The organism is Kitasatospora sp. NPDC058218 (genome assembly GCF_042882445.1).
Taxonomy (GTDB): domain Bacteria; phylum Actinomycetota; class Actinomycetes; order Streptomycetales; family Streptomycetaceae; genus Kitasatospora.
Map to the genome: position 1 here is coordinate 1 of NZ_JBHVWC010000003.1, position 86,986 is coordinate 86,986.

Annotated in this window: 61 protein-coding genes, 1 tRNA gene and 2 pseudogenes; 18 read left to right on the forward strand and 46 right to left on the reverse strand. The window is 72.8% G+C overall.

Annotation, left to right across the window (positions count from 1 at the left end):
- Window positions 1-499 precede the first annotated feature (499 nt).
- Together ACFVYI_RS02180 and ACFVYI_RS02185 are read right to left on the reverse strand one after the other, a co-directional pair.
- The gene (locus ACFVYI_RS02180) at window positions 500-1,555 is read right to left on the reverse strand and encodes a hypothetical protein (RefSeq protein WP_387880544.1); all 1,056 of its coding nucleotides are present in this window, start codon (window positions 1,553-1,555) and stop codon (window positions 500-502) included.
- The gene (locus ACFVYI_RS02185; protein WP_387880546.1) at window positions 1,552-2,457 is read right to left on the reverse strand and encodes an RNA polymerase sigma factor; all 906 of its coding nucleotides are present in this window, start codon (window positions 2,455-2,457) and stop codon (window positions 1,552-1,554) included. Before ACFVYI_RS02185 ends, ACFVYI_RS02180 begins: the two co-directional genes overlap by 4 nt.
- A gap of 550 nt (window positions 2,458-3,007) precedes the next feature.
- On the opposite strand from ACFVYI_RS02185, the gene ACFVYI_RS02190 reads away from it, so the two are divergent.
- The 3 genes from ACFVYI_RS02190 (at window position 3,008) to ACFVYI_RS02200 (ending at window position 5,552) form a co-directional block, all read left to right on the forward strand.
- Entirely contained in the window at window positions 3,008-3,739 is a 732-nt protein-coding gene (locus tag ACFVYI_RS02190; RefSeq protein ID WP_387880549.1) for a hypothetical protein, read from the forward strand.
- A 162-nt stretch (window positions 3,740-3,901) separates the two neighbouring features.
- Window positions 3,902-4,621: a VC0807 family protein gene (locus tag ACFVYI_RS02195; RefSeq protein WP_387880550.1), complete on the forward strand. Its 720-nt coding sequence runs from the start codon at window positions 3,902-3,904 to the stop codon at window positions 4,619-4,621.
- Window positions 4,622-4,784: 163 nt separating this feature from the next.
- On the forward strand, window positions 4,785-5,552 hold the full coding sequence (locus ACFVYI_RS02200) for a tyrosine-protein phosphatase (protein WP_387880552.1): 768 nt from the start codon (window positions 4,785-4,787) through the stop codon (window positions 5,550-5,552).
- A gap of 52 nt (window positions 5,553-5,604) precedes the next feature.
- Here ACFVYI_RS02200 and ACFVYI_RS02205 read toward each other — a convergent pair whose 3' ends face one another.
- A complete protein-coding gene (locus ACFVYI_RS02205) occupies window positions 5,605-6,177 on the reverse strand; it encodes a GNAT family N-acetyltransferase (protein WP_387880554.1) in 573 nt (190 codons plus the stop codon).
- A 44-nt stretch (window positions 6,178-6,221) separates the two neighbouring features.
- Between ACFVYI_RS02205 and ACFVYI_RS02210 the strand changes: the two genes are divergently transcribed.
- The 3 genes from ACFVYI_RS02210 (at window position 6,222) to ACFVYI_RS02220 (ending at window position 8,309) form a co-directional block, all read left to right on the forward strand.
- Window positions 6,222-6,668 carry a GNAT family N-acetyltransferase gene (locus ACFVYI_RS02210; RefSeq protein ID WP_387880556.1) on the forward strand — a complete coding sequence of 149 codons (447 nt, stop codon included), beginning with the start codon at window positions 6,222-6,224 and terminating at the stop codon, window positions 6,666-6,668.
- 93 nt (window positions 6,669-6,761) lie between these two features.
- Complete coding sequence (locus tag ACFVYI_RS02215; protein WP_387880558.1) at window positions 6,762-7,469, forward strand: class I SAM-dependent DNA methyltransferase; 708 nt, start codon at window positions 6,762-6,764, stop codon at window positions 7,467-7,469.
- 90 nt (window positions 7,470-7,559) lie between these two features.
- Entirely contained in the window at window positions 7,560-8,309 is a 750-nt protein-coding gene (locus ACFVYI_RS02220) for a Clp protease N-terminal domain-containing protein (protein WP_387880560.1), read from the forward strand.
- Between the two features lie 41 nt (window positions 8,310-8,350).
- On the opposite strand, the gene ACFVYI_RS02225 is transcribed toward ACFVYI_RS02220, so the two are convergent.
- Window positions 8,351-8,842: an NUDIX domain-containing protein gene (locus ACFVYI_RS02225; RefSeq protein WP_387880562.1), complete on the reverse strand. Its 492-nt coding sequence runs from the start codon at window positions 8,840-8,842 to the stop codon at window positions 8,351-8,353.
- Window positions 8,843-8,973: 131 nt separating this feature from the next.
- Window positions 8,974-9,411, reverse strand: a complete 438-nt coding sequence (locus ACFVYI_RS02230; RefSeq protein ID WP_387880564.1) for an SRPBCC domain-containing protein — start codon at window positions 9,409-9,411, stop codon at window positions 8,974-8,976.
- A gap of 233 nt (window positions 9,412-9,644) precedes the next feature.
- Between ACFVYI_RS02230 and ACFVYI_RS02235 the strand changes: the two genes are divergently transcribed.
- Window positions 9,645-9,998, forward strand: a complete 354-nt coding sequence (locus ACFVYI_RS02235) for an STAS domain-containing protein (RefSeq protein ID WP_387880567.1) — start codon at window positions 9,645-9,647, stop codon at window positions 9,996-9,998.
- Here ACFVYI_RS02235 and ACFVYI_RS02240 read toward each other — a convergent pair.
- The 5 genes from ACFVYI_RS02240 to ACFVYI_RS02260 form a co-directional block, all read right to left on the reverse strand.
- Window positions 9,909-10,871 carry a sigma-70 family RNA polymerase sigma factor gene (locus tag ACFVYI_RS02240; RefSeq protein WP_387880568.1) on the reverse strand — a complete coding sequence of 321 codons (963 nt, stop codon included), beginning with the start codon at window positions 10,869-10,871 and terminating at the stop codon, window positions 9,909-9,911. The genes ACFVYI_RS02235 and ACFVYI_RS02240 overlap by 90 nt on opposite strands.
- A 108-nt stretch (window positions 10,872-10,979) precedes the next feature.
- Window positions 10,980-12,221, reverse strand: a complete 1,242-nt coding sequence (locus ACFVYI_RS02245; RefSeq protein WP_387880570.1) for a serine hydrolase domain-containing protein — start codon at window positions 12,219-12,221, stop codon at window positions 10,980-10,982.
- Window positions 12,222-12,455: 234 nt separating this feature from the next.
- Window positions 12,456-12,725, reverse strand: a complete 270-nt coding sequence (locus ACFVYI_RS02250) for a hypothetical protein (protein ID WP_387880573.1) — start codon at window positions 12,723-12,725, stop codon at window positions 12,456-12,458.
- 200 nt (window positions 12,726-12,925) lie between these two features.
- The gene (locus ACFVYI_RS02255) at window positions 12,926-13,192 is read right to left on the reverse strand and encodes a UBP-type zinc finger domain-containing protein (RefSeq protein ID WP_387880576.1); all 267 of its coding nucleotides are present in this window, start codon (window positions 13,190-13,192) and stop codon (window positions 12,926-12,928) included.
- 100 nt (window positions 13,193-13,292) lie between these two features.
- Window positions 13,293-14,135, reverse strand: a complete 843-nt coding sequence (locus tag ACFVYI_RS02260) for a helix-turn-helix transcriptional regulator (protein ID WP_387880578.1) — start codon at window positions 14,133-14,135, stop codon at window positions 13,293-13,295.
- Between the two features lie 174 nt (window positions 14,136-14,309).
- Here ACFVYI_RS02260 and ACFVYI_RS02265 point away from each other — a divergent pair, with 174 nt between their 5' ends.
- Both ACFVYI_RS02265 and ACFVYI_RS02270 read left to right on the forward strand, forming a co-directional pair.
- Window positions 14,310-15,071 (forward strand): SDR family oxidoreductase, encoded by a 762-nt coding sequence (locus tag ACFVYI_RS02265; protein WP_387880581.1) that lies wholly within the window; start codon window positions 14,310-14,312, stop codon window positions 15,069-15,071.
- 72 nt (window positions 15,072-15,143) lie between these two features.
- Complete coding sequence (locus ACFVYI_RS02270; RefSeq protein ID WP_387880584.1) at window positions 15,144-17,795, forward strand: lysylphosphatidylglycerol synthase domain-containing protein; 2,652 nt, start codon at window positions 15,144-15,146, stop codon at window positions 17,793-17,795.
- A gap of 71 nt (window positions 17,796-17,866) precedes the next feature.
- On the opposite strand, the gene ACFVYI_RS02275 is transcribed toward ACFVYI_RS02270, so the two are convergent.
- On the reverse strand, window positions 17,867-18,061 hold the full coding sequence (locus ACFVYI_RS02275) for a hypothetical protein (RefSeq protein WP_387880587.1): 195 nt from the start codon (window positions 18,059-18,061) through the stop codon (window positions 17,867-17,869).
- Window positions 18,062-18,330: 269 nt separating this feature from the next.
- On the opposite strand from ACFVYI_RS02275, the gene ACFVYI_RS02280 reads away from it, so the two are divergent.
- On the forward strand, window positions 18,331-18,972 hold the full coding sequence (locus ACFVYI_RS02280; protein ID WP_387880589.1) for a class I SAM-dependent methyltransferase: 642 nt from the start codon (window positions 18,331-18,333) through the stop codon (window positions 18,970-18,972).
- Window positions 18,969-19,550, forward strand: coding sequence for a TrmH family RNA methyltransferase (locus ACFVYI_RS02285; RefSeq protein ID WP_387880591.1), 582 nt, complete (start codon window positions 18,969-18,971; stop codon window positions 19,548-19,550). Before ACFVYI_RS02280 ends, ACFVYI_RS02285 begins: the two co-directional genes overlap by 4 nt.
- Window positions 19,551-19,624: 74 nt before the next feature.
- Here the strand turns inward: ACFVYI_RS02285 and ACFVYI_RS02290 are convergent, their stop codons facing one another.
- The 10 genes from ACFVYI_RS02290 to ACFVYI_RS02335 form a co-directional block, all read right to left on the reverse strand.
- The gene (locus tag ACFVYI_RS02290; RefSeq protein WP_387880594.1) at window positions 19,625-20,683 is read right to left on the reverse strand and encodes an MDR family NADP-dependent oxidoreductase; all 1,059 of its coding nucleotides are present in this window, start codon (window positions 20,681-20,683) and stop codon (window positions 19,625-19,627) included.
- Entirely contained in the window at window positions 20,680-22,389 is a 1,710-nt protein-coding gene (locus tag ACFVYI_RS02295) for a phytoene desaturase family protein (protein ID WP_387880596.1), read from the reverse strand. Before ACFVYI_RS02295 ends, ACFVYI_RS02290 begins: the two co-directional genes overlap by 4 nt.
- 203 nt (window positions 22,390-22,592) lie before the next feature.
- Window positions 22,593-23,783 (reverse strand): cytochrome P450, encoded by a 1,191-nt coding sequence (locus tag ACFVYI_RS02300; RefSeq protein WP_387880599.1) that lies wholly within the window; start codon window positions 23,781-23,783, stop codon window positions 22,593-22,595.
- Between the two features lie 190 nt (window positions 23,784-23,973).
- Window positions 23,974-33,453, reverse strand: coding sequence for an amino acid adenylation domain-containing protein (locus ACFVYI_RS02305; protein WP_387880602.1), 9,480 nt, complete (start codon window positions 33,451-33,453; stop codon window positions 23,974-23,976).
- Between the two features lie 347 nt (window positions 33,454-33,800).
- The gene (locus ACFVYI_RS02310; protein WP_387880604.1) at window positions 33,801-34,670 is read right to left on the reverse strand and encodes a sterol desaturase family protein; all 870 of its coding nucleotides are present in this window, start codon (window positions 34,668-34,670) and stop codon (window positions 33,801-33,803) included.
- A 299-nt stretch (window positions 34,671-34,969) separates the two neighbouring features.
- Window positions 34,970-35,761 (reverse strand): thioesterase II family protein, encoded by a 792-nt coding sequence (locus ACFVYI_RS02315; RefSeq protein WP_387880607.1) that lies wholly within the window; start codon window positions 35,759-35,761, stop codon window positions 34,970-34,972.
- A gap of 1,036 nt (window positions 35,762-36,797) precedes the next feature.
- The gene (locus ACFVYI_RS02320) at window positions 36,798-38,915 is read right to left on the reverse strand and encodes an AIPR family protein (RefSeq protein WP_387880610.1); all 2,118 of its coding nucleotides are present in this window, start codon (window positions 38,913-38,915) and stop codon (window positions 36,798-36,800) included.
- A gap of 108 nt (window positions 38,916-39,023) precedes the next feature.
- Entirely contained in the window at window positions 39,024-39,806 is a 783-nt protein-coding gene (locus tag ACFVYI_RS02325) for a M48 family metallopeptidase (RefSeq protein WP_387880613.1), read from the reverse strand.
- A 5-nt stretch (window positions 39,807-39,811) separates the two neighbouring features.
- Window positions 39,812-43,342 (reverse strand): type I restriction endonuclease subunit R, encoded by a 3,531-nt coding sequence (locus tag ACFVYI_RS02330; protein WP_387880616.1) that lies wholly within the window; start codon window positions 43,340-43,342, stop codon window positions 39,812-39,814.
- A 106-nt stretch (window positions 43,343-43,448) separates the two neighbouring features.
- Window positions 43,449-43,661, reverse strand: a complete 213-nt coding sequence (locus ACFVYI_RS02335) for a hypothetical protein (RefSeq protein WP_387880619.1) — start codon at window positions 43,659-43,661, stop codon at window positions 43,449-43,451.
- 475 nt (window positions 43,662-44,136) lie between these two features.
- Here ACFVYI_RS02335 and ACFVYI_RS02340 point away from each other — a divergent pair.
- Window positions 44,137-44,928: pseudogene (locus ACFVYI_RS02340) on the forward strand (Scr1 family TA system antitoxin-like transcriptional regulator).
- Window positions 44,921-45,142 carry a DUF397 domain-containing protein gene (locus ACFVYI_RS02345; protein ID WP_387880621.1) on the forward strand — a complete coding sequence of 74 codons (222 nt, stop codon included), beginning with the start codon at window positions 44,921-44,923 and terminating at the stop codon, window positions 45,140-45,142. Before ACFVYI_RS02340 ends, ACFVYI_RS02345 begins: the two are co-directional and overlap by 8 nt.
- Here ACFVYI_RS02345 and ACFVYI_RS02350 read toward each other — a convergent pair.
- The 17 genes from ACFVYI_RS02350 to bldG all read right to left on the reverse strand — a co-directional run bounded on the left by ACFVYI_RS02350 (window position 45,132) and on the right by bldG (window position 68,825).
- Window positions 45,132-46,367, reverse strand: coding sequence for a restriction endonuclease subunit S (locus tag ACFVYI_RS02350; protein ID WP_387880622.1), 1,236 nt, complete (start codon window positions 46,365-46,367; stop codon window positions 45,132-45,134). The genes ACFVYI_RS02345 and ACFVYI_RS02350 overlap by 11 nt on opposite strands.
- Entirely contained in the window at window positions 46,357-48,957 is a 2,601-nt protein-coding gene (locus ACFVYI_RS02355) for an N-6 DNA methylase (protein WP_387880625.1), read from the reverse strand. The genes ACFVYI_RS02350 and ACFVYI_RS02355 overlap by 11 nt, the downstream gene beginning before the upstream one ends.
- Before the next feature lie 92 nt (window positions 48,958-49,049).
- Window positions 49,050-49,715: an RloB family protein gene (locus ACFVYI_RS02360; protein ID WP_387880628.1), complete on the reverse strand. Its 666-nt coding sequence runs from the start codon at window positions 49,713-49,715 to the stop codon at window positions 49,050-49,052.
- Entirely contained in the window at window positions 49,715-50,971 is a 1,257-nt protein-coding gene (locus tag ACFVYI_RS02365) for an ATP/GTP-binding protein (RefSeq protein WP_387880631.1), read from the reverse strand. Before ACFVYI_RS02365 ends, ACFVYI_RS02360 begins: the two co-directional genes overlap by 1 nt.
- 436 nt (window positions 50,972-51,407) lie before the next feature.
- Window positions 51,408-51,484: transfer RNA gene (locus ACFVYI_RS02370), tRNA-Thr, on the reverse strand.
- 81 nt (window positions 51,485-51,565) lie between these two features.
- Window positions 51,566-52,222, reverse strand: coding sequence for a leucine efflux protein LeuE (gene leuE / locus ACFVYI_RS02375; protein WP_387881006.1), 657 nt, complete (start codon window positions 52,220-52,222; stop codon window positions 51,566-51,568).
- Between the two features lie 112 nt (window positions 52,223-52,334).
- Window positions 52,335-54,011 (reverse strand): alpha/beta hydrolase, encoded by a 1,677-nt coding sequence (locus ACFVYI_RS02380; protein WP_387880634.1) that lies wholly within the window; start codon window positions 54,009-54,011, stop codon window positions 52,335-52,337.
- 80 nt (window positions 54,012-54,091) lie between these two features.
- Window positions 54,092-55,231 (reverse strand): hypothetical protein, encoded by a 1,140-nt coding sequence (locus ACFVYI_RS02385; protein WP_387880636.1) that lies wholly within the window; start codon window positions 55,229-55,231, stop codon window positions 54,092-54,094.
- Window positions 55,232-55,441: 210 nt separating this feature from the next.
- Window positions 55,442-56,653, reverse strand: coding sequence for a DNA polymerase III subunit delta' (locus ACFVYI_RS02390; RefSeq protein ID WP_387880637.1), 1,212 nt, complete (start codon window positions 56,651-56,653; stop codon window positions 55,442-55,444).
- A gap of 290 nt (window positions 56,654-56,943) precedes the next feature.
- Window positions 56,944-60,303 carry a dTMP kinase gene (gene tmk / locus ACFVYI_RS02395; RefSeq protein WP_387880639.1) on the reverse strand — a complete coding sequence of 1,120 codons (3,360 nt, stop codon included), beginning with the start codon at window positions 60,301-60,303 and terminating at the stop codon, window positions 56,944-56,946.
- Window positions 60,304-60,505: 202 nt separating this feature from the next.
- A complete protein-coding gene (gene topA / locus ACFVYI_RS02400) occupies window positions 60,506-63,367 on the reverse strand; it encodes a type I DNA topoisomerase (protein ID WP_387880643.1) in 2,862 nt (953 codons plus the stop codon).
- A 527-nt stretch (window positions 63,368-63,894) separates the two neighbouring features.
- Window positions 63,895-64,356: a DUF3592 domain-containing protein gene (locus tag ACFVYI_RS02405; protein ID WP_387880645.1), complete on the reverse strand. Its 462-nt coding sequence runs from the start codon at window positions 64,354-64,356 to the stop codon at window positions 63,895-63,897.
- Window positions 64,357-64,623: 267 nt separating this feature from the next.
- Window positions 64,624-66,156, reverse strand: a complete 1,533-nt coding sequence (locus ACFVYI_RS02410) for a methyltransferase (protein WP_387880647.1) — start codon at window positions 66,154-66,156, stop codon at window positions 64,624-64,626.
- 241 nt (window positions 66,157-66,397) lie between these two features.
- Window positions 66,398-67,108 (reverse strand): small secreted protein, encoded by a 711-nt coding sequence (locus tag ACFVYI_RS02415; RefSeq protein WP_387880650.1) that lies wholly within the window; start codon window positions 67,106-67,108, stop codon window positions 66,398-66,400.
- A 117-nt stretch (window positions 67,109-67,225) separates the two neighbouring features.
- On the reverse strand, window positions 67,226-67,594 hold the full coding sequence (locus ACFVYI_RS02420) for a cyclophilin-like fold protein (protein ID WP_387880653.1): 369 nt from the start codon (window positions 67,592-67,594) through the stop codon (window positions 67,226-67,228).
- A 316-nt stretch (window positions 67,595-67,910) separates the two neighbouring features.
- Window positions 67,911-68,327, reverse strand: coding sequence for an ATP-binding protein (locus tag ACFVYI_RS02425; RefSeq protein WP_387880656.1), 417 nt, complete (start codon window positions 68,325-68,327; stop codon window positions 67,911-67,913).
- 156 nt (window positions 68,328-68,483) lie between these two features.
- Entirely contained in the window at window positions 68,484-68,825 is a 342-nt protein-coding gene (gene bldG / locus ACFVYI_RS02430; protein WP_148644090.1) for an anti-sigma factor antagonist BldG, read from the reverse strand.
- A gap of 222 nt (window positions 68,826-69,047) precedes the next feature.
- On the opposite strand from bldG, the gene ACFVYI_RS02435 reads away from it, so the two are divergent.
- Complete coding sequence (locus ACFVYI_RS02435) at window positions 69,048-71,519, forward strand: DEAD/DEAH box helicase (RefSeq protein ID WP_387880659.1); 2,472 nt, start codon at window positions 69,048-69,050, stop codon at window positions 71,517-71,519.
- Here ACFVYI_RS02435 and ACFVYI_RS02440 read toward each other — a convergent pair.
- From ACFVYI_RS02440 to ssd, 7 genes are all read right to left on the reverse strand, one after another.
- Entirely contained in the window at window positions 71,514-71,996 is a 483-nt protein-coding gene (locus ACFVYI_RS02440; RefSeq protein WP_387880661.1) for an Rv3654c family TadE-like protein, read from the reverse strand. The two genes, ACFVYI_RS02435 and ACFVYI_RS02440, sit on opposite strands and share 6 nt — an antisense overlap.
- Window positions 71,984-72,424, reverse strand: coding sequence for a TadE family type IV pilus minor pilin (locus ACFVYI_RS02445; RefSeq protein WP_387880664.1), 441 nt, complete (start codon window positions 72,422-72,424; stop codon window positions 71,984-71,986). The genes ACFVYI_RS02440 and ACFVYI_RS02445 overlap by 13 nt, the downstream gene beginning before the upstream one ends.
- Entirely contained in the window at window positions 72,414-72,548 is a 135-nt protein-coding gene (locus ACFVYI_RS02450) for a DUF4244 domain-containing protein (protein WP_387880666.1), read from the reverse strand. Before ACFVYI_RS02450 ends, ACFVYI_RS02445 begins: the two co-directional genes overlap by 11 nt.
- A 226-nt stretch (window positions 72,549-72,774) precedes the next feature.
- A complete protein-coding gene (locus ACFVYI_RS02455; protein ID WP_387880668.1) occupies window positions 72,775-73,470 on the reverse strand; it encodes a type II secretion system F family protein in 696 nt (231 codons plus the stop codon).
- A gap of 230 nt (window positions 73,471-73,700) precedes the next feature.
- Window positions 73,701-74,633 carry a type II secretion system F family protein gene (locus ACFVYI_RS02460; protein ID WP_387880671.1) on the reverse strand — a complete coding sequence of 311 codons (933 nt, stop codon included), beginning with the start codon at window positions 74,631-74,633 and terminating at the stop codon, window positions 73,701-73,703.
- A 352-nt stretch (window positions 74,634-74,985) separates the two neighbouring features.
- Window positions 74,986-76,338: a TadA family conjugal transfer-associated ATPase gene (locus ACFVYI_RS02465; protein WP_387880672.1), complete on the reverse strand. Its 1,353-nt coding sequence runs from the start codon at window positions 76,336-76,338 to the stop codon at window positions 74,986-74,988.
- Window positions 76,338-77,462 carry a septum site-determining protein Ssd gene (ssd, locus tag ACFVYI_RS02470; RefSeq protein ID WP_387880674.1) on the reverse strand — a complete coding sequence of 375 codons (1,125 nt, stop codon included), beginning with the start codon at window positions 77,460-77,462 and terminating at the stop codon, window positions 76,338-76,340. Before ssd ends, ACFVYI_RS02465 begins: the two co-directional genes overlap by 1 nt.
- A 989-nt stretch (window positions 77,463-78,451) precedes the next feature.
- Between ssd and ACFVYI_RS02475 the strand changes: the two are divergent.
- Window positions 78,452-79,249 (forward strand): annotated as a pseudogene (locus ACFVYI_RS02475) (HAD family hydrolase); the annotation flags it as partial.
- Window positions 79,250-79,690: 441 nt separating this feature from the next.
- Here ACFVYI_RS02475 and ACFVYI_RS02480 read toward each other — a convergent pair.
- Window positions 79,691-80,584, reverse strand: coding sequence for an oxidoreductase (locus tag ACFVYI_RS02480; protein WP_387880677.1), 894 nt, complete (start codon window positions 80,582-80,584; stop codon window positions 79,691-79,693).
- Between the two features lie 268 nt (window positions 80,585-80,852).
- Between ACFVYI_RS02480 and ACFVYI_RS02485 the strand changes: the two genes are divergently transcribed.
- The 3 genes from ACFVYI_RS02485 to acs all read left to right on the forward strand — a co-directional run bounded on the left by ACFVYI_RS02485 (window position 80,853) and on the right by acs (window position 86,887).
- Window positions 80,853-81,845 (forward strand): ATP-binding protein, encoded by a 993-nt coding sequence (locus ACFVYI_RS02485; protein WP_387880679.1) that lies wholly within the window; start codon window positions 80,853-80,855, stop codon window positions 81,843-81,845.
- Between the two features lie 449 nt (window positions 81,846-82,294).
- Window positions 82,295-84,700: a SulP family inorganic anion transporter gene (locus tag ACFVYI_RS02490; protein ID WP_387880682.1), complete on the forward strand. Its 2,406-nt coding sequence runs from the start codon at window positions 82,295-82,297 to the stop codon at window positions 84,698-84,700.
- Window positions 84,701-84,931: 231 nt separating this feature from the next.
- Window positions 84,932-86,887, forward strand: a complete 1,956-nt coding sequence (acs, locus tag ACFVYI_RS02495) for an acetate--CoA ligase (protein ID WP_387880684.1) — start codon at window positions 84,932-84,934, stop codon at window positions 86,885-86,887.
- Window positions 86,888-86,986 lie beyond the last annotated feature (99 nt).

The following is an 86,986-nucleotide window of genomic DNA, read 5'->3' on the forward strand; positions in this document are numbered from 1 at the left end:
TCGGTGGACCGGCGGCTGCGCGGCGGCGCGCCCGGGCCGGGCCCCGGCGCCGCCCCCCCCGGCCCCGGCGCCCGCGCGCGCGGTGTTCGTCCGGGGGGGGGTCGGCGGCCGGGTGCGCTCTGTCTACGCGGCCGGGCGGTTCCCCGGCCGCCGGCTCGTGGTCGTACAAGGTGACGGTCACGGTCGGGTCCAGGTCTGGTCACGCGGAGTGCGGTGTGCAGGAGTGCTCCCCACGGCCCGCCCGACTGCGGGGCGGGCGAGCCGTGGGGTGCGGCCCTGGCCGGGCCGGCGGCGCGTCCGGGGTGCGCCGTCCGGTCCGGCCGGGGCCGGCCGGGTGGACGGTTGGCACGGGGGAGCCGACCGGCCACCCGGGGTCTGCGGGTGGTGAGGGTGGAGCGGTCCTGCGGTGGAGCGGATGGAGCAGGTGAAGCGGGTGGAGCGGTCCGGATGAGCGACGAGCCCGGGGGGTTTCGCTCGCCGCTCATCCGGAGTTCTGGGGTTACCTCCTGGGGGAGGCGTCGGCGGACTGCCCGGAGCGGTCGGGTTTCGGCAGGACACCGGGGAGCGTCGGCACCGCGGTCGGCAGCGGGCCCGTCCCGCTCCCGCCTGAGCCGTTCTTCCCGTCGTCGTTCTTGCCGTCGTCCTTCCTTCCGTCGTCCTTCTTCCCGCCGTCGGTGCTGCCGGGGCGGGGCGGGGACGTGGCGCCCTGGCGGTCGTCGTCCTTGCGCCGCAGGACCTCCCCGCAGTACTCCTCCACCTTCTCCGGCCCGCCGGCCGCCGTGACCAGCGCGCCGAACTGCGGGTCCGTGACCAGCAGGCGCGGGCGCTCGCCCTTGCCCTTCCGGTCGGTGTAGCCCTGGCAGAGCGCCACCAGCGCGGCCCTGGCCTGCTGGCCCCTGGTCTCCGTGGAGGCCGGGGGCGAGTCGCCCGGCGACGGTGGCTTCGCCGCACCGGTGGACGGACCGGCGGTGGACGCCCCGGCGGACGGCCCGGCGGACGGCCCGGCGGTCGACGGCCCGGTGGAGGGCCGGCGCGTGGACGGACCGCCGCCCGGGGCGGCGGACGAGGCGCCCGGGGCGGCGGACGAGGCGCCCGGGGCGGAGGAGGCCGTGGCGGGCGCCAGCAGCGAACGCCTCGGCTCCTCGGAACCGCCGCCGAGCCCGGACGGCAGGTTGCCCGTCCCGGCCGCGACCGCCACACCGCCGAGCGCAGTGGCTCCGAGCACGACGGCAACAGCCTTCGTACTGAAGGCCCTGGCCAGCGCGGCGGTTGCCATCGATCGTCTCCGGACGGGTGCGGATGGAGCGGGAACAGCAGGGACGGGCGCGAGACGGGCCTCCCGGAACGCGGCCAGGGCGGCCTCCTCACCGGCCAGTTCGTCCGCCACCGCTGGGGCGGCGGCGGCGGCCAACACGTGGGCGACCCCCGTACACCCGGTACTGGCATCCGGTCCGGTGAGCGAGGCGTCCTGGCCGGCCGACGGTCCGCCCACGGCACCGCCGAGCAACTGCTCGGCCGTGTCACGGTCGATCCGACGGGATCGGTTGGTGCTCATCTCATGTCCTTCAGCGTCGCGGCCCTGCGTTCTGTCACACCCTGGGGGGGAATTCTTTTCGTGCCGTCCTCCGCGCTCCGCCCGACGCCTCTCCCGGCACTCCCCGCCCCGGCCGGTCCGGCACGCCCTGCCGGCGGCTGGGCCGGCTGCCCGGACGGCCCCGTCGCCGGCCGCTGCGCCGGAATCCCCACACCCGCCGCGAGGGACTGCTCCAGCAGCTTGGCCAGCCGCTTCAGCCCCCGGTGCGCGGCCATCCGCACGCTGCCGGACTTCTTGCCGAGCACCCGCGCGGCGCTCTCCGCGTCCAGTTCCATCACGACCCGCAGCAGCACCGCCTCGGCCTGGTCGCGCGGCAGCCGGGAGATCAGGGCCAGCGCGTCCGCCGTGCCGACGGCGGCCAGCGCCGCACCGGCGGTGTCCTCCCCCGCGGCCAGCTCGGCCAGGTACTCGAACGGCAGGTCCGCGACCGGGCGGCGGCGGCGGGCGCGCAGGTGGTCCAGCGCGCGGTTGCGGGCGATGGTGGCGGCCCAACCGCGGAACCCGTCCCCGTCGCCGGAGAAGGTCCGCAGGTCGCGGGCGATCTGCAGCCAGGCCTCGGAGGCGATGTCCTCGGCGTCCTGGGCGTCCTCGGGCCGGCCCCCGACCAGCACCCGGAGGTAGCGGAGCAGGCCCGGCTGGACGCTCCGGAACAGCAGCCGGAACGCCTCCTCGTCCCCGTCCTGCGCCGCCCGCACGGCCTCCGACAGGTCGGCGGCGGCGCCCGGCCCGGCGGGCGGGTCCGCGGGCGGTCTCGCGGGCGGGGTGGACGGCGGGCCGGGCGGGGGGCCGCCGGACATCGGTGCCGGTCCGGACCGGCCGACGGGGTTGTCGGTGCCCGCTCCGGGGCGCTCTGCACTCTGCACCCGCCACATCATGCGCCATGCGCGCCGTCCGGCCGACCCGCCCGGCCCTCCGCGACGCGCTCCCGCACCCCCGCGCTCCCCGCTCGCGGGCCACCGCCCGCGCCCCCTGCCCTCCGGTACGCCCCGGCGGAGGCCGCTCGCGCCCGGGGTGCCGCCCGCGGCTCGGTCGGGGGCCCGTCGGCTCGGTAGGGGGTCGGTAGGGGGCCGGTAGGGCCGGTGTCGACCAAAGGCGCAGGGTGCCGGGCCCAAGGGCCCCCGGGGCGCTGCCCTTCGCCCGCAGCCCGGTCGGGGCCCGCCTGCGACCGTGGGAGGTGGGCGTGGGACTCCCGGACCGACCCCGCCGGGACCGCCCGCCCCGTGGCCCGGCCCGGGTCCGTGCCGGCCCGGGCCCGTACACCCGCCCGCCCGGCACCGCCCGCGTCCACCCGGGCGCGCGCCCGGGCCGCCGTCGCAGGACCGACAGCCGCCGCGGCCGGCCGACCGGCCACCACGACCCGCCGGGTGCCACCCGCCCCCGGGCACGACCGCCCCACGAGGGATGAGAAACGCGATGACGACCGCCCACGAGCTCTACGCGAAGGGCCTGCGCGACCACCTCGCGCCCGCGCTGCGCGCCCTGGGCCTGCTCGGGTGGCGCCGGACGTTCAGCCTCCCCGACGAGACCCACTGGGCCCTGCTCGGCCTGGTCGAGCAGGGCGGCCCGAGCGACCCGAGCGGCGCGGTGACCGGTCCCGCCGACGGCCCGGTGCGCTACACCTTCGACCTCAGCGTGGTCCGCAGGGCGGACTGGGCCGTCGCCGCCCTCCCCGGCCCGCGCCCCGACCCCCGCACCGTCTACGGCATCGAGACCTGGCGGGCCCGGATCGGCGAGGTGCTGCCCGTCGGCGAGGACGTCTGGTGGGAGGTGCTGCCCGGTCCGCGCTGGCGGGTCGCCCTGGACGACTCGATCGCCGCCGTCCGCCACTACGGCCTGCCCGAGCTGCTGCGCCGGGTCGAACGGGACCGCGGCGGCACCGGCGAGACCTACCTGGACCCCGCCGACCTGGAGCAGGTCAACACCGTCCTGCTGGCCGCCTCGGTGGCCCGGATCCAGCGCGCCGAACTGGTCGACAAGGAGCTCGTCCTGACCGGCGCCTGGACCAGGGCGGACGCACTCGCGCGGACCGTCCTGCAGGGCGTCGCCCACGGGTTCCTCTCCGCCGGGGACGAGCGCTTCCACGTGGTGCGCTGCCTGGACACCCTCGGCCGCGAGCTCTGGACCGTCGACCCGCTCGCCGAATGAACGCGCAGGTCAGCGGCGCTGTCATGGTGCGCGCCGTGACAACTGTCATGCGGATCCCGCAACGGACGACACTGCTCTGACGGAGGGTCGGCTCGGGAGACTGGAGGCACGACGCGGGCACCCGGCCCGCAGGTCGAGCACCAGCCCGGGGAGGAACCCACCATGAGCCAGACCCTCAGCACCCCTGCCGCTTCCACCGCCGTCACCGCCACCACCGCCAAGGCCCCGAACCCGCTGGCCGCCACGCTCCGCCCGCTCGCCCTGGACGTCGCCGCCCCGCTGGCCGGCTACTACCTGCTGCGCTCCGCGTTCGGGATGAGCGAGTTCGCCGCCCTCGCCTGGAGCGGCGTCATCCCCGCCGGCCGGACGGTCGTCGGGCTGGTCCGCGAGCGCAAGCTCAACCTGTGGGCCTCGATGATGCTCGGGGTGAACGCGGTCGGCCTGGCGCTCACCACCGTGACCGGCGACGCGCGGCTGATGCTCGCCAAGGACGGCGCCCTCAGCGGCACCCTCGCGCTGGCGATCCTGGTCTCCACCCTGCTCGGCCGGCCGATGATGTCCCCGATGCTGATGCCCTTCCTGACCAAGGGCGACCAGGCCCGCTCCGCCGCCTGGCAGCGGCTGGCCGACGGCCGGGCGGCCCGCTCGCGCTCCTTCCGCCGCTACGAGCGACTGTTCTCCGGCATCTGGGGCACCGCCCTGCTGACCGAGTGCGCGGCCCGGGTGGTCGGCGCCTTCACCCTGCCGGTGTCGACCATGGCCTGGCTGTCCACCGTGTTCCTGATCGGCGCGATCGTCGCCGGGTCGGTGCTCGGCCACCGCGCCGCCGACCCGATGGAGAAGCTGGTCCGCACCGAGGCCGCCGAGCCCACCGGCCGCTGAGGACGCCCCTCGCACCACCGGCAGCACCCGCACCACCGCCCGAACCCGCGCCGCCCGGCTCCCTGCTGACGGCCGGTCGCACAGTCCAGGAACCATCGGGTCGGCCCCGGAGTCCTCATATAACGAGGGGGTAACGGGCCCCCGGCGAGGAACGGGGATCCTGATGAGCCGGACGCACGAGCTGACCACCACCGAGGACCGCACGCTCGTCTGGGACGGCTGCCTCAACGTCCGCGACCTCGGCGGCCTGCGCACCGGCGACGGCACCCGCACCGCCCACGGCGCGATCGTCCGCGCCGACAACCTCGACCGCCTCACCGCCGAGGGCTGGGACACCCTCCTCGACCACGGCATACGCACCGTCGTCGACCTGCGCAACATCGAGGAGTACCGGCCGCTCCTCCCGCTCCCCGACGACGTCGAGCTGGTCCGCGTCCCGCTGGACGAACTCGCCGGCCCCGCCTGGTGGGAGACGTACGGACGGCTGGACGGCACCCCGCTCGCACTGCGCCCCTACCTCGACCACTGCCCGCGCGCCGCCGCCGAACTGATCGCCACCGTGGCGGGCGCCGGGCCGGGCGGGCTGGTCGTGCACTGCGGCGCCGGCCGTGACCGCACCGGCCTGGCCGCCCTGCTGCTGCTCGCCCTCGCCGGCGTCGAGCCGTCCGAGATCGTCGCCGACTACCTGCTCAGCTCGGCCAACGTCCGCCCGCTGTACGGCATGCTCGGCCTGCCGGACCAGTACCGCAGGATCGACGCGGTGCTCACCGAGGCCGGCACCACCGCCGAGGCCGCCCTCCACGCCACCCTGGACGGCTTCGACCCGGCCGGCTACCTGCTCGGCGCCGGCGTCGACCCGGCGGACATCGCCGCCGTCCGCGCCCGCCTGCTGGACTCCCGGCCGACCGACGGACGGCCCGCCCGGCACTGACGGACCGTCGGGTCCGGACCGGCCACGAACGAACCGGCCACGAGCAGACCGGCTACCAGAGCCGGTCGATCTCGCCCGGGTGCAGGGCGATCCGGCTGTCCGGGAAGTCCGCGCGATGCCGGCGGGCGCGCTCCGTGAAGAAGCCGGCCATGGTCACCTTGTCAAAGCCCTCCTGGTCGCTGGGGAACGGCAGTCGGGGCGTCCCGCCGACCAGCACCGCGCCCGGCAGCCGCTCCCAGCCGGCGCCCTCGTAGAAGTGCTGGAGCACCCGGTCGCAGGTGAAGAGCCCGAGGTCCGCGCCGCTCTCCGCGACGACGGCGCGGGCCGCCGCCACCAGCCGCCGCCCGTACCCGCGGCCGCGCTGCACCCGGTCGGTGACCACGGCGCTCAGCCCGCACGCCGCGTACGTCCGCCCGGCGTGCTCCAGCCGCTTGGAGAGCAGATCGAGCGCCGCGACCACCCGGGCGCCGTCCAGCAACAGCATCGACACCGGGCGCAGCGCCGGATCGTGCACCGGCGCGGTGGACGGCGCCGGCGGGCCGGGCCAGGCCTGGTCCTGCAACTCGGCGACCTGGAGCTTGAGTTCCCCCGGCACCGCGGTCTCCGGCAGCGTGACTATGCGCATGCCCCTCCCAGGGTCGCCTCCGCCGGGTCTGGCAGACTCCGGGCGTGATCTTCCGTACCGCGACCCGCCAGGACCTGCCCGCCGTCATCGCGCTGCTCACGGACGAGGACGGGGTGACCGACCCCGCCACCGTCCAGGTCGACGAAGCCTACGCCCGCGCCTTCGCCGCCGTGGACGCGGACGCCCGCAACGAGTTGCTGGTGCTCGACGAAGGCGACGGCACCGTGCTCGGCTGCCTCCAGCTCACCTACATCCCCGGCCTCGGCCGGCACGGCGAGGAGCGCGCACTGATCGAGGCCGTCCGGGTGCGCGCGGACCGCCGGGGCGGCGGTCTCGGGCGCGAGCTGCTCACCCGGGCCGTCGGGCGGGCCCGCGAGCGCGGTTGCACCCTGGTCCAGCTCACCAGCAACAAGCGGCGCACCGAGGCGCACCGGTTCTACGCCTCACTCGGTTTCGCGCGCAGCCACGACGGGTTCAAGCTGTCCCTCTGAGGGCGGGCCGGGGCGGGCGACCCGGGGCGGGCGACCGGCCGGGCGCCCGTAAATCGTTCGCGACCGTTCGGCCCCGGCGGAGATACTCGGGCCATGGTGCGATTCTCCGACTTCGACACGCGCAACTACCCGACCGTGGACGTCCGTACGGGCTACGCCCAGTGGGTGGAGACGTACGAGAGAACGGTCGAGGACGCCATGGACCTCGCCGTGCTGGACCGGCTCGCGACCCCCGCCTGGGCGGAGGTGACGCGCGCGGCCGACCTCGGCTGCGGCACCGGCCGCACGGGCGCCTGGCTGCGCGGGAAGGCCGCCGACGGCCTGGTCCTGGACGGGGTGGACCTCACCCCCGAGATGCTGGCGGTCGCCGAGGGCAAGGCCGTCCACGACAGCCTCACCGAGGCCGACGTCGCCGCCACCGGGCTGCCGGGCGGCGGCTACGACCTGGTGATCTCCTCCCTGATCGACGAGCACCTGGCCGACCTCGGCCCGCTCTACCGGGAGGCGTTCCGGCTGGCCCGCCCGGGCGGTCGCTGCGTCCTGGTCGGCCTGCACCCGTACTTCATCATGGCGGCCGGCATGCCGACCCACTTCACCAGCACCGCCGGGGACGACATCGCCATCACCACCCACGTCCACCTGGTCTCCGACCACCTGAGCGCCGGGCTGGCGGCCGGCTGGCGGCTGGTCGAGATGGCCGAGGCGGTCGTGGACGACGCCTGGATCGCGCTGAAGCCCAAGTGGGAGAAGTACCGCAGCCACCCGGTCTCGGCCGCGTACGTCTGGGAGAAGACCGCCTGAGCGCAGGCCTCCGCGGGGCTCCTGGGCACAACTCCCACCATCGTCAACCGATGGTTGACGATGGTGGGGTCGACAACCTACGGTTGACGCATGGAGAATCCCGTTGTTCCCAAGACCACTCCCCTGCGCCTCGACGACCTGATCGACGCGATCAAGAAGGTCCACTCCGACGCGCTCGACCAGCTCTCCGACGCGGTCATCGCCGCCGACGCCCTCGGTGAGCTGGCCGACCACCTGATCGGCCACTTCGTCGACCAGGCCCGCCGCTCCGGCGCGTCCTGGACCGACATCGGCCGCAGCATGGGCGTCAGCAAGCAGGCCGCCCAGAAGCGCTTCGTCCCCAAGGACCCGGGGGCGCCCAGCGACCTCGACCCGAGCCAGGGCTTCAGCCGCTTCACCCCCCGGGCCCGGCACGTCGTGATGGCCTCCCAGGAGGAGGCCCGCACGGCCGGCAACGCCGAGATCGGCACCGTGCACCTCCTGCTCGGCCTGCTCGTCGAGCCGGAGGGCCTGGCCGTCAAGGCGCTGGCCGCCCAGGGCATCACCCCCGAGGCCGTCCGGGAGGCCTCGGCCGCCGCGCTGCCCGCCGCCGTCGAGGAGGTGCCCGGGCTCATCCCGTACGACACCGAGGGCAAGAAGGTGCTGGAGCTGACCTTCCGGGAGGCGCTCAAGCTCGGCCACAACTACGTCGGCACCGAGCACATCCTGCTGGCGCTGCTGGAACAGGCGAACGGCACGGGCCCGCTCGCCGACCTCGGCGTGGACAAGCCCGAGGTCGAGACCTTCACCGCGGAGGCCGTGGCGGCCTTCATCGCGGCGAGTGCCGCCTCGCCGGAGTGACCCGCTCTCGTGGGCCCCGGTCCGCCGGGGCCCACGACCGCTCAGAAACCTGACACGTGCGTGGAGATGATCCGCACCCGCCCGTCGGCGGCCGCCTCCATCGCCGCCCGCAGTCGCAACGAACGTGCCGGGCCGAGGAGTTCGAGCGCCTCCTGGTCGGTCACCCAGCGGTGGTCGTCCAGTTCGCCGGCCGGGAGGGTCACGGGGGTGCCGTCCGGGACGGTGCCGAAGTCGAACAGGAAGTGCTCGGCCGGGTGGTCGAGATCGCCCGAGGGGTGGGTCCAGGAGACGGCGAGCAGCTCGCCGGCCGGGCGGACGATCCCGGTCTCCTCGGTCAGCTCCCGCTCGGCACACTCGACCGGACCCTCACCGAGGTCGATGGTGCCGCCCGGGAACTGCCAGTGCTCCCGGTACCCGGCCTTCACGATCAGGATCCGGCCGGACTCGTCCCGCAGTACGCAGCCCGCGGCCGCGTAGATCCGCGGCAGCGACGCCAGCCACTCTTCGCGGGACTTCAACGGCTCAGCCGACACAGCGGGCCTCCTCGGGCACGGGGATCTCTGCGCCCACTCTGCCACCCGCCCCGGCACCGGGCCTCGCCCGACGGGACGAGACCCGTCCGGAGCGAGACCCGTCCGGAGCGAGGCCGGTCCGGAGCGAGCGGTCAGGCCTGGCCCAGGAGGTGCTCGACCAGCCGGTCGAAGCTGGAGTTGAGGCCCGCCTCGGCCTCCGGGCCGCAGTACATGGCCGGCACCTCGGTCTGGTGCAGGACGGCCCTGGTCCGGCCGTCACCCAGGTCCGTCAGGGTCAGGGTCGAGCGCAGCCCGACGCTGTCCTCCTTGAAGGCCAGCAGCTCGCCCGGCCGGATGTCGGTGATCTCACCCGTCACCGGGTAACGGTCCCCGGTCGCCTCGATGACCATGGTGCTGTCGTAGCGCCCGCCCACCTTCGGCTCGATGGTCACGGTGTCCAGCGGGACGTGGGTGCCGACCGGGCCCCAGAAACGGACGAACTGCTCGGGCTCGGTGTACGCCCGGAAGACGACCGCCGGGGCGGCGGGCAGCTCGCGGGTGATGGTCAGCTCGTTGAGGTTCTCGGTCATGGTGTGTCCTCTGCGTTCTCGCGGTGCGGTGTGTTGCTTTCACAGGGGTAGACCGGGGCCGGCCGCGAAACTCATCGCTCCGGCGGAAGGTTTTTCGAGAACTTCTTCGAGAACCTCTTCAAGGGCTCCGGCGAGGGCTTCTTCGACCGCTCCGGCGCGGGCTTCGGTGCGGTGATCTTCGGCAACTTCGGCGCGGGCCGATGAGCCGGGGCCGCCGGAGCGGTCTGCCCTGCATGAACACCCACCCGAACACCCACCCGCACGCGAACCCGACCACGCGCCCGAACGCCCGCCGGGAACCCCTCACCGGCCCGGCACTGACCTGCGACGTCGGCGCCCTCACCGCCCCCGACCTGGCCGTCGTCGACGCCCTCGCCCGGCTCCGGCTCGCCGCCGGGCGCCACGGCGTGCGGGTCGTCCTGACGAACGCGAGCAGCCCCCTGCGGGAGCTGCTCGCGTTCAGCGGCCTGGCCGGCGTCCTGCCCGTCGAGGGGGCGCTAGGCGTCCAGCCGGGGCGGGAGGCCGAAGAGCGGGAAGAGGGTGTCGGTGTCCAGGAAGTTGGTGAGGCCGGTGATCCGGCCCGCTGACACCTCCAGCACGATCAGCGCCCACGGCTCGTGCCCGCCCGCCGGGCTCGGCCGGTACTGCCCGAAGGCCGGGCTGCCGTTGGCCTCCACCGGGACGAGCCGCGAGCCCCGGCAGCCGTGGCCCGGGCCGAGCATCCACTCGCGGATGTCGGCGTGCCCGGTCAGCCACAGCTCGTACGGCGGCATGTTGAGCGTGACGTCCTCGTGCAGCAGCGCCGCCAGCCCGTCCATGTCGTACGCCTCGAAGGCGCTGACGTAGCGGGCCAGCAGCGCACGGTGGTCGTCGTCCAGCGCGGGCGCCGCGCGGGTGGCCGAGGCGTCCGCCGCGAGCACCGACCGGGCCCGCTGGAGCGCGCTGTTGACGGAGGCGACGGTGACCCCGAGCAGCTCGGCGACCTCGGCCGCCTTCCAGCCCAGCACCTCCCGCAGGATCAGCACCGCCCGCTGCCGGGGCGCGAGCCGCTGCAGCACCGCGACGAACGCCAGCCGCACGGACTCGCGCTGGGCCGCCACGTCGGCCGGGTCCCCCGTCTCGGGCAGGATCCGGCCGTCCGGCGCCGGCCCGATCCACGTCACCTCGGGCAGCTGGGCCTCGGTGGCCGTGGCCACGGTGGACGGCCCGGCCAGGTCCATCGGTCGGGCCCGGCCGTTGCGGCCGTTCAGCGCGTCCAGGCAGACGTTGGTGGCGATCCGGTACAGCCAGGAGCGCAGCGCGGCCCGGCCCTCGAACCCCTGGTGGCCGCGCCAGGCGCGGACCATCGTCTCCTGCACCGCGTCCTCGGCCTCGAAGACCGAGCCGAGCATCCGGTAGCAGTAGCCGGTCAGCTCCGTCCGGTACCGCTCCAGCTGGAGCTCGACCGGCTCGTCCGTCATCAGGTCGGCCATCGTGCGCGCCCCCGTGTCCTCGCCCCGCCAATGATCACGAGGAAGGTACCGCAGGGCACCGACAACCGGGCCGACCGGAGCGGCCGGGCGGCCCGGTCAGCCGGCCTTGGGGTACTCCTGGCCCGAGTCGAAGGAGGCGGTCACGATCTGCCACACCTTCGGGAACTCCGCGCCGGAGATGCCGGTCGGGTTGAGCGAGTAGACCACCTTGCGACTCAGGTCCTTGGTGGCGAAGACACCGCTGGTGTAGCCCGGCCGGGAGCCGGTCTTGCCCCAGACCTGGGTGCCGTTGGGCAGGGTCGCGCTCATCAGGCCCTTGCTGAAGCAGGCGTGGCCGGCGGTCGGGCCGATCTCGCAGTTCTTGTTGCGGTGGTTGGGCACGTCCGGCACGTCGAACAGCTCGGCCTGCTGGGCGGGCGGGAGCAGCCGGCCGCGCAGCAGCGCCGTCATGAAGCGGTCCAGGTCGGCGGCGGAGGAGATCATGCCGCCCTCCGCCCACGGCCAGGGGCTCTGCTCGGTCACGTCCACCCGCTGCCGGACGCCGTCCGGGCCGGTGACGTCCAACGAGGACGGCGCGTGCGGGCCCGGCAGGGCGAGGTCGTCGCGGTCCGGGACGACGGTGTCGCGCAGGCCGAGCGGGCGGGCGATCCTGGTCTGCACCTCCCGGGCGAAGGACCGGCCGGTGACCTTCTCGACCAGCATCCCGGCGACGAGGGTGTTGACGCCGTTGTACTGCTGCGCGGTGCCCGGCGCGAAGCCCATCGGCTGCGTGACGGCGTCCGCCACCACCTGTGCGGGCGTCCAGGAGTCGGCCTTGTGCGCGACGAACCAGCTCTCCGTGCCGTCCCCGGAGGTCAGACCGCCACCCATCGGCAGACCGCTGGTGTGGTCGAGCAACTGACCGACGGTGACCGGCGGGTAGGACGCCGGCAGCAGCCCCGGCAGGTACTGCTGGACGGTGCCGTCCAGGTCGATCCGCCGCTCGGCGGCGAGCTGGAGGACGACGGTGGCGGTGAACACCTTGGAGATGCTGCCGATCCGGAACCGGGCATCCGCCGGCACCCCGGCCCCCGCCGTCCCGGACCACTGGCCGCCCCGGCCGCCGACCCGGACCAGCGCGCCGGTGATGCCCTCGCTCGGCAGGTCGGCGAGCGCGGCCGCCAGCGCCGCGCGGTCCGGCTGGCCGGCCAGCCGGACGGCGACGGCGGCCGAGCTCGCGCCGCCCGCCGGTCGGTCGTCCGCCAACGCCGGGGTCGCGATGCCCGCGATCCCGGCGGCCAGCAGTGCGCCGGAGACGGCGAGGGTGCTCCAACGGCGGTTGCGTACAGGGGTCTTCATCGGCTTGCTCTCCACGGTGGCTCGTCCGGGGTGACGCTCTGTCCGGGAACGAGTCTTGTGGGAGCCGGGCACACCGACCATCCGGGACGGCCCCCCAGCCGCCCCGGAGTCGACCCCGAGACACCCCCGGGGTATTTCTGAGCACGCGTCAGGGGCGGGCGCCGCGATCGGCGCCCGCCCCTGACGAAGGCGACCGGCTCAACACGCCTCTCGGCGTTCCTCCCGGTGCACCCCTCAGTGCGCGGAGTGCTTCTCCGCACCACGGTGGCGGTGGCCCTTGAGTTCGGCGTGCATCGCGGGGGCGGAGTGCATGGCCGCCGTCGCGGCGTCCTGCCCGCCGTGCCGGAAGGCACCGCCGGAGCCGGACCCGGCGGCGGCCCGTGGCGCACCGGCACCGAGCTTCGGGGGGAGCGGCCCGGGGCTCGTCGCCATGCCCCGGCGCTCCAGCAGGTCCTGGGTGCCCCGGCGGAGCTTGTCGGTGCTGCTCGGTGTTCGCTTGGTCATCGTCGACCTCCCTTCGGCGGTCACCGGCCACGGGGGCGTCGACCGGGAGGCCGCACGGGCGTTATGTCCGGAATTCAGCCGGGTTACACCTGACCGCAGCCGAAGACGTCGGGCCGGACGGGCGGCCCGGGCGAGGGCCGGGGGCTCAGCGGGAGCCGGGACCCCGGGCCGGAGCCGGGGCTGGGGCTGGAGCCGGGGGCTCAGCCGATTACCTCGTGGACGAAGCACCAGCGCCAGTCCTCCCCCGGCTCGTACGAGCGGATCACCGGGTGGGAGCTGTTGTGGAAGTGCGCGGTGGCGTGCTTCTGCGGCGAGAAGTCGCAGCAGCCGATGTGACCGCAGTCCAGGCAGACCCGCAGGTGCACCCAGTCCCGGCGGCCCGCGGCCAGGCAGTCGGCGCAGCCGTCGGTGGGCGGCAGGGGCGTGATGTCCTGGGGTGCCGCGTTGAGGTCTTCGCAGGCGCTCATGCACGCAGAGTAGTGACGGCCGCCCCGACCGGACGCCCAAGACACGCCCGGGGCGCCCCGGCTCGACGCCCCCGGGCAGTCCGTACCGGTCCGCCCGGACTCACTCCGCGGCGACCGGCGCCCCCGGAGCCGTCCAGCTCGCCAGCATCGCGAGCTTCTGCGCGGTCGGCGAGCCCGGCGGGGCGGTGTAGGTGACGAGCAGCTGGTCGGCGGAGCCGTTGACGGCCAGGGTCTCGTAACCGAAGTCGAGCACGCCGACCAGCGGATGGCGGATCAGCTTGACACCGTGGGTCTTCTGCTTCACCTGGTGGTCCGCCCAGAGCCGGCGGAACTCCTCGCTGCGCACCGACAGTTCACCCACCAGCGCGGCCAGCCTGGCGTCCTCCGGGTACCGGCCGGCGTCCAGGCGCAGATAGGCCACCGTCTCGGCCGCGACCGCGTCCCACTGCGGATAGAACTCGCGGGCCGCCGGATCGAGGAAGGCGAGCCGGGCGGCGTTGCGCTGCTCCGGCGCGAGGGCGGAGAAGCCCTGCACCGCGTCGCCGAGGGCGTTCCAGGCGAGCACGTCCATCCGGCGGCCGAGGACGAAGGCCGGCACCCCGGCCATCAGGTCCAGCAGCAGCCGGGTGCCCTCCCGGACCTGCTGCCCGCCGCGCACCGCGGCGGCCGGGCGCGGCGGGCGGGCCAGCGCGTGCAGGTGCGCGGCCTCCACCTCGTCCAGCCGCAGCACCCGGGCCACCGCGGCCAGCACCGCGTCGGAGGCGCTGGCGCCCCGGCCCTGCTCCAGCCGGATGTAGTAGTCCACGCTGACCCCGGCGAGCTGCGCGACCTCCTCGCGGCGCAGGCCCTGCACCCGACGGCGGCCGTGCGAGGGCAGGCCCACCTCCTCGGGCCGGATCCGGGCCCGGCGCGAGCGGAGGAAGTCCCCGACGGTGTTCTCCATGCCCGCAGCGTAGCCCCGGGTCCGCGACGCGAGGGTGGTACGGGCGTTCCCAGGAACGGCACTCCCAGGAAGGGCCTTCCCAGGACATCGGCGGCCCTGGATGGCCCGCCCGGGCCCGCGCAGAGTGGTTCCCGTCAGCACGACCGCAAGGACCACGCACGAAGGTAGGACCTCATGAGCTACGCCGCCCTCGCCACCCGCACCGCCGTCGTCACCGGAGCCGCCAGCGGCATGGGCGAGGCCACCGCCCGCCTGCTCGCCGCCGGTGGTGCCCGGGTCGCCCTGCTGGCCCGCCGGACGGAGCGGCTGGACGCGCTGGCCGCCGAGATCACCGCGGCCGGCGGCCGGGCGCTCGCCGTCACCACCGACCTGACCGACCAGGCCTCGGTGGACGCCGCCGTCAAGACCGTCCACGACGCGTACGGCCCGGTCGACCTGGTCGTCAACAACGCGGGCGTGATGCTGCCCAACCCCGTCGCCGACGGCCGGCTCGACGAGTGGACCCGCATGATCGACACCAACCTCACCGGCGTGCTGCGGATCATCCGCGCCTTCACCGCCGACCTCGTCGCGGCCGCCGACGAGGGCCGCACCGCCGACCTCGTGAACGTCTCCTCGATCGCCTCGCACATCGTGTTCCCCGACTACGCCGTGTACGGGGCCACCAAGGCCGCGGTCACCCAGCTCTCCGGCGCGCTGCGCACCGAACTGGGCCCGCGCGACGTCCGGGTCAGCGCCATCGAGCCCGGGCTGACCGACACCGAGCTCGGCGGGCACATCGACAACCCGGTGCTGCGCGAGCAGCTGGGCGGGATGTTCGACGCGATCCCGGCGATGACCGCCGAGGACATCGCCGACCTGATCGCCTACACCGTCACCCGCCCCCGCCACGTCAACCTCCGCCACCTGGTCGTCCTGCCGACCCGGCAGGCCTGAGCCCGGTCGGCCCCACCCGGGTTCCCCCACCGGCCGGTGGGCCGCCATGGGAGCATGCCAACCGTGGCGATCGTGGCGGGGAGTACGAACAGCGACACCGGCGGTGCCCGGACGGACGGCCCGCCCGGGCCGGCCGGCGTACCCGGGCCGGCCGGTTCCGGCCTCCCGCCGGACATACCGGCGGCCCGGCCCGGCACCCCCGGGCCGGCCCCCACCGGCCGGATCCGCCAGCCGGTGGCACTGATCCGGCTGCTCGTCGGCCTCGCCGCGATCACGCTGACCCTGCTGCTCGCCGACTACGCCCGCGCCACCACCAGCGGCATCGCCGCCGACGTCGCCCAGGCCGCCCGGCTGGTGCCGCGCCCGCTCGCCGCGATCGCGGGCGGCCTCTCCACCGCCGCCCTGCTGCTGGTCCCGGTCTGGTCGGCGGTCCGCCGGCTGCTCTCGGCCGTGCCCGAGCGGCGGCGCATCCTCCAGCACCTCTCCGACGGCCTGCTGGCCGCCGTCCTCGCCTACGGCGCCTCCCTCGCCGTGGACCTCGGGGTCGACGAGCTCGCCCCCGCCTCACTGGTCGCCGCCATCACCCAGCCGCTGCCCGGCCACACCCTCGCCCACACCGAACCGGTCTACGGCTACCTCGCCCCCGTGCTCGCCTTCATGACCGCCTCCGCCGCCCGCGAGCACCGGGTCCCCCGGATCGTCCTTGCCGTCTCCGCCCTCGCCGGGCTGGCCGCCGGCTACGCCACCCCGACCGCCCTGCTGCTCGGCCTGCTGATCGGCTGGACCGCCGCCCACGGCACCCTCTACGCCGTCGGCACCCCCGACCCGCGGCCCCGGCCCGCCCAGCTCCTGCAGAGCCTGCGCGAGGCGGGCCTGCGCCCCACCGCCGCCCACCCCGCCGGCCCCGACCGCTACCTGGTCCGCCAGGAGGCCGGCCGCCCCGACCTCGACGTCCAGCTGCTCGACCGGCAGGCCGTCACCGCCGCCCTGGTCCAGCGCGCCTGGCGCCGGCTGCGGCTGCGCACCGCCCCGCACCCCCGGGCACTGCGCTCGCTGCGCACCGGGCTGGAACACGAGGCCCTGGTCTCCTACGCGGCCGTCGCCGCCGGCGTCCGCACCCGCCGGATCGCCGCCACCGCCGGACTGGGCCGCGACAGCGCCCTGGTCGCGTACGAGTACCTGCCCGGCCGCACCCTGGACCAGCTCGCCGACGACGAGCTGACCGACCGGCTGCTCACCGACACCTGGTCCCAGCTCGCCCTGCTCCAGCGGCGGGAGATCTCGCACCGGGCCCTCGTCCCCTCCTCGCTCCTGGTCGACCGGGCCGGCGCGGTGCACCTGGTGGACCTCGCGGACGGCGACATCGCGGCGAGCGAGCTGGTGCTGCGCTGCGACATCGCCCAGCTGCTCACCACCCTCGCCCTGCGCGTCGGCGCCGAGCGGTCGGTGCGCACCGCGGTGGCGGTGCTCGGCCCGGACGTCGTCGGCGCGGCCCTCCCGCTGCTGCAGCCGATCGCCCTCGCCCGCACCACCCGGACCGCCCTGAAGCAGGCCGCCCGGGCACGCTGCGCAGCCCTCGCCCCGGCCACCGGGAGCGGCGCGGGCACCGGAGTGCCCCGGCCGGCCGGGGCCGGGAGCGGCGCGGGCCCGGCCGACGCCCCCGCCGCCGTCCCTGGAACCGCCCCTGCCGTCCCCGCCGCTTCGCCACCGCCCGGCGAGCTGCTGGACGCCATCCGCGCCGAAGTCCTGCGGACCCGGCCGCAGGCGCCCGTCCGAGCGGTGAAGGTGGAGCGCCTGCGCCCCCGGACCCTGCTGGCGGTGGCCGGCGGCGTGGTCGCCGGGTGGCTGCTGCTGCCCCAGCTGTTCGCGTCCGAGCAGAACCCGATCGCCGCCGTGGCCGACGCCGACCCGCTCTGGCTGGCGCTCGCCGTGCTGGCCGCGGTCGCCAGCCACTTCACCGCCGCGATGGGCTTCGTCGGCTTCGTCCCCGAGCGGCTCGACTTCCGCAACGCCGTGCTCGCCCAGCTGGCCGGCTCCTTCGTGAAGCTGGTCTCGCCCGGCGGCGTCGGCGGAGTGGCCCTGAACACCCGCTTCCTCCAACGGGCCGGCATCCCGACCGCCCAGGCGCTGTCCAGCGTCGGCGTGGGCCAGCTCTTCGGGCTCGTCCTGCACCTGTTGCAGCTCGGTGCCTTCGTCTACCTGCTGGACCTGGAGCCCGGCGGCTCCGAGCTGGACGCGCTGCCGGCCGTGGTGAGCGGCCTGGCCGGGGCGGGGGTGCTGCTGGCCGGGGTCTCCGCCGTGCCACCGGCCCGCCGCTGGCTGGCCGCCCGGCTGCGGCCGCTGACCTCCGAGGTGCTGCCCCGGCTGCTGGAACTGCTGCGCAGCCCCGGGCGGCTGGCCGTCGGCGTGACCGGCCAGCTGCTGGTCTCGCTCTGCCTGGTCGCCTGCCTGTACTGCTGCGTCCGGGCGGTCGGCCGGGAACCGGCCTTCGCCTCGGTGGCGGTGGTCTTCCTGATCGGCAACGCGGTCGGCAACGCGGCGCCGACCCCGGGCGGGGCCGGCGCCGTGGACAGCGCACTGGTGACGCTGCTGGAGCACACCGCGTCGATGGAGGAGGGCGGCGCGCTGGCGGGCGTCGCGCTCTTCCGCCTGCTGACCCTGGTGCTGCCGGTGCTGCCGGGCTGGGCGGCCTTCGCCTGGCTGCAACGGCGCAGAGCGCTGTGACCGCCTGAGGCCGGTCCGCGCACCCCCGCTCCCGGCGCTCGCGCTCGGCCACTCCCGGTGCTCGCGCTCGGCTACTCCCGGTACTCGTCCTCGTCGAGCTCGACGACCCGGCTCTGCTCGGCGACGTCCGCGACCTCGGTCGCCGGGTCGGCGCCGAGCGCCCGCCGCTCCGCCAGCTCGTCGTACTCGTCGCCCTCGTCGGCCTCGACGTCCGGTTCCACCGCCTCGGCGACCTCGGCCGGGTAGTCCTCGTGATTCTGCGGCATGGCGTCCGTCCTCGCTGCTCGGAGGCTCCCACGGGGCCCGTTGGGGGTACTGGAAGTATCCGTCGGCGGCCGCTCGGACGCGATGCGCCACCGGGCCTTCGGCGTGTTGTCCGGTCCCGGCCCGCCGACCGCGGACCACCTCCCGCCTGCCCGGCCGTCCGCGCGCAAAACGGGGCCGCGGCCACCGGGGGTACGATCAGTGCCGTACCAGCAGGGCTTACCCTCACCCACCCGGTGGCCCCGAAGCCCTTACGAACGACGGGGAAATCATGTCCGGCTCGCACTACTTCACCGGTGCACCCGAGGTCGCCAGCGAGCGGCGTCCGATCACGGTCACCCTGCCGGACGTCACCCTGGAACTGACCACCGACGCCGGCGTGTTCTCCCGCAGCCGGCTCGACCCGGGCACCCGGATCCTGCTGGAGCACGCGCCGCCGCCCCGGGTGCGCGGCCCGATCCTGGACATCGGCTGCGGCTACGGCCCGATCGCGCTGACCTGGGCGACCAGGCGCAAGCGGCTGCCGGTCTGGGCGGTCGACGTGAACACCCGCGCGCTGGAGCTGGTCCGGCTGAACGCGGAGGCGCTCGGCCTGGGCAACGTGCAGGCGGCGCTGCCGGAGGACGTCCCCGAGGACCAGCGGTTCGCGGCGATCTACTCCAACCCGCCGATCCGGGTCGGCAAGGCCGAACTGCGCCGGCTGCTGCACCAGTGGCTCGGCCGGCTCACCCCGGACGGCTCGGCGTTCCTGGTGGTCCAGAAGCACCTGGGATCGGACTCGCTGCAGAAGTGGCTGAACGACCAGGACTACCCGACCACCCGCGTCACGTCGGTCAACGGGTTCCGAATTCTGGAAGCGCGGCCCCGCCCGGAGGGCGCGGGCCCCGAGAGTGGACGAGGTACGACGTCGTGAAGCAGCTCCGCGGGACCGAACTGAAGCGGCTGCACCGCCAGTGGCGGCGCAGCAACGAGTTCCGGCTCGCGCTGATCCTGGAGAACCTCCAGTCCCCGTTCAACGTCGGCTCGGTCGTCCGGACCGGCGCCGCGATGGGCGCCGAGAAGCTGTACCTCACCGGCGACACCCCGTCGGTGCGCTCCTCCGGTGCCCAGAAGGCCGCGATGGGCACCGACAAGTACCTCAAGGTGGAGCACTTCCCCACCGTCGCCGAGGCGGTGACCGCGGCCAAGGCGGACGGCTTCAAGGTGGTCGGTCTGGAGCTGGCGGACGACGCGGTGCCGATGTTCGCCGCCGAGCTGACCCCGGCGGTGGCCTTCGTGCTGGGCCACGAGGACCGCGGGATCACCCCCGACGCGCTCGCGCTCTGCGACCAGGTGGTCTTCGTCCCGCAGCTGGGCCGGGTCGGCTCGCTGAACGTCTCCGCCGCCGCGACGGTGGCCTGCTACGAGGCGCGCCGCCAGGGGTACGCGATCAGCGGCACCCCGGACGGCAGCGACGCCGGCGGCCTGGACCTGGACCTCGACGACGAGTGACCCCGGTGGGAGAGGGCGGGCGCCCTCTCCCACCGGCGGCTCGTACCGCCCTTGCCCGTTGGGGCTCGTACCTCTCAGACCTCGACCAGCACCTTGCCCCGGTTGGCCTCCCGGTCCACGTAGAGGCTCCGGTAGGCCTTCGGGATCTCGTCGAAGCCCTTGTGGACGGTCTCGTGGTAGCGGATCTCGCCACGCCGGACCAGCCCGCCGAGGTCCTCGTGCATCGCCGCCAACTGCTGCTCGTCGAACCACTCCTGGGCGAAGATCCCACGGATGGTGGTGCGCGGGAACATGATGTACGGCAGCAGCCGGGGCCCGGTCAGCTCGCCGTTCACCGTGGTCGCCCACTGCCAGCAGACCGCGACCCGGCTGTCCACGTTGAGCATGGTGAACACCGCGTCGGTGACGGTGCCGCCGAGGTTGTCGAAGTAGCGGTCGACGCCGTCCGGAACGGCGAGCAACAGCGCCTCCCGGACCTTCTCGGCATCGTCCGCCTGGTCGTAGAGCACCACCTCGTCGAAGCCGAGCTCCTTCAGGTACGCGGCCTTGCCCGCCGAAGCGGTGGTGCCGACCACCCGGCCGGCGCCCGCGCGCTTGGCCAGCTGACCCACCAGGGTGCCGATCGAGCCGGAGGCACCACTGATCACCACGGTGTCGCCGGGCCGGACCTCCAGGAACTTGGTCAGCGTGCCCCAGGCCGTCATCCCGGGCGCCCCCATGATGCCGAGCGCCGTCGAGAGCGGCAGCCGCTCGTCGTACTGGGCCGGATCGAGCCGGCGGTAGGCCGGGAAGAGCATCGGGAAGATTCCGGTCTTCCACACCTCCTCGGCGCCGTTGTGGACGAGGTGACTGCGCCAGCCGCCGAAGCCCTGAACGAGGTCGCCCACCCGGAAGGCGGCCTCCGGCCCGGCCTCCAGCACCTCCATGATCGAGTCCGCGCCCATGTGGTGGCCGATCGGCGTCTCCAACGCGAGGCCGTTCTGGTACGGGTCGACCGAGACGTACCTGGTCCGGAAGAGCATCTCGTCCGGCCGGAGCCTGATCTCGACCTCCTCGACCACCTTCCGGTAGATCCGGTTGACGTCCGGCACCCCGTCGAGGTGCTCGCGGACCACCCACTTCTCGATCTTCATGCCAGGGCCCCTGTCGAAACGGTACTGGTGGACGGGATCTCCTCGACCGGACCGGTCTGCTGCTTCGGCGGCCGGGCGACGGGGAGGATCAGATGGGTGGGCGGCGGCGCGCTCAGGTCGATCTCGGCGTGGAACTCCCGCCCGTCGTCCCGGCAGATGAACTGCATCACGTGCCGGCCGGCGGCGGCCGCCCGGATCAGACCGCCGATGGTGGCCCAGACCCCGGAGAGGTAGAAGTCGGAGAGCCCCGGGAGCACCGGACCGTTCTTCTTGATCTCCTGCTCCACCGTCTCGCTGCCCTCGACGAACGGGTTCCAGCCCGGGAAGGTGCCGTCGTAGACGCCGGTGTAGCGGACCTGGGTCAGCGGGGTCGAGACGTCCGCCACCGAGACGGCGCCCTTGAAACCGGGGAAGCGCTCGTCCAGGAAGGAGACGATCCCGTTGCGGACCCTGCGCTTGGCCGCCATGTACTCCCGGCCGTGCTTGACCGGCAGGGTGTGCAGCTCCTCACCGCGCCGCACCCGGGAGGACTGCTCCGGGCCGTCGTGCAGCGCCCGCCAGGGGTCGATCTCGGAGAAGTAGGTGGCGAACACCACGGTGGACTCCCGGGGCGCCAGCTCCGGGTAGTGCCGGGTGCGGAACTGCACGTTCATGCTCGGGCAGCGGATGCCGGTGAGCTCGGCGGCCTGCTGCTCGTCCAGGAGGTAGGTGGTGCACGGGTCGCCCTCCGGGAAGGGCCGGCGCAGACCCAGGAAGAGCGCGACGTACCCGGGCGACAGCTGGCCCGGTTCGTCGATCAGCGAGGTGTAGAGCCTGCGGTAGGTGTCGTTCAGGTAGCGGCCCTTGAGCAGCTTCATCACCGTCGTGTGGCCGTCGGCGGCGGAGACCACGATGTCGGAGCGGAACTCCCGCCCGTCGCTCAGCCGGACGCCCACCGCCCGGTCGTCCTCGACCAGGATCTCCTCGACCTTGGCGTTGTACGTCACCTCGCCGCCGAGCTTGCGGTAGCGCTGCTCGATCGAGCGGGCCAGCCCGAGCGAACCGCCCTCCGGCACCCCGGCGGCCTGGTTGGCGTGCGAGGCGAGCTGGAAGTAGAAGGGCAGCACCGGGAACGCCGGGTGCTTCTCGTAGAGGATGAAGTTGAACGCCTCGCGCAGCAGCGGGTCGCGGAACCGCTGGGAGTAGTCGGTCATCAGGACGGTGATCGACTTCCGGATGGTGTTGAAGTACGGGAGGAACGAGGCCAGCATCCGCCAGCGCTCGATCCGGCCCATCAACCCGACCGGCTTGAGGAACGGGTAGACCGCCAGTGCCTTGCGGAACGTCCGGATGCCGTCGCAGAACTCCCGGATCGGTGCCGCGTCGGCCGGCGAGATGCCCAGCAGATGGGCCTCCAGCCGGTCGGGGTCGGAGTAGAAGTGCACCGCCCGGCCGTCCCGGCCGCGGACGATGTTGAACACGTCGAAGTGCCGCATCTCCTTGCCCTGGAGGGCGCCGAGCTCCAACCAGATCTGGTACATCTCGTTGCCCGGGCCGTTGCCGAGCAGCCAGCTGATGCACCAGTCGAAGGTGAAGTCGCTGCGGTCCCAGCCGGTGCAGGAGCCGCCGGGGATCTCGTGCATCTCGAAGACCTGGGTGCGGTACCCGTTCATCTGGGCGTAGCAGCCGGTGGAGAGGCCGCCGAGGCCACCACCCACGATGATCATCGTTTCTCGTCGGCGCCCTGCCGGCGGTGTTTGCCGTGCCAATTCCCTGGCCTTCCTCGTGGTCGTGCCGTTTGCCGTTGCGCTTGCCGCCGCGCGTCTGCCGCTTGTCGGTTGCTGCTTGCCGCTTGCCGCTGCCGCCGCGCGTGTCGCGGTTCGCGGTGCCCGCCGCTTCTCGTCTGTCGCCCGTCGCCCGGGGGCGCCGCTCACCAGGCGATCGGTAGCGCCTGCAATCCGTTCACCATGGCGTCCGCCTTCCAGCGCAGCTCGTCCTCGGGAACGGCCAGCCGCAGGCCGGGCAACCGGTCCAGCACGGTCTCGATCGCCACCTGGAGCTCCAGCCGGGCCAGATGGGCGCCGATGCAGTAGTGCACGCCGTGGCCGAAACCGATGTGCGGATTGCCCGGGCGGTCCAGGACGAGGCGCTCCGGCTCCTCGAAGACCTCCGGATCACGGTTGGCCGCGGCGGTGGCGATCATCACCGCCTCACCGGCCCGGATCGTCACCCCGCCCAGCTCGACGTCGGCCGTGGCGTAGCGGGGCAGGCTGAAGCCGGTGAGCAGCGGCACGTACCGCATCAACTCCTCGACGGCCTTCGGAATCAGCTCGGGATTGTCCCGAAGGCGGCGCAACTCCTCAGGATTGACCAGGAGTTGGTGGAAGAAGTTGCCGATCTGGTTGGTGGTGGAGACGAAACCGGCGATCAGCAGGTCACAGGCGATCGAGAGCAGTTCGTCCTCGTTGATCAGCTGCTGCTCGCGGCAGGCCCGGACCAGCACGGTCAGCAGGTCCTCGCCGGGCTCGCGGCCGCGCAGGTCCAGCACACCGGCCATGTACTCGATGAACGCCTGGCCCTCCACGGCGAGCACCTCGCCGGGCGTGACGGCGGAGAGCACCGTCTCCGCCCACTGCCAGAGCATCCGATGGTCCTCGGCGGGGATGCCGAGGACCTCGCAGATGATGGTGGTCGGCATCGGGATCGCGAAGTCCTCGACCAGGTCGGCCGGTTGACCGGACGCGAGCAGACCGTCGACCAGCTCGTCGGCCAACTCCCGGGCCCGGACGCGCAGCCGCTCGACCCGTCGGGCGCTGAACTCCTTGGCCACCAGCGAGCGCAACCGGGTGTGCTCCGGCGGCTCGGTGGAGAACAGGCCGGCACCGCTCCGGGCGACCGGACGCATCCGGGGCTGGTCGTGGCCCATCGCCTCGGCGAGGCTGAAGCGCGGGTCGGCCAGCACCGTCCGCACGTCCTCGTAGCGGGTGACCAGCCAGGCGCCGTCACCGTAGGGCAGCCGGATCCGGGCCAGCGGCTGCTCGCGCAGCTCGGCGTAGCGGGGGTGGAGATCGAGGCCGAGCGACTCGAACGGGTAGGACAGCGGCTGATGCTGCCTGAGCATGAGGTGGTCCACCTCTCGTGTGGGACTGCCGGAACTGCCGGAACCACTGGTGGTGGCAGGACTTCTGGGACTCGTGGAGCTCTTGAGGCCGTGAGGGCTGTGAAGGCTGTCAGGGCTGTCAGGGCTGTGGGAGCGGTAGGGATCACGGGGATTCCGGGGACCGCCGGGGCCGGGGGGGAAGGTGCAGGTCTCAGGACACATCGGCGGCGGCCCCGGTGAGGATCTCCCTGGCCAGCCCCGCGTTGCGCGCGATGTACTCGTGGTCCAGCATCTCGGCGTGGGTGCCGAAGCCGCGGAACACCGCCGTACCGGTGGCCGAACTGCCGTGCCAGGCACCCTGCTCGCCCACCGCGTAGAGGGCCACCTTCGCATCGTCGGAGATCACGCTGACCGGCGCGGCGATCACCCCGAGGTTCGGCGTGCGGCTGCAGAACTGCAGGTAGTCCCTGGCCTGTTCGCGGGTCTCCTGGGCGACGATGTCCGAACCGGTGTGCCGCTGCAGGTGCTCGGCCAGCTCCTGCTCGAAGGCCTGGACGTGCTCGTCGCCGAGCGCGAAGGAATCCAGGATCCGGTGCGAGTCCATGATCACCACATTGGGCACCGCCCGGCCGCGCCGCTCCAGCTCCTTGGCCACCTCGAAGGCGAGGTTCCCGCCGAGCGAGTAGCCGAGCAGGGCGCACGGCCCGTCCGGCTGGATGGCGTCGATCAGATCGGCGTAGCGGGTGACCTTGTCGTCCCCCGCGACGTAGTTGAACGCGACCATCCGGTACTCCGGCAGGTGCGCCGCGAACTGCCGGTAGACCAGACCGTGGCCACCGGCCGGCGGGAAGCAGAAGATCGTCTGCTGCTGCTCCTGGTTGAACCAGAGGTACGGCTGGGCGCCGTCGAGCCGGCCGGTGATGATGTGCTCCAGCGTCTTGGCCATCCCGTGCAGGGTGGTGACCTTGAACAGCTGGCTGACCGGGATGCTGATGTTGAACTCCCCCTGCAGGCCGTGGATCAGCTCGATCAGTTTGATCGAGCTGCCCCCGGACTCGAAGAAGTCGTGCTCCAGGCCGAGCTCCTCCACCCCGAGCAGCGCCCGCCAGTGTTCGGCCATCCGGACCTCGTAGAGGGTGACCGGCGGTTCGGCGGCCCGGCCGTCGGCCTCCGCCCGGGGCGCGGGCAGCGCCGCCACGTCCACCTTGCCGTTGGGGGTGAGCGGCAGCGCCGGCAGCTCGGCGAAGTGCGTCGGGATCATGAAGGTCGGCAGGTATCCGGCCAGGTGGCGACGGAGCTCCCGGCGGTCGACCGTGCGCCCCGGGGCGGGGACGCAGTACGCGCAGAGCACGTTCTCGCCGCTCCGGTCGGGCCGGACGATGACCACCGCCTGGGCGAGTTCGGGCCACTCGGCGAGCTGGGTCTCGATCTCGCCGAGCTCGATCCGGTGCCCGCGCACCTTGATCTGCGAGTCGGCCCGGCCGAGCAGGTGCACCCCGCCCCCGGCGTCCCAGCGGGCGAGGTCACCGGTGCGGTAGAGCCGGACCGGCTCGGTGCCGTCGGCCCCACCGAGCGGCAGGGTGACGAAGCGGCGGGCGGTCTGCTCCTCGTCACCGAGGTAGCCGAGGGCCACCCCGGAGCCCCCGATCCACAGCTCACCCGGCACGCCGGGCGGGACGGGCCGCCCGTGCTCGTCCAGCAGGTAGAAGGCGCTGTTCGGGAACGGCCGCCCGATCGGGACCATCCGGCTGGGCTCCAGGCCGTCGGCCGGCCCTTCGAAGTAGGCGCTGTCGATGGTGGCCTCGGTGAGGCCGTAGGAGTTGATCAGGCGGGTCGCCGAGCCGCACAGCGCACGCAGCCGCTCGTACTCCTCCACCTTCCAGACGTCCGAGCCGACCACCAGCAGCCGCATGAAGTCCAACCGCAGACCGGACCGCTCGCAGTGGCCGATCACGGTACGGACCACCGCCGGCACGAACTCGCCGGCGTCCACCCGCTCGGTCCGCATCACCTCGTAGAGCCGGGCGGTGTTGAACAGCAGCTCCCGGCCGACCAGCACCAGGGTGGCTCCCGAACAGAGCGCGCGGACGTAGTCCCCGGTGAAGACGTCGAAGGAGGGACCGGCCATCTGGAGGTGGACCCGGGCGTCGGTCTCCAGCCGGTACTCGGCCCGCCAGGCCTGGTAGGCCGAGACGAGGTTGCGGTGCGAGACCTGGACGGCCTTGGGCCGGCCGGTGGAGCCGGAGGTGTAGACGACGTACGCCGGGCTGTCGAGGTCCACCGGCACGTCGGTGAAATCGGCACCGGACCTTGCGGGTTCGGCCGGCCCGACGAGTTCGGCCGGCCCGACGATCCTGGCCGACAGCCCGCCGAGCCGCTCCCGGTCGCCGACCAGCAGACCGGCGCCGGCGTGCTCGACCATGTACGCCAGCCGGTCGACCGGGTGGCCCGGGTCCAGCGGGAGGTACGCCGCACCGGTGCGGAGCACCGCCAGAAGGGCGACCACCAGCTCCGGCGACTTGTCCAGGCAGAGCGCCACCACCGAGCCCGGTCCGGCGCCCAGGGCCCGCAGCCGGGCGGCCGCGCTCCGGGAGCGCTCCTCCAGCTCGCCGTAGCTCAGCCGGGCGGTCGGGCCGGACTCCACCGGGACGGCCACCGCCGGGGCGTCCGGGTCGGCGGCGGCCGCCCGCAGGATCAGCTCGTGCACCGGCTCCTCGTGGGCCACCCGCCGCTCGGCCCCGCTCCACTGCCGGAGCACCCGCCTGCGCTCCGCGGGGGCGAGCAGTTCCAGCCGGGTGGCCGGCTGCTCGGCACCCGCCCCGGTCAGACCCTCCAGCAGGTTGACGTAGTGCCGGGCGAGGCGGGCCGTCGTCTCCGGCAGGAAGAGGTCGGTGTTGTACTTGAAGACGCAGTGGAAGCGGCGCTGCGCCTCGTCCTCGTAGGCGGACAGCGTCAGATCGAACTGCCCCTCCTCCTCGGGGAGTTCGATGTACTCCAGGTGGTAGCCGTACTTCTCGGTGGCCACCTTGTGGTGCAGCAGGATGAACATCGCCTGGAAGACCGCCGAGCGGCTCGGGTCGTGCTGCAGCCCGAGCTTCTCCACCAGCAGCACGAACGGGTACTCCTGGTTGTCCAGCCCGCCCAGCACGGTGGTGCGCACCTGGGCCAGCAGCTCCGCCACGGTCGGCGCCCCGGCCAGTGAGGCGTGCAGCGGCAGCGGGTTGACGAAGTAGCCGTAGACGGAGCCGAACTCCTCGTCGGTGCGGCCGGTCACCGGGCTGCCGACGATGATGTCGTCCTGGCCCGAGTAGGCGTGCAGCAGCAGGTAGTAGGCGCTGAGCAGCACCATGAAGACGGTGACGTTGTGCTCGCGCGCCAGCGCGTGCACCCGGGCGCTGAGCTCCTCGTCCAGGGCGAAGAACTCGGAGGCGCCGTTGTTCGTCTGCACCGCCGGTCGCGGCTTGTCCGTGGGCAGGCCGAGGATCGGCACCTCGGCGGGCAGGTGCGAGCGCCAGTAGTCGAGCATCCGCGGCGCCTCGCGGCCGGCCAGGAACTCGTTCTGCCGGTTGAGGAAGTCCAGGTAGCGGGCGGTGACCGGGGGCAGCTCGGGCGCCCGGCCCTGCCGCAGCCCCTCGTAGACGGCGAGCAGCTCCTCGATGAAGGTGAAGGTGGAGATCGCGTCCGAGATGATGTGGTGGACGGCCTTCATGATCACCCAGTGCTCCGGCCCGCGCTTGAACAGCCGGAACCGCACCAGCGGGTCGCGCTCCAGGTCGTACGGCTTGCGGTACTCGCGGACGATCAGGTCATGGACCTCGGGCCACTCCACGCCCTGGACGTCGAAGACCCCGAAGTCCGGCTCCACCTCGGCGCGGACCCGCTGGACCGCCTGGCCGCCGTCCAGCACGAAGTTGGCCCGCAGGCTGGGATGGCGCCCGACCAGCGTCCGGAAGGCGACGGCCATCAGCTCCGGCTCCAGCTCCACCCGGACCTCGACCGCACCGCCGATGTTGTAGGCGAAGCCGTCCGGGTTGAGCTGCTTGAGGAACCAGAGCGCCTTCTGGTTCTGCGTCAGCGGGTGGTGCGACTCGTCCTCGTACCGCTCGACCTCGGCCGCGCCGGTGCCGCTGCCGTCGTCCTCGATCAGCTCGGCCACACCGGCGTGCAGCTGGGCGACCAGCTCGGCCACCGGCGCGTTGGAGAGCAGCGCCACCACCGGAAGGGCGGTGCCGAGCTCGGTGTTGAGCCGGGCCCGCAGTTCCATCGCGAGCAGCGAGTCCAGGCCGAGCCCGCTCAGGCCGGTGGCGGGCTCGATCTGCGCCGCGGGCACCCGCAGGACGGCGGCGGCCAGCGCGATGAAGCGCTCGGTGAGCAGCGCCCGGCGCTCCTCCTCACCGGCCGCCCGCAGCGCCTCCAGCAGGCTGCTCCGCTGCGGCGCCGGGGCGTTCTCCCGGGCGGCGGCCGCCAGGTCGGCGACCAGCGGCGGCGGGGCCGGGTACCAGGAGAGGAAGACCGGCCAGTCGACCACGGTGGCGACCAGCAACTGGGCGCGGTCCTGGCCCAGCACCCGCTCCAGCACGGCCATTCCGCTCTCGGGTGCGAGCGAGCTCATGCCGCGGCTGGTGCGGTAGTGCTCGATCAGGCCGAGTTCCTCGATCATGCCGGTGGCCCAGGGGCCCCAGTCCAGGCTGAGCGCGGGCAGGCCGAGTGCCCGGCGGTGGTGCGCCAGCGCGTCCAGGAAGGCGTTCCCGGCCGCGTAGTTGGTCTGGCCGGCGGTGGTCAGCAGCGAGGCGATCGAGGCGAACAGCACGAAGTGGTCGAGCGGCTCACCGGCCAGCTGCCGGTGCAGGGCGAAGGCTCCCAGCACCTTGGGGCCGTGGACCGCGTCGAACACCTCGCGGCCCAGCTCCGGCACCAGGGTGTCGCGGACCTGCCCGGCCAGGTGGAAGACGCCCCGGATCGGTGGCGACTCCAACGCGCGGTACTCGGCGAGCCAGTCCGCGAGGGCCCGTTCGTCGGTGATGTCCAGCGGCGCCGGCACGGGCTGGGCGCCGAGCGCCTCCAGCTCGCGCAGGAAGGCGACGTTGCGACCGGCGGCGCTCTCCGGATCGAGGCCGCGCCACTGCTCGCGCGGGGGCAGCGGACTGCGGCCGACCAGGATCAGCCGACGGGCGCCCCGACGGACCAGGGTCCGGCAGAGCAGCCGGCCGAGCGCACCGAACGCGCCGGTCACCAGGTAGCTGCCGTCCGCGCGCAGGCTGGGCGGCAGCGGCCCGGTCAGGCCCTCCGCGGGGCGCAGCCGGTTGGTCAGCCGGCGACCGGCGCGCAGCGCGATCTCGTCCTCGTCGGCCAGCGCGAACTCGCGCAGCAGCGCGGCCGCCTCCTCGGTGACCGAATCGGCCGGACCGAGGTCGATCAGCTTGCCGGGGTGCCCGGGCAGCTCCTGGTGGCGCAGCACCCGGCCGATCCCCCAGGCGGGCGCGCCGAGCGGCTCCACCGGCTCGCCGGGGGCGGTGGCCTGGGCGGCCCGGGTGACGATGTGCAGCCTGCTGTCGGGCAGTTCGGCGGAGACCAGGGCGGCCAACGTGATCAGGCTGTACGCGCCGGTGCCGGTGTGGCCGGCGACGGTGGCGTGGTCGGCGGCCGCCAGCGCGGGCCGGTCGAGGTTCCAGAGGTGGACCACGGCGGCCGGATCGGATGCCCCGGCCGCCCGCCGGTCGGCCAGCAGCCGGCCGAGGTCCGCGGCGGAGCCGGGCTCGACGGTGGACTCGCGCCCGTCGGCGGAGGTCCGGTAGCCGTTGCCCGGGCGGACGAGGTGGCAGCTGCCGCCACGCCCGGTGATCCGGGCGGCCAGCTCGTCGGCGATACCCCGGCTGTCGGCGAACAGCAGCCAGTGGTCGGGGTGTTCGGCCAGCTGGTCGGGGGCGTCCGACCCGGCCGGCAGCTCCGACCAGGAGGGCTCGACGAGCCAGCCGTCGATGGTGGCGAGGCCGACGGCGGTGGAGGCCTTCTCCACGTCGGCGACCCGGAAGCCGGTGATCCCGCCCAGCGGGGTGCCGCTCTCGTCGTGGACGGCGATGTCTCCGACGATCTCGTCCCCGCCGTCGCGGGTCACGGTGGCGTGCACCCAGAGCGGCTGCTCGCCGACCGCGTCCAGGCGGACCTCGTCGATGGCGAGCGGCAGCTTGATGCCCGTGCCCGCGGGGCCCGCCACCAGGAGCTGGGGTGTCAGCAGGGTCTGGAAGAAGGCGTCCATCAGCACCGGGTGCACCTGGTGACCGGCGCCCTGCCCGGTGATCGCCGCCGTCGGCCGGACGACGGCCAGCGCCTCGCCGGGGCCGATCCAGACCTCGTCGATGCCCTGGAACGCCGGCCCGTAGTGGTATCCCAGGCCGGCCAGCGCGGCGTAGCAGTCGGGGCCGGTCAGGTGGCGGACGGCGCGCCCGCGGATCCCCTCGGCGTCCAACCGGTGGCCGGGCCGCCGGCGCTGGCCGGGGCGGACGGTCCCGACGGCGTGGACGGTGCGCTCGGGCCCGTCGCCGGCGACGCCGTCGGCCGACCCCGCCGTGCCGGTGCTGATGGTGAAGGAGCCGTTCTCCGCGGAGAGGGTGAGCTGGACGGCGCGGCTCTCGTCGTCGGGCAGGAAGAGCGCCTTGCGCAGCTCGATGCCGGCCAGCGCGGCGTCGGCGCCGCCGGTCAGCGTGCGCACCGCCTGGACGGCCATCTCCAGATACCCGGCGGCGGGGAACAGCACCCGCCCCTGGATCCGGTGGTCCTCCAGGTAGGGCAGCGCCTCGGCGTCCAGCCGGGCCTCCCAGGCGGGCTCGGCACCGGCGAGGCGGCGGCCGAGCAGCGGGTGGTCCAACCGGCCCCGGCGGATCTGCTCCACCGCCCGGGGCTCGACCCAGTGCCGGTCCCGCTTGAAGGGGTAGCGCGGCAGCGGCACCGGGCGCCCGGCCGGCTGCAGCACCGACCAGTCGACCTCGACGCCGAGGTTGTGCAGGGCGGCCAACGAGGTGGTGAAGGTGGTCCGCTCGTCCTCCTGGCGCCGGATCGAGGGCAGCGTCCGGACCTCGGGGAGGTCGGCCCCGCCCGGCCGGGCCTCCAGCGTCTCCTGGATCGAGCGGCCCAGCACCGGGTGCGGCCCGACCTCCAGGAAGAGGCTGTACCCGTCGTCCCCGAGCCGCTCCACGGCCTGCTGGAAGCGGACGCTGTCACGGACGTTGCGCCACCAGTAGGCAGCGTCCAGCTCGGGGCCGTGCGCGGTGCCCTCCTGGCCGGTGAGGTAGAGCGGCACCTGCGCGGGGCGGGCCTTGAGGTCGGCGAGCGACTCCAGCAGCTCGTCCTTGATCAGCTCCATCCGGGCACTGTGGTACGGCACTTCGACGGTCAACAGGCGGGCGAAGACCTGCTCGGCGGTGAGCGCGGCAGCCAGCTCGGCGAGCACCGTCTCGTCCCCGGCGAGGGTGAGCGAGGTCGGGCTGTTGATCGCCGCCACCGAGACCGCGTCACCGTACGGGCGGATCCGGCGGACCGCCTCGGCCTCGGTGAGGGCGACGGCGAGCATGCCACCGGTACCGGCCAGCTTCTGCTGGAGCCGGCTCCGGTGGACCACCACCTTGACCGCGTCGGCCAGGTCGTAGACACCGGCCTCGTGGAAGGCGGCGACCTCACCGGTGCTGTGACCCACCACGGCGTCCGGCCGCACGCCGCGGCTGCGCCAGAGCGCCGCGAGGCCGACCTGGACGGCGAAGTTGGCGGGCTGGGCGAGCCAGGTCTCGGCCATCCGGGAGTGCGCCTCGTCGGCGGCCAGCTCGTCGGTCAGCGACCAGCCGGTGAGCTCGGCGAGGTGCTCGGAGCAGCGCTCGACGGCCTCCCGGTAGACCGGCTCGGTCGCGAAGAGCCGGCGGCCCATCCCCCACCACTGCGGGCCCATGCCGGTGAAGACCCAGGCCAGCCGACGGTGCCGGGCCTCGCGCCGCTGACCGGTCAGCACCCGGGGGTGCGGTTCGCCGCGCAGGTAGGCGGTGAGGGCCTCGTCCAGCGACTCGCGCGATTCGTAGACCACGGAGAGCCGGGCGTCGAGGTGCTGGCGGCGGTGGGCCAGGGTGTGGCCGAGGTCGGCCGGCCGGGCGGGGGCGCCGCCCCGCGCCCCGACGAGCTCGCCCTGGATGCCCGCCGCCAGCTCGGGCAGGGCGGCGGCGTCGCGGGCGGTGAGCGGGAGGACGGTGGGGCCGGACGCCCGCGCGGCCGGCTCCTCGGCCGGCGCCGTCCCGGGGGCCTCCTCCAGCAGGACGTGGGCGTTGGTGCCGCCGAAGCCGAAGGAGTTGACCCCGGCCCGGGCCGGGCCCTGGTGCTCGGGCCAGGGGGTGGGCTCGGTCGGGATCTCGAACGGCAGGGTGGCCGGGTCGATCGCCGGGTTGAGCCGCTCCAGGTTGATGTGCGGCGGGATGAGCCGGTGCTTCAGCGCCAGCGCGGTCTTGATCAGCCCGGCCAGGCCGGAGGCGGACTCGGTGTGCCCGATGTTGGTCTTGACCGAGCCGACGTAGCACTTGTCGCCGGGGCGGCGGCCGACCGCCAGCGCCCGCGCCAGGGCGTTCGCCTCGATCGGGTCGCCGACCGGTGTGGAGGTGCCGTGCGCCTCGACGTACTGGAGGCCGCCGGGCGTGATGCCGGCCTCGGCGCAGACCCGCTCGATCAGGGTCACCTGGGCGTCCGGGTTGGGCACGGTGATCCCGTTGGTGCGGCCGTCCTGGTTGACCCCGCTGCCGATGATGACGGCGTGGATCGGGTCGCCGTCACGCCGGGCGTCGGAGAGCCGCTTGAGCGCGACGACCGCGACGCCCTCGGCCCGGACGTAACCGTCGGCCGAGGCGTCGAAGGTGCGCGAGCGGCCCTCCGGGGAGAGGAAGCCGCCCTTGGTCTCGGCGATGGTGTACTGCGGCGCGATGTGCAGCAGGGTGCCGCCGGCCAGCGCGAGGTCGGTCTCGCCGCGCAACAGGCTCTGGGCCGCGAGGTGGACGGCGACCAGCGAGGAGCTGCAGGCGGTGTCCAGGGAGACGCTGGGCCCCCGGAAGTCGAAGCAGTGCGAGATCCGGTTCGACACCATCGTCATCATGGTGCCGGTGGCGGTGTGCGCGGCCAGGGTCTCGAAGGAGAGGTCCGAGAACTGGACGATCTTGTAGTCCAGGGTGAACGCGCCCACGTAGACGCCGACGTCACGCCCCGCCAGCTCGCCCGGCTTCTGCCCGCCGTCCTCCAGGGCCTCCCAGGCCACCTCCAGCAGCTTCCGCTGCTGCGGGTCCATGTGGTCGGCCTCCCGGCCGCTGATCCCGAAGAACGCCGGGTCGAACTCGTCGAAGCCGTCGATGTAGCCGCCCCGGCCGCCGACCAGCCGGCCGGGCTTCGCCTTGTCCCGACTGCCGAGCGTGCCCACGTCGTACCGGCTGCGCGGAGTCGGCGTGATGCAGTCCTTGCCGTCGACCAGGTTCTGCCAGAACGACCGGTGGTCGCTGGCACCGCCCGGGAACCGGCAGCCGATACCGATGATCGCGATCCTCTCCGGGCCACCGGCGGGGGCGGAGACGGTGGCGGCGGGGGCAGTCGAGGCGGCGGGGGCGGCACAGAGGGCGTCGGAGGCGGTCGGGGAATCAGAAGGATCGGGGAGTGCGGCGAGGCATGAGTCCGTCATGGTCGAGTCCTTGTGTCAATGCGTTCGCGCGCGCGACACGGGCGTGGGAGCGCCGCGCGGGCGGAGGGACGGCGGCTGCGGACCGGTCACGGGCAGGCCGGAGACCGGACCGGCCGAAGGGGACAGGCCGAAGGTCGGGGAGTGCACGGACGGATGGACGGCAGAGCGGCGGCGGAGCAGATCGGCGAGCAGGCGGCGGCGAGAGGGAACGGCGGACGGCGGCGCGCGGGACGGCGCCACCGGAACGCGTTCGGAATCGCGGAGGACGACGGGGAGACGGCGGTCGGCGAGAAGTCGGAAGGGGCGGACAGAACGTACGGACAACAGGAGGGGCTGGGAGCGGAACGTCAGACCGGGTAGTCGTCGGCCCGCACCGGCCGGTGCCAGGCCTGGAGATGACTGGCGATCACCTCACGCGTCCGGGGGAAGTCGGACGGATGCTGCAGCCCCACCACGGCCGGTCGGCGGCCCGGCCGCCAGGTGAAACTGCCGAAGGCGTGGTCCCAGACCGAGAGGTCGGACCCGTAGTGGCCGGCCTCCGCCAGATCGACGCTGTGGTGCAACCGGTGCTGCTCCGGGCCGGCGAAGACGTGGTTGAGCACACCGATCCGGACATCGACATTGGCGTGCACGAAGTAGCCCTGGGCGACCACGAACAGACCCACCACGAAGACCGATTCGGCCGAGAAGCCCGCCAGCGCGAGCGAGAGCTGCACGGCCCCCTGGGTGAGCAGCACGTCGACGATGTGATTGACCCCGTTGTTGGCGACGTTCACCTTGTCGGGCACGTGGTGCACTCCGTGCAGCCGCCAGAGCCATCGATTGGTGTGACTCCATCGGTGCATCAGATAATTGGCCAGCGAGCCCAGCAGCAGCGCCGCCGGAATCTCCACCCAGAGCGGCAGCGTCGGATGCGGCGGCGCCGCCCACCCGACCACGGCCGACACCGGCACCTGCGACAGCGCCCCACCGATCATCGTCAGCACGAAGTAGGTGCCGTACCAGCCCCACTCGCCGACACTCGGTCGCCATGCAGGTTCGTACGGGATCAACCATTCGAGAACCGTCAGATAGCCGATCGTTCCAATCAGGAAGAACTGGCTCACCCGACCGAGATCCCAGCGCCAGCGCAGGGCCGCCGTCGCTATCGACACAAGCGTGACCAGTAGGAATGGGTAGGCGACGTGACGTAGCACGGAGCGCACCTGCTCACCCATGGCTACCCCCTTCGCGAGCCACCATCGAACGATCACTGAAAGCATTCGTTCCGATACTAACGGTGCCCGGAAGGGGATGCGAGGCATTTTTGAAAAGAATCACAAGCGCCGTAATTTGTCGGATAATAGGTAGCCATACGATTCCCTATCCGATTCACCGGCTCCGCACGACGCTTTCTCATCGTCGGATCAAAGGACCGACATATGTCATTCATGCGTCATCGGCGCGGCCACACCACCGACACCGAACAGCCGTCCGCCCGCCCGCCCATCGGCGGACGGGCGGACGGGCGGACGGGCTAACCGAGCCGCGCCGGCAGGTTCCGCCCGGCGATGAACGCGCTGATCGCCGAGTTCACCGACAGCGAGTGGTCGCTGAGGAAGAAGTGCCCACCCGAGAAGGTCCGCACCGAACAGCCGCCGGTGGTGTGCCCGGCCCACGCCTCCGCCTCCGCCGCGGTGACCTGCGGATCCGCGTCCCCGGTCAGCACCAGGACGGGCTGCCCGATGCGGTCCCCGCCGGGCCGGCTGCGATACGTCTCGGCGGCCCTGTAGTCGCTGCGGACCGACGGCAGCACCATCTCCAGGATCTCCGGGTCCCGCAGCATCAGCGGATCCGTCCCGCTCAACCGCTCCAGGTCCCGGATCAGGGTCCGGTCGTCCGACCGGTGCACGTCCTGCGACGGGTCACGCGGCCGCGACGGCGCCCGCCGCCCGGAGACGACCACCCCCTGCAGCGCGATCCCGGCCCGCTCCATCCGGACCGCCACCTCGAACGCCACCGACGCCCCGAGGCTGTGCCCGAACAGCGTGAACGGCCGGTCGGCCCACGGCAGCAGCTCCCGCACCACCTGGTCCGCGAGCTCGTGGACATCCTCGACACACGCCTCGCCGGCCCGGTCCTGCCGCCCGGGATACTGCACCGCCAACACGTCCACCGAGGTGGGCATCGCCCGCGCCACCGGCAGGAAGTACCCCGCCGAACTCCCGGCGTGCGGAAAGCAGACCAACTGCGCCGGCGCGGCGGGCGCCGGCTGGAACCGCCGGATCCAGAGACTGCTCCGTTCCGGCGCCGCTGCGTACCGTGGCATTCCCATCCCTCACCCTCCCCCGGGCCACCCGAGACGGCCCACCTGGCTGCCATTCAAGCCCCGCCGCCGCACCGGGACCAGATGCCCATCCCCCTCATACGCCCCGCCCCACCCCTACCCACCCCCCTGACCACCACCCCCATGACGCCACATCACCCCACCCCCACCCACCCCCGGAGAACGCGAAAGGCCCGACCGGACCAATCCGACCGGGCCTTCCGGCGTCGCCACGCCGGCCACCCCTCCATCACCGGAAGAGGTGGACGCGAACCCGTTCACCCAGGAGGACGGCCGACACGGGAGCACGACTTGGTGCCCTGCCGCCCCGACGGCCGACCGATCGACCCGCACGACGACCGGGAGGAGTCCGGCGAACTGCTGGACGAGGCCAAGCGCCGAGGACCGACGCCGGCATGACGGGAGCCGCCACCGGGCAGGCGCGATCCTCGATGAGCCGGGGCTGGACCCCTTCACCATCATGGGGATCCTCGGTCGCACGCAGACCAGCATGACCAGCCGTTACGTCGGGACGACCGCTCCGACGACCCGTGAGGCCGCCAGGCGAACGGGAAACGCACCCTGGCCCCGACCGGCCGCAACCGAGACCGCGAACACGAGGGCCGCCGCGCGCGACGGCGGCGACGGATGCGGCAAAGGCAAAAGCCCCAGGTCACGGCGAGTGAGTCCTGGGGCTTTCACAGAGCCGCCTATGGGATTCGAACCCATGACCTACGCATTACGAGATCACCGGCGGTCGTGATGCGCGGTGCCAAGCCATGCCACCTCGTGACGTTTCAGCTGATCAGACGGTGCGCGACAGGTTGGCCCGTGCCAACCGGTGCCGTGCCGTCCATAGGCGTCCGTCCACCGACCGTCCACCAGGGAACAACCATGAGCGACTCGACGGCGGTTTGGACCGCCTTGTCGCTTCTCTACAAGGGCCCACGCTGTGACACCCACTGCGCCCACAGCTGGAGCTGCCCTGCCGCACAGCGCTCACCAGCGGGGGCTCCGCGGCGGGGCGGCCCAGCTAGGCTCAGTCGGACTCGGCGTTACCGTCCTGCAGAGCAAAGGCCAGCGCTGCAAGAGTGGCGCCCTCCGATGTCTGCCAGCGGGCCGTCCCCTGGTTGGAGACCGGCCGCTCTTCCCACCTCGCCTGCCCCCACATCAGCGTGACCAGCCCGGAAGGCGAGTACCGCAGGCCGTCTGCCTCCCAGAGCAGCGGCTTCGTCCGGTCGTTGACCCAAGTGACCCGTGAACGCCGATCGTCCTCCGCCAACCAGTCGGCCAGGGCCTCCTGCTCGATGGAGTTCATCGGCACGAAACGCAGCGGCGCCCCCTCCTTGATCGCCTGGTGATCGACCAGCGTGGGCACGGCATTGGGCCGTCGCCGCTTTCGCGCCTGAGTCTGCTTGCCGTATCGGTCGACTAGTCCGGCCGTATCCCCGCCCGTAGCCCCGAGTCCGGCAACCTTCGCGGCGAGCTCGCGGCACTTGTCGGGATCGCTGAGGAGTCCCTGAACCCGGGACGTGTAACCCTTTTCGAGGACGTCGACCAGTGCGGCGAGCTGCGCCTCGACGGCCGCCGGCACCTGGGGCAGAAAGTCGCTCTCCCAATCGAGGTCCGGGTCGTCAATCCGATCCGTCCCCAACTGGCGGAACACCAAATGACACATCAGGTAGGTGCCGTGCTCGAGGACCGCGGCCGGGAGCTTCTCGTACGTGGGCCGCAGCCGGTGCAGCTCATTGCGGATCAGCCGCATCGTCACGACAGAGCGCCATACTTGGAAGGCGCTCGGCTGCGGCCGAAAGAGGATGTCGTAGGTCTCCTTGCTGCCCCGCTCCCACAACGTGTCCAGTGAACTGGCCGTCCTGCCCGCATACTCGGCGTTCGGGTGGGCGCAGGCAAGGGCAGCAGCTGCCTCATCAAGCGAGCAACCCGTCTCGGGTGAGGGGCTCAGTTCGCCACGCTTCACCGAGTACGACTTGCCCAGCTCGGCCCGGAGATCGGCACGGATCTCCGCCTGAACCGGGTCCAGGGCGGCGAAATCACGCGGCCCAACCTGATTCTGCCGATTGGTGGCCCGGGTGGTGCGCGAGGAGAAGTCGGTCGCACCACCGGTCGCGATCACCCGGACACCTACGCGCGCTGTCGCCGGATCATCGGAGGACTCGAGCGCTCGTTGGACCGCCCTGACCGTCTGAGCACCGTTGACGACGCTCGCCCCGGTGAGCCGAAGAACCACCGGTCCGCCGTGGGGATTTCGCATCGAGTCGTACAGCGGATCCACTGTGTCACAGAGCACGGTGATTCCGTTGTTGAAGTACCAGAACAGCGAGGGTTCGTCCGTCAGTGTGGCGACCAACTCCTCATTCGCGAGCGTGCCGTCCAACGGGTTCCGGATATTAAGTTCGAAGAGTCGGGTGCCGTGGGTGTCCAGCCAGCCGGCAACCTGCTCCGCTTTGACCACTCCCTGGAACGCCTGGTGGGGTACGTCGAGGGAGAACCACGGCTCCATCTTCACCGACATGGTCACGGGCGCCGGCGCGGCGTCCGCACGCGCCCAGTTCCACACATCCGAAGCATGCAGGAAGCGATGGTCGACCCTGTCGCCATGGGTGTTGAACTCGCGCTCTCCATTGACCAGTTCATTGAGAACTTCTCTGGACGGCGGCTCGGCGCCCATCAGAACGGTGACCAGCGTGACCCCGACCGCCTGCTCGCTCATGGCCTCCTTGGCCTGCTCGGCCAACAGCTGACCGCGCGGGTTGAACTGGCTGCTCTCTTCCCCGTCGATCAGCCTCAGCCCCGCGAACATCTTGAGGATGGCATCGGTTCGAGCTGTCGCCCGCCCCTGGTCGCTCCACTTCGCCTGCACCAGGTAGACATGCGGAGGGCTACTCGTGACGGCGATGGCGTCGATGCCTTGGTCATCCCGCCCGTCGATGACCGCTTCCGCTGCGTCCGTGCTCTGCCAGCCAGTGACCATGCGCACGGCCAGGGCGGCCAGCGCTCGGGACCGGAATGCCTTCTTGCGCTGCTCCTCGGAATTGCTTTCGAAGTCGGACATGTCGATACGACCGTCGAACGCCGCATCCAGCATGCGACCGACCTGTCGAACTGCCGTGAGGTCGCCGTTGTTCGTCCTGGCCATGCCCACCCCAATGTGCCTATCCCGGTCCGCTCCGCTCGACGGTAGCGCAGACGCTGGCATCATCGTGATCGAACTGAAGGACGCGACACTGCCACCGAGCATCCCCTGCTAAACCACGTCCCCCATCCACATGCGCCGCCCCAGTTCATCGAGCTCCCCGCGACGGGACTCACATTCGGGCAGAGCCGACCTCAGCAGCCGCCAGTACTCGGCACCATGTCCAGGGACCCGCACATGTGCAAGCTCGTGGGCGATGACATAGTCCACCAGGTGCATCGGCAGCTGGAAGAGCGGCCAGCCGAGGCTCATGCGGCCCGGCCCGTGCCCCTTCGGGTCGGGCCGGTACACGCCCCAACGCGTGTCAAGATCACGTACGTCCACCACCGGCCGGGTCACGGACATCCGAGCCGCCCATGGCTGCAGCCTCCCTGCCGCCCAGGCGTGGCCGGCCCGGCAGTACCAGTCGACCAGCACCGCCCGCCCACGGATCGGATCCTCGGCCTGTTCCCTGCCCATGGTCAACCGCCCGGCGATCAGGCGCACTCTGCCATCGGCAGGTGGGTCCGCCACGATCACCAGCCGGTACGTCCGTCCCAGGTAGCGGAAGACCTCGCCCTCGATCAGCCGTTTCGGGGGATTCAGCGGTCGGGTCCGCTCCCGTACGCCGACCTTGGCCATCAGCCAGGCTCGGTGCTCGCGGACGAACCTCCGCCCGTCCTCGGCCGGACGGCCCTCCGGCGCGTGCAGAGTCAGCCCGGCGTCCGCCTCCACCGTCAGCGCGAACCGCTTGCGGCGGGTGCTGACCCGTACCCGCAGCACCAGGTCGTCAACGGTGAGCCTGTCCCCTTCAGCAAGGGCCACGGGAATGCGGATATCGGCGAGGGCGGTCACCCCGCCTATTCTCCCCTCAGCCTGCCCAGGAACTGCCGCCGGTTGCCCGCCGCGTACACCGCGAGTCTCTGCGCGATACCCTGCAGGGGTGCCCAATCCGTACCTGCCGGCCGCAGACCGCCTTCGAACAGCTGATTCTGGATAGCATCAGCCAGTGCGTCGAGATCCTGGTGTTGCCCCTGGTACGACGCCTTGACCATGATCTGCGCGGCCGTGTCGCACACCGCGTCGACGAGGGGCCGGGCGTCCGGGTCCCCCCGTACGACGCCGGGGCTCTCCGTGATCAGCCGCTCCAGCAGCCGGTACACCCGTTGTTCCAACGGAGTGAGCCCCGCGAGCTCCGGGTCCTCCTCGTCCTCTCGCCGGGCCTGCTCGATCAGCGGGCCGAACGCCTCGATCTGCTCCTCGAAGCGTCCGGTGAGCTCCCGGAGGATCTCCTCCAGGCGCTCGGAGAGATCGGCGTACTTCGCCGGGTGCTCCCGCTTGACCCGCTCCTCCAGGTGGAAGCGGAGCGCGTGCCCCATCTCGGCCGCGGCCTCACGCGGCGGCATGGCGCGAACCCGGTCTTCGAAGACCGTCGAGGCGAGCGAAACCGGCGCGATGACCTGCTCGATCTCCGGCCCTTCCAGGTGGTCGGCGATCATCGCCCGGACCTTGCGGCCGTAGCGCCGCAGGGTGAACGAACCGCCCGACTCATCCCGGTAGAGCCTGCGGATGCGCTTCTGGAGCATCCCCCAGCGCCGGGCGTCGGCGATGTAGTCCAAGCCGTGCTCGTGCGGCAGAACGCGTTCCAGCACGGCGAGGAACCGGTGCAGCACCTCGTCGTACCCGAACCTCGCGGTCTCGTCCTCGAAGGCCAGCGCCGCGGAGCCCAACCGCCCGAGGCGGGAGAGATCCGCCTCTGTCACTCCGTGCGCACGGAGGTAGGCGCGCACCGCCTCAGCCGCCGGGCCGAGGCCCTCGATCTCCTCCGACAGGCTGCGCATCGTGTCGTCGATGTCGGCCTGCTGGTAGGCGGCCAGTGCGCCGGACAGGTGCTCGAAGACACCGTGGTAGTCGACGACATAGCCGACATCCTTGCCCTGCATCGGCCGGTTGACCCGGGCGACGGCCTGGAGGAGCTCGGCGCCACGGATCGGCCGATCCAGGTACAGCACCTGCTCACGCGGGGCGTCGAAGCCCGTGAGCAGCATGGACTTCACGATGAGGAAGGCGATCGGGCTCTCGGGGTGGACGGGGTCGGGTACGGTCGTCGGCTGGCTCTGCGGCTGCGCGACAGGCTCCTGGGACCAGGGGTTACCCCCGACTGCGCTCGTTCCCGGCACGTCCGGCGCCGGTACATGGAAGGGCGTGGTGGCGACCCACTCCGACTCGGGCGGCAGGTGGGGGAATGACTGGTGGAAACGCTCGATGTACGCCTTCTGCCGGTCCTTGTCCGTCCAGTGCAGCCACTCCCGGCGCTTGCGCTCCGCGCCCGGGGAGATGATCGGCACGAAGTCGATGCGGCGAAGCAGGGAGCGGTACTGGTAGGCCTGGTGCAGGTAGCGCAGTCGGCGGGGCAGCTTCTCCGGGGGCATGCCGGCCACCGACTCCGGGTCGAACGCGGCGAGTTCGGCCAGGAGGGTATCGCGGGCCAGTCGCAGTGCGTTGTGGTACTCGACGGCCGCCTTTCGGCTGACCGCCGCGACCTGGGCTTTGAAGCCGCCGCCGGGCAGCACCCAGGTCACCCAGTGCTCCAGCATGTCCTCGGCCTTCGCGCGGATCATGGGCTGGGTTTCGGCGACGTCGCGTGCGGTGGGCGAGCGCCGCAGCGCGTTGCGCTCGTCGTCCGTGAGGTCGCGGACCAGATCCGCGAAGTTCCGGTCGAGGCCGTCCTTATCGAAGACCTTGCCCTCACCGGTGCGGCCCTCGTAGCGGATGCGGACGACGACCCTGTCGTGCTCGGCCTCCGCCATCCGGTAGGTGTCGAGGAAGCCTCCGAAGATCCGGCGGGTGTCCTCCAGCCGGCCCGTCATGATCGGCGTGCCCGTGAAACCGATCTTCGCCGCCCTGGGAATAGCCTTGCGCAGAGCGGCGTGCAGCGTGTTGGTGTGCGAGCGGTGAGCCTCGTCGACCAGGACCAGGATGTCGGACGAGGTGTTGCACTCGGGGAAGTTCACCACGGGCGGCTGGGTGTCGGACTGCCGGCCCGCGCCGGCCCGCTCGGCCTCCTGGTACTCCTCCGCCAGGTCCCGGTCGTCCTCGTCGCCCGTCGCCTCGGCGGCGAAGGTGAACCCGTTCCCGTACTTCTGGATCATCGCGAAGACGACCCGCCGCCCGCCGTCCCGTAGCAGCCCCTCCACCTCCGGGCGGGTCGCGGCGGTCTCGACGTCGGACTCACTCAGCTTCAGGGTCTTGGAGAGCTGGTCCTGCAACTGGGTACGGTCGGTGACGACCACGACCATGAACTCGCTGAGCCGGTGGTGCAGATGGATCCGGCGCACGAGAAACGTCATGGTCAGGCTCTTGCCGGAGCCCTGGGTGTGCCAGATGATCCCGCCGCGCTCGTCGTCGGCCACGGAGCCGCCGCGCGCCCTGCCGGTGAGCAGCCTGTGCACGGACTTTTCCGTCGCCCGGTACTGCTGGTGCCGGGCGACGGCCTTGACCGTCCGGGTCCCCCCGGATTCGGTCTCGACCGGGAGCGGGATGATGTAGTGGCGTACGACGTTGAGTAGAGCAGCGGGGCGCAGGACGACCCCGACGAGCTTGTGCCGCTCGTTCAATTTGCCGGTGTGGTCAGGCAGCTCCGCCCTCAGCGTCGCCTCGTTCTGCGGCTCGATGCTCCGCCAGGGGTGGAAGTGATCGGGCGTGGACGTGACGGTGCCCAGATAGGCACTCCCCTCGGTCGCGGCGACCAGCAGCTGCACGGTCCGGAAGAGCTCCGGGACTCCGGCGGGCGCGAACAGCGCGGGGTCGTCGCGTTCGTCGTCGGCGACGGGGTCGCCGGCGTAGTGCCGCAGATCGAGCACGGCACTGCGGATCGGGTCGGCGAGATCGGGACTCTTGCACTCCACGGCGACGAGCGGGATCCCGTTCACGAACAGAACGATGTCGAGGACCGACAGCTCCCCGGACCGGTTCTGGACGCGGAGCTGGTCGACGACGGTGAAGTCGTTGAGCACGGCCCGGTCCTCGTGCCATTCGATGTACTGCACGGTGGCCGAGGCCCCGCCGTGCGCGGCGGACGGGCCGGAGAGGACGAGTCCGCTGAGCAGCAGGTCGGTGGCGTCGAAGTTTGCCTGCGCGCCGCCCTTCCCGAGAGAGACGGACGCCAGCTCCGCGATGGACCGCTTGACGTCGGTCCCGTCCATCCAGGGCTCGTGGTCCGATGCCCGGACATTGATCCGGCGCAGGGCCTCATCCAGCTCGTCTACGAGCAGCGGCGTCTCGACGTCGAGCGTGCCGATCTCTGTACCGGGGACGTGCCGCCACCCCATCGCCTGGAGCTGCGCGACGATGGGCCGCTCCACCTCGTCCCGCTCGGTCTGCACTGCCATGCCCGCGCCTTCCCCCGCCGATCACCGCCCAGGTGATCCATTCTGCGCCATGGGTGGGGTACGGCGGGAGTGCTCGAACGAACGGGAGTGCGGCGGGTCCGGCGGCTCAGGCCTCCGACTGGGGCGGGCCGCTCTCCTCGGTGACGTCGTAGGCGGATTCGGGAAGGCGGGCACCCCGGCTCTCCGCGATCCGCTGGACGTCGCGCAGCGACTCCGCCAGACGGGCGGCGAGGAAGCGGAGCTGCACTGCGGTGGCCCGGCGGTCGACCAGCATCTCGGCGGCGTGGCCGAGCAGTTCGGCCGCCATGCCGAGCTGCACGCGCTCGACCCTGTCGGCGGTCCGGGAGACGCGACCAGCCCCACCGCCGACGAGGAAGCAAGGGTTCCCCTCCGGAGTGGTCCACGGGAGCAGGCGCCGCCCGCCCGGCTGGCCGATCACGCGGCCACCTCCGTGCAGCACACGGCGCACTTCCGCGCACGCCGTAGGCGCGCCGGAGTCACAGGGAGCGCACTCACGGACGGTGAGCTGGCCACGCGGTGGCGGCCCGGGGCGGGCCACAGGAGCCGCAGCAGCGGCTCGAAGACACGGGCGATACAGTGCAACACGTCGTCAACTCCACGTAGTTGAGGGCCCCGCCCCCAGGCCGCAAGCGGTCGCGGGGGTCTTCGGTCTACGGCCGGACATTCCCGGCCCGGCATCGCTGCGTAGCGATCCACTCACAGAGTGAGACGGGCCGGGTTGGGCTCGCCAGTGGTTGGCAGGTGACACGGCGTCCGTCACACGGGGGTTGACGATGGGAAGCATCTACGGGGACTGGCTCAAGGCGCAACGCGAAGCGCGGGGATGACCCAGCAGGAGCTGGCCGACGCGGCGTTCATGACCCGCTCGCACATCGCACACATCGAGGCCGGCCGCCGTATCCCGTCCAGGGACGACGCGCGGCGCCTGGACAAGGCCCTGAACACCGGAGATGTGCTGACCAGCTTCCTGCCGCAGGACGACGCGGCGGTCGCCGATCACTTCGCCACTGCGCGACACCTGGAACAGCAGGCCACGACGATCCATGAGTTCGCGTTGACCTTCGTCCCCGGCATCCTCCAGACCGAATCGTACGCGCGCACAGTTCTCGGCTCGGCCTTCCCTCCTCGGAGTGAAGCAGAATGTGACAGGACCGTTGTCGCACGCCTTGAACGATCGAAGATCCTCGCCGACCCGGTGATGCCCGTACTGTGGGCCATGCTTGACGAGTCCGTCCTCCGGCGCCCGATCGGCGGTCCTGGCGTCATGGCCGAGCAGATCACGCACATCATCCGCCTGATCGAGGCTCGGCGCGTACGCGTCCACGTGCTGCCGTTCGACCTGGGGTACCACCCCCTGTTGTACAACATGCTGACGCTGATGTGGTTCGAGGACCAGCCCCCAATCGCCTACACGGAGGCTCTGCGCACCGGCAAGGTGTTCGACAGTCCGGCTATGGTCGAGGAACCAGAGCGCCTACGCTCTTGCGCTGGGCGATGCACTGCCGATGAGAGAGTCACTCCCCCTCCTGAGGGCGAGAGCGAATGACTATGGAGACCATGACTGAGCGCACCATCCCGCACGCTTCGTCGCTGAGCGGCTGGCGCAAGTCATCCTTCAGCGGCTCCCAAGCTGACAGCTGCGTCGAAGTGCTGGACGGCTACCCGTCGGGTGTCCCTGTCCGCGACTCCAAGGACCCGCACGGCCCGGCGCTGGTCTTCCCGACGGATGCCTGGTCATCCTTCGTTGCATCCGTCAAGGACGGGGAGTTCACGGTCTGACCATTCCAGCATCCCCGCCAGCAAGAAGGGCATCGATGAGGCCCAGCTTGAGAGTTTGAGTCTTGGCCAGCTCCCGACCCTCCTCGGCGAGACACTCATCGTGGGTGGCGAATTCCTCAACAGTCCTCTGCTGCACTGGCAGTGGAGGGCAAGGCACTGGCATCGCCTTGATCTGGGATGAACTGACGGATGCAAGATTCGTAGTTTGCTTGGCCACTCGCAAGAAGTACGCGCGACCTTCGGGCGAGGCCAGGTATAGAGCGAGAAAGTCGGGCACCATCTCTCCCCTTACACAACGGACGCGAAAGACATGGTTCTGGTGCAGGCAGGGGTCGATGCGCCCGTCCCAGACACCTCCACGCCCAAGCTTGTCGAGATCTCCCCCCTCCGTGAGAAGCACATCGCCGCGCTTGAGCAGGAACCTCTCAACTTCCGCAGGCGCTACCCGAATCTTCTTCATCTCACTCGTGGAAATGAATCCGTCTTGCACATTTGCCACACGCAGGTATGGAATTTCCACCGTCCCCCCGCTGGCAGCTACGCCACCGAGGGCGATGCCACCTCCCACATGAGCAACATATTCAAGCGGCCGCTTGATCCAGAGTTTTTCCTCAGCACTCACACTATAGGGCGAGAAAGCCGCAGCCAACGCTCCCAGCCGCATGCTGCTGAGCTTCGCGATCGACGCCTCAATGGCTCGCTCCTGCGCCGACACGGCATCGATCACCTCTACAATCCGCCGCTGCTCGGCAAGTGGCCGGAGCGGGAAACTCAACGATGCGAACCGCTCCCCGCCAAGATGGGCAATGCTCGTCGTCTGCTTGGCGATAGCGGCAAAAACGCCATGGGCCAGCCAGCGCTCAAAGATTACCTGCGCGTACGCCGGGAGAACCAGGTCACTCGGGCGGAAGCGAACGAGCGTGTTCTGAAAGAAGAAGTCATTTTCGGCGCCATCGTAAATAGAGCTGCGGCCAACAAGCTCCAGACTCTGTCCCTCATTCAGCAGGATGTCGCCGGGCTTGAGACCGTAAGCCTCACGCTCTGCGTCGCTGAAACCCATCATCTTCACGTCTGTGTAGTCAATGCGCCCTTGAAGCACATTCGCGACCCGCAGGTACGGACGCTGCCCCGCCGCGTCCTTGCTCGCAGGCGAAAGCTGCTTACCCATCCGGACGTCGCCGACGTCACGTACAGGAACCCACTGAACCTCGGCATCAGTTCGCATAGCCAAGCTCCCTCAGGAACCCGTCCAGCTTCGCCGCCGCCTTCTCCCGCTCGGCCCGAATCTCCCGCAGCGACACCGCGTACTTGTTCTCCCACGCCCTGTACGCGTCCGCCAACTCCCGCCGCCGGCGCACCACATGCCCGTCCAGCTTCGCCACCAGGTCGTCCCGTAGCAGGTCCAGCACCACCCGCCGCTCCCCTGCCACGTCCAGCGCCTCCCGTGCCCGGAACAGCCTCGGCGGCTCCTCGCCCAGCGTGGGCGGGTCGCTCGGCCACGGGAACCAGAACTCCGCCTCCAGGCGCTTGATCACAGCGCCCGCCTTCGTACGTTCCTTTTTCACCCACGCTAGCTCCGCCAACTGCTCGGCGCTCAGAGCGACTTCCTCCCGTGTGGGAGCGTCGCCGTCCTCCTCGTCCCCGCCCTCGCCGTCCTCCGACGAATCCGGCTCTGCGTTGAGTTCCTTCCACCGCGCGTCCAGCTCCGCCTTCCGCGCGTCCGCCGCCGCCAGCTCCTCCAGAAAGTCAGGAAGGATCGCCGCGACCACCTTGTGGTCGTACGCCTGGCGCCGCTCGGCGGCCGTACGCTTGCGCAGCTTGCGGGTCTTCGGGTCCTGCTCGGGGGCGAGCAGTGTCTCAACGTTCTCGACCCAGCCTTCCAGGACGCCCGCGAACCCGTTCTCGGAGAGCGTGAGCAGGTCGTACTTGGCTTCGTACCACCAGCCGGCGACGGCGCCCGCGAGAGCGTACCGGTCCAGCAGCCCGACCCGGCCCAGACGTTCCACGAACGACTCGATCAGCTCGCCGCGCACGGCCATCAGCGCGGCCTTGCGCTCCGAGGGGGTCAGGTCCGCAAGCCGCTCGGGAGTCGCGGCCACTGCCTCCAGGCGTTGAACCTCCGCCTGCCACCACTCCTCGAACACGCCCCGGAGCGCGTCCTCCCGGGGGCGGGCCAGCTCCGCCAGCCGGGCCGCGTCCGGGCGCTGCCCCTCCGGCAGGAAGTCCACGTACTCGGGGTCCACCGGGTCGCGCTCGGCGAAGAGATCGGCGAGGCCCACCCCGTACGCGTCGAGCAGTTTCTTCTTCGTCTCGATCTCCGCGCGCGGCACCCCGCCGACCAGGTGCGCCCGCACGTCTTGCGGCTCCGGCGGCGGCGTGTTGTCCACGTAGCGGCGGATGTTGAGGTTGTCGCCGTTGTCGCGCAGCTCCTCACGGCTCACCAGTCGTGAGAAGCCCGGCACCTCCGCGTACGCGTGGAAGGTGGAGGTGATCTTCTCGGCATGCTCCGGCAGCAGGACGTTCTGCGCCGACTCCTTGCGGTACTCCCGGTCCGCGTTGATGAACAGGACCTTGTTCGCCAGCTTGGGGTCCTTCTTCCCCGGAGGACGCAAGAGCAGGATGCAGGCCGGGATACCCGTGCCGTAGAAGAGGTTCGGGGCGAGGCCGATGACCGCCTCGATCGCGTCCTCGTCGAGGAGCTTGGTGCGGATCTCCTGCTCGCCGCCCCCGCGGAACAGCACGCCGTGCGGCATGACCGTGATGACCATCCCGCCGCGCCCCTCCCGCTTGGCCATCCAGAGCATGTGCTGGAGGAACATCAGGTCGGCCTTGCCGCGCTCGCTCGTGGCCCCGAAGGCCGCACGCTGCGCGGCGAACTTGAGGCCGCTGAGCGTGTAGTCCATCGAGAACGGGGGGTTGCTGAGGACCCCGTCGTAGCGGTCCGCGTCGGACTCCGGCACCTGCGCAGGCTCGGCGAGGGTGTCGCCGGTGTGCAGGTCGAAGCGGCGCACACCGTGCAGCACCATGTTCATCGTCGACATGATCCAGGCGCCGCTGTTGGCGTCCTGACCGGCGAAGTACATGTCCGTGGTGTCGCCGCCGTGCTCCTCCACGTACTCCTTGGCGTGGATGAGCATGCCGCCGGAGCCGACGCACGGGTCGTAGATGCGCGTCCCCTGCTGGGGGCGGAGCAGTTCGACCATCATGCGGACGACGGCACGCGGGGTATAGAACTCGCCTCCCTTGCGCCCGGCTGAGTCCGCGAACTCCTTGATCAGATACTCGTACGCGGCGCCAATCAGGTCGGGGAACTCGAAGTCGTCCGTCCGCAGCCGGATGCGCCCGAAGTGGGTGATCAGCAGCTGCAGCCGCTGGTCGGCGAGCTTGGCCGCGCCCGCCGCCGCGCCGGAGCCACCGATCCGGTTGAAGTCGAGGTGGTCGAACAGACCCTTGAGCTTGGCGTTCTGCGCCTCCAGCTTCTGGAGGGCCGGGCGCAGTCGTTCCTCGGTGATGTTGTGGGTAGCCGAGGAGATCTGTTCCCAGCGGGCCTCCGGCGGGACGAACAACACGTCGCGCTTGCTGTACGTGGACTTCTGCTCCAGGTAGCCGTCCAACAGCTCCCCGGAGGACCCAAACGTGCCAGCCACGGATTCCCTGATCTGGTCGCGGGCGGCCTCGAACTCGTCGTTGGCCCGCTTCAGGAACAGCAGACCGAAGATGTAGTCCTTGTACTCGGAGGCGTCCATCGTGCCGCGGAGGATGTCCGCGGCGGCGAACAGATGCCGCTCCAACTGCGCGAGCGTGAGCTTGGCCAACGTACGACTCCCTACGACCGGTCTGACGTAGGAACCCTACGGGGGTGGGGCGACCGAGAGGAAACCGTTCATCCGAACCGGTGGGCTGCTGCTCAGTACGCCGTGATGCCGAGCCCCTTCTCGACGAAGTCGTGCACGTCGGTGTACGGGTCGCGCTGGGTCAGCGGCACGTGTTTGCCGTGCTCCCCGTTCATCTTCTCGGCCCGAGCCTTCGCCTTGATGAATCCGCCCTTGATCTGCGTCGGTAGCACCACCTTGATGTTCCCGGGCTCCTTGACGAACGGCAGCCTGGCTTCCGCCTCTCCACACACGCCGCCGAAGGTGCCGGTCACCGGCTTGTGATGGAGCAGTCGCCACACCTCAAAGCACGGGTGCGAAAAAGCGATCTGGACATCACCTTCGCGGGCCTGCTTGAGCGCCGCGTCGACCGACTCGTGCGCGTCCCGGTCGAACAGGCACCAGACCTGCGGCCACAGCTCCTCTTTCACGCCGCTACGCTTCGCGGCGCGGGCTTCCTCCCGCATGAGCCGCACCGCCGCCTCAACCAGCTTGATCGGCTTGCGCTGGGAGCCCGGGGCATTCGCGTTGGCGATCCGGACTTCGACCCCCTGGTCGTGGAGGCGGACCAGATCGGAGACCACCTCGATGTAGGTGGGTTCGGTGACCCGCCCCTCAGTGAAGACATGGACCACGCGGCGGCGCTGGCCACGCTGCTGCTTCGTCGGCCCTAGCGATTCGTTCCCACGTGTGCGCGCCATCAGTTCCGCCCCGCCCCTTCCTCACGCTCCCACTCGCTTACAGCCAGAAGCCGCCGGGCAATCTGCCCCTCCAGGAGTGAGGGGACCCCGCCGAAGGCGCCGACCAGATAGGACTTCATAAGGTCCTCGTCAGCACCGGGCGCCGCGGCGGTCAGCGGGTACAGCTCGGTGGCCCCGTCCTGGTCCTTCTCGGTCAGCCACACCTGAGCCGGCTCCAGCAGGCGCCCACCGCTCGGAGTGGTGAGGACGGACGGGTCGTGCGAGGTAAAGACGAGCTGCGCCCCACTGGGGTTGGCCTGGGGGTCGTGGAAGAGCCGGACGACCTCGGCGGCGAAGCGCGGGTGCAGGCTGGCGTCCAGCTCGTCGACGAGCAACACCGCGCCCTCGTCGAGCGCCAACAAGAGGGGGCCGAGTAGTGCGAACCAGGAACGGGTGCCGAGCGACTCGTCACGCCAGTCGAAGGCCACATCACCCCCGGTCGACTGATGGGTGAGCCTCACCCTGGCTCCCCCCTTTTCGTCCTGAACGACGTTCGCTCCGGTGATCCCCAGGTCGGCGACCCGTAGCAGTTCATTGATCCGGTGGGCCCGGCTGCCGGAGAGGGCACGTGTCGTGAACTGTTCCCGTTGCTCCCGTTCGTCCTCCGGATTGATGATCCAGAGATTCCGGCGGAACCAGTGGAAGAGCACGGAGAGCTGGGGGTGGTTGTCCGTGCCTGCCGTGGACAGGAGAAGGGCATTGGGTCGGGTACGCCGCGCAAGCTGAGCTCGGTCCTTGACCCGGCTCCCCGGCCACTCGTACACCTCAGGCCGCGAGGCGTCACGGTCGAGCCACACCTGGCGATGGCCACGGGGGTAGCTGTGGATCCACTCGGCTTCGACGCGCTTCGGCCCCAGTTCGAACCCGTACGTCCAGCGCACCTCGTCGATGACGACATCGACTTCGAAGAAGCTGGGTTCGTTCTCGTCCGTGGCCTTCAAGGCGAAGGGTCTGCGAGGGATCCCCTCGTACGAAGCCCAACGCGCGTATGAGTTGAGGACGGCCGACCTCATGTCGGTCAGGGCAGCCAGCACGTTCGACTTGCCCGAAGCGTTGGCGCCGAAGATTCCGATCAGAGGAAGCACGGTTACCGAACGGTCACCGCCAGTTCGAAGCTCACGCGACGCAATCTCCGACTCACCGTCGGGAAGGACGAAGGACAGCTCCTGTTCGTCCCGTAGTGATCGCACATTCGCGACACGGAAACGGAGCAGCATCCCGTCCCCCTCTCTCGTCGATGCGATCAGAGTAGCGGCGAAGGCCTCATCGAACTGCTTGAACGATGATCTTTGACTCAGCCCCAGAAGCGATTCCCGCGCCGACCCAGCGTTCCGCTTTCGGCCCCTGCTGTCGGAACGCCACAACCAGAGCAACCCGCAGGCACTCCTCCAACGACCAGCGCGGCTGCTCCTGACGCTGAATCACGCACGGCCGTCCACCGACTGTCCACCGAGGCCACCCAGCAGGAACCGCCAGAACCCATCGCAATCAACGAAACTGCAGGTCACAGGCGCCACCTTGGGAATCGATGACGCTAACGAACCGATGACCTACGCATTGCGATGCACAGGGTTCAGGTGCCCGATTTGCCTGACTTCCATGGTCGTCGAAACGCGAAAACCCCAGGTCAGAGGCCTGACCTGGGGTTCACTATGGAGCCGCCTTCGGGATTCGAACCCGAGACCTACGCATTACGAGTGCGTTGCTCTGGCCAACTGAGCTAAGGCGGCACCGTTGCCGCACGTGGTGGCAACGCGGGCCAGTCTACACAGGTTCGCGGGTGATCCGTAACGGGCTTCCGCGGCGGCCGATCAGGCCGAGGAGACGGCCAGCTTGGCGGCGAAACCGGCGAAGAGGACGGCGACCGCGCTGGTGAGGCCCGCGGAGAGCCGCTTGCGGCGGCGGAAGGCGGCGGCGAGGGTGGTGCCCGCGAAGATCAGCATCGAGAGGTAGAGCAGGCTGAAGGTCTGCAGGATGCCGCCGAGCAGGGCGAAGGAGAGGGCGGGCTGTCCGTAGGAGGGGTCCACGAACTGGGTGAAGAAGGAGAGCAGGAAGAGGATCGCCTTCGGGTTCAGCAGGCTGATCACCAGGGCGCGGCGGAACGGGCGCTCGGCGGACTCCGGGGCGGGCGCGGAGTTCTCGGGTGCGGTCGCGGCGGCGCGGTGCTCGCGCCAGAGCTGGCGGGCGGCGCGGAGCATGCCGATGCCGATCCAGAGCAGGTAGGCGGCGCCGCCGAACTTCACCACGGCGAAGACCGCCGGGTTGGCCTCCAGGAGCGAGGCGGCGCCCAGCGAGGTGAGGCTGATCAGGGTGAAGTCGCCGACGAAGACGCCGGCGGCGGCGGTGTAGCCGGTCCGGACGCCCTTGCGGGCGGCGACGGACAGCACGTACAGGGAGTTGGGGCCGGGGAGGAGGATGATCACGAGGGCGCCGAGTATGTACGTCGCCAGGTCGTTGACTCCGAGCACGGTGGGCTCCGGTGAGGTGGTGGCAGGGGTGGCGGGGCGCTCATCGTAACGTCGCACCGGTCGACAGTTGAAGCCGAAATCACCCGCGCCCCGCCACCCTCGTGCCCGCGCCCTACCCGCCGCAGCGCTTTCCCTGCTCCGGCGCCGCACCGCCCAGCAGGTACCCGTTGACCACCCCGTCGACGCAGGCGTCGTGCCGGCCGTACGCGGTGTGGCCGTCACCGTCGAAGGTCAGCAGCCGACCGGACTCCAGCTGCCCGGCCAGGGACTGGGCCCACGCGTACGGGGTGGCCGGATCGCGGGTGGTGCCGATGACCACGATCGGGGCGGCGCCGGCGGCCCGGACGGTGTGCGCGGCACCGGTGGCCCTGACCGGCCAGTAGGTGCAGGTCAGCGCCATCCAGGCCATGTCCCGGCCGAAGCGTGCCGAGGTCCGTTCGAAGTCCGGCACCGCCTGCTGGACGTCGGCCGGGGCGGCGAACGGCGCGGGCAGGTCCAGGCAGTTCACCGCCATGTTGGCGAACATGAGGTTGGGGTACGAGCCGTCCGGGCCGCGTTCGTAGTAGGAGTCCGACAGCTTGAGCAGGGCGGTTCCGTCGCCGGCCTTGGCGTCGGCGAGCGCGGTGCGCAGCTTGGGCCAGAGGAAGTCGGCGTACATGGCCTGGATGACACCGGTGGTCGCCTGCGACTCGGTGAGCCGGCGGGCACCGTCGGCGGTGGTCAGCGGCTTGGCGTCGACGGCCGCGAACAGGGCGGTGAGCTGGTCGCCGACCTGCTGCTCGGTGCGGCCGAGCGGGCAGTCCTCGCGTTTGGCGCAGTCCTCGGCGAAGGCCGCCCAGGCGGTTTCGAAGCCGCCGGCCTGGGTCCGGTTGCCGCTGAGCGCGTCGAGCGACGGGTCCATCGCGCCGTCCAGCACCATCCGGCCGGTCCGGCCGGGGAAGAGCCCGGCGTAGGTGGCGCCGAGGAAGGTGCCGTAGGACTTGCCCACGTAGTTGAGCCGTTCGTCGCCGAGCAGCGCCCGCAGGATGTCCATGTCGCGGGCCGCCTCGACGGTGCTGAGGTGGGCGAGGCGGTCGCCGGCCTGCTGCCGGCAGCCCTCGGCGAACTCCCGGTCGGCGGCCACCAGGGCGTCGATCTCGGCCTGGTCGTCGGGGGTGATGTCGGCCGCGGTGTACGCGTCCATCCGCTCGCCGGTCAGACAGGTCACCGGGCTGCTGCGGCCGACCCCGCGCGGGTCGAGTCCGACCAGGTCGTACCGGGCGCGCACGGCGCTGTCGTACGTCTTGGCGACGGCCTCCACGTACTCGACCGCCGAACCGCCGGGGCCTCCGGGGTTGAGCAGCAGCGAACCGAGTCGGCCGCCCCCCGCGCCGCCCGAGCCCGAACCGGACCCCGCCCCTGGCTCTGCCCCTTCTCTTGCCCCCGACCCCGAGCCGGCCGGGGCGGCGAGCGCGCGGACCGCCGAGAGCGTGAGGTCGCCACCGCCCGGGTGCTCGTAGTCCAGCGGCACCGTGAAGGTCGTGCACTCGAAGCCGTCGTCGCACGGCTGCCAGGTCGGCCGCTGCCCGTAGTACGGCGCCAGCGCGGCGGGGACGGCCGCCGGGAGCGGCTCCAGCGGCGTGGTGCCGGGCCGGACGGGGGGCGCCGAAGCGGCGGCGGAGGACGAGCCGGCGTCCGAGGACGCCGCCCCCGGGGTGGACGAGGAGGAGCTGCACCCGCCGACCAGCAGCCCGGCGACGGCCAGCGCCGCAGCCACCGCTCGCCCGTGCCCGTTCCGCCCTGCCCTCATCCGGTCCCCTTCGGGTGCGGGGGCGCGGCCGCTGCCGACACCCCTGGTACCGCGCAGCGTAGCCTTCGCCGACACCCTGCTCAGGACGCCTTGGCCAGTGTCTCGGCCAGGTACTGCGCCGCCTGCCGGACCAGCCGCAGCCGCTCCCGGTCGGCGGTGTAGTCCTGCACGTTCTCGGAGATCCGGACGTCGGCGCGGGCCGCCGCACCGGTGCCGCCGCGCAGCGCCGCCTGCAGCTTGCGGGCCGCGTCCAGACCGGCGGCATCGGCCTTGGCGGCGGCCAGCAGCAGCTTCGGGGCGGCATTGGCCGGGGCCTCGGCCCCCGTCCGGGTCAGCGCGACGGTGTCGTACCGGCCGGAGACCGCTGCGGCCGCGCCGTACAGGTCGGGGCGGGCCAGGGCGGCGGCGGCCGCGCAGGGCGCGCCGCCCTCGACGCCGAGCGTGCCCCAGGAGGCCGGGCCGGGCGGCAGGGTGCGGAAGGTGGCCGCGATGGTGGTGCGCAGCGCGTCGTCGTCGGCGATGGCCAGCGGGGCGGCGGCGACCAGGTCGCACGGGTGCTCGGTGCCGTTCGGCGCCTCGGGGGCGACCAGGATGAACGGGCGGGCCTTGCCGCTCTGGACGGCGGAGCCGAGGCCCTCGAAGACGTCCGGGACTTCGGTGTCGGCGGTCTTGCGCGGGGTGGCCGCGTGCATCACGACCACCGGGAAGCGGCCGTTCGGGTCCTTGGCGTACTGGGCGGGCAGCCAGACCCGGACATTGCGCGGGTGCCCGTCCGGGCCGGGGACGGCGGACTGCAGCAGCTCACCGCCGCCCGGATGGCCGACGCTGTCGAACCGGCTGGCCACGGCCGCCGGGGCGGGCGCCGGAGCGGGCGCGACGGCCGGGGCGGCCGGGGCGGGTGCCTCGACGGCGGGGGGCGCGGCCTGCCGCGCCCCGCCCTCGCCCGCGGTGTCGGCGGCGAGCTCCGCGGAGTCGGACCGCGAGGCCGACCCGCCGAAGCCGCCAAAGGTGCCGAGGGCCGTCAGCAGGGTCAGTGCCGTGACGCAGACACCGCAGACCATCGCACCGGCCGCGCGCAGCAGCATCGGCCGCTGATCTCCGGTCAGCTCGTAGGTCTCGGCGGCCCGCAGGTCACGCCAGCGCAGCAGGGCACCGCGGGCGAGCCAGATGCCGCCTGCGGCGGCTGCCAGTAGGGGAACGAGCAGGAGCGAACGGACCATGGGACGCACCGCCTCGGGAGGAGGGCCCGACGACCGGAGGGGGCCGGTGCCGGACGGGACGCGACGGCCCCGGCGTCGGGGCGCAGTCGGCCCCAGCGTGCAAGACGACCCGGCGGTCACACGCAGGTGTGCCCGGCGCGTACGGTCCGTTCACTCGAAGGTGGGACACCCGGATAGCGCGGGAAGCCCTACCGGCGACGGGGTCGCCCCTCAGCCCGCCCTCAGCGCGACGGTCATCGCCTCGACGGCGAGCAGCGGGTCGACGTTGCGGTCCAGCGCCTGCCGGCAGGCGAGCACCGCCTCGATCCGCCGCAGCGTGCCCTCCGGCGGGCCGGCCTGGGCGACCCGGTTCAGCGCCTGCCGCTGGTCCTCGTTGGCGAGCGAGCCGGTGGAGCCCAGCTGGAGGGCGAGCACGTCCCGGTAGAAGCCGAGCAGGTCGAGCAGGGCGACGCCGAGCGTCTCCCGGCGGGTGCGGGTGGCGCGGCTCTTCTGCCGCTTCTCCAGCTCCTTGACCGCCCCGGCCATGCCGCGCGGCGTCTTGCTGCCCTCGGCCGCGCCGTACGCGGCCTTGAGGTCGTCGGTCTCCTTGGTGTCCTGGGTCTCGGCGAGCGCCTCGGCATCGGCCTTCGCCGTGTCGACCAGCCGCTGGGCGGCGGCCAGGCAGCCGCCGATGTCGCCGACCTCCAGCGGGATCCGCAGCACCTCCGCACGCCGGGTGCGGGCCTGGTCGTCGACGGCCAGCCGGCGGGAGCGCTCGATGTCCCCCTGCCCGGCGAGCGCGGCCAGCCGGGCCGTCCCGGGGTCGACACCGTCGCGGTTCACCAGCATGTCGGCGACCGCCTCGGCGGCGGGCTGACGCAGCACCAGCAGGCGGCAGCGCGAGCGGATGGTGGGCAGCACGTCCTGCACGGAGGGCGCGCAGAGCAGCCAGACGGTGCGCGGGGAGGGCTCCTCCACGCCCTTGAGCAGGGCGTTGGCGGCGGCCTCGGTGAGCCGGTGGGCGGCGTCGACCAGGATCACCGACCAGCGCCCGCCGGTCGGGTAGCTGGACGCCCGCAGCACCAGAGCACGCATGTCGCCGACACCGATCGACAGGCCGTCGGTGCGCACGTACTTCACGTCCGCGTGGCTGCCCGCCAGCACGGTGTGGCAACCGTCGCAGAAACCGCAGCCGGGTGTGCCGCCGAGCGCGAGGTCCGGGCTGGTGCACTGGAGGGCGGCGGCGAAGGCGCGGGCGGCGGTGACCTGGCCGGCTCCGGGCGGGCCGGTGAAGAGCCAGGCGTGCGTCATCAGCGAGGCGTTCCCGCCCGGCTGCGCCGCGGCCCCGCGACCGGCGGCCGCCATCGCCCCGGCCGCCCGGGCCGCGGCGGTCAGCTGCTCGACCACCCGCTCCTGGCCCACCAGGTCGTCCCAGACGGCCACTGCTGCTCCCAAGCTCGGTACGGACTGCGCCGGATCCCGCCCGCCCGCGCGCCGGACGGCGCTCCGGGCACGGTCACCCGCGGTCGAGCATACGTGCCCGGTACGACGGCGGGCGGTGCCGCCGGAGCACCGCCCCGGCCGCACCGCCCGCCGTCCTTCGAGTCACCACCGGTCGGGACCGATCCACGGTCCGTCGGACCGCGTCACCACCCCGTCGAGCGTTCACCCGGTGCGGCGCCGCCCGGTGCAGCGCCGCCCGGCCGTGGCCGGCTCCTCCGCCCGCTCGACGGTCAGCTCCGGCGCCCCCAGCGCCGGCCCTTGCCCTTGCCGTCACCCTCGCCCTCCGCCCGGCCCTGGCCGCCCTGCCCGCCGGCGCCCGCCGGCGGAGGAGCGGCGGCGCCACCGCGCGGGTCCTGCGGCTTCCGGTCGGCGGGACCGCCCTGATCCCAGCGGGCCCACTCGTCGCGCGAGCCCAACAGGGTGTCGGTGAGGCTCGGCAGGTCGTCCATCGGGGTCTCCTCGGCCCAGGAGGGCCGGGGGCGCGGCTCGGCGGCCGGCTGCTCCTCGACCACCGGGAGCTCCCGGGTGCTGTCGACCGGCGGCACCCGGTCGGCCGGGCGGCCCGGCTCGACCCGGGGCAGCACCTCGGTGCGGTCCGCGTGGTCGCGCCCCGCCCCGGACCGCTCGGCGTCCGCCGAGGGCACCCGGGGCAGCACGGCCGTCTCGTCCGCCGGGACGACCGGCAGCTTCGTCGTCGCATCGGCCTCCGGGGCCCGGCTCGCCGACGCACCGCCGGCTGCCGCGGCGCCGGCCGCCTCGGCCGCCCGGACGGCCGCCCGACGGTCCCGCTCGGAGATCTCCTGGGTGGCGTCCTCGGGCTCCCGCACGACCCGCAGCTCGGTGGTCACGTCGTCGACCGGAGGAACCGGCCGGTCCGCCCGGTCCGCCGCACTCTCGGCGGCGGCAGCGGCCGCGGCGAGCGCGGCGGCCTGCGCCAGCCGGGCCTCCTCTGCCCGCTGCAGCGCCTCCTCGGCACGCCGGCGCTGCTCCTCGCGCTGCCGCTCGCGCTGCCGCTGGAGCTCCGCCTGGGCGGCCGCCTCGTCGGCGAGCCGCTTGCGCTCGGCGGCCTCGGCCGCCAGCCGGGCCTCCTCGGCCGCGCGCTGCCTGGCCTCCTCCTCGGCCCGTCGGCGGGCTTCCTCCTCCGCCTTGCGCCGGGCCTCCTCGGCCGCCTTGCGCGCCGCCTCGGCGGCGGCCCGATCGGCCGCCTCCTTGGCCAGCCGCTCCTTCTCCGCCTGCTCGGCCCGGAGCTGCTCCAGCAGCTCCAACCGCTTGCGCTCGGCGGCCTCCTCCTCCGCGCGCCGGCGGGCCTCCTCGGCGGCGCGGCGCTCGGCCTCCTCCCGGGCGAGCCGCTCCTGCTCGGCCCGGGAGGCCTTCTCCTGCTCGGAGAGCGGCAGCTCGCGGTCGAGCCGGTGGCGGATCGCGGTGGTGACGAAGCCGGGCTGCCGGCTGCCGTCCACGACCAGGTACCGGCCCGGGTCGGCGGCGGCCAGCGCGAGGAAGCCGGACCGGACCCGCTGGTGGAACTCGGTCGGCTCGGACTCCAGCCGGTCCAGCGCCTCGGTGAACCGCTCCCGCGCCCTGGTCGGGTCGACGTCCAGGACGACGGTCAGGTCGGGCACCAGCCCGCCGGTCGCCCAGCGCGAGATCCGGGCCACCTCGGTGGCGGCCAGGTCGCGGCCGGCGCCCTGGTAGGCGATCGAGGAGTCCATGTACCGGTCGGTGATCACCACCGCGCCGCGGGCCAGCGCCGGGCGGATGACGTTCTCGACGTGCTCGGCGCGGTCGGCGGCGTAGATCAGTGCCTCCGCGCGGTGCGACAGGCCGGTGTTGCCGACGTCCAGGACGAGGCCGCGCAGCCGCTGGCCGACGGGGCTGCCGCCGGGCTCGCGGGTGAGCACCACCTCGTGGCCCTTGCCCCGGATCCACTCGGCGAGCGCCTGGGCCTGGGTCGACTTGCCGGCGCCGTCGCCGCCCTCCAGGGCGATGAAGAAGCCGGTACCGGTGGTGCGGTGCGGAGCCGGCCCGGTGGCGCCGCGGACGGCGTCCAGCAGGTCCCGGCCGAACGGGGCGGTGCCCCGCCGGTCGTCGGTCCTGAGCAGCACGACGGCCGCGAGCACCAGGGTCAGCAGCCCGGCGGTGGCCACCGCGAGGGCGGCGCCGCCGTGGATGAAGGTGAACGAACCGGGCTCGACGGTGCCGTACTCGACCTCGCCGTAGGCCCCGGCGATCAGCGGGACGACGATCAGCGCGCCGCCCACCACGGCCCGCAGCACCGCGTACAGGTGCTCGGTGACCTTCGGCAGCCGGTCCTCCTCGACCTCCTGGGCGAGCAGCGCACGTCCGGTCGAGATGACGATCCCGGCGGCCAGGCCGGCCAGCACGGTCAGCAGCAGCACCAGGACGAAGTCCAGCACCAGGCCGGCCAGGATCAGCGCGACGCCCTCGGTCAGCAGCGCCAGCGCGAGCAGCCGGCGGCGGGAGAGCGCGGGCAGGGTGGCCCGGGTGAGCCGGGCACCGAGCGCGGGCGTGCCGGCGGCGGCGAGCACCAGCAGGCCGTAGCCGATCGGCCCGGCGCGGTGCTCGGCGGCGGTCAGCAGCGCGAGCGCGGCGACGCCCGCCATCGAGGCGTAGGCGGCGGCGACCGAGAAGGTGAAGAACGGGGCGCCGCCGGTGCGGCCCTTGCTCAGCGCGGGACCGGGCGTGGCGTCGGTCGGGGCCCGCAGGCTCCGCAGCGGGGAGGACGGGGCGGCCGCCGTCGGGCCGCCGGGCAGCTCCTGCAGGTACGCCCGGCCGGCCGAGACCGCGAACAGGGCGGCCGCGCCGAGCGCCGCGAAGGTGGTCTGGTGGATGCGCAGCCAGTCCGAGCCGAGGGCCGCGAAGACGTTGTTGACCAGGGTGAGCGCGACCAGCGCGGCGGCGGCGAGCGGCACGGTGGCCCAGCCGGTGCGGCGGTCCAGCGTCCGGACGCTCTCCAGGTTGGCCGCGGACGGGCGCTGCTCGGCCGGGGGCACGAAGGGGTTGGCCGGCGGCAGCAGGCCGGGCACGGCGGCGGCCTTGGCGATCGCCCAGACCCGCTCGGCCGCGCCGGTCACGAAGACGGTGGCGAGCAGCACGTAGGTCGCGGCGCCGGAGGGCCTGAGGCCGGAGCCCAGCCAGACGATCCACCAGGGCGCGATGCCGATCAGCACCACCCGCAGCACGTCGGCGCCGAGCAGCGTCCAACGCCGGTCCAGCCTGCCGCTGAGCAGCCCGTGCACCGGGCCCAGCAGGGCGGCGCCGACCAGCAGGGTGGCGGTCAGCCGGGCCGCGAAGACCGCGGCGACCGCGAAGGCGAGGCTGCGCGGCAGGTCGCCGAACTGCCCGCCGAGGGCGGCCGCGATCACGGTCAGCGCGAGCAGCACCAGCAGGCCGAGCCGGTCGGCGGTGCCGCCGATCAGCTGAGTGGTCCAGAGGCGGCGGTACGGGCGCAGCCGCAGCAACGCCCGGGCCCGCTCACCGGGAGTCCCGGCGGGCGCGACCTCGGGCAGGTCGGGCGTGCCGGCTCTGGCGGCACCGCCGGCGCCGGGGGTGGGCTGCTCCTCGCTCGTCATACGGTCAGCGTAGCGGTCGGCACCGGCCGGAAAAGAGGGGTGCGGGCTTCCGGATACCCGTCATTGCAGGGTTGTGACGCACCGCGCACATGCTCGGCACCGCCCGCCGCAGGCCCGGCCCACCGTGCCGCGCACCGGTCGTCCACAGACCGCGGGCCCGCGCCTCCGGAGAGGACGCGGGCCCGGTGCCACTGGTGGAGGGTCAGCCCTCGTCGGTGGCGGTGGCCTTGCTCGCGGCGGCCTTCTTGGTGGCCGTCTTCTTCGCGGCGGCCTTGGTCGTCGTCTTCTTGGCCGTGGTCTTGGCCGCGGCCGTCTTGGTGGCGGTGGCCGTCTTGGTGGCGGTCTTCTTCGCCGCCGCCTTCTTCGCCGGGGCCTTCTTCGCCGTCTTCTTCACCGGCCCGCGGGCCCTCTTCTCCGCGAGCAGCTCATAGCCGCGCTCGGGGGTGATGGTCTCGACCTCGTCGTCCTTGCGCAGCGTGGCGTTGGTCTCGCCGTCGGTGACGTAGGGGCCGAAGCGGCCGTCCTTGACCACCACCGGACGCTCGCTGACCGGGTCCGTGCCCAGTTCCTTGAGCGGCGGCGCCGCGGCGGCGCGACCGCGCTGCTTGGGCTGGGCGTAGATGGCCAGGGCCTCCTCCAGGGTGACCGTGAACATCTGCTCCTCGCTGGTGAGCGAGCGGGAGTCGGTGCCGCGCTTGAGGTACGGGCCGTAGCGGCCGTTCTGCGCGGTGATCTCCACGCCCTCCGGGTCCACCCCGACCACGCGCGGCAGCGACAGCAGCTTCAGCGCGTCGTCGAGCGTGACGGTGTCCAGCGCCATGGTCTTCAGCAGCGACGCGGTGCGCGGCTTGACGGCGTTCTTGCCCGTCTTGGGCGTGCCCTCGGGCAGGATCTCGGTCACGTACGGGCCGTACCGGCCGTCCTTGGCGACCAGCTGGTTGCCGCTGACCGGGTCCTGACCGAGCTCGAAGTCGCCGCTGGGCTTGGCCAGCAGCTCCTCGGCCAGCTCGACGGTGAGCTCGTCCGGCGGCAGCTCCTCCGGGATGTCGGCGCGCTGGCCGGGCTCGCCCTCCACGGTGGAGGCGCGCTCGACGTAGGGACCGTAGCGGCCGACCCGCAGGGTGAGGTCGTCGCTGATCCGGAACGAGCTGATCTCCCGGGCGTCGATCGCGCCGAGGTCGGTGACCAGTTCCTTCAGACCACCCAGGTGGTCGCCGTCGCCGTTGCCGGCCTCGGCGGCACCGCCGGTGGCGTGCCCCTCGCCCTCACCGAAGTAGAAGCGCTTCAGCCACGGCACGGACTGCGCCTCGCCCGCCGCGATGCGGTCGAGGTCGTCCTCCATCCGCGCGGTGAAGTCGTAGTCGACCAGCCGGCCGAAGTGCTTCTCCAGCAGGTTGACCACGGCGAAGGAGAGGAACGACGGCACCAGCGCCGTCCCCTTCTTGAAGACGTAGCGGCGCCCGATGATGGTGTCGATGATCGAGGCGTAGGTGGACGGGCGGCCGATCTCCCGGTCCTCCAGCTCCTTGACCAGCGAGGCCTCGGTGTACCGGGCCGGCGGCTTGGTGGCGTGGCCCTCCGGGGTGAGCTGCTCGGCGGCCAGCGGGTCGCCCTCGGTCACCTGCGGCAGCCGGCGCTCGCGGTCGTCCAGCTCGGCGTTCGGGTCGTCGGCACCCTCGACGTAGGCCTTGAGGAAGCCGTGGAAGGTGATGATCTTGCCCGAGGCGGAGAACTCGGCGTCCCGGCCGTCCGAGGAGCGGCCGCCGACCTTCACCGTGACGGACTGGCCGACCGCGTCCTTCATCTGGGAGGCGACGGTGCGCATCCAGATCAGCTCGTAGAGCCGGAAGTCGTCGCCGCTCAGGCCGGTCTCGGCGGGGGTGCGGAAGCGGTCGCCGGACGGGCGGACGGCCTCGTGCGCCTCCTGGGCGTTCTTGACCTTGCTGGCGTAGGTGCGCGGCGCGTCCGGCAGGTAGTCGGCCCCGTAGAGCTGCGTGACCTGCGCCCGGGCGGCCGTGATCGCGGTCTCCGACAGCGTGGTGGAGTCGGTACGCATATAGGTGATGAAGCCGTTCTCGTACAGCTTCTGGGCCACCTGCATGGTCCGCTTGGCACCGAAGCCCAGCTTGCGGCTGGCCTCCTGCTGGAGCGTGGTGGTGCGGAACGGCGCGTACGGCGAGCGGCGGTAGGGCTTGGACTCGACGCTGCGGACGCTGAACGCGGTCTGCTCCAGGGCGGCGGCCAGCGCGCGGGCGGCCTGCTCGTCCAGGTGCAGGGTGTTGACGCTGCCGGCCTTCAGGCGGCCGTCCGAGCCGAAATCGCGGCCGCTGGCGATCCGCTTGCCGTCGACGGCGGAGAGCCGGGCGCCGAAGGTCTCCGGGTTGGCGGCGTCGGCCGGGGTGCGGCCGGTGCCGAAGGTGGAGACCAGGTCCCAGTAGGAGGCGCTGCGGAAGGCGATCCGCTCGCGCTCCCGCTCGACCACCAGGCGGGTCGCGACGGACTGCACCCGGCCCGCCGAGAGCTTCGGCATGACCTTCTTCCAGAGCACCGGCGAGACCTCGAAGCCGTAGAGGCGGTCGAGGATGCGACGGGTCTCCTGGGCGTCGACCAGGCGCTGGTTCAGCTCGCGCGGGTTGGCCACCGCCTCCTGGATCGCGGTCTTGGTGATCTCGTGGAACACCATCCGGTGCACCGGCACCTTGGGCTTCAGCACCTGCTGGAGGTGCCACGCGATGGCCTCGCCCTCGCGGTCCTCATCGGTGGCGAGGAAGAGCTCGTCGGACTCCGCGAGCAGCGACTTCAACTTGCTGACCTGGGACTTCTTGTCCGCGTTCACCACATAGATGGGCGCGAAGTCGTGGTCGACGTCGACGCCGAGGCGGCGCACCTCGCCGGTGTACTTGTCCGGGACCTCGGCCGCTGTGCTGGGCAGGTCCCGAATGTGCCCGACGCTCGCCTCGACGATGTAGCCGGGGCCAAGGTAGCCCTTGATCGTCTTCGCCTTGGCCGGCGACTCGACAATGACGAGTCGCTGTCCGTGCGCGGTCTCGCTGCTCGGGGACACCTTCGCTCTTCTCTCCCGGTCGTTATGTGAGCTGGTCGGCGCTGGCAGCACGGGCTGCGCTCCGCCCGACCCCTCCACCGTCCCGGGGCTGCCGCTGCACGACGACCCCACCAGCGGAGTGTGACCGTACCCCGGCCACCCTTGTCAAACGGAAGGATCCTGCTTTTTCACCGGCAAGGCCGACCGACGCCACTCGAACGGTAACCCGATGATGGAGGATCGCGCCCCGTGGAGGGGGGCTTCGGCGGGTTTCGAAGGATGGAATGACGGATTTCAAAATCTGTCAACGGAAAATCGACACGCCTCGGCGGCGGGCCGATGGTAGGCGGGCGGCGAGCACCGGGGCACGGTACGGGCCGGTTGCACACCCAGTACCCCGGTATGTCCATCCGCGGTGTGGCGGTGCGGCGACGCGCTTGGGCCTGCGCGCCCGGGCCTGCACACCGGACGGGACCGAGCCGGACCTGACCGGAATGCGCCGGACCGGTCGAGCAACTGCCGGGCCGCGCGATCGGGCCCGGGCGCGCTCAGCCCGTCAGACCGGCGGTGATCAGGACGGCCCCCGCCGCCACGCAGCCGGTGCCGAGCGACGTCCAGAGCAGATCGGCCACCGCGGCCCGACCGGTCTCCGCCGCCGCCAGGACGACGCGGCTCGGCCGACGCGGGTCGTAGGAGATGCGGACGGACGCACCGGGCGCGAAGCGGGCCGGCCGGCGCAGCGGGGTGTGACCGCGCGGCCGGGTGAGCACCAGCTCGGCACAGCGCCCCGGGCCGGTACCGCCGGGCGCGGCCGGCGCGGAGAAGGAGAGCAGCGGCGCGCTGTCCAGCTCACCGTGCGCGGTGGCCTCGGCGACCACCGTGGCCACCGCCGGCACACCCCGGCGCCGCACGTGGTGGCGAAGGCGCACTTCGGCAGCGCACCAGAGCAGCAGTGCGCTGCCGAAGAACGCGAGCACGGTGCCGCCCACCGTGGCCGTCGTCGTGTCCACGCCTTGCCCCCAGCTCTGTCCACAGCCTGTGGACAGAGCCTCACAGTCGGGGGCCAACGCGGGACAGCTGTGCAGCGACCGGCGGGCGAACCGGGGGATACGGGGAGATGAACCGGCCGAACGATGCCGGGCCGGGCCCGCACCGGGTGCGGGCCCGAGTGGGGTGCGGGCCGAGGTGCGGGCCCGAGCGGGCACGGGACAGCGCCGGGTGCGGGCCCGCTCCGGGTCGCGCCCGAGTGCCACCGGGCGCCCGGCGAGCGGCGTCGGTCAGTCGACCGGGCGGATGAACCCCTGCTCGGTGAGCAGCCGCAGCGACTCCGGCACCCGGTCCCGCAGCACCACCCGGTCCTCGCCGAGCAGTTGCGCGATGGCGTCCACGATCTCGCCGGCCGACAGCGTCCCGTCGCAGACCCCGGCGAACCCGGCACCCACCGTGTCCACCTTGGTGGCACGCCGCATGCCCCGGTTGTGACGCAGGATCACGTGCTCCGGATCCTCCGCCCCGGGTGCGCCGACCTGCTCCTGGACCACCTCGTCGGCCAGCACGTACCGGGCCGCGAGCAGCCCCGCGTCGTCGTGCGTGCGCAGGTAGTCCTGCCGGTCGAACCACTCCTCGATGTGCGGGCCGAGCGGCTGCTCCACCGGGTGCGGCCACTCCTCCACCCGGACGGTCGGCCGCTCGGCACCGCTCGCCCGCAGGGTGATCCAGCCGAAGCCGACGCCCTCGACCCCGCCCTCCTCGAAGGCGTCCAGCCACTCGCCGTACCGGGCCTGGTAGTCGCCGCCGGGGCCGCGGTGGTCGCCGCCGTCACGCAGCCACAACTCGGCGTACTGGGCGACGTCCTGGACCTCCCGCTGGACGATCCAGGCGTCCAGGCCGGTGCCCGCCACCCAGCCGGCCAGCCGGTCGTGCCAGTCCTCGCCCTTGACGTGCTGCCAGTTGGCGAGCAACTGGCAGTAGCCACCGGGCTCCAGGTGCGCGGCGGCGGAGCGGACCAGGCTGCGGCAGAGGTCGTCGCCCGCCATGCCGCCGTCCCGGTAGGTGAACCGGCCGCCGGGCGAGATCACGAACGGCGGGTTGGAGACGATCAGGTCGAACTTCCGCTCCCCGACCGGCTCGAAGAGACTGCCGTCGACGGCGTCGGTGTTGTCGAACCCGGAGAGCGCGAGGGTCAGCTCGGTGAACCGCAGGGCGCGCGGGTTGAGGTCGGTGGCGGTGACCCGCTGGGCGTGCCGGGCGGCGTGCAGCGCCTGCACCCCGGAGCCCGACCCGAGGTCCAGGGCGGCCCTGACCGGCCGGCGCACCGTGATGTTGGCCAGCGTGGTGGACGCGCCCCCCACCCCGAGCACCAGGTCCTTGCGGGCGACGCCGTGCGCGGTCTCACCCGAGCCGATCCCGCCCGCGCCACCGACCGCGCAGCCCAGGTCGGAGACCACCCAGGCGTCCGAACTCGGCAGACCGGACACCTCGTTGGCGTACGGGCGGACGTCCACGGTGGCCCGCACCAGATCGCCGTCCGGGCGCAGCCAGCCGTCGGTCAGGCAGTCCTCGACCGGCAGCGCGGCGGCGGCCGCCCGGTACGGCACGGGCTGCTGCAGCAGGAACAGCCGCACCAGCGTCTCCAGCGGGCTGCCGCCGCGGGTGGCGCGCAGGGCCGGCACGGCCTCGCTGCGCGCCAGCGCGGCGTAGCCGGTGGGCCCGAGCAGGTCGAGGCAGCCGTCGGCGGTGTACGAGGCCGCGAGCAGCGCCTCGCGGAACTTGGCGAGGCGGGTCGGGTCGAGAACGGGGCTACTGATCACCCCGCCATTGTCCCCCGGGCCGCCGGGCCCGCTCCCCCGCCCGGGCCGACCGCACCGCCGGACGAGCCTTTCCCACGGGGCTCCAGGAGGCCCCCGAAGGGCCCACGCCTGGTCGGCCGGCGCTCGGCGGACGGTCCCGCCCACGGCTGACGGCTGACGGCCCACGGCTGACGGCTGACGGCTGACGGCTGACGGCCCACGGCTGACGGTCAGCGGCCGGGTCGGCCGCTGACCGGTCGGGTCAGCTCGCCGAGGGGGCGGCGGGGGCGGACGGGGCCGAGGTCGCGGCCGGGTCCGTCGCGGCCGCACTCCCCGTCGGGCTCGCGCCGTCCGTCGCGCCGGGCGCGGGAGTGCCGGTGCTGCCACCGGCCGTCGGAGCCCCGCTCGCCCCGGCGGTGGGCGCCGCGGCGGCCGAGCCCGGCTTGCAGCCCTCCTGCTTGGCCATCGCGGCACCGAGGTCGCCACGCTGCAGCTTGGCCTGCGCCTGGGTGGAGAGCGAGGCCAGCTGCTGCAGCTGGTCGGAGACGCTGCGCAGCCCGTCCGCGAACTTCGCCTGGTCGTCGTTGGACAGCGCGTCCAGCTTCTTCTGGACGTCCAGGTAACCGTCGGCCGCCTTGTTGAGCTCGGCGACGGTGTCCTTCTGGAGGGTCCCGCCGTCGTCGACCTTGGGCGCGCCGGCGGAGTCGATGGCCGCGGCGATGTCCTGGTTGGTCTTGGCCAGCCGTCCGATGTCGGCGGAGAGGCGCTTCTGCAGTTCGCCCGGCGCCTCGCCGGTCTTCACCTGGCCGGTGTCCGCCAGGGCGGTCTGTGCCTGGGCGATCGGGTCCTTGGCCGCGCCGCAGACGTTCGCCGCCCAGGACTCCAGCTGCTTGCTGTTGTCGTCGCCGCAGCCGACGGCGCCGAACGCCAGCAGCGCGCCGAGCGCGGGTACGGCCAGCAGTCGCTTGTTCACCGGGAGAGGCCCTTTCGGTTTCGGTCGTCGAACTGCGAACCTACACGGCCCCCACCCGGCCCCCGGTTCCCGCCCGCCCCGGCCCGATCGGCCTCCCCGGGCCCCGGCCGGACCGGCTCAGGCCCGCTCGACCCTGATCGGATCGCCCGGGCGGACGGTCCGCAGCACGTCGGGGTCCGCGTCCAGGGCGCCGAGGATGTTGCAGGGGGCGGCCAGCCGGCACTCCCCGTCCCGTGAGATCGGCGTCGGCCCGTAGGGCAGCGCGAGACTGTCCCCGTCCGTCCAGAACGCCACCGTGCCCGGCTCGACGACCTGTCGGGCACCGTCCTCCCTGGGCACGCTGACCGGCGTGCCGAAGTACACCTCCTCGCCCCAGGTGCTGGCCGACGAACTGATCGGCAGCACGCCCCAGAGCGCCTCGGCGGTGGGCGTGGCCTCAAGCGTGGCGAGCGCCTGACCGGCAGGCCACAGAATGCGAATCCGCATGGGTTCCCTCATCTACGACGGGCCCGATCGCTGATCGGGCCCGGTCGTGCCGAGAGCAGGGAACCGCTGAATTCAACAACCTGTCAATGCCTGCCCGCCAGGTGGACCGCTCGACGGCGGAACCGGCAGGCCCGGCGGCCGCGAAGGCCGGGAGACGGGCGGCAGGCCCGGGGTATCAGAGGACCGGAGGCCGGAGAACACGGGCTCGGTGACGGCGGGCGAGCGGCCGTGAGGACCGCAGCCCGAACCGAGGCGCCGGCCAAGGCCTTGTTGCAACGGGGAAGGCGAAGGATCGGTCCGCACGCGTCCGCGTGCGTCAGAGCACCATCGCATCGACCGAGACGGGCCAGCTCATCCGGATCAGGCCACCGCTCGCGCCGCTGGTGACTTCCAGCTCCTCGACCAGTCCGGTGATCACGGCGAGACCCAGGGTGTCCTCGTCCGGATCACCCTCGTCAGCCCCCGGGGCCGGAACGGTGGCGGGGCCCGCCTCGTCCTCGACCTCGATGAGGAAACGCTTCTCCTGGTCAGTGAGAGCGACCCGGACCGCACCGGTGATACCACCGCGCTGGTGCAGGCCGACCGCCCGCGAGCACGCCTCACCGACGGCGAGCCGGACTTCGTCGAGCACCGACTCGTCGACCCCGGCTCGTCTTGCCACAGCCGCAGCGACCAGCCGGGCCGTACGGACATGCTCGGGAAGCGCGCTGAATCGAAGTTCGACGGTTGCCATCTCTCCCCTTCGGGGTGTCCGGCCGGGGCCGGGCATGCGGGCCCCGGCGGGCCGGTCTCAGCCGGCCCCGGGGCGGCCGGGAGACCGGGGCCACGAGGGCCCCGGTACACCGGACGCGTGGATCGGGCGGGCCGGCACGGGGCCGGCCCGGCCGGGTCAGTCGGTCGAGTTGACCGCGTCGTCCACCGAGGTGTGGATCGGGAAGACCTTGGTCAGGCCGGTGATGCGGAAGATCTTCAGAATTCGCTCCTGGTTGCAGACCAGGCGCAGCGAGCCCTCATGGGCCCGCACTCGCTTCAGACCGCCCACCAGCACGCCCAGACCGGTCGAGTCGAGGAAGTCCACGCCCTCCATGTCGACGACGAGGTGGTAGTTGCCGTCGTTGACGAGCTCGACCAGCTGCTCGCGCAGCTTCGGGGCGGTGTACACATCGATCTCGCCGCCAACCTCGACGACCGTGCGATCGCCGACTGTACGGGTCGACAGGGACAGGTCCACGGAACCTCCAGCACCTTGCCTTGCTACGTCATTGCGATCTTCGGCCGGACGGCCGCCACCGCATGGATCGCGAGCCCCGGGCGCACCCAGCCACGCGTGGCGAGCCTCAGCGCTGCGACCCCCGGCCGTACGGCCGTCACGGCCACATTCAACCACCTGCGACCATGCCCGCACGATGGCTTACGACGATTCTCCGTCACGCCGGTGACACACTGGGTCCTCATGCCGCCCCGTCACAGCCTGCCCGAGGCACTGCTCGCGACCCTGTCCACCACCCGGGGGCGGTCGGACCGGCTCACCCATACGGAGCACCTTCCCGCCCGACCAGCCCGTTATTCACCCTGGCCCGACTCGATCCGGTCCGAGATCGTCGACTCCGCCCGGGCGCTGGGCGTGGAACGTCCCTGGGCCCATCAGGCAGAAGCGATGAATCTGGCCAAAAGCGGCCATACTGTGGTGATCGCCACAGGGACCGCCTCGGGCAAGTCGCTCGGCTACCTGGCACCGGTGCTCAGCGACCTGCTGGACGGCACCGAGGCCCGCAACGGCCGCGGCGCCACCGCGCTGTACCTGGCCCCGACGAAGGCGCTCGCCGCCGACCAGCGGCGACGGGCCGCCGAACTCGCCCCGCCCAGGGTCCGGCCGGCCCTCTACGACGGCGACACGCCGCCCGAGGAGCGCGAGTGGGTCCGCCAGTACGCCTCGTACGTGCTCACCAACCCCGACATGCTGCACCGCGGCATCCTGCCCGCCCACGCGCGTTGGTCCTCCTTCCTCAAGACGCTGCGCTACGTGGTGGTCGACGAGTGTCACAGCTACCGGGGCGTGTTCGGCTCGCACGTCGCCCAGGTGCTGCGACGGCTGCGTCGGATCTGTGCCCGGTACGGCGCCTCACCCACCTTCCTGCTCGCCTCGGCCACCACCGCCAACCCGGCCGCCACCGCCCGCCTGCTCACCGGGCTGCCCGCCGAGGCCGTCACCGAGGACGCCTCTCCGCGCGGTCCGATGGTCTTCGGCCTCTGGGAACCGCCGCTCACCGAGAACGTCGGCGAGCACGGGGCACCCGTGCGCAGGACGGCCACCGCCGAGGCCGCCCACCTGCTGACCGACCTCGTCGAGCGGGAGATCCGCACCGTCGTGTTCGTCCGCTCCCGCCGTGCCGCCGAACTCGTCGCGCTCCAGACCCAGGACCAGCTCGGTCGACCGCTCGCCGACCGGGTCGCCGCCTACCGCGGCGGCTACCTCGCCGACGAGCGCCGGGCGCTGGAACGCGATCTGCACACCGGCCGCCTGCTCGGCGTCGCCTCCACCTCCGCTCTCGAACTCGGCGTCGACATCTCCGGTCTGGACGCCGTCCTGATGGCCGGATATCCCGGCACCCGTGCCTCGCTCTGGCAGCAGGCCGGGCGGGCCGGGCGCGAGGCCCAAGGCGCGCTGGCCGTCCTGATCGCCCGCGACGACCCGCTGGACACCTACCTGGTGCACCACCCGGAGGCGCTGTTCGCCACGCCCGTCGAAGCCACCGTGCTCGACCCCGACAATCCGCACGTCCTCGCCCCGCACCTGTGCGCCGCGGCCGCCGAGCTCCCGCTCACGGACACCGACCTGGAGCTGTTCGGCCCCTCGGCCGGCCCGTTGCTGCCCGTCCTGGAACGGCGCGGACTGCTCCGCCGGCGCGGTGGCGGCTGGTACTGGACCCGCCGGGAACGGGCGTCCGACGCCGTCGACCTGCGCGGCAGCGGTGGCAGCCCGGTGCAGATCGTCGAGGCCCCGACGGGCCGCCTGCTCGGCACGGTGGACGCCTCCGCCGCCCACACCACCGTCCACACCGGGGCCGTCCACATCCACCAGGGGCGCAGCTACCTCGTCCGGGACTTCGACCTGGACAGTTCCGTCGCCCTGGTCGAACCGGCCGACCCGCCCTACACCACGGCCGCCCGCGACATCACCTCCATCTCGGTGCTCTCCACCGACACCTCCCTCGCCTGGGGCGAGGGCCGGCTCAGTTTCGGTTCGGTGGAGGTGGTCAACCAGGTGGTCGGCTACCTCCGCAAACGGATCTCCACCGGGGAGATCATGGGCGAGACCAAACTCGACCTGCCGCCCCGCACCCTGCGGACCCGTGCTGTCTGGTGGTCCGTCACCGAGGACCAGCTGCTCGACGCGGACATCCCGCCCGACCAGCTCCCCGGGGCCGCCCACGCCGCCGAGCACGCCTCCATCGGCCTGCTGCCGCTCTTCGCCACCTGCGACCGCTGGGACATCGGCGGTGTCTCGGTGCCCCTGCACCCCGACACCCAGCTGCCCACCGTGTTCGTCTACGACGGCCACGCGGGCGGGGCCGGATTCGCCGAACGCGGCTTCCAGCGCGCCGTCCAGTGGCTGACCGCCACCCGGGAGGCGATCGCCGCCTGCGAGTGCGAGCGCGGCTGCCCGTCCTGCGTGCAGTCGCCCAAGTGCGGCAACGGCAACGAACCGCTGGACAAGGCGGCTGCCGTCCGGCTGCTCGACGTCCTGCTCGACGGCGCGCCTGCGGTCGACGGTGACCGGGGAGAGGGACTGGACCAGAACCAGGGGCTGGACCAGGACCAGCGCCAGCCCCGGGGCCAGTCCAGTGGCGGGGCCGCGGCACGGGACGGGGGCGCAGCACGGGGCGAGGGCGGGGCGGCCGAGCCGTCCGCCGGGGACTCATGAGCCGCCCGCCGTCGCGCTGACATCCTCGTCCGTCGCGGCAGCCGGAGCGCGGACCGGGCCTGCTCGGGAACGGGCCCGGGCCGGTCCGATCGGCAGGCCCACCGGGACTCCGCCGATCCGGACCTCCGCCACCACCTCGACGGCGTCCGCCTCCCGCTCCACGGTGCAGGAGACCAGGGTGGCCGCCTGCGCCTGCGCGATCCCGGCCGCCCGACCGCACCCGCCGTCCGGGTCCAGCAACAGCCGGTCGGCCGCCGCGAGGGCCGCCAGATCGGCGGCCGACTCGGCGCGGTGGCGGGCGCCGACCACCGAGCCGACCGAGAGGGTCGCGGTGAACGTCGCACAGCCGAGCACCGCGAACGCGATCAGCCAGACCGTCGCGGAGCCTCTGTCGGGCCGCCGCCCCACCGCCGTGCAAGCGGCCCGGGCCCGCGTGACCCGGCCCACCAAGGCCGCGACCGGACTCAGGACGGCCATGGACCCGCACCTCCTCCCGTGCCCGCCAAGGTGTCCTCCCGCGCCGCCACGGCGGCCGCGCCGAGCCGGACGGAGAGCAGGCCGGCGAGCCTGCCCGGGGCCGCCGACGGCGCGTCCACCGTGACGCGAACCGTGTCGGCCTCGACGGCCACCTGTACGGCTGCCCCGGGCGGAGCGGCCGCGCGGGCGATCGCGGCGGCGTCCACCTCTCCGCGCGCGGCCGCCCGGGCACCCACCCGCGCCGCGTCGACGCAACGGATCTGCGCAGCCGCCGCAAGCACACCCCAGATCAGCATCACGGCGAGCAGGACGAGCGCCGGCAACGCCACCGCCGTCTCCGCCGTGACGAAGCCCGCGTCACGACGGTGGGGCCGTACCGACCGGGCGGACCCGGCCGACCGCCCGGCCGCCGGGCCGTCACGTCGCATGGAGCGCCCGGTCCAGGAGTTCGGCCAGAGCACCGAGGATGGCCGGACTGGTCACCACCTTGTACAGCCCGGCGGCCAGCGCGCACGCACCGACGGTGCCCACCGCGTACTCGGCGGTGGTCATTCCGGCATCCGACCTGCCCCTGGCGCGGGCTGCCCGCCGGATCCGGACGGCCGCCCAGCGGCTCCGACGGCGACACACCCCGACCAGGCTCCGGCACGGACGCCCGGTGCCGACGGACCTGAGCGCGATCACTGCAGTCATGTCTCTCTCCTTGGGTTTCCTGCCGCTTGAGGCCGACCGGCGACCCCTGCGACTTCTCTTATGCAGAAACAGTCTTGACGTCACATCAGATCGAACGGGCGAAGCCGGCGGTGAGCCCCATGACCACCGGAACCACGCTGATCAGCACGAACGCGGGGAGGAAGCAGAGCCCGAGCGGTGCCGTGGCGAGCACTCCGGCACGGCGGACGCGGGCGTGCGCCGCGCGGGCGGCCGCACTCCGACAGCCCTGTGCCAACCCGATCAGCGGTCCGGCCGCCGGGGCTCCGCTCAGACTCGTCCGAACCAGGCAGCGTGCCAGTGGCGCCAGGGACGGGTGCTCCTCACCCAGCCGACTCCAGCAGACCTCCGGCGGGGCTCCCAGGGCCAGTTCGGCCGCGATCGTCACCAGCCGGGGCCCCATCGGGGCACCGACACTCCGGCCGACCGCCGCCACCGCTGCGGCAGGAGAGGCGGCCGACCCGAGGCAGGCCGCAAGCAGCTCTGCCGTGAACGGGAGTTGCCGGGCGAGCTGCTCCTCCTCCCACGCGAGCCGCCGCGCCACCGGGGACTGCGACCTCGACAACCGCCGGTACAGACCCACGGCCAGCATGGCGCCCGCCACCACACCCGTGCCGCCGCCGAGCAGGACGGCCGCACCGGCTCCGGCACCGGCCGCCAGCACCGCCCGCCGCACCTGCCCTGCCGCAGCCGCGCCCGGTGCGGTGGATCCGGCACCCGGCAGGGCCCACCGCCACCGGCCGACCAACCGCCCGACCGGCATCGCGGCCCGCTCCTCGCCCGACGAATCACTCTGTCCGGCCCGGGCCTGCCGTCGGACCGGAGCGAAAGGCCCGGCCCGTCGGTGGGCCCGAGAGCGCGCCCAGGGCCCGGTGCCGGAGCCCAGCAGGGCGACCGCCCTCCGGCGCCCGGCCCGCTCCTTCGCCCACCGGTGCGGAAACAGCGCCCATGCCCCCAGACCCGCTACGAGGGCGACCAGTTCGGCACCGGCCGTCACGCCGATGCCGTCTCGGCCCGAAACGAACCGCTGGGCCCACCGGGCCGGGCCCGCGTGCGGGAGATGCCACACCGCCACCCGCCGCTGTCGAGCCGGCCGCCGGTTCCGGATCCGGGCTTGACCCCGAGCCCAGCAGCGACCCCGGCCGCGCTCGCACCTCGGCCCCCGGCCTCGGCCTCGGCCTCGGCCTCGGCTGCCGATCGTCCGCCGCCCAGAGGGTCCTCCAGGGCGCCCCGTGAGGCCGCCCGGACGATCCGGGCCGTCCACGCCACCCCGAGCCCCTCCAGGACCGCTCCGCCCACCAGGCAGGCGAGCCCGGCCGGGGTGTGCAGCAGGACGGTCACCGGCCGGGCGCCGAGCGACGCGCCGAGCAGCAGCCCGGCGACGGGAAGCGCCGCCAGAACCGCGACCGTCGCTCGCGGCGCGGCCAACTCGGCGGCGATCTCCTCCGCCAGCGCACGCTCGGCGCGCAGCGCCTCGGCGACTCCGTCCAGCCCGGCGGCCAGCCCGCCGCCGCCGTCGGACGTGACCCGCCAACAGGCGGCGATCGCAGTCGCCCCCCGCCCACCCGGCAACTCCGCGAGCAGGTGGAAGGCCCCGGGCACATCCCCGCCGTACCGGCCGGCCGCGAGCCGGGCCACCGGCTCCAGGCCGACCCGACGCAGGGCCTCGCCGTCCTCGGCGAGACGCGTGGTCACCACGTGCAGCGCCTGCTCGGGTGTGGCTCCACTGCGCAACTCCCCGGCCAGCGCCGCGCAGAGGTCCACCACCGCGGTGGCCCGCTGCCGGGCCTCCATCTCCACCGCGCGACGCAGTCGCCAGCGCCGCAACGGGACGAAGGCCAGAACGGCGGCCAGCACCGGGACGGGCGAGGCCGTTGCGTGCGCGGCCCCCAACCCACCCGGCAGGAGCAGCAGTTCCGGCGTCAACCACCCCGGTCTGCGGAACCGCGCGGCCACGCCACCTCCGGTTGCCACCGGCCTTGACCACGGGGACATCAACGCGCCACCGCTCCCGCCCCCTCCCCCGCCGCTGCCACCGGCGAGCAGGAGTCCGGACCGCCGGGTGCCCGTCACCCGGCGCTGCAGAGCGCACCACCCCGCCGATGCCGCCACACAGAGCACCGCCACCCAGCACAGCTCGAACTGACTTCTCGTCATGTCATTCACCCCTCTCGTCACCTGCTCTTGCTCTTGCCACGACACAGCCCCAGTAGCGCCGCAGCTCCGGCCACGCACCCGCAGATCAGCAGGCCGAACGCCAGCTCGACCGCGTCCGTGATCACGGCGGCCCCTGCGGGAGCACAGCCCCCACCGCCACCCCACGGGTCGCGAGCAACCGGAGCAGGCGCTCCCGGCCGACCCCGGGCACGGTGAAGCCGTCCGCCGTGAATGCCACCGCCGGGGTGGTGACGGCCAGCCCGTCGCGGTCTCCGGACAGCGTGTGGATCTCGGCGACCCGGCGCCGCCCGGAGGCCGGCTCCCGCACCAGGTGCACCACCACGTCCAGGGCGGCGCGGAGTTGGCTGTGCAGCGCCGCCCGGTCCAGCCCGGCAAGCGATCCGAGCGCCTCCAACCTGACCGGCACGTCCGCCGCCGCGTTCGCGTGCACGGTGCCGCAGCCACCCTCGTGGCCGGTGTTCAGCGCGGCCAACAAGTCCGACACCTCGGCTCCGCGGACCTCTCCCACCACGAGGCGGTCGGGCCGCATCCGCAGCGCCTGGCGGACGAGGTCCCGGAGGGTCAACTCACCGAGCCCCTCCTGATTGGGCGGCCGGCTCTGCAGCCGGACCACGTGGGGATGGGCGGGCCGCAGCTCGGCGGAGTCCTCGACCACGACGATGCGCTCGCCGGCCCCGGCCAACCCGAGCAGGGCCGCCAGCAGAGTGGTCTTGCCCGTCCCGGTGCCACCGCTGATCAGCAGGGAGAGCCGGGCCCGCAGGATGCCCGCCAGCAGCTCGGCACCGGCCGCGGGCAGCGCCCCGGCGGCCACCAGCTCGTCGAGCGTGAAGGGGCGGGGTCGGCAGACCCGCAGCGAGATGTGGGTGCACCCGGACGCGATCGGCGGCAGCACCGCGTGCAACCGGGTGCCGTCCGGCAGCCGCGCGTCCACCCAGGGCCGCGCGTCGTCGAGCCGGCGCCCGGCCGCCGTGGCGAGGCGGTGCGCCAGTCGCCGGACCGCCTCGGCGTCGGCGAAGCGAACGCCGGTGGCCCTGCGCAGACCGCCGCCCCGGTCGACCCACACCTCGTCCGGCCCGTTGACGAGCACGTCCGTGACATCGGGCGCCGACAGCAGCCGGTCCAGCGGGCCCGCACCCACCAGCTCGGCGCGCAGCGAGCGCACGGTGTCGAGGACTTCGTCGCCGCCGAGCGGCGGGCGGGTGGCCCGCAGCACCGCCGCGACGGACCCGGCCGTCGGCGCCGCGCCCGACTCGGCCAGCCTGAGCCGTACGGCGTCGACCAGCGCAGCCGTCCGCTCCTCCCGGGCCGTCCGCCCGTAGGGGGGCGGCTCGGGCCGCGGGCCCTGCTCCGGCGGCCCGGCGGCCGTCGCAACGCTGCGGAGCGGCCGGTGCTCCCTCGTACCGAGACTCCGCCCGGCGGCGATCGCCCTTCCTGTGCCTCGAAGACGAACCATCAGTACACACCTCCTCCCACCGCCGGCACCGGCGGCAGCACCTCGTCCAGGAAGGTTTCGCAGAAGCGCGCCAGCGGGCCCTCCGTTCGGATCCCGGGCGGCACGCCCTGCTCGACGTCGGCAGCCAGCCCAGGCTCCGGCTCCAGCTCCCCCGCCAGTTGGAGCCGCAGCCCCCGCGCGATCCGGTGGGCCGGGAGTCCGAAGGGCCGCAGCGGGCGCACCACGGCCCGTACGTCGTCGAGTCGCATCCGGACGGAGGCCGCGACCCGGTCGGCGGCCGCAACCGCGCGCAGTTCGGCCGGCACCACCAGGAGCGCCATGTCGGACTGCTCTAGCGCCTGCCCGGCGGCCGGGTCGAGCCGGCGCGGCACGTCGACCACGACCAGCCCGCCCCGGCGCCGGGCGGCGGCCAGCACGCTGCGCATGGCGTCGGGCGGCACGGCGAGCGTGTCGCCGCGGTCCCAGGACAGGCAGGAGAGCGCGGTCAGCCGTTTGAGCACCGGCAGCGCCTTGGCCAGTTCGGCGCCGCTGACCCGGCCCCGCGAGCCGGCCAGGTCGGGCCAGCGGAGGCCGCCGGCCGCCTCGCCACCGAGCAGGATGTCGAGCCCGCCGCCGAGCGGATCGCCGTCGACGAGTATGGTCCGCCTGCCCGTGCGCGCGGCCGTGACCGCGAGCGCACAGGCCAGGGTGGACGCGCCGGCGCCGCCCCGGCCGCCGAGCACCGCGACGGTGAGCGCCGGCGTGCCGATGCCCTCGGTGGCGTCGGCGATCCGATCGAGCAGCCAGGCTTCGGCGTCCGGCAGGAACAGCACGTGCTCGGCCCCGAGTTGGACGGCTCTGACCCAGACTCCCGGGTCGTCCAGGTCCAGCCCGAGCAGCAGCACCCCGGTCCGACGGGGAAGCCCGGCACATCGCTCGACCTGATCGTCCCCGACCAGCACGAGCGGCGCGCTCTCCCAGAGCCCACGCGTCGGCGGGGCTCCCCGGATCAGCCGTGGCTCGGTACCGGCGGCCGCGCAGAGCCGCAACATGTGCTCGGCCAGGCCTTCGTCCTCGGTGACGACGAGCGGGCCGGCGGCCTCCGGGCCGTGCGCGGCGGCGTGGTCGGTGAGTGGTGTCGACATGACGGTCTCCCCTGTGCGGCGCCCGGCCGCGCTGAGCGGTACGGGCACACATCCGGATGGACGCGGCGGGCGACCGCCCGGCCGACCCCGTAGGGCCCGCCCGGCAACCGCTGCCGTCCATCACGGTGGGGGGTGATCCGGATTCCGTCAGCCCGGTTCCGATTCCCTGTGGACAACTCGGGGCTGTGGATAAGTACGTTCACTCGGACGGGGGGCTATTGAGCAAAGAATTGACGAAACTGCCTCACCGAGAAGAACCGGCACATCACGGAGAGCCGGAACGGGCAGCATCCACAGGGGCCTCCCGAACACGCTCCGGGGCTTCTTCACACCCTCTTCGAAGCGCCTCGCGGGCACCTTCGGAGCGCGCACCGGCCATCGGCCACGCTGAGCAACTGGCCACGGAGAGTGATGAAAGCGGGTCGGCGCATTCTCGACCCGACACCCCTTGGAGATCACCACGGGCGGCCCGCGGAGTCTTCCGCAAGAGCCGTTCAAGCCCTGAAAATGGCCCCGGACGTGCGACGACCCCCGCCGGGGGGGAGAGCGGGGGTCGTCTATCCACAGCCCGACTCGGGGGGGAGGAGCCGGACCGGGTTAGCACGGTCGCGAACGATCCGTGACTTCCATGGTGTACCCGAGCGGCCAGAAACACAAACCCGCGCGCCTATGAGTACGCCGAATGGCGGGCGGTTTTGCGGCGCCCTCTATCCTCGGTTCCCGTGGACACCACCGAGAACGCCGACGAGTACGCCGACGAGTCCCCGGACTCCACCGCCGAGACCGCCGAGACGGCTGAGATGACTGAGACCGTGGAGCCGGCCGGGGCCGTCGAGAGCATCGAGAACCCGGCGACCGCCGAGAAGGCCGGGAGCGCAGGGGCGGCCCCGGGCGCCGCGGCCACCGGTCGGGGCGGGCCCGCCCCGACCGAGGAGCCCGGCGGGCCCGCCCCGGCCGGCCTCCCTGCCGCCCGCCCGCGCCCGGCCGGCCCCAGGACGGCCGCCTTCTTCGACCTCGACAAGACCATCATCGCCAAGTCGAGCGCCCTCGCCTTCAGTCGGCCCTTCTACCAGGGCGGCCTGATCAACCGTCGGGCCGTCCTGCGCAGTGCGTACGCCCAGTTCGTCTTCCTGGTCGGCGGCGCGGACCACGACCAGATGGAGAAGATGCGCGAGTACCTCTCCGCGCTCACCCGGGGCTGGAACGTCCAGCAGGTACGCGAGATCGTCGCCGAGACCCTGCACAACCTGATCGACCCGATCATCTATGACGAGGCCGCCTCGCTGATCGAGCAGCACCATGCCGCCGGCCGCGACGTGGTCATCGTCAGCAGCTCCGGCTCCGAGGTGGTCGAGCCGATCGGCGCGCTGCTCGGCGCGGACCACGTGATCGCCACCCGGCTGAAGATCGAGGACGGCCGCTACACCGGCGAGATCGACTACTACGCCTACGCCGAGAACAAGGCAGCCGCCATCCGGGAGTTGGCCGAGGTCGAGGGGTACGACCTCGCCCAGTGCTACGCCTACAGCGACTCCTCGACGGACCTTCCGCTGCTGGAGGCGGTGGGCCATCCCTCCGCCGTCAATCCGGACCGTGCGCTGCGCAAGGAGGCGGTGGCCCGGGAGTGGCCGGTGCTGGTCTTCGACCGCCCGGTGGAACTGCGACGACGGCTCCCGGAATTCTCCGCGCCGAGCGGCTCGGTGCTGACGGCCGTGGCGATCGGCGCGGCGGTGCTGACCGCCGGCGTGATCTGGTACGCGGCGCGGCGGCGCCGGCCGGCGGCCTGAAGGCGTGCGCAGCCGGCGGCAGGTGCACGGGGCGGACCGGGCGCCCGACCCGTACGCCCGGCGGCCATCACGTGCGCCCCGTTCCAAAGGTGACTTTGCCTGCCGGTTTGGTACAAAACGGGCAAAAGCCGAAGACTTCTCGTTTCGGGTTCCCCTTTCCCCCGAAACGCGATACAAAGGAAGCACGGCCCGCGAGACCCGGTCAGGACCGAAGAGGTCAAACCGACAACGCAGTTCAGGCCCCACGGACCGCACGTACAGATAGTCGAGCACCCACATGCAGCCGACCCGCTGTCGGGCCGCCGCACCAGACGAACGGGCAGGATCCCCGTCTGATGGGCACTTCCGGTGCATGCATGGTCACCCGGCACCTGTACCAGCGGCGGCATCCGGCAGGATCGGGTGCCGCCGCATCTTCGTGCCCGGCGCGGCGCGGTCCGGTCAGACCATGCCGCGCTGCATCGCCTCGCAGACCGCCGTGCTCTCCCGCACGCCGAGCCGCAACGCCCGGCCGCAGTGGCCGATCCAGGCCGCCAGACCCTCCGGCGTCCCCGCCAGGTACCCGGCCAGCGCACGCCGGTAGGCATCCGTGCCGAGCTCCGCGAAGCCGACCTCGGCCGGGCAGATCGACTTCGGGTCCAGCCCCTCGGCGATCAGCACGACCCGCTGCGCGGCGCGCGCGATCACGCCGTTGTGCGAGCCGAACGGACGCAGCGCCAACAGCTCCCCGTGCACCACCGAGGCCACCACCAGGGCCGGCGTTCCGACGCCCTGCCCCTCGGCCCGGGCGACCAGCAGCCGGGAGAGCTGGTCGAGCCGGGCGGCGACCTCCTCGGCCCCGGGAGCCGACGGCAGTTCGATCGCCGGTCCGGCCGGACCGGCTTCCACCTCGACGCTCTCCACCGGCTTGAGCTCCAGCGGGAACAGGGCCTCCACGCCCTCCCCGGCCTGCCGCGGCCGCCCCGCCGCCGGGTCGGCGTCACCGACCGCCAGCAGGTGCAGCCGGGCCAGCACCTGGAGCGGGGAGTGCCGCCAGATGCTCAGCAGCTGGCCGGCTTCGGCCGCGATCCGCAGCGCGGCGCCGACCGTACGGGACTCGGGGTCGGCGCTGAAGTCGGTGCGGCGCCGGACCTCCTCCAGCGGCCAGTCCGCCCCGGCCAGTGCCGCCGAGGCGCGGGCGCCGCGCAGCGCGGACTCGGAGGTGACCTCGTCCGCGCGGCGGCGCATCACCCGGTGGCCGTAGAGCCGGTCGACGGCCTTGCGCACCTCGGCCACCGCGTCGGGCACCCCGGGGAGCTGGGCCAGCGGGGCGAGGGGATCTGTTCCAGTGCTCACCTACCCGAGAGTAATGAACGAGACGCCCCTCCCGGAACAGCAACCCCGCATCACCCGTTAGAGGCAATCCTCACTTCCCTTCGACGATGAAGCCGAAACCGCGGATAGCATGGCCACTATCGGAGACGATAACGATTTCCAATTCCGGAGATCGTCGGCCTCGGCGCAGCGCGGAAGCGACCCTGAAGGGCCGCGCGGAAGCGGCCCGGAAGAGGCCCCGAGAAGGCGGCCCCGAGGTCGGGCCCCAGAGCGAGAGCGGGAGTCCCAGATGAAGATCGCCTTCGTCGGCAAGGGTGGCAGCGGCAAGACCACGCTGTCCTCACTGTTCATCCGCCATCTGGCCGCCGCAGGCCGACCGGTCATCGCCGTCGATGCCGACATCAACCAGCACCTCGGCCCCGCACTCGGCCTGACGGACTCCCAGGCCGCGGAGCTGCCGTCCCTCGGCGCCCACCTTCCCGAGATCAAGGAGTACCTGCGCGGCGACAACCCGCTGATCCGGTCCGCCGAGGAGATGATCAAGACCACGCCGCCCGGTCGGGGTTCGCGCCTGCTGCGGATCGTCGAGGAGAACCCGGTGTACGCGGCCTGCGCCCGTCCGATCGCGCTCGACGAAGGGTCGGTGCGGCTGCTGGCGACCGGCGCCTTCACCGAGGAGGACCTCGGGGTGGCCTGCTACCACTCCAAGGTCGGCGCGGTCGAGCTGCTGCTCAACCACCTGGTCGACGAACGGGACGAGTACGTCGTCACCGACATGACCGCGGGCTCCGACTCCTTCGCGTCCGGGCTGTTCACCCGCTTCGACCTCACCTTCCTGGTGGCCGAGCCGACCCGCAAGGGGGTCTCGGTGTACCGCCAGTACAAGGACTATGCCCGGGACTTCGGCGTCCGGCTGCGCGTGGTCGGCAACAAGGTGCAGAGCTCCGACGACCTGGAGTTCCTCCGCGCCGAGGTCGGGGACGACCTGCTGACCACCTTCGGACAGTCCGACTGGGTGCGCCGGCTGGAGCGGGGCGCCGAGCCGCCGCTGCGGACCCTGGAGCCGGGCAACCGCGCCGTCCTGGAGCAGCTGCGCGCCGAGGCGGACGCCGCTCACGACCGCCGGGACGCCCTGCGCTACACCGAGCAGGCCGTCCTCTTCCACCTCCGCAACGCGGAGAGCTGGGCCAACGCCAAGGTCGGCATCGACCTCGCCACCCAGGTGGACCGCGACTTCGTGCTCGGTGGCGAGCAGCCCGCCCCCGCCGGGGCCCACGCCTGACAACCGGCTCCGCCACGTCGGGACCGCCACCGCCGCTCCACGCCGCCGACGGGCCGCGACCTCCCCACACGGGGGAGGCCGCGGCCCGTTCTCGCGCGTCCGGCGTCGACCCGGACGCCGTCAGCAGATTTCCATCGGTTCGAACACCACCCAATGGGGTGAATCCAGGGCGCTGGCCCTACCGTCCGAGATGACGCTGTGCAAAGCTTTCATTACCCTCGGTTTACCGAGTCTTGATGGTCCTCTCTGCGGCCTGGTCCTCCACGGCTTCTTCGAGGCCCCCCTTGATGGTCCACGGCCCGGCCGGTGACATCCGCGATCCCCGCCGCGCCCAACGCCATCCCGCCACACCGTCGCAACCCACGACAGCCGATCCGAGTCCCCGAGCCCCCCAACCGGACTCACCACCGGACCTGACTGCGTTCGTTCCCCGGAAAGACGGGAAGACAATGACCCTCGACATCTCCAGCGCACCCATCGCCTCCGACACCAACGACCACGCCCCGCCCGGCCCGCCCTCCCGCAGCCGTTGGGTGCAGGACTGCTCCGCCTCCCTGGTGGTCTTCCTGATCGCAGTGCCGTTCTCCCTCGGCATCGCCCTGGCCACCGGCGCCCCACTGACCGCCGGCCTCGCCGCGGCGGCCGTCGGCGGCATCGTCGTCGGACTCTTCGGCGGCACTCCCCTCCAGGTCAGCGGCCCGTCCGCCGCACTGACCGTGATCACCGCCGGCCTGATCACCCAGTACGGCTGGCAGGCCACCTGCGCCATCACACTCGCCGCCGGGCTGCTCCAACTCCTCCTCGGCGTACGGCGGGTGGCCCGCACGGCGCTCGCCGTCTCGCCGGCCATCGTGCACGGCATGCTGGCCGGCGTCGGCCTCACCATCGCCATCGCGCAGCTGCACGTCGTCCTCGGCGGCTCCCCGCAGAGTTCGGCGCTGGCCAATCTCCTCGCGCTGCCGGACCAGCTGGCGGGCCCGCACCCGTCCGCACTGGCCGTCGGCGCCGTCACCGCCGCCGTCCTGCTCGCCTGGCCCAGGCTCTCCCGGCTCCCCGGCCGGGCCGGGGTGTTCGGCGCCCGGCTGGCCAAGGTGCCGGGCCCGCTGGCCGCCGTAGGCGCCGCCACCGCGCTCTCCATGACCCTGGGCCTGCAGCTCGCCCGGGTCGAACTGCCCGCCTGGCAGCCGCACGACCTCGTCCCCGACCTGCCGCACGGGCCGCTCGCCGCGGTCCTGGCCGCCGTGCTGACCGTCACCGCCGTGGCGAGCGTCGAGTCGCTGCTCTCCGCCGTCGCGATCGACCGGATGTCGCACCGCACGGGGGACCTCGACCGCGAGCTGCGGGGCCAGGGCCTCGCCAACATGATCAGCGGCCTGCTCGGCGGGCTCCCGATCGCCGGCGGCGCGGTGCGCAGCACGGCCAACGTCCGGGCCGGCGCGCAGAGCAGGTGGTCCTCGATCCTGCACGGTGTCTGGGTGCTCGCGGCAGCACTGGCGCTCACCGGCGGGCTCCGCCGGATCCCGCTCGCCGCCCTGGCCGCGCTCGTCCTGGTCGTCGGCCTGCAGATGGTCAGCTTCGCGCACATCCGCAAGGTGCATCGACACCGCGAGTTCCCGGTCTACCTCACCACCGTGCTCGGCGTGGTGCTGCTCGGGGTCCTGCTGGGCGTGGCGCTGGGCGCCGCGACGGCCGTCCTGCTCGCCCTCTACCGGCTGACCCGCGCCCACGTGGACGTCCTGGCCGGCCCCGACGGCTCGTTCACGGTCCAGACGCACGGGCCGCTCACCTTCACCGCGGTGCCCCGGCTGAGCCGTGCACTGGGCGGCATCCCCGCCACCGCCGATGTGGCGGTCGTCCACGACGGCTCCTTCCTGGACCACGCCGCGTACGAAACGCTGCACAGCTGGCGAACGGGCCGGCAGGCGGCCGGTGGCCGGGTCTCGATGGTGACGCGACGCCAGGACGACGAGGTCCTCGATCCCGACGGCACCGTCCGGGCGGGCAGCTCCTCCGGCCCGCACCGCTGCCGGGCCTGGACCCCCTGGGTCGGCCACCACTGCATCGATCAGCAGGAGGATCCGCACGGCCGGCTGCTGGACGGCGTCCGGGTGTTCCAGCTGCACACCGCCCCGCTGGTACGCCCCGAGCTCGCCCGGCTCGCCCGGGAGGGGCAGACGCCCTCCCAGCTCTTCCTGACCTGTGCCGACTCGCGCATGGTCACCAGCATGATCACCAACAGCGGCCCGGGCGACCTGTTCACCGTCCGCAACGTGGGCAACCTCGTACCGGCGCCGTTCGAGCCGGGCGCGGCCGACGACTCGGTGGCCGCCGCGGTGCAGTACGCCGTCGAGGCGCTGGAGGTGCGCTCCATCACGATCTGCGGGCACTCCGGCTGTGGTGCCATGAAGGCCCTGCTGGACGGCGTGCACGAGCGGCCGGGACCGCCGACTCCGCTCACCCGCTGGCTGCGCAACGGCCGCGGCTCGCTCGACCGGCTGCGCCGCGCCCCCGCCGAGTTCACCGCCCGCCCGGTGGCCGACCTGGTGGAGCAGCTCTGCATCACCAATGTGGTCCAGCAGCTGGACCAGCTGATGGCGAACCCCGCCGTGGAGCGCCGGGTCACCGAGGGCACCCTGCGACTGGTGGGGATGTACTTCGACTTCGCCACCGCCCAGGCCTACGTGCTCGATCGGGAGAGCGGTCGGTTCAGTCCGGTCGAGGCCCTGGGCGGCACGGCCGGTCCGGCACCCTGCGACACGCCCGGGCGAAAGAGTGAATTCGAACAGGTCTCTGCCGCCGGCGCGGACCTCACCACGGCCGCCGCCACCGGGGGCGACCCCCGGCTGGCCGCCTGAGAGCCGGGCCCGTGCCCTGCCGGGCGGGCCGGGGCACGGGCCCACTTCACCGCCTCGCCGCCGAGGCTCGACCCCTCGGCCTACCGTTCGACTCTCGGTCAAAGGTCTACACCAATTACCCGGCGCCTCTTGTCAACCGACCACTTCGCCTGGTGAGCTGTGCGCTGGGACACACGGGACAATCCCCACGCACGGGATTGACCCCGATCATGACTCGATGAGGAGTGCGCGTTGAGCAACGAGAGCCTGGCCAACCTGCTCAAGGAGGAGCGGCGCTTCGCCCCGCCGGCAGAGCTCGCCGCCGCCGCCAACGTCACCGCGGCCGCGTACGCGCAGGCCTCCGAGGACCGCCTGGGCTTCTGGGCCGAGCAGGCCCGCCGCCTCACCTGGGCCGTCGAGCCCACCGAGACGCTCGACTGGTCCAACCCGCCGTTCGCCAAGTGGTTCGCCGACGGCAAGCTCAACGTCGCGTACAACTGCGTCGACCGCCACGTCGAGGCGGGCAACGGCGACCGGATCGCCATCCACTTCGAGGGCGAACCCGGTGACAGCCGCTCGATCACCTACGCCCAGCTCAAGGACGAGGTCTCGCAGGCCGCCAACGCCCTGCTGGAGCTCGGCGTCGCCAAGGGCGACCGGGTGGCGATCTACCTGCCGATGATCGCCGAGGCGGTCGTCGCGATCCTCGCCTGCGCCCGGATCGGCGCCACCCACTCCGTGGTCTTCGGCGGCTTCTCGGCCGACGCCGTCGCCTCCCGGATCCAGGACGCCCAGGCCAAGCTGGTCATCACCGCCGACGGCGGCTACCGCCGCGGCAAGCCGTCCGCGCTCAAGCCCGCCATCGACGAGGCGCTGACCAAGGCCGAGGGGGTCGAGCACGTCCTGGTGATCCGCCGCACCGGCCAGGAGGTCTCCTGGACCGAGGGCCGCGACGTCTGGTGGCACGAGATCACCGCGCGCCAGTCCACCGAGCACACCCCCGAGGCGCACGACGCCGAGCACCCGCTCTTCATCCTGTACACCTCGGGCACCACCGGGAAGCCCAAGGGGATCCTGCACACCTCGGGCGGCTACCTCACCCAGGCCAGCTACACCCACCACGCCGTCTTCGACCTCAAGCCGGAGTCCGACGTCTACTGGTGCACCGCCGACATCGGCTGGGTCACCGGCCACTCGTACATCGTCTACGGCCCGCTCGCCAACGGCGCTACCCAGGTCATCTACGAGGGCACCCCGGACACCCCGCACCAGGGCCGGTTCTGGGAGATCGTCCAGAAGTACGGCGTGACGATCCTCTACACCGCGCCCACCGCGATCCGCACCTTCATGAAGTGGGGCGACGACATCCCCGCGAAGTTCGACCTCTCCTCGCTGCGGGTGCTGGGCAGCGTCGGCGAGCCGATCAACCCCGAGGCGTGGATCTGGTACCGCGAGCACATCGGCGCCGGCAAGGCCCCGATCGTGGACACCTGGTGGCAGACCGAGACCGGCGCGATGATGATCAGCCCGCTGCCGGGCGTCACCGAGACCAAGCCGGGCTCCGCCCAGCGCGCCCTGCCGGGCATCTCCGCCACCGTCGTCGACGACGAGGCCAACGAGGTCCCGAACGGCTCCGGCGGCTACCTGGTGCTCACCGAGCCGTGGCCGTCCATGCTGCGCACCATCTGGGGCGACGACCAGCGCTACATCGACACCTACTGGTCGCGCTTCCAGGGCCGCTACTTCGCCGGTGACGGTGCCAAGAAGGACGAGGACGGCGACATCTGGCTGCTCGGCCGGGTCGACGACGTCATGCTGGTCTCCGGCCACAACATCTCGACCACCGAGGTCGAGTCGGCCCTGGTCGGCCACCCGTCCGTCGCCGAGTCCGCCGTGGTCGGCGCCACCGACGCCACCACCGGCCAGGCGATCGTCGCCTTCGTCATCCTGCGCGGCAGCGCCACCGACAGCCCCGAGCTGGTCGAGGAGCTGCGCGCGCACGTCGGCCGGACGCTCGGCCCGATCGCCAAGCCGAAGCAGATCAAGGTCGTCGGCGAGCTGCCGAAGACCCGCTCCGGCAAGATCATGCGCCGACTGCTGCGCGACATCGCCGAGGGCCGCGAGGTCGGCGACACCACCACGCTGGCCGACAGCTCGGTGATGAGCCTGATCCAGTCCCAGCTCCCCCCGGCGGGCAGCGAGGGCTGACAGCCCGTCGAACGGCGCGGTGGGCCCGGCGGGGGGGGACCCCCCCGGGCCCCCGGTGGGGCCCCCCCCCCCCCCCCCCCCCCCCCCCCCCCGCGGCGG

Coding starts and splice junctions, on each gene's coding strand:
- ACFVYI_RS02180 (WP_387880544.1), bottom strand. CDS start 1,555: ATGAGCACCAACCGATCCCGTCGGATCGACCGTGACACGGCCGAGCAG.
- ACFVYI_RS02190 (WP_387880549.1), top strand. CDS start 3,008: ATGACGACCGCCCACGAGCTCTACGCGAAGGGCCTGCGCGACCACCTC.
- ACFVYI_RS02195 (WP_387880550.1), top strand. CDS start 3,902: ATGAGCCAGACCCTCAGCACCCCTGCCGCTTCCACCGCCGTCACCGCC.
- ACFVYI_RS02200 (WP_387880552.1), top strand. CDS start 4,785: ATGAGCCGGACGCACGAGCTGACCACCACCGAGGACCGCACGCTCGTC.
- ACFVYI_RS02205 (WP_387880554.1), bottom strand. CDS start 6,177: ATGCGCATAGTCACGCTGCCGGAGACCGCGGTGCCGGGGGAACTCAAG.
- ACFVYI_RS02215 (WP_387880558.1), top strand. CDS start 6,762: ATGGTGCGATTCTCCGACTTCGACACGCGCAACTACCCGACCGTGGAC.
- ACFVYI_RS02220 (WP_387880560.1), top strand. CDS start 7,560: ATGGAGAATCCCGTTGTTCCCAAGACCACTCCCCTGCGCCTCGACGAC.
- ACFVYI_RS02230 (WP_387880564.1), bottom strand. CDS start 9,411: ATGACCGAGAACCTCAACGAGCTGACCATCACCCGCGAGCTGCCCGCC.
- ACFVYI_RS02235 (WP_387880567.1), top strand. CDS start 9,645: ATGAACACCCACCCGAACACCCACCCGCACGCGAACCCGACCACGCGC.
- ACFVYI_RS02240 (WP_387880568.1), bottom strand. CDS start 10,871: ATGACGGACGAGCCGGTCGAGCTCCAGCTGGAGCGGTACCGGACGGAG.
- ACFVYI_RS02245 (WP_387880570.1), bottom strand. CDS start 12,221: ATGAAGACCCCTGTACGCAACCGCCGTTGGAGCACCCTCGCCGTCTCC.
- ACFVYI_RS02250 (WP_387880573.1), bottom strand. CDS start 12,725: ATGACCAAGCGAACACCGAGCAGCACCGACAAGCTCCGCCGGGGCACC.
- ACFVYI_RS02255 (WP_387880576.1), bottom strand. CDS start 13,192: ATGAGCGCCTGCGAAGACCTCAACGCGGCACCCCAGGACATCACGCCC.
- ACFVYI_RS02260 (WP_387880578.1), bottom strand. CDS start 14,135: ATGGAGAACACCGTCGGGGACTTCCTCCGCTCGCGCCGGGCCCGGATC.
- ACFVYI_RS02265 (WP_387880581.1), top strand. CDS start 14,310: ATGAGCTACGCCGCCCTCGCCACCCGCACCGCCGTCGTCACCGGAGCC.
- ACFVYI_RS02275 (WP_387880587.1), bottom strand. CDS start 18,061: ATGCCGCAGAATCACGAGGACTACCCGGCCGAGGTCGCCGAGGCGGTG.
- ACFVYI_RS02280 (WP_387880589.1), top strand. CDS start 18,331: ATGTCCGGCTCGCACTACTTCACCGGTGCACCCGAGGTCGCCAGCGAG.
- ACFVYI_RS02290 (WP_387880594.1), bottom strand. CDS start 20,683: ATGAAGATCGAGAAGTGGGTGGTCCGCGAGCACCTCGACGGGGTGCCG.
- ACFVYI_RS02295 (WP_387880596.1), bottom strand. CDS start 22,389: ATGATCATCGTGGGTGGTGGCCTCGGCGGCCTCTCCACCGGCTGCTAC.
- ACFVYI_RS02300 (WP_387880599.1), bottom strand. CDS start 23,783: ATGCTCAGGCAGCATCAGCCGCTGTCCTACCCGTTCGAGTCGCTCGGC.
- ACFVYI_RS02305 (WP_387880602.1), bottom strand. CDS start 33,453: ATGACGGACTCATGCCTCGCCGCACTCCCCGATCCTTCTGATTCCCCG.
- ACFVYI_RS02310 (WP_387880604.1), bottom strand. CDS start 34,670: ATGGGTGAGCAGGTGCGCTCCGTGCTACGTCACGTCGCCTACCCATTC.
- ACFVYI_RS02315 (WP_387880607.1), bottom strand. CDS start 35,761: ATGCCACGGTACGCAGCGGCGCCGGAACGGAGCAGTCTCTGGATCCGG.
- ACFVYI_RS02320 (WP_387880610.1), bottom strand. CDS start 38,915: ATGGCCAGGACGAACAACGGCGACCTCACGGCAGTTCGACAGGTCGGT.
- ACFVYI_RS02330 (WP_387880616.1), bottom strand. CDS start 43,342: ATGGCAGTGCAGACCGAGCGGGACGAGGTGGAGCGGCCCATCGTCGCG.
- ACFVYI_RS02345 (WP_387880621.1), top strand. CDS start 44,921: ATGACTGAGCGCACCATCCCGCACGCTTCGTCGCTGAGCGGCTGGCGC.
- ACFVYI_RS02350 (WP_387880622.1), bottom strand. CDS start 46,367: ATGCGAACTGATGCCGAGGTTCAGTGGGTTCCTGTACGTGACGTCGGC.
- ACFVYI_RS02360 (WP_387880628.1), bottom strand. CDS start 49,715: ATGGCGCGCACACGTGGGAACGAATCGCTAGGGCCGACGAAGCAGCAG.
- ACFVYI_RS02365 (WP_387880631.1), bottom strand. CDS start 50,971: ATGCTGCTCCGTTTCCGTGTCGCGAATGTGCGATCACTACGGGACGAA.
- ACFVYI_RS02380 (WP_387880634.1), bottom strand. CDS start 54,011: ATGAGGGCAGGGCGGAACGGGCACGGGCGAGCGGTGGCTGCGGCGCTG.
- ACFVYI_RS02385 (WP_387880636.1), bottom strand. CDS start 55,231: ATGGTCCGTTCGCTCCTGCTCGTTCCCCTACTGGCAGCCGCCGCAGGC.
- tmk (WP_387880639.1), bottom strand. CDS start 60,303: ATGACGAGCGAGGAGCAGCCCACCCCCGGCGCCGGCGGTGCCGCCAGA.
- ACFVYI_RS02420 (WP_387880653.1), bottom strand. CDS start 67,594: ATGCGGATTCGCATTCTGTGGCCTGCCGGTCAGGCGCTCGCCACGCTT.
- ACFVYI_RS02425 (WP_387880656.1), bottom strand. CDS start 68,327: ATGGCAACCGTCGAACTTCGATTCAGCGCGCTTCCCGAGCATGTCCGT.
- ACFVYI_RS02435 (WP_387880659.1), top strand. CDS start 69,048: ATGCCGCCCCGTCACAGCCTGCCCGAGGCACTGCTCGCGACCCTGTCC.
- ACFVYI_RS02440 (WP_387880661.1), bottom strand. CDS start 71,996: ATGGCCGTCCTGAGTCCGGTCGCGGCCTTGGTGGGCCGGGTCACGCGG.
- ACFVYI_RS02445 (WP_387880664.1), bottom strand. CDS start 72,424: ATGCGACGTGACGGCCCGGCGGCCGGGCGGTCGGCCGGGTCCGCCCGG.
- ACFVYI_RS02450 (WP_387880666.1), bottom strand. CDS start 72,548: ATGACCACCGCCGAGTACGCGGTGGGCACCGTCGGTGCGTGCGCGCTG.
- ACFVYI_RS02455 (WP_387880668.1), bottom strand. CDS start 73,470: ATGCCGGTCGGGCGGTTGGTCGGCCGGTGGCGGTGGGCCCTGCCGGGT.
- ACFVYI_RS02465 (WP_387880672.1), bottom strand. CDS start 76,338: ATGGTTCGTCTTCGAGGCACAGGAAGGGCGATCGCCGCCGGGCGGAGT.
- ssd (WP_387880674.1), bottom strand. CDS start 77,462: ATGTCGACACCACTCACCGACCACGCCGCCGCGCACGGCCCGGAGGCC.
- ACFVYI_RS02485 (WP_387880679.1), top strand. CDS start 80,853: ATGAAGATCGCCTTCGTCGGCAAGGGTGGCAGCGGCAAGACCACGCTG.
- ACFVYI_RS02490 (WP_387880682.1), top strand. CDS start 82,295: ATGACCCTCGACATCTCCAGCGCACCCATCGCCTCCGACACCAACGAC.